This is a genomic window from Chryseobacterium capnotolerans (genome assembly GCF_021278965.1).
GTDB lineage: Bacteria > Bacteroidota > Bacteroidia > Flavobacteriales > Weeksellaceae > Chryseobacterium > Chryseobacterium capnotolerans.
The window spans coordinates 4557048-4672390 of sequence record NZ_CP065589.1 but is presented as its reverse complement, the minus strand read 5'-3'; the positions used below and the strand labels follow the sequence as shown (position 1 = coordinate 4672390).

Below are 115343 nucleotides of genomic sequence, written 5' to 3'. Positions count from 1 at the left end.
CATCTTATCAGCTTTCTTTACTATAAATCATTGAATATTTCTATCGGCTGACAAGTATCATCCTGTATCTTCATACTTCCTTTCGAAAAAAAAGCCGTAAATTTGAAGAGTTCTAAATAAGGACGTTTTAATTTAAAAAATAAATAAATGTTTGACATTCATGAAATAAGAAGCCAGTTTTCTATATTGGACAGAGAAGTGAATGGTAAGCCATTGGTTTACCTGGATAATGCAGCTACATCTCAAAAGCCAAATTCGGTTTTAGAAGTCTGTCACGCATATTATACAGAACTTAATGCGAATGTTCACAGAGGAATTCATACATTAAGCCAATTAGCAACGGAAGAAATGGAGCTTTCCAGAAGAAAGATTCAAAAATTCATTAATGCTGAACACGATTTTGAAGTAATCTTTACTAAAGGGACAACAGAAGGATTGAACCTCATCGCTTATATTTTAACACAAAAATTACAAAAAGACGATGAGATCATTATTTCTTATCTTGAACATCACTCGAATATTGTTCCTTGGCAGCTGCTTTGTGAAAGAACAGGTGCAAAACTTCGTGTGATTCCTATTGACGAAAACGGTATCCTTCAATTAGATTATCTTGATCAGTTTCTTAGTGAAAAAACTAAAATAGTTTCTGTAAATCAGGTTTCTAATGCCTTGGGGATTGTAAACCCTATTGAAGAAATAATTGCCAAAACAAGAAAAAATTCAGCCGCATATATCGTTATTGATGGGGCGCAGTCTGCTCCTCACTTCAATATTGATGTTCAGAAGTTAGATTGTGATTTCTTTGTATTCTCAGGACATAAGATGTATGCTCCGATGGGAACAGGAGTTCTATATGGAAAACGTGAAATATTGGAAGCTTTACCACCATTCCATGGAGGAGGAGAAATGATTGCAACATGTTCTTTTGACGGAACAACTTACGCAGGACTTCCATTTAAATATGAAGCAGGAACACCTAATGTGGGTGGAAATATTGCTCTGGGAGCTGCTGTTGATTTTATGAACAGAGTAGGGCATGAGAATATCCAGAATCATGAAAATGCTTTATTGGAATATGCACAAAGACACCTTTTAGAAATTGAAGGTCTTAAAGTATATGGTGAAAAAGCGAAGAGAACAGGTGTTGTTTCTTTTAATCTGGAAGGAGTAGGGATTTCTTCTGATGTAGGGATGATCCTGGATAAAATGGGCGTTGCTGTAAGAACGGGGCACCACTGTACGCAGCCTATTATGGAATTCTTTAATATTGCTGGAACCGTAAGAGCCAGTTTTGCTGTTTATAATACTTTTGAAGAAATAGACCTTTTGGTAGAAGGAGTGAAGAAAGCACAGCGAATGTTGTCGTAATAAAAATTAACCTCTGATTGTTCAGAGGTTTTTTTATATTTTATTTCCAGAATTTCCACCATTTTTTATCTCGGGAATTATTATTTTGAATGTTTTCAGGAGTATCATTATCTCCATAAGTTAATGAGTATTCTTTCACATTCATTAATTTTTTGATTCTCTTAGCATGTGGGCTATGATTTAATATTTCATCAGTCAGCATGCAGAAAAGGACTTTTTGATTTTGAGAAAAGCGTTGATAGTTTCTTTCGATAAAATTCAGAATCTTTAGCTGATGTTCGCCATGTTCTTTCGCTATTTTGATATAGATAACCAAAGCTTGCTCCTTTTTACCGCCGTCCTGAGCAAATAGGGCGTTTTCAATATATTGAAAATTTTCTTTTTGCTTTTTCCATACATTTGAGGGATTGTGATATCTGAGAAAAATTCGCTGTATTCTTTTGAATGAGCGGCATAAATTCTTTCGTACAGTAAGATATCAGTGATCTCATCTATATTATCGCATTCCAAAGCAATTTCTTTAAGCTTCTTAAATGATTCAATAAAAAGACCTATATCTCCATTTTTCTTGTATTCAATGACTTGGTCTACGCATATAGAGATTTTGTCATATAGCTCAACATTGATTTCCTGTTTTTTCTCTTCACTGGTTTGATTCACAAAGTTCATGAAATCCTCAAATCCGGGATTTTTTCATTTTCCATAGGTTATTTTTGATATAAAAGCCTCATAAGTTTTAAACTTATGAGGCTTTTTATTTAGAATGTTATATTCATTTTGTATTAAAATTCAGAATTTGGTTTCCAGTCAACAACTGCTCTGATGAATGCCTCAGCATTTTCAACAGGAACATTAGGAAGAATACCATGTCCTAGATTAGCAATATATCTGTCTTTTCCGAAGCGGTTAATCATTTCATTCACCATCTTCTTGATCGTTTCAGGAGTTGAATGTAATCTTGCAGGATCAAAGTTTCCTTGCAGAGTCATTGTATGGTTAGTTAATGTTCTTGCGAATTCTGGCTTAATCGTCCAGTCAACACCAAGAGCTGAAGCTTTAGACATAGTCATATCTTCCAATGCAAACCAGCATCCTTTTCCAAATACCACCACATGAGTAAGAGGGCTTAATGCTTCAACGATCTGGTTGATGTACTGCCAGGAGAATTCCTGATAATCCGTTGGAGAAAGCATTCCTCCCCAAGAGTCAAAAATTTGTACAGCAGAAACACCTTTTTCCACTTTTCTCTTCAAATAAGCAATTGTTGTATCAGTGATCTTTTGAAGTAATAAATGAGCTGCTTCAGGCTGTTGGAAGCAGAAAGATTTTGCAATATCAAAAGCTTTACTTCCTTTTCCTTCTACACAGTAGCAAAGTATAGTCCATGGAGATCCGGCAAAACCAATCAACGGAATGTCATTATCTAATTTCTGAAGTGTTAATTCAATAGCATCAAAAACGTATCCTAAAGTATCATTCACGTCCGGAGTTTCGATATTCTGAACCTGTTCCATAGTTCTGATTGGTGTATCTAACCAAGGTCCAACAGATTCTTTCATTTTGAAATCGATTCCCATTGCCTGTGGAACTACCAAAATATCAGAAAACAGGATCGCTGCGTCTAAAGGAAATCTACGGATAGGCTGCATAGTAATCTCAGCCGCTAGTTCAGGTGTCTGACATCTTGTAAAGAAATCATATTTATCTCTTAAGGCAATGAATTCCGGCAGATATCTTCCAGCCTGCCTCATCATCCAGACAGGAGGTCTTTCAACGGTTTCTCCGCGAAGTGCTTTTAAATATAGGTCGTTTTTTATCATAATCTATTTAAACTAATATCACCGCATAAATCCGGTAACAGATATTTTAAAGTTGGCTCACTATTTCATTTCGTATCAGCTCAAAGATAGAATTCAGCGTGTTTTCTTCAGATGTGAAAATGTTTTCGTGAGTGTAATTTCTCAATTCCCCAGACGTGGTTTCTCCAATAGAAAACAGCTTCATTTCTTTCAGGGAATTTTGCTTTGCAAAACTACGAACTCCGCTTGGACTAAAAAATACTGCGGCATGATATTTTTCAGAAATTAAAGGATAGATTTCCTCGGTGTTGTAGATCGTAATCTTTTTATACTTAATATTTTGAAGAGGAAGCTCCTTGTCAAGAACATTAATGGCAAGATTGCCACAGAAATGAAGAAACTGTTCATGCTGGCAGTTCCCGATAATGAATCTTGAAAGAGCATCTGCATTCCTTACTACTTTAAATGTTCCAAAGCCGTGTTTTCTTAATGCTTTCTTGGTTTTCTCTCCAACACAGTAGATCTTGTTGTAATTTTTAGCCGTGAAATTTTCATTAGGCTTAAATTTGTTTTTGAAAAATGAAGCCACACCATTCACGCTGGTAAAGATCAGTGAATAGTTTTTCAGATCAAATGGGCTGATCAGAATAGGCTTGGTCTTAATTACCTCAACACAATCAACCAAAATATCCTCTCCTAATTCTTTGGATATTGTTGCTTGGTCTATATTTTTGGTAAATAAGATTTTCATGTCTGTTGGATTAGAAAATGGAAAGGGTTAAAAAGAAATTAAAAATCTAAAATTGAAGTGAAAATCTTAGATCTGGCTTTTGATTTCCGCCATTAATTCTTTTCCGCCGTTTTCCAGTACTACCTTTGCGAACTTTTCTCCAAAATTTTCTTCCGATTTGTATTCGAAGTTCTCATCAATAGCAATGCAGTTTTTACCATCAAGAGAGCAAAGTGCTGCCGTAAAGCGGATTTGATCCTCAATAATTTCAGCAAAGGCTCCGATAGGTGCTGTACAGCCTCCTTCCAAAGTACTTAGGAAGTTTCTTTCTATTTCTACGCAGATCTGAGTAGGCTGGTGATTGATCTGTCTCAGGATTTCATTGATCTCCGGTTTATCGGAATGTCCTGCAACTGCAATAACGCCCTGAGATGGAGCAGAAATCATTACAGGCAGCATTTCATAATCAATTTCCATTTTCATTCTTTTGATCCCGGCTAAAGATAGGATAGTGGCATCAAAATCTCCATCTTCAAGTTTTTGAAGACGGGTCTGGATATTTCCACGGATATCAGAAAACTCGGTATTCGGGAAATGTCTTAACCAGAAAGCTCTTCTTCTCAAGCTGCTTGTGGCAAGCTTCAGCTCATGAAGTTCTTTGTTTTTTGCAGATTCTTTTCTGATCAGAATGTCTTGTGGATAATCTCTTTCCAAATAGGCTATCATCTCAATATTCTGAGGTAACAGGGTAGGGACATCTTTCAAAGAGTGAACAGCAATATCAATCTCATCATTCAATAATGCAACATCAAGGTCTCTTGTGAAAACCCCGGTGATTCCTAATGAATATAAAGGTTGATTAAGGTTCTTATCGCCAGAAGAAACGATAGGAACAATCTCTGTTAAATAATTGTTGTTCTGAAGGTGCCTCGCAACCTCTCTAGCCTGCCAAAGTGCAAGTGCGGAATTTCTTGTTCCGATTCTAATGCTTTTCATTGAATTCGTTGTTTGGTTGTTCAACTAATATTTCGTGCATTAATTTACTAATTTCTTCGGCTTTTAAAGGATTATCGATGATATATTTTGCAAAACGGTTGGTGATTTTCTGGATCATTTTATCAGAAAGCTCCATATCCGTAATGTCTATATATTTATTTTTCTTATAAAAGTTATGCATTTCATTGCGTTCCATGTTTTTTAAAACCGCTTTGAAATGATGAATGTTTGGTGCTAGTTTTCTTTTTTTCTCCCATTCAATAAAATCTTTCATCAGTTCTTTAATGATCTTTTCGGCTTTAGGAATTTCTTTTTCCCTTTGCTGGATCGTTTCTTGGATCTGTTTTGAAAGCTCATCAACATCAATTAACGTTACATTTTCATTTTCAGTAACATTCTTTTCAACATTATGAGGGATGGAGAGGTCTATCACTAAAGTCTCTTTTCCGTTCGGAAAATGAGATTGGTTGATAATGGGGTGTTTGGCCCCTGTAGCCACGATAAGAATATCGGTGTCTTTTAATTCCTTGTCAAAATCAGAATAGTCAACATGAGGAATATTATATTTTTGAGAAATCTTTTCAGCTTTCTCCTGAGTTCTGTTTGCGATTTTAATTTTTGGCTGATAAACATGTTTTACCAGGTTTTCAACGGTGTTTTGTCCAATCTCACCTACTCCAAGAAGAAGAATGTTCTTTTCAGCAATTCTCTTTTGGTTGTTTAGGATATAATGAACAGCTGCATAAGAAACAGAAGCGGCTCCATTGGAAATCCCGGTTTCGTTCTTGATCCTTTTAGAAATCTGAATAGCTGCATTGATTGCTCTTTCCAGATATGGATTAGAATTTTGTCTCTCTTTTTTAAAACGGCTGTATGCTTTTTTGATCTGCCCAATAATCTCAAAATCACCAATAATCTGGCTTTCTAGGCCGGCAGCAACTCTGAAGAGATGTATCAAAGCTTCTTCTTTAGTCAAAATATTGGCAAACTGAAGAAAATCTGTAATGTTTACTCCGATGGTTTTGCAATATTCTTCTGCTACTAAAAGATAATTGGAAGAAGTGGTGTAGATCTCAGTCCTGTTACATGTGGAAACTACAAATGCATCCCCAAGATCTTCCTGATGGACGCGGGAAACAAAGTTTTTGATGTTTTCATCAAAGAATGCAAACTTTCCTCTCGTTTCTACATCAGCTTTTTCATAGCTTATAGAAAGCACGGCAAAATTTGATGTTCGATGGATGTTGGAATACTGTAACATAAGCAACGGCAAATTTACGTTTTTTTTAATTAACCACCCTCTGATAATGTATATGATAATTATCGTGAAAAACTATAGGACTGGCTGAAAAAGATAGAGAATGCAGATTGAGCAAATTTTCCTATTCTTTTTCTTAGCTTTCTTTAACTTTTTTAGCCTTTTGGAGTTCCATTAATTTTAGTTGAAATCAAACTCTGTAATTATCTAAACAGAAAGTTAATAAAGAATTATAAATTTTAATAAAATTTTAACCAAATTAAGTTGGTGGGAAATTTCTTTAGTAGTGTTTAATTTATATCTTTGTAAACTTAAAATCAGAAGAAAAATATGAGTTTATTTGATATGTTTACGCAAGAAATTGCGATAGACCTGGGAACAGCTAATACCCTTATCATTCACAATAATAAAATTGTTATAGATCAGCCTTCAATTGTTGCAATTGAACGATCTACGGGTAAACCTATTGCTGTAGGGGAACAGGCTAAGCATATGCAAGGGAAAACTCACGAGGATATCAAGACGATTCGTCCATTGAAAGATGGGGTTATCGCTGATTTTCACGCTTCTGAACATATGATTAAGGAATTTATCAAGAAAATTCCTGGAATCAAAGGTAAATTCATACAGCCTGCATTAAGAATTGTAATCTGTATTCCTTCTGGTATTACTGAAGTTGAAAAAAGAGCGGTAAGAGATTCTGCTCAGAAAGTCAACGCAAAAGAAGTAAGGTTAATTTACGAACCAATGGCAGCTGCTATAGGAGTTGGGATCGACGTACAGAAGCCTGAAGGAAACATGATTATTGATATAGGTGGAGGTACTACTGAAATTGCTGTAGTAGCTTTAGGAGGTATTGTATGTGACAAATCTGTAAAAATTGCAGGTGATGTATTTACCAATGACATTGCTTATTACTTAAGAACTCACCATAACCTTTATATTGGAGAAAGAACCGCCGAAAGAATTAAAATTGAAGTAGGTTCTGCTGTAGAAGATCTTGATGTAGACATCGAAGATATCCCGGTACAAGGTAGAGACCTTATTACAGGTAAACCTAAAGAAATTATGGTTGGGTATAAAGAAATTGCCCGTGCATTAGACAAATCTATCATCAGAATTGAGGATGCTGTAATGGAAACACTTTCTCTTACACCACCGGAATTGGCTGCTGATATTTATAAAACTGGTATTTATCTTGCCGGAGGAGGTGCATTGTTAAGAGGTCTTGCGGACAGAATCCACAAAAAGACAGGTCTTCCTGTATTTGTAGCAGAAGATCCGTTGAGAGCTGTAGTTCGCGGAACTGGTATTGCCCTTAAGAATATGGATAAATTCAATTTCTTAATTAAATAATTTTAACTTTTTACGACTATATATCTGAATGGGATTTTTGCTGAGATTATTTTCGAAGAACACACTTTTTGTCTTCTTTATATTCCTGCAAATTATTGCTCTGGTTCTGATATTCTCTAGAAATGCCATGCAGAGATCCTGGATTGCGGGCCAAACGGCTGCGTTGAATTCATGGATTTCCGGGTATATCGATGAAGGGGTTTCTTATCTGAAGCTAAAACAGATCAATGAAGATCTTGTGGTTCAGAACAAAGCCCTTATGGCAGAACTGTATGGTAAAGACGGGGCGAAAAACCCAGTTTTCAAGAGAGTACATGATACCATCGGAGGAGGTCAGATCTATACTTTTGTTGATGGTGAAATTGTTTTCAACAGTATCAACAGAAGAAATAACTATTTTACAATCAACCGTGGCCGTAGAGACGGTGTCTTTCCTCAGATGGGGGTAATGGCACCTAGAGGTATTGCGGGGATTGTAATCAATTCTACAGACAGTTATGCATTGGTTCAATCTGTATTGAGTGTCAATAAGATCAGAATTAATGCTGCTCTGAAAAAATTCCGGATATTTTGGAACCTTAACATGGAATGGAGATAACTCAAGGGTAATGCATCTTGCAGATATTCCTAAATATGTTGCTTTAAAAGTAGGTGATACTGTTGTTACAGATGGAAAATCAGCAATTTTCCCGAAAGGGGTAACGATCGGAACGATTGCCGGATATTCAGTGGATAATAAAACCGGTTTTTGGGATATTTCTGTGGAACTGAGTGAAAAAATGGGTGCATTAAATAAAGTGTATGTCGTGAAGAACCTGAAAAAAGCAGAAGTGCAGAAGATTCAGGACACGATGCAGGCTGTAATAAAAAAGAAAATGATTAGCAGGACTTTATTTACCGATATATTAATCATGATATTTCTTGTTGCATTACAGATTTTTGTATTGAACAGGATTACTATTTTCGGGAAATATACTCCGGTATTATATCCTGTATTTGTCATGTTCTATCCTTTTTTCAGAAATAAATTTCAATTCCTGGCATTAAGCTTTTTAATAGGATTGTCTATTGATGGTTTCCTCTATTCATGGGGGATTAATGCCTTCGCAACAACGTTAATTGCTTATTTCAGAACGTTGATATTCAGAACGTCTACAGATACGTCTACAGACTTTTTCTCTTTTCAGTCCCTGCAATGGGCGCAGTTTTTGCTGTTTTTATTTTCAAGTATCTTCCTGCATCAGCTTTTAGTGCAATATATTGAGTTCTTTAAGTTTAGTAGGTTTTTTGAAATATTATTTAATGTTTTGGTAACTAGTGTAATTTCATTTATATTTATCGTTATCTACGCATTAATATTTAAAATCAAACAAAAAGTTTGAACACACGTTATTTAAAAATCTTTTCCGTTCTTGTTGTTATCGCCCTTATTTTTGTGGCGAGGCTTGCGTATTTGCAGTTGTTTACAGACCGTTACGCACTGAATGCAGCCAATACTTCCATTAAAATTGAATATGTAATCCCTCAACGCGGGGTTATTTTTGACCGAAACGGAAAGATCATGGTAGGAAACCAGCCTGCTTATGAAATTTCCTTTACTCAAGGTTTAATGAAACCGGATTTCGATACATTAGGTTTTTGCAGTCTAATGAAAATCAGTAAAGCGGATTTTATCAACAAGATCAATGTTATCAAAAAGGAAAAATATTATTCGAAGCTGACTCCTATGACCTTTTTAAAGGATCTAAGCAGAGAAGATATTGCGAGAGTACAGGAGATTATTTTTAAATATCCAGCTTTTAATATTGTACAGAGACCTCAGCGTCAATATGAAGTTTCTACTTCCGGAAACCTCTTAGGGTATACCAGTGAAGTAAATGAACGAGAGATTAAAAAAGATTCTATCTACTATTTACCGGGAGACTTTATCGGGAAAACAGGAGTGGAAAAGTCTTATGAAAAGGAACTTCGTGGAGTAAAAGGAATGAAGTACATCCAAAAAGATATCAGGCTCCGAAACATTGGTTCCTATAAAAACGGAACATTAGATAAGGATGTAGTTACCGGCAAGGATATTACTCTGACTATTGATTATGATCTTCAGAGAACTGCTGAAGAAATGCTTGTTAACAAACATGGTGCTGTGGTAGCAATAGACCCTAATAATGGGGAAGTATTAGTTGCCGCAACCGGACCGGATATTGATCCGAATCTTTTCACCGGACCTTATAAATCTAAAAATTTATATGCGTTATCAAAAGATACGCTTTATGAAAATAAACCTACTTTCGATCGTTCTTTACAAGCAGGATATCCTCCGGGATCTACGTTCAAGTTGTTGACTGCCCTGGCTGCGATGCAGATGGGAGTAATGGATGAAAAAACTATTTTCCCTTGTGGTGGTGGGTTTTTCTATAAAGGAAAAAGAATTAAAGGGCATGGTGGTGCTGATCCGCTTATTCCTTCTATCCAGGTTTCCAGTAACTGTTTCTTTACTTATGCATTTATTGCAATCATTAAAAAATATCCCGGAAATCCTTCAAAAGGTGTTGATGAATGGAAAAAGATCATGAGCAGCTTTGGAGTGGGAGAGTTTTTAAATAATGACTTTGCGGTAGGAGCAAAAGGGAGAATCCCTTCCGGTGATTTTTACGAGAAAAGATTTAAAGCAATTATGAAAGCTAGTGGCTCTCAGCGAACTGATTTTAAAAATTGGGATGAGATGTCAACCGGAGCGATCTATAATGGAATGGGGCAGGGAGATGTCTTGGTAACTCCTATTCAGCTAGCGAATTATGTGGCTGCTATTGCGAACAAAGGATGGTATTATACACCTCATATCGTAAAAGCAATTGATGGTAAGCCCAACCCCGATCCAAGATTTAAAGTTAAACATCAGACTTTAGTAGATCCAAAACACTTTGAACCTGTCTTAAAAGGAATGGAAGCTGTAGTTTTGAGAGGGACGGCAAGAGGATTGAAATCCAATGATTTTACACAATTAGCCAAAACAGGGACTGCACAGGTTCCGCAAGGAAAAGACAACTCTATCTTTGTACTGATAGCCCCAGCGGATAAACCTAAAATTGTTGTGGTTGCTGTTATGGAACATGCCGGATTTGGAGCAACATGGGCAGGCCCGGCTTGTACAGTAATTGCAGAAAAATATATTACTGGTGATTTGAAAAGAGAAAATCTGTATAAAAAAAATGATTACCTCGAGTTTCATGCCAGAATATAAAAGGCAATGGATTGCAGATTTGAAGCGTAAAGGACTTTATAAAGATCCTAAACCCGATTCAATTAAACAGAAAAGAATAAAGGACAGTTTGGAACTCGTTAAACAGCAAAAAGCTAAGCTCCAAAAAAAAATTAGAAGAAGACAAGAAGAATACTAACGCTGCTAAAAAACCTGTTAAGCAATGAAATGGACAGAAGGAATAGATAAACTGGGTCTAGGACTGTATTTCATGCTTTGCATTTTTGCGATTGCTAATATTTATAGTGTAGACCAGAAGCTAGGAGAAAAGCAGTTGATGTTTTTCTGTATATCTGTATTTGTAGGGCTTATCATATTTTTGGGGAGAAGTAAGTTTTTCGAAAATATGGCAGGTATTATTTATATAGGCGGTGTACTTCTGCTGATAGGTCTTTTCCCATTTGGAAAGGAAATTCTGGGGCAGAAAAACTGGTACAAGTTCGGAAGTTTTACCATGCAGCCTGTAGAATTTGCTAAAATTGGTACTGCTCTGATGCTTGCAAACTATGTTTCAGGACCTGATTTTAATCTTAAGAATAGAAAATCTTTATTTACTGCTTTAGGTATTATTGGTATTCCGGCTGTAGTTGTATTGGCTATCCCGGATGTAGGATCTATGCTTGTATTCATTGCCTTTTTTATTGCATTGTACAGGGAGGGTTTAAGTGGTTGGTTATTTGGTGTAGGCTTTATTTTTGCAGGGGTTTTTCTTGTGGCACTTGCAATCCCACCAATATATGTAGCTGCTGCTGTTTTAATCATCGCAGGTGTTTTGATTGCGATGAATTACCATAGAATGTCCTGGGATGTAATTTCTATTTCCGGAATTGCTGGATCTATCTTGTTACTGTGTGGACTAGCATTTGGTTCACCTTATATTTTAGAAAAACTGCCTAAACACCAGAGAGAAAGAATTGAGGTTCTTTATAAAGGTGAAAAGGCATTTAGAGATACTTCGGGGTACAACTTATTATATTCTAAAACAGCGATCGGATCCGGAGGTCTTTTAGGAAAAGGATACCGTGAAGGATCTGTTACCCAGGGAAAATTCGTTCCGGAGCAAGAAACTGATTATATTTTCTGTACGGTAGGTGAAGAATGGGGCTTCTTGGGGAGTGCTATTCTTATCTTATGTTACATGGTTTATATCGGGAGAATCTATTATTTGGCAGAACAACAGAAGTCGACCTTTAACCGTGTATTTGGTTATTGCTTTGCTTCGATCCTATTGATGCACTTTTCAATCAATCTAGGGATGGTTATGGGACTTTTCCCGACAGTAGGTATTCCTCTTCCGTATTTCAGTTATGGAGGAAGTTCTTTACTGGCATTCTCTATGATGACTTTTATTTTCTTTAAACTTAATTATTCTGATAAAAACAGCTTAGTATAGTTTTTTCAAACCGATTTAGTTTACTTTTAACTCTGCAAAAATTGGCAGGCTCTATTGTTATACCTATAAATCAACACATCTTATGAAAGAGGCTTATGTATTAGATCAAAATTTTGAGAGTACAGATTGTGTACAATTTCCATTAGAAAAAGGAGAGTATGAAAACTGTATTTTTAAGAACTGCAGTTTTGAATATGGAAATCTATCCGGATATAGCTTTACCAATTGTGAATTTATTGAATGTAACCTCAGTATGGCAAAACTTACCAGTACTGCTTTTCGGGATGTTACTTTCATAGAATGTAAAATGCTTGGGCTGCAGTTTAATGACTGTAACGGGTTTGGCCTTTCTTTTAAGTTTGATGGCTGTACCCTTCATAATTCTGTTTTTTACCAGACCTCTATAAAGAAAACTGTTTTCAAAAATTCTAAGCTGATTGAAGTAGACTTTGCAGAATGTGATCTGTCTAATGTTATTTTTAATAATTGTGATTTGTCAGGAGCTGTCTTTGATAATACGAATCTTGAAAAAGCGGATTTGAGGACTTCTGTTAACTATTCGATAGATCCGGCTTTAAATAGGCTTAAAAAGGCCAAATTTTCGCTTTCGGAAGTCTATGGACTCTTGTATAAGCTGGATATAGAAATCGACAGAAATAGCTAGGTTTTGAAGGCAGATGCTGTCTGCTGATATTTCTGAAAACCTTTTTAATCAGAAGGTATATTAAACGTTAATCCTCAAATTCAATAGAAGCTGGCTTTAGCCCGCTTTTTATATCAAATATATTCTATTGGCTTTAGCCAAACTTAATAGAAAGTATGGTACATAAAAAAGCCATCAGAATTTCTGATGGCTTCATTATTTAAATCAATTATTTATAAAATTAAAAATTTGCTGGTGTAGCTTGAGTAGTAGAAGCTAGGTTGTTGTAAGCTTCCCCTTCTGCATTGATTACTCTTTTTGCGAATCTGAATTTAGGTCCCCAATAAGAATCATTCAGTGAAGAAACCATTACTCCTTTAGATGTTGCTGCGTGGATAAACTTGATCTCACCTTCTTCAGTAACACTTTCTACAATACCTACGTGAGAGATTCTTCTTCCATGAGAAAAGAAGATTAGGTCTCCTTTCTGTAATTCTCCTTTTTCAACTCTTTCACCCTCCTGAGCCTGAGAAGCCGCTACTCTTGGTAAAGTAAGACCTGCTGCAGCTCCGAATACAGAAAGAACAAAAGCTGAACAATCAATACCTCTTCTTGTAGTTCCTCCGTATCTATAAGGAGTTCCAAGGTATGTTTCAGCTTCTTCAAGGATGCCGTCAATGGTTTTATTATGTTTGATTGCTTTTGCAATCTCAGAATTCTTAACAGCTTTTTTAGCGTTTGCTATAGATGCAGCCTTTTCAGCAAGGAAAGAGTCGATCAATTTCTGCTTATCCTGCTCCATTTTTTTGTTGTCAATAGAAGCTAGTTTGGCATCTGTTTTGTATTCTTTACTGTAAGTTGCTGGTTTTGAAACCACATAATTGGTAGCACACGATTGCAATGATACTGTAGTAACTAAAGCAGCTAAATAAAACAAAACTCTTTTCTTCATATATATTTGATTAACCGTGTTAAAATGGAATATTTATTTTCAAAAGCATTACAAAAGTAGAGATTCCGAGTAAAAGACCCCTGATATGATAATTGTCAGGATCTCATTTTAACACTATTTAACATATTGTTTACATATGTTAAAGAAAAATAAACCGCAATTGCCCATTTTTGGCAAAACTGCGGTTTTTTTTATTAAGATTCTTTAACAAAATTCGTCGATATTCTTCTATAAATCACGTTTTGTAATTTAAAACTCTAATTTTCAGGCATGTTAAAAAAACAAAATAAACTCTTTTAAAACCTATTGTTGATGGGCTTTACAGGCGTAGTTATTTTGTTTCTGATCATATTAAGTCTCTAAACGGGTAAAATTAGAATTGAAAAATCTTTTATTAAGAATCGGAATGATTTTAACAAAGGCTATATATTATATTTAAAGGCATGACCAAAAAAAATTCCCCAGAAAAACTGAGGAATTTAAACTAATATGGAACTTTACAGAGTTATTTTGTGAACAACATCTCTCTGTATTTGGTCATCGGCCAAAGCTCATCGTCTACCATCATTTCTAATGCATCAGAAGCTTCTCTGATATTGTCAAATAATGGTTTTACTTTGTTACAATATGCTTCTGCCTGTTTTTGGCTGTTTGATGTACCTTTTGCTGCTTCTCTGGCTTTAAGAAGGTCTTCAACTCCAAGCTTGATTTTAGAAACATTTTCTGAAATGCTGGTGATTAGACTCATCTGTTCTTTTGCCAATGGCTTAAATTCTTTATCTCCAAAGATTTCCTTAAGACCTTTAACATTCTCAATTAATCTGTTCTGATAATTTAAAGCCGAAGGAATAATGTGGTTTCTCGCGATATCACTTAATACTCTTGCTTCAATATCAATAACGGTAGAGTATTTTTCTAATTTGATTTCATTTCTTGCTTCAACTTCTCTGTGATTAAAGATTCCCATTTCTTCATAAAGGTCAAGGAATTTTTTATCCATTTCCTGTTTAAGAGCTTCAGGAGTTGTTTTAAGGTTGTTCAATCCTCTTTTCTTAGCTTCTTTAGCCCAGTCATCAGAATATCCGTCGCCTTCAAACATAATGTTTTTACACTGTTTGATGTATTCTCTTAATACATTGAAAATAGCTTCGTCTTTCTTTAGTCCTGTTTCAATTAAAGCGTCTACTTCTTTTTTGAAATCACGCAACTGTTTTGCAGCAATGGTATTCATTACCGTCATAGATTCTGCACAGTTTGCAGATGATCCTACAGCTCTGATCTCAAATTTATTTCCTGTAAATGCAAATGGAGAAGTTCTGTTTCTATCCGTATTATCTAATAGGATTTCAGGGATTTTCCCAACTACATTTAATTTTAATTCTGTTTTTTCTTCCGGAGATAATTTCCCGTTGGTTACCTTTTCAAGTTCCTCTAATACGCTGAATAACTGGCTTCCGATGAATACGGAGATAATTGCCGGTGGAGCTTCGTTTGCACCCAATCTGTGGTCATTGCTTGCAGAAGCAATACTTGCTCTTAAAAGGTCAGCATATTCATGAACAGCTTTAATGGTATTCACGAAGAATGTTAAGAACTGAAGGTTTTTCTTAGGGTTTTTTCCTGGACTTAAAAGGTTTTCCCCTGTATCAGTCGCTAAAGACCAGTTGTTGTGCTTTCCGCTTCCGTTTACTCCTGCGAATGGTTTTTCATGGAATAAGATATGAAAGTGATGTTTGTGAGCAACTCTTGCCATGATGTCCATCAATAAAGAGTTGTGGTCTACAGCAACGTTTACTTCTTCAAACATCGGCGCCAGCTCGAATTGGTTTGGTGCAACCTCATTGTGTCTTGTTGTTGCAGGGATTCCCAGCTTCATACACTCGATTTCCAACTCTTTCATGAAGTTCATTACCCTTGTAGGAATAGAACCGAAATAATGGTCATCTAATTGCTGTCCTTTTGCTGGAGAATGTCCTAATAATGTCTTACCTGTTAATACAAGATCCGGGCGAGATTGGTATAATGCTGAATCAACCAGGAAATATTCTTGCTCCCAACCTAAAGTAGGAGTTACCTTTGTTACGTTTTTATCAAAATACTGCATTACATTGGTTGCAGCCTCATCTACAGCATTTAAAGCTCTTAAAAGAGGCGCTTTATAATCTAAAGTTTCTCCGGTATAAGAGATGAAAATAGAAGGAATACATAATGTGGTTCCCATAATGAATGCTGGAGAAGTGGGGTCCCAAGCTGTATAACCTCTGGCTTCGAAAGTGTTTCTGATTCCTCCATTCGGGAAAGAAGATGCATCCGGTTCCTGCTGAATCAATAAGTTTCCACTGAATCTTTCAATTGCTCTTCCTCCTTCAATAGGGGTGAAGAAAGAATCGTGTTTTTCTGCAGTTGTCCCTGTTAAAGGCTGAAACCAGTGAGTGTAGTGGGTTACTCCTTTGCTCATTGCCCAGTCTTTCATTGCTACAGCAACCTGATCTGCAATATGCCTCTGGATTTTAGTCCCTTTTTTTACTGCATCCATAATAGACTGGAATGCTTCTTTCGTTAAATATTCTCTCATTGTTTCTTCTGAGAAAACATTTTGGCAGAATAGTTCTGACAATTTCGCAGGGATTTCGACAGTGTTGTCTTTTCTGAAATCCTTAAATGGAAGGGTTTCTAATGCTTTGAATCTTAAGGTTGACATATTTGGGTGAATTTTGATAGGGCAAATTTACAAAAAAAATGAATCGAAAATGATTTGACCCTAAAATTTTTAGGGGTGTTTTTAAAATTTACATAAATTAAACAATTGTTTGGGGTGTTTTGGGTAGGGGTGTTGGTCGCTGTGAGGATTAAAATGTAATATTTATGGGTGTTTTTTAAAGGGGGTAAACATAAATACATTTTACATGATACATTCTGCAATCCTATGCGAATTTAAGCTACTTATTAAAAGAGAGTTAAAATAAAATGGGCAAAGATTTTGTATATTTGTGTGAAATTTATTTTATGACAAATTCTAGAGCAAGAGAAACCACAGAGGCTATTGAAAGATTATATATCTCTATGAGACATTTATTTTATAGAGGATTTTTCAAGCCAGGGGGTGTTTCAGGAGAAAGTATCAGAAGTTTGTTGAAGACCATCAATCCGGAAATTTATGGAACCATGAATATTCCAAGCAAATTGGAGTTGGACGGTTTGATGTATGTTTTAGACAGGCTTCCGGAAGGGATTGAGGAATGTGCTTTTATTCATCTTACATCTGATGAAGGGTTTGATAAAGGAAGTTTCGAACCTATTGTTCCAAAGAAAAGAAGAAGAAACTGTTATAGAATAGACGAACACCAGATGAATATTGAGGTTCTTTTGGGCCGTTCCGAAATTTATGACATTCTTACCCACCTTACCTTCCTATTTATAGAAGCAGATAAAATCCGTAATCTGGCGTTCATTCAGGATGAAAACTGGAAACCAATCCGTGCCTTCAAAATTATTGAAGAAGTGGTGAAAGGAGAGAAGAAATTCAGCAGAAAAGAAAAAGAAGTGGCATTAATCCACCTTTCCTCTTTAATAGGAAGATCTTTTGATGAAACATTAAGAGCTTACAATACTTTCGGAGATGATGATAACCCTGACCGTTTATTTAAAATCATCTATAACTTAGGAAAAGTAAGTCTTGAGGATGCAAAAGGATCAAGAGAAAGAGAAATTCATTTCAGTGCTATATTAAAGGAAAGAGTAGGCCACCATTATTTTGGTGAAAAATGGGCTAATAAAGTGAAAGAGGTTTTATTTGAAAACAATCTTCATACCCGTCCATTGCATATCATATCAGCGAACATGCACTCTGTGAAAAATATGCTGTATGCAAATGATGCGCTTAAAAAGAAGCATAATAATGAGGTAGATTATAAATTGTATGAAGAGATCTCCAACAAGAAAGATCTTCGTGACAAGGTGTTAAAATATGCTTTAGATGAAGGAATGATCCACATTGCAGATAAAAGTGGAAGTAATATTGATGTTCAGATTATTGATCTAAGTAAGATGAATCTGAAGAATACTCCGTTTGCTGACTGTAAGTTTGGGGGAGATGATGTGGTAATGGTATTTGACTATGCATTCGGTGAACAAGCTTTTGAGGTGATGGATGAATTACTGAAACCTTACGAGCATAAAGGAGAAGTATACATGATGCATGTAAAATCTGTTTCCATTATGGGGAAAGCGGGCATTCTTACCGGAGAAAAAGGAGATATCATGATTCCCACTTCTCACATATTTGAAGGAACTGCGGATAACTATCCTTTTGAAAATGCATTGAAACTTGATGATTTTAAAGATGATGAGCTTAAGGCTTTTGAAGGCCCAATGATTACTGTTTTAGGAACTTCTCTTCAAAATAAGGATATTTTATCTTATTTTATGAATACTTCATGGAAAGCTATTGGTCTTGAAATGGAAGGGGCGCATTATCAGAAAGCGATTCAGGTAGCGTCTAAAATTAGACACCATATTTCACCGGATCTGTTTGTTTGCTATGCATATTATGCTTCGGATAATCCGTTGGAAACAGGAAGTACATTATCTTCAGGAGGTTTAGGACTTACAGGAGTAAAGCCAACCTATCTGATTACTTTAAGAATTCTTGAAAAAATCCTAAAAAGCGGAAAGAAAGAAGTTTCTGCTAAAAAATAATTGTAATTTCAAATTATAATATAAGCCTCAGATGTATTTTGCATTTGAGGCTTTTTGTTTTAAAAGACAGAGTATACAAATTTAAGCGATGTAACGCTCTGCATTATCTGCAAATCAGCGAGAGATTAAAAATCAATATTTTAATTACTTATCTTTAGAAAAATATATTGATTATGAGCTCCATATTACAATTAGCCAAAAGATTCAGAGAAGTTTTGCTTGATGGTCTCTGGATTGCCAATACCAATTTTAAAGATCAGCTTTCTGATGTAAGCTGGGAACAAGCGATAACCAAAGTAGGTTCTTTAAATACCATTGCCATGCTTACTTTTCATATTGATTATTATATTGCTGGACTTGTAAAGGTTTTTGAAGGAGGAAATTTGGATATAAAAGACCAATACAGTTTTGATCTTACGCCTATAGAATCTCGGGAACAATGGGAAAACCTGTTAAGTAAACTTTGGCTCGACTCTGAAAAGTTTGCAGAACTTTTGGAAAAGATGCCGGATTCAAAACTTGATGAGGTATTTGTGGATAAAAAGTATGGAACTTACCAAAGAAATATTGATGGAATGATTGAACATGCTTATTACCATTTGGGACAAATTACATTGATTAAGAAATTATTGGAAAGTCAATAGTGTTTGATCTGTGAAAACCTGTATGATCTGAAGGCAAAAAATAATTTTACAACTCCTTTAACAATTAAGAATAAGATTTATCTAAAACTATATAAAAACAGAACGAAACCCCGTTATAACTCCACATTTGAGGGTTTTGTTTAATTTACCTACCTTTAGAAAAAATAAAATTTTAAATGAGAAAATCGGCTGCAATCATTTTTGCGTTTATCATTTCACAATTTCATGCTCAGCAAGGAGCTTATTATCAGCAGGCTGCGAAGTACAAGATGGATATTGATGTTAATGCTGAAAAATTTACCTATCAGGGAAAACAAACCTTAGAATACACCAATAACTCACCGGATGAGCTTAATGTAGTGTATTTCCACCTGTATTGGAATGCTTTTAAGCCCAATTCGATGATGGATCAGAGAGTATCTTCCCAAGGAAAAAATGGTGACGGAAGGTTGCAGAAAAACGGGATCTCAACATTATCATCTATTCCAAAAGATCAAGAAGGAGCTCAGAATATTCACTGGATCAAACAAAATGGAAAGGATCTGAAATTTGAAGTTCAGGAAACCATTATGAAAGTATATCTGGCTGAACCTATCAAGCCAAACTCCACCACTACTTTTACCATGGATTGGGATGCGGTAATTCCTCAGCAGATCCGAAGAAGTGGAAGAAACAACAGAGAAGGAGTAGATATGACCATGACGCAATGGTATCCTAAAATTGCTGAATATGATTATGATGGCTGGGCGACTTTTGATTACCTGGGAAGAGAATTCCATGCACCATTCTCGGATTTTGATGTTACGATTAAAATCAATAAAGATTATGTAGTGGGAGCGGGAGGAATTCTTGAAAACCCAGCAGAAGTAAAAGGCTATGACACTGCTGCGAAGATTAAGACTGAAAAAGATAAAAAAGCAACCTGGAAATGGACAGCGAAAAACATCCTGGACTTTGCGTGGAGTGCAGACAGAGATTATTCTGTAGAAAGCTTCAACGTTCCGGAAGGGCCAAAAGTATATTTAGTCTATCAGAAAAATGACAAAACTAAAGTTTGGGGTGAGGTACAACCTTATATTACTAAATATTTTCAGATTATGAACTCTCATTTCGGAAAATACGTGTACCCAACGTATGCTTTCATTCAAGGAGGTGACGGAGGTATGGAATATGGTATGTGTACAATGATCCTTGGTGAGGCTAAAAATATAAAAGACTTAATGGGATTAATGGCTCATGAAGGTTCTCACTCATGGTATCAGCAGATGCTGGCTACTAACGAATCTGTGCGCCCGTGGATGGATGAAGGTTTCACAAGCTATGCGGAAGGTTATACTATGTACCAGTTGTTTCCTGAGCAGTTACCAAACCCTTTTATGGAAAGATTGGATGCTTACAGAAACTTTATTAAAAAAGGAATTGAAGAGCCTGCAGTCTGGTTAGGAGATCATCATGACAATGGAACAGCTTATACTTATGCTTCTTATGTAAAAGGTGAATTGTATCTGGTACAGTTAGGATATATCATGGGAGAACAGAATCTTGCAGAAACTTTAAAACAATATTATGATCAATGGAGCATGAAGCATCCTTCAGACAGAGATTTCCTTCACATTGCTCAGAAAGTTTCCGGAATGGATTTAAAATGGTTTCACAATTACTGGATTAATAGTATAAAAACCATCGATTATGGGATTAAAGATGTAAAGTATGATGCAAAATCTACGACTATTACCCTTGTGAATAACGGTCAGGTTCCAATGCCAATTGACTTTAGTGTAATGACTACAGATAAGAAGATTATTACATATCAGATTCCATTGAATATGACCCATACATGGAAAGAAAAAGATGCTTATGGTGAGTTTAAAACTATGCCTTACTGGCCATGGACTCAGAAAGAGTATACAATTACTGTTCCTTATACAAAATCCCAGTTGTCTGTATTAGGGATTGATTTCAGCCAGAGAATGGCAGATGTGAATATGGCAGATAATTTTGTAGAAGTAAAATAAAAAGATCAACATAGAGATAAAAGGAGTATTTGTAAGTACTCCTTTTATTTTTTTATAAATTTGGGACTCAAATTTTTTCAAATCCTAGCCTGTTAAAATATAAATGAATTCAATTGTAATCAACGTAGGGAACAGTAATATCAGATTCGGCCTTTTTAATGGTGATAATTGTGATATTTCATGGGTAATCAATACCAAACCTTATAGGACGGCAGACGAACTTTATGTACAGATGCTGATGCTTTATCAGACGTATAAAGTTGAACCAAAAGAAATAGAGAAAGTAATTATAGGATCAGTAGTACCTCAGCTTACCAAAGTGATGAGTGCTGCCATTAAAAAGATCCATGGGATGAATCCTGTCATTGTAGACAGCAGTACGCCCTCTGTTGTTCAGGCGAAATCTAAATCCAGGGGAACCGATATTTTTGCAAATCTTGTCGCAGCTCATATGCTTTACCCGGGAAAGAAAAAGATTGTGCTGGATTTCGGAACGGCGCTTACCGCGAGCTGTATTTCTGAAACCGGAGAGTCTCTGGGAGTGATTATAGCTCCGGGGATTATTACTTCCCTGAATTCTTTGATCAGCCAGACGGCACAGCTACCGGAAATTGAATTGAAAAAACCTAAAACAGTTTTGGGGCTGGATACGGTAAGCTGTATGCAAAGTGGAATGGTATATGGATTTTTAGGAATGGTAGAAGGTTTTATTGACAGGATCAATGATGAGGTAAATGATGACTGTTTCGTGATTGCTACAGGCGGTGTTTCTCATGTTTATAAGCCATTAACCAATAAAATTCACTTAATGGACCGGCTTCATACCCTGAAAGGGCTTTATTTCCTTGGAAAAGATCTGTAGATATTATTCAAAACGGTAAGCTTCAGCTTTATGATCAAAATATAACCATGAACAAAATGAAAGAATTACAAGAATTTCCAAGAATAGAAACAGAAAGGTTAATTCTCTCCCAATTGAAGGAGAAAGATATTCCTTTTATTGTTGAGTTTCTTAAACATAGAATTTACTCTGATCTTACTTCTAATATTCCTTATCCTTATACGGAAAATGATGCTAAGCTTTGGATAAAAATGGCCCAAGAGGCTTTTGATGATAAGACGGGCTTTACCTTTGGAATTAGAAATAAAGAAGAACAGATTATTGGAGCCATTGGCCTTCATGACAGGGATGATGATAAGGCAGAATTGGGATATTGGATAGGAATCCCTTACTGGAACAAAGGATATGTTACTGAAGCAGCCAAAGCAATTGTAGATTTTGGATTTAAAGAATTAGGATTCAATAAAATTTATGCTACCCATTTCCTTCACAATCCTGCTTCCGGAAAAATAATGGAAAAGATAGGAATGGAACAGGAAGCCCTTTTGAAGCAACACGCCAAAAAAGATGGAGAATATCACGATCTGGCAATGTATTCTGTCTTTAAAGATTAATTGGAATACAATCTTATAAAAACAAAATCAGAGAACATTATGTTCTCTGATTTTTTATTATTGTTAAATAGATTATTTCTTAAAGACCACCTCCGCATGCATCACATTCGATCAACGGATAAAGCCATGTACCGTCTTCCTGTTGAAATGGCATGTTTCTGCATCCAATCTTTCTTACACCATTGCTGTCAATATAAAAACACTGGTCAGGGCGGATGCCGCCATTAATTTTCGCGGTTTCTTTTCTTGTTAATTTTTTCATGTTGTTTAATTTGTTTGTTAATGGAATTAGTTTAATGGTCTTTCTTAGTTTTTTAAAGGCCTCCTGTACATGGTTGGCATGCATATTCAGGATTTGGATAAATCCATCCGCCGCAACAGTCTGGAATAGGCTCTAATTGACATCCAAGTTTTCTTTTTCCTGTGTTAGGATCAGTGTAAAAACATTGTCCTGGTGCGATCCCACCATTGATTTTAGCGGTCTCTTTTCTTGTTAACTTTTTCATATGGTTTTAGTTTTAATGAATATCAAATGTAGGTAATTATTTGATTACTTGTATCTTATTTTTCAATCTGTGGTGATGAAAATAAAGGTTATCTTTTGTTTTTAAAAAAACCTTTAACAATGGTAGAACATTCATTTTCCATAATGCCTGTAATCACTTCTGTTTTTGGGTGCAGAGAAAGGTGTTTATTGATAAAACCTCTCTGTTCATCCCTTGCTCCAATCACTACTTTGGTAATCTGAGACCATGATAAGGCTCCTGAACACATCACACAAGGTTCCATTGTCACATAGAGTGTACAGTCTTTTAAATATTTACCGCCCAGGAAATTAGCGGCAGCCGTTATAGCCTGCATTTCTGCATGGGCAGTGACGTCGTTTAAGGTTTCTGTAAGGTTGTGTGCTCTGGCAATAACACGGTTGTTGGAAACAATCACACATCCAATCGGAACTTCATCCTGTTCTAAGGCAGCCTCTGCTTCCTGCAGGGCCATTTTCATATAATATTCGTCAGTAAACATCTATTCTACCATCGTTAAAGTTAAAGGAATCCTGAAACGGAATCTCGCCGGATCACCCTTGACTATTGCAGGCGAAAATTTTTCAGAAATTGAGTAGAGGGCAATTTCAGCCTGTCTATTGAAGGTGAAGTTATCTCCTTGTGCATGAACATTGCTGATGCTTCCATCTTTTTCCACAATAAAGACAACATCTGTTTTTACTGTTTTGGATTCGGAATTAACGCCGTCTGCATACAGAAGATCTGCCACTTCTTGCCGTAGGGTATTGATACCGCCGGGATAGTCTGCAATCTTTTCTACATTTGCTGATTTATCATTAAAATCATGAGATGGGTTTCCTGCTGTTTTTAAAGTTTGAAGATCCTCAAGGTTTCTTACTTTCAGCAGTGCACCAATTAAAGCATTGTTTTCTATACTGTCCATTTTTTTCATAAAAAAGAGAAAATCACCTTTGATAGCATCTTTTTTAGAAAATCAGGTTCTGCATTAAACTTTTTCTTGAATTCATTATTCAGCATGCCTCTGTGCTGGTTGTAATAGTTTTTTACCAACCGGAATTCCTCTTTTTGCTGGGATAAGCAAAATGAAGAAATTATACAAAAGATGCAAATGAATAACGTTCTCAATAGGGTTATATTTATGTAAATATAACTAAAAAATATGAGATTAATTCATGATCTCTTAACTTTCAAGATAGCGGTTTAGAGATTCCTGAAGATGGTTACGGATGTCATCAACTAAAGCTTTAGGTTCTAGGACTGTTACCTCTTTTCCATAAGATAAAATCTCCTGCATGAAGTCATAAGTAGGATGGAGAAAAAACTCAAAATAGATTTCTTCCGGGGTTTCTTTGGTTTCTTTCTGTGATTGGTGAAGTGGGAAACTTCTAATATATTCTCCCTGATGGCGGCTGCACTTTAATATAATATTCTGCGGTTTCTGTTCGGCCAGATTCATTACTCCAAAAGCATTTTTAAAGTGTTCTCTGAAGTTGTACTTATATTTTTCTCTATATTGGTTCTTGGCCACATCCAGATAATTGATCCTGTCTAATCCAAAGGATTTTAAAATCTTATCCTTGGTATCAATGGCGATGAGGTACCATCTGTCTTTGGATTCTTTTAAAGCTAAAGGATGCACCTTTCTGGAGGTCATCAGCTTGTTTTTATAATTGTAATGTTCAAAGGTTACCACTCTTTTATTACGGATGGCAAAGAAAAGATCATAAAAATTTTCTACTCCGGTGGGTTTACGGCTTTCAAAGAAAATAAAATTTGAAAAATCAGGGTGAAGATTCAGGGCATTGCTTACCTGGAAAGATTCCAGAAGCTTTTGGTTGTATTCATCCACTTCCATAATCGGGCGGCTCTCAATATAGTAGCGGTTGTCACCTTTTTTCTTGTTGTGAATGGAAAGGTTAAAAAGATCAGAAATCTCACGGATATCTCTCTGCAAGGTACGGATAGAGTAGCTCTTGATTCCCGCATCCTGGAATTCAAAAGAGTTTAAAAGATAATCTTCCAGCTGCGAATAGGTAGCAGGAGAACTTTCTAGTCTTTTAATAATTAAGGCATATCTTGTCAGATAAAAATCTTTCTTCATGGTAAAATTTTGTACCACAAATATATGGGCTTAATGCGACAAAACGTGTCGTGTTTTATTTTTTTTTGAAGAAGGAATATTAAAAATTAATATCATTGTATCTTCTATAATTCTGGAATTCTATAGCTCTTCTTCATCCTCCCATTCCTCAGCATAGCCATGCTTGGTGTAGGTACAATGTACTTCACCTGTTTCTGCATCTACAATAACAAATTGAGGGATAGGTTCCTGGTAACCTTCAAGGTAATAAGTTACTACAAAAATATTCCTTATAACACTTTCATACTTTCCATAATTAATCCTTTTTTGTTCTACATAATAAATCTTATCTTTCTCATCAATAGAAATATATTCTCTCTTGCGATCCTGTAAATATTGCTTAACGATTTCTAATGCTTTTTCTTTATCAATGTTCATTATAAATAGTGTTATTTCCAAAATTTCTGGAAAAAGTTCTTTTCAATTTTTAGAGAGTCTTCTTCAGTTAGGTGAATTGCTTTTTTATTACTTAGAACATGTTGTACAAATTCACTGTCAAGCTTTATATGGGGATATTTCTTTATATATTCAATGATGTATTGTGGCCATAGCCATATTCCATCTGTATAGATCATATTATACGCAATAAAACTTTCATCATTATAGTTGTCCGTTCCAAATAAAGGATCTTTTGCATTTTCAACACATCCCATTAAAGGAACTGCCATAATTCCCCTTTGTAAATAGGCCAATACTTTATCTTTATTATTATCTACAGAAGTGGTGCTGGAAATTAATTCGTGAATGCCTTCTGAGATAGGGTAATCGTCGTGTTCTCTTATAAATCCAAAATATTTCATATTACTAAGATGATAAAAAATTATTTTCTATCAGATATAAAATCTTTATGGCAAATCTTGTGCGGAATTAATACTTGTTTTTCGTTGGAAGTTAAGAAAAATAATAAGCCACAGTATTTCTGTGGCTTATGAAATATAGAATATTGTGATTGGGTTATGAAGCTTTATAAGATCACTTCAGAATCTATGGTCCTGTTTTTAGTGGTCACAAACCGAATTTCCACGTGATTTATATTTTTCAGACATCGTTCTGGCTGCCCAAGATTTTGTGAATGGTGAATTCAAAGGTGTTGAGAATGTTTAATGAGACTGCTGTGCGCATATTATAGAGATTTCGAGGGTAAAATTGGACAGCATCAGAACTTGTCGTGTTTTAAAACTTTTATTTAAAAGGCATCTTCTTCAAGGATATCTTCTTCAAAATCTTGCCTGAAGAAATTTTCAATGTCATTGAGATAGTTTTCATAATCCATCTCTGCATTTTCGATGTCACTCCATTCCACGGTGTAGAGATCTTCATCGAAGAGTATGTCTGTGTTGTGATTGGATGTTTCCATGTTTTGTATTGTGATTTGGTGTTGGTTGTGTTTTGAACATATTCCGGACTGTTCAGCATAGATCAATGTTGAATTCAAAGGCTTTTTAAAGTTTTTTATTAATTGTTTTTGTGTTCTTGTTTATAATTCAAAAGTAATCGAGGGAAGCGTCAAAACTTGACGCATAAAAAAATAACTCAAAAGAATTTTGAGTTATTTTAGTTTTAAGAAAAATCATTAATATCTATTTCATCAGCAATAAGCATAATGATGTCCATTTCAGAAAGCATTGATTTGAGTTTGATACCTCCTAATTTTAAATCATGATCAGAAAGGATATGTGACCAGACTTTCTGTACAAAATCTTCAAATGTTATTTCTGAAGTATAAAGAGGACTTGTTGTTTGTGCTGCTAAAGCCAGTATTTGTTTGGTGATATCTCTGCATTCATTCATTTTTGTTTCATGAGGCAGTAATACATTAAGCACACAGTTTTGTGCATCGTGAAGAAGATTTGCGGTAACCTTGAGCTGGTTTTTTTTAGCATTAAAACTTCTTTCATCACTGATTTTACCTGCCAGAATCTTACTTCTGAAACCTGCTATTTCCGAAACTTCACTAATGGTGTTCGTAGAAAGAATATTCTCTACAGACTTCAGCCATGAAAGCATTTTTTCAACAAAAAAAGGATCTTTTTTCTCCAGCGAAGAAACAATACCTGGAAACTCCAGCAGCTGATCCTTTAACTGGGAAACTAAAATAAACTGTGACTTTTTCATTCTATTATTCAGGGATAAGTGTTTCTATAATATTTCCATTGATGTCTTCGTATCTCGACCACTCCATTCCTGCTTCACTCACACTCATTTTAGCGAAAATCAGGCATTTGGCATCCAGTTGCATCAATTTGCTTGCCTCTACAATAATCTCCCGGTTATCTATCTTTTCAATCACTCTTCTGGCCTCCAGAACGATTCTGTTGAAAAGGCTTTGCTGTAAAAACTGGGGATCTGTATTCTTCCATGTAAAATTGGGAAGGGAGCGACAGTATTCTGCTGTATATTTCGAAATAGGTTCAAAATACTGTATTTGAGTATCGGTGAGGGTAGGTTTGTTTTCAGCCTTGATCTTGGTTATATAATCATTATAACCAAGTTCTTGATTGGCCAGAAAATTTCTTAAGTTCTGATCATTTTTTGTATCAGAAGGATTATAATCTGTTGAGGCTACTTTGATGATTTCTTCATAAGAAAAATCTCTGAAAGGCAAGATTGGGGAGCTTCCTGCTGTAGCAAAAGGAATAGTAAGGTCTACGGTCCCCACTTTCATTCTTGGAATGGAAAAATGTTTCAATAAATCATCTTTAGCATATTCTTTTGCTATTTGTACAGTCTGTAAGTCTGTCATTTTTCTGGCTGCGGCAATTTCAGAGACAATACCTCCTAAATATTCATTCAATTTTGGCATGATAATTTTTTTTAAATTGATAAAGATTTTTTAAAAGGATGGCTGCCGGAGCAGCCATCCTGAAAATAATTAAGGAGTAGGAGTTACTGGTGCTGCGGAAGCAACAATAGCATCTTCTAACATATCCATGATTTTTGAAAGACCTGCAGGTAATTCGTCATTTACAGCTTTTACATGTACACCCAATGTATATGTTTTTTCCGTAGTTGAAGTACTTGAGTTGGTTTTCTTATAAGAAGCTGAAGCATTGAATTTAACTTTCCAGAATTTAGCGCTAAGAGAAGCACTTCCCTGAAATTCACTAGCAATACTCTGAGTTTCCACAGAATTAAGCTTGGCGTTAAAATCAATAGTCATTTCGTCAATTCTTAAAGCCGGAATGGTCAGCATACAAAGCAATGGGACACTTAGCTTTACTTCTGATTTTACTACACTTTCGTTATTTTCAGCGGTGCTGGGAACTGACTTTGTATAGATAAAATCCACATACTTAAGCTTTTTGGCTCCTCCTTCCGGAGCTCCTTCTTCAAAGCCGACTTCTTTAATAAAATTTACTTGTGACATGGATGCATCATGCTGAGCCTTGATTGCTGCCTGCATAGGCCCTCCGATGTAAACACTGAAATCTAAACTGTTTAATTCTTGTACTAAATTTGCCATAATTCTAAAATTGTTAAGGTTATTAATTGGTTAATAATATATAGTAGTGCTAGCAGACTAATATTCAGTATTGGGCAATAGATATCCTGTTCATTATTTGATGAACTGAAGATTATTATTTAAAATAATAGGGATAATGTAAGTTTGGAATAAGCTTATTTAGCTTTGGTTTTCTTGGTTATTTTGTTGATTCAAAGATCGTTGATTAAAGCGTCAAAACTTGTCGTGTTATTATTTATTTTCATTTTTATTTCTTTTTTGATGAATATTATAAACTGACAAGAGCATATGTTTTAATTCGGTGAAAATCTTAATATAAGCTTGAAAGCTTATTTAAGGCTGATATAAGCTTTTAAGCTTATATTTTGTTTTTGATGAGCTTTTGGACAATCTGATTTAGAACTTCCCGGTTATCATCAATATAGCTCAGACCGGCCTGGATCAGATTTTCAATATTAGATCGTCTTACATTGTCCATGGCTGGAGAAGCATTTTTCAATGATGGATTCAGGCGGTAATAGTTTTTCTGATTTCTCAGTCCTAAGGTCTGAAACATTTGAGAAAGCTGATAGTCAACAGTTTCTGCATTGGCAGACATTAAAATATCGATAATTGGTCCTACCCAGCCAATTTTTCCAGCCTTTTCCAGTCTTTTAAAAGGATAAGGTCTGGCTTCAATCCCTGTTCCGATAGAAATAAGAATCATATCATTTACTCCGGGATGATTGGCTTTCTGATGATTTTTCAAAACCTCTGCAAAAGGAATTTTTCTGGCTTCTGCATAAGCACAAAGAGCAGGATTATTCGCAAACATACCGCCATCAATCAGGCTGAAGATTTGCCCATACATCGATTTGATCTGTACCGGGCTGAAATAGGTAGGTGCTGCGGAAGTTGCCCTGCAAACATCTTTTACATAAAAATTATCTGTACTGAGATGAGCTTCAGATGAATTGAAAAGTTTCGCTCTTCTGTTCTCTATATCATAACTTGTTATTAAACACGGTTTTATTAATTCCTTTAATTCTAAATTTCCAAAAAAGTCGTTCAGGTTTTTTTCAAGAGCTTCCTGAGAAATTCTTTCATTCAATAATCCAAATGGATTAACCAGCTTTTCCCAAAAGGAAACCTGGAAGATATCACCGCCCTTTTCAGCGTACAATTCCAACCCCTTTTGGATAGAATATTTTGCTTTACGGACTTCATCAGGACATAGAATAATAGAAGCAATCAGTCCTCCTGTGCTGCTGCCTGCCACCAGATCAAAATAATCTCCAAGCTTAGCACTTGGCTTATCATAATACTGGAGCTGTTCTTCTATGTAACGCAGAATAATACAGGTAATAATTCCTCTTATTCCGCCTCCGTCCAAAGAAAGAATGGTTGTCTTTTTCATATTATTTTGTTAATTGCTTTTTTTTAAGAATACATAGTAACAGGATCCTATGAAATCAGTGATTTTGATCAGGAAAAATGTTTGAATTTCATGTTCAGATCTTGTTGTTTTTAGTGGCTTTCTTGTAAAACAAAGGTAGGGCGGAGAAGCGACAGAACTTGACGTGTTTAAATTAATTTCAAAGAAAAAAGGCTAAAAAATAACATAATTTTGTTGATCTCTTGACTTCTTCAAAAGTGTTCTCCAACTGGTCTTTACAGGTCCTTTCTTAGAAGGGATTGTCTTTTTTCAAAGTGGGAAAGATCTTTAAATGTTTTCCAGTTTCCACCCCAATCCCAGCCATGTTTAGCAAAAATTTTTACACATTCATACCAATCTGCAACCTTATCGTTATCCCAGTCTTTTGCCGTGTCCCAGCTGGCAGTCTTTCCGTCAATTATAAGGCACATGTCTACCGCAAGGCCATAATTGTGGATACTTTGGCCTGCCTTGGCATTCGTTACCTTTTTTCCAGATGTAATTCTTCCGATAGCATACAGCTTTTCCTGCTCTTCGAAAGACCTCAATCCCTGAGTGATTCTTATTTTGGCTCTGCCTGTAAGCGCCTTATCACATTCTTCAATAATCTGTTTTACTTCATCTCTTACCAGTGGGTGAAGTTTCTGAATTCTTTCTAATGTTACTTTGTCCATATTCTTTTATTATAGAGCAAAAGTATAGGCCGGAAGCGACAAAACTTGACGTATGTAGAATAAAAAAACATTTATTCATTCTCTCTTGAATTAATTACTTAAAATAAAAAGTCTGTCCGTCTGAGCAGTCTTTGATTGTTTTTATAGTGAGATTAAATATTGAGGATTGTAAGGTAATTTCATTATTGTAAACCTTCTTCATGATGAGCGGGGATGATGTTGAAGTGTTAGGCTGCAGTTTCTATTTAAGTTTTGATAAGATTGAAAAAATGAGTGCTAAAATACAGATTGAGTGTATATTTGTAAAAGATGTTGTCTTCAGATAGATCATGAAGATTATGGATAAAAATTAAAAAACACAATTTCAATGCATACCGTTTTACCCTTTTTATTGGCCATGATAGCCGCTATAGTATTATTAAATATGTGGGCTGTTAAATTAAAAATCGCTTATCCTATTTTGCTGGTTATATTTGGACTTCTTGTAAGCTTTATACCCGGTTTGCCTGCTGTAAAGATCAACCCCGATCTTATTTTTTTTATATTCCTGCCACCACTACTATTTGAAGCAGCCTGGTCTATTTCCTTTAAAGAAATGAAAAGATGGTGGCGTATCATTGGAAGTTTTGCGTTCCTGGTTGTATTTTTTACTGCGTTTTCAGTGGCCATTGCTGCCAATTATTTTATTCCGGGATTTACGATTGCTCTGGGGTTCTTATTGGGAGGCATCGTATCTCCGCCTGATGCTGTAAGTACGGGTGCTATTATGAAATTTGTAAAAATTCCCAATACGACTGCAGCTGTTTTGGAAGGAGAAAGCCTTCTGAATGATGCTTCTTCGCTGATTATCTTCCGTTTTGCGCTTATTGCAGTAGGAACCGGACAATTTATATGGCAGGAAGCTTCATTGGATTTTTTATGGATGGTGATCGGAGGAGCAGGAATTGGTCTATTACTGGCCTGGATTTTTGTACAAGCTCACAAGAGGCTTCCTACAGATGCTTCTTCAGATATTGCATTGACGCTTATTGAGCCTTATCTGATGTATTGGGTAGCGGAACAAATTCATTGCTCTGGTGTTTTGGCAGTTGTTTGCGGAGGTCTGTATATGTCTGCTAAAAGAATGATCTTTTTGAACAGTACCAGCCGTATAAGAGGATATAGCGTATGGGAAAGCTTTGTATTTATTCTGAATGGTATTGTTTTCTTAATTATCGGACTGGAGCTTCCTGAGATTGTAGGCGGGCTGCGTTCCGAAGGAATAGCTTTAAAAACTGCCATTAATTATGGAGTATTAGTGACAGCTATTCTTATTATAGCCAGAATAATAAGCTCCTATGCAGCCATGATTGCCACAATTATTTTTCGTCCTTCTGTAGCTCCCAGAGCATCTTCCATGGGAAGAAGGCTAATGATGCCTATTTTACTTGGATGGACAGGAATGAGGGGAGTGGTATCTCTGGCAGCAGCACTTGCCATCCCGCTAACTCTTGAAAACGGCACCCCTTTTCCAAACAGGAATCTTATATTATTCATCACCTTTGTCGTGATACTGCTTACCCTTTTGGTACAGGGGCTTACATTGCCTTATTTTATAAAATATGGAAAAGTTTTTGAGGGTTTTATAGATGAAGAAAAAGAGGAACTGGCCCGAAAGGAGATCAAACAAAAATTAAGACAACATGTTTATCATTTTCTTAAGAATAAACATGAAAGCGAACTTCATAGTGATGCAGGAATAGAGCGATTGTTGCGACATTGGGAAGAAAAAAACAAAGCCAATGACGATGACTGGATGAACGAAAAATCCAAAGCTGTTTTTATCGAAATGCTTGAAAGCCAAAGACAGTTTCTTTCAGAACTTAATAAAGATACTTCTGTGAATGAAGAAATTATCAGGCATCAGCTCTATCAGCTTGACCTGGAAGAAGAACGGCTGCGAATGATTTAATTTACCGTAAAACATTCAAATAAATAATGTTTTTGAAAGCAAAATTAAAATGTTAATGCGACAAAATATGTCGTATTATAAAATATTATTTATTTGTTTTTCAATGTGTTAAATGTGATGTTAATTCGTGATGAAAAAGTGATTTTATTCTTGAAAAGTAATAATTTTGTATAGATAATTCACGATCGTCATGTATGCGCTGGTAGATTGTAATAACTTTTTTGTATCCTGTGAGAGGACTCTGGATCCAGACCTTGAAGGTAAACCTGTTGTGGTTCTTTCCAACAACGATGGATGTGTAGTGTCCAGAAGTAAGGAAGCAAAAGATCTTGGGATTCCTATGGCAGCTCCTGCATTCAAATACAAAGATCTCTTCAAAGAGCATAATGTAAAAAGGTTTTCTGCAAAATTCGAACTCTATAATTATAAAAGCCAGCAGGTCATCAATATCGCCCGTTCTTATGTTCTGGATTATGAAATATACAGTATTGATGAGCTTTTCCTTGATTTAACAGGCTTCAAATATATTGATATACACGAATACTGTGCTAAAATAAAAACAGAGATTCAGGAGAAAGAGAATATTCCTGTAAGTATTGGTATTGCACCCAGCAAGACTTTATGTAAAGTGGCCAACAGAATTGTAAAGGATTTTCCGGAGCAATTTAATGGAGTGTATATTATGGATACTCCTGAAAAAATAGAAAAAGCGTTGAAATGGCTGAACATAGGAGATGTTTGGGGAATAGGAAGAAAGCTGGCTGCTAAAATGAATGATAGTGGTGTGTATAAGGCTTGGGACCTTCTTCAGAAACCCGAAATGTGGGTTCGGAAAGTGATGGGAATCCATGGGGTAAGGATGATCAACGAATTGAAAGGAATCCGTCAGCTGGAACTGGATGCTCCATCTCCTAAAAAATCAATTGCGGTTACCCGAAGTTTTATGGAAATGCTTACCGATAAAGAAGCTGTTCGGGAGCGGGTAGAAACCTTTGGGATGTATTGTTCAGAAAGATTACGCCGCCAGAATACCTGCTGTAAAATGATAACGGTCTTTGTGCAGACCAACCGATTCAGAAAAGATCTTCCTGAATATAGAAATGCTATGACTCAAATTCTTCCCAATCCCACCAATTCATCCATACTGATAGGAAGAGTGGTGAACGAGCTTTTTGAAGCCGTTTACAGAGATGGATTCCACTATAAAAGGGCAGGTGTGATGGTGAATGACTTTGTTCCTGAAGATCAAAGGCAGATCAGCCTTTTTGAAGAAGATATACAAAACCAGCATCTTCCCGTGATGAAGGCCATGGATGCCATGAACCGGAAATTCGGAAAAGATAAGGTCCGTTTGGGAAGTATGAGCGGTGAGAATACTTTTGGCCGTGCTCAGCTGTCTCCGGAATATGAAGCATTCTTGAAAAAGAATACGCTGCCAGAGGCGAATTTTAGGTTTCATTAGATTGTATTATTTCAGGTCTATATGTTATATTGTTTTAAATCAAATCCTTAAGTTCTTTTGGCCAAATAAAGAAAATCCGTTTTCATATGTATGAGGTTTTATCATTCATTGAAAAGACTTTATATTATGGAAATTATGACATGATAAAACTCAGGTTGGGACAAAGTATTAATTCTTTTTACAATAAGCTAAAAAAGATACTTTTGTGGAAAATTAATAACACTTAAACTAAACCTGACATGAAGAATCGATGCATTATTCGTTGTTTCTATATTATATTCTTAGAAATTATCCACCGGGAAAATATTAAATTCTTTCTTGCAGGGCGGGTTTCTCAAACAACCGTCTGATTTTCACTGATAAAGTGGGAAATTGTGTGGTTTATTGATCTCAAGGCTTTTATTTAGGACTATCCTGAATTCTACCAATTTTCATTTTCAATACTTTTATACGGGTTATACTCATATACAATAAATACTCATATTGAGAAATATTTTAAAGCCGCTTACAGTGTGCTAAAAAACTAATAACAACTTAAATTAAATACTGACATGAAGAAATTCTATATCAGTGCACTATTCCTATGCACTGTTTCAGGATTGTATGCTCAGGAAGTAGTCTGGCAAAAGATATCAAATCCTCTACTCAGGATTTTTTAAATCAGGTCACTACAACCATTGATCAACAATATCTTATTACAGGAAGCTCTATTCAGAGCGATGATAAATCCCAGGTCTCTGAGAATAAACAGAATAACGGTTACGATTTTCATTTGGTAAAACTAAACCAACAAGGAGAACAGGTCTGGGAGAAATATTTTTCCGGGCAAAACCATGATTATTTATCGGCCACAGTAGCCACTCAAGATGGTGGTTTTCTCCTTTCTGGGACCTCTTATTCGGGAAAAGGACTGGATAAAAAGGAGGATTCCAAAGGAGGTTCAGACATCTGGCTCATCAGAATCAATGAATTTGGAGATGAATTATGGCAAAAGACATTAGGTACTTATGCTGATGAAGAAGCGAGAGCTGTAATTCAAACAACAGATTTAGGGTTTATGATCGCAGGAAATGTACAAGGAGCATCCAAGGGTTATGGTTCAAAAGATGTCTGGATTACCAGATTAGATAAGGACGGAAAGGAATTGTCTCAATTGATTTTAGGTGGAAGAGGGCTCGATGAGGTTGAAAAGATGATTCCAACAAAAGATGGGGGAGCTTTACTGGGAATCTATTCAAGAAGTTCCGAGGTTCGCGTTTCGGGATTAGGTGACAAGTCTCGTGGGAACACATCATCTTCAGAATCTCGTACTCCGAATTTTGTATCCCGCACCGGGAAAGGCACAGAGAATTTTGGTGAAGGTGATTATTGGATCGTTAAGCTTGATAAAAACGGAAAGGTAGAATGGGAAAAGAACTTTGGGGGTAAAGGAGATGATCATATTAGAACACTTGCTCTTGCTTCAAATGGTTTTATCATTGGCGGAGAGTCCAGATCAGACAGGTCCGGAAACAAATCTGTGGGAATAGAAGAAGGTACAGATCTGTGGCTGATTTCTTTGAATGAAAGAGGCGAGGAAAAATGGCAAAAATCATACAGTTTCAAGAACAGAGATATTCTGATGAGTATGAGTGTTCTTCATTCAGCAGATGAAGGAACTTCAAAAGGAATCCTGTTAGGCGGTTACACCCAGGCAGAAGGAAGAATTGAAGAAAATGATGAAACGTTCTGGATGCTGTATTTAGATCATAGTGGAAACGAACAGTGGAGAAAGCATGTGAAAGGAGAGTCCAGAAAAAGAGAAGAACGGCTTTCGGATCTGAAATTAAACAAAGATGGATCTATTGTTCTGGCAGGAACCAGTGCAAAGGAATTAGGTAAAGAAAACTGGAAAATTGTAAAGCTTGGAGATCAACAGGTAAAAGAGCTGGTTGAGAAATATGATATCAAAATCTATCCTAATCCAGTATCTGACTATGCCTATGTGGAGATTGGTTTTGACTTCAAGGAAGCTGATATTATGCTCTATGATATGAGTGGAAGGCAGATTCAGAATTTGAAGACTAAAAATAATATAACCAAAATCAATACAAATTCTCTAGTACAGGGAGCTTATCTGATTACGATAAAAACTGATAGTAACAAAACAGCAAATGCTAAGTTGATAAAAAAATAACCAGTGAAAAGAAAAATTATAACCTTAGGAACAATCTTATTTTTAACTACAGTTGTTCAGGCTCAGCAAAATCCAAGAGCCAGCTCTATAACCAATAACCTTCAGGAACTATCTAGAATTAGTGAAGCTTCAGGAAGTCCCAATGTTGAAATTCCAATTGCGAAGCTGGAAATTAAAGACTATACTCTCCCATTGTCTCTTAGATATGATGGAAGAGGGGTAAAAGTGAGTTCAGAAGCCAGTAATGTTGGGCTTAATTGGGATATGAATGGAGTAGGTGTAATCACTAGATTAAGAAGAGGGGTACAAGATGAATCTTCGGACGGCGTGGTATATGCTACATATAAAACATATCAAATTCCTATAGGAATACCTCCTGGTCAGGTTAATCCTACAATAGAATGCATGGGATTGAGTTATTATCCGGAAAAAAAGGTCTTCTCGGAGTACTTGCTAATAATATTAGCATGATTAATCAATATAAAACCAACCCCAGGCCAATTACAGGAACCACAACTGTTAACTCTAAATTTTTTAGTGCTTACCACGACAATAATGATCTTTTTGTGGTAACAATCCCTGGAAAAGAAACTTTCGAGTTCTATTTTGGATTGGATGGTAATATACATGTTATTAATGATGAAAATTATAAAGTTGTAGGAGATAAAAAGGAGCAGATATATTCCAGGAATTTACTCTTACAGATGAAAATGGAGTGAAATATATGTTTGCAGCTATCGAATTAGATTTACCAGGAACAGATTATGTTAATTTTACTCAGAAGACTTTTGGGGGGGTAATTATGCCTGTAACTTCTGCTAATGACATTAAGCCGGCAAATACAGACTTTACAGTAGATCATCCTTATTGTGCTCCCAATGATCCGACATATCCTGCGCCATTGGATTTAAGAGCAAGATATGAGAAAAATAAAAAGAAACCGGTTAGCTGGTATTTATCAAAAATTGAAAATAGATTTGGTGAAGTTATATCTTTTGATTACGAAACAAAAAAATCTCTAACATTTAACAGAGCATCAGGTTCTTATTACCCTTATCCTGCAAACTCATGGAGTACAAGTAAAATAACATTGGAAACGAAACGGAAGCTGAATATGGTACCTATTATTAAGAGTATTCAATCTTCATCTTCAAAAATTACATTTAATTATGGGGATGTTCGAAAAGATATTTATGATGCAGGAAGATCCAGTACCTTACAGAAACTCAATGAGATCGTAGTATCCAGTATTAATAAAACAAATAATACAGAGACTGTTGTTAATAAAGCTCGTTTAGTACAAGTGGATATTGAATCTACCGAAAAGAGTATTCATGCAGATCCTGCAATAGATAAGGCCGTATATACCAGGATGTTTTTGACAGAAATAGCGCTTAGTGATAAAAACGGAGTACCTGTTAATAAATATAACTTTAAATACAAAACCCCTCGAAACCTTCCTAATAAGCAGTCTTTCCAGATTGACCATTGGGGCTTTTATAAAGCAGGAGATCCTAAGCGTTTTATACCCAACTTATTCTATTATCCCACTGATAATAAAATAAATATTGATATTTCTCCTTTTTCACTTTATAAAAGAGATCAATTTACAGGAACAGAGCTTCAAACAGCTGGGACTTCATATACCAAAGACAGTACTCCAAAGCTAGAAGATGCCGTTTCGGGATCATTAGAAAGTATCTCAAGTTTAGGAGGAAAAGTCTTGTATACTTATGATTTGAATTATTTTACTTATTACAATCAAAAAAGAGAAGGACCTGGTCTTAGAGTGAAAGAATCTACTACGGATTCAGGAAATGGGCAGTTTACAGAGGAATACACATATGGTGCTAACGGAGATGGTACAGGTACTTTACTGGATGTTCCTAAAATCAGCGGTGTAACCTGGGGCGGACAGTCCGAGTATGCTGAACCGGAGAAATATGTAAGTGCAAGTGGGGATCATGAGTATTCTTTCTATTATGGTTCCGTAAAGAAAACGAGAAAAAAGGATAATACAACTCTTGGATATACTATTAACGAGTATAGTACGTTTACCCCAATCTATACAAAGCAGATTGATATAGATGACTTTCATTATAAATCCCCAATGATTTATGATTCCTATGCTACCAGAACAACAAATATAGATACGGTGAATGGTGGTATTATTTATATTGGGCTAGACAACAGGTATTATTATTATATTCCAGAAGCAGATTTTAAAGGGATTAATGGAAAACTAAAATCCAGTAAAGTTTATAATTCAGGTAATCAGATTGTTAAATCTGTTTTGCATGATTATAAACTAAAATGGAAAGAAACTGATCTTATTGATGATGGCTGGTATGGAGGAGGATTAGGAAAGTTCTATTCTTTCAATTATGATCTTAGTAAAACAGAAACTACGGAATATTTTGGTAATGGAAGTATATCGTCGTCAGTTAATTATGTGAGAAATAATGAAAGGAAAATTAAAGATATTTTCAAAACAATCGGAGGGGCAAACGAAGAAGAGCACATCAAATATGCATATGAAGGAAACGATAGCAATGCATTGACGATTAAAAACGAGAATCGGTTAAATGAAATAAGTGAACACACTTTAATAGACCAGGGAAAAACTACTTACACTAAGAATGTATTGAATCAATTTTCAGTTCCATTTTCAGTTCCAACAGGTGGTTTTGTCAATAAACCTCTTATTGAAAAAGCGTATAGTCAGAAAAGTTTTGATGGCGTAGATTACAGAAAGGGAATCCAAACATTAAGACAAGGTATCTATGGAAATGTGATTGAATCAATCAATGAACAGGAGGTCTATACTACAACTATTTGGGGATACAACCATACTCAGCCTATCGCAAAAATAGAGGGAGCAAGCTATGCCCAGGTAATGCAGGCTTTTGGCTTGGATGGAAACGATAATAAAGCTTATCTGCAATTGGAAATCGTAAAGAAATCTGATGTAGATGTAGATGAAAATTCGGAGAATACTCTGGCTTTGGAGTTGAATACTTTTAAAAATAAACCGGAACTGAAAGACTTTCAGATTACCACTTATACCTATGATCCGCTTATAGGAGCAAAAAAGATCACACCACCTTCAGGAGTCAGCGAACAATATAAATATGATGATGCAGGCAGGCTTGAAAAAGTTTTAAATGCTGACAATAATATCGTAAAAGAATATAAATATAATGTTACTCCTACTTATTATTACAGTGATGAAGCAAGCAAAACTTTTACAAGTGTTTGTGGGCCCGGGACTCTACCTTCACCAGTAACTTATGTCGTTCCTGCGGCTAAATATGTATCTACAGTAAGTCAGGTAGAGGCAGATCAGATGGCCCAGAATGATATTAATGCTAATGGACTTAATTATGCCACTACTAATGGAATATGTACTCCGTATGTATGTACTATCACTCCTACCCATCTTGCCGATATCTATTACTCATCTTTCCAGGAAACTGCTTTTGGCCATATAAAAGTGATTCTAAGCTTTCCTATGACTGGGTATAACGGATCTACACCTAATTGGTCTAATGGAGTGTTTATAGGAACATTAGATAGTTTATGCAGACCAACTTCTTATAAAAACTTCAATGTATCCTCAAATGGTGGAGGCTGGAGTGTATCATTGGGACCAGCTGGAGATATTACAGTAAGGTCTACAGGAGGAAACTCAGGAAGTTCAGCCACTTTATATTTTGAATATGATAAATAAAAACTAGCCATGAAAAAAATAATAATCCCAATCGGTTTAGTGCTTTCTATAAGTACTTTAAAATCGCAATCAAACCTCGAGAATTATGTACAGGCCCGTACTTATCTTGAACCCGTAACCACCACCCAGCCTAATGCAAAGCAAATGCGTAAAGTTGAGTATTATGATGGATTAGGAAAATTAAAACAAATTGTAAATGTAAAAATAACTCCACAAGGAAGAGATGTTGTGATCCCGGTTATCTATGATGGATTTGGAAGACAAACAAGAGAATATCTTCCTGTACCTCAATCAGGAACACAAGATGGACTTATCTATACCCAGAATTCAGGATTAGTTCCGTTTCCGGTAGGAGATCCACAAAACCTTTATACGAACGAGAGGGCATTTTCAGAAAAAATATTGGAAAGCTCTCCGCTAGACAGGCTTCAGCAGCAGATCCAGATAGGGACTGATTGGATGGGAAAACCAATAAAATATGATAATGAAGCCAATACAGTAGCCGATGCAGTAAAGAAATTTACTACTTCTACGAGCTGGGTAGGAGGAGCTACTAAAAGTATTCCGTCTAATGCTGGTGTCTATGGAGCTAATCAGTTATATAAGAACACGGTTACCGATGAAGATGGAAACAAGACCATTGAGTTTAAAAACGGTAAAGGGCAGGTTATTCTGATAAGAAATGTAGTAAGTGCCTCAGAAAATGCAGATACCTATTATATTTATAACGAATATAATCAGCTAGCTTTTGTAGTCCCTCCTATGTTATCTAAAATTCAGAGCTGGACGCCTGCAGATCAGGACAATCTGGCTTACGAATATCGGTATGATGGTGGAAACCTTATGGTAGAAAAAAAGCTTCCGGGAAAAGACTGGGAGTATATGGTATATGATAAATCAGACAGACTGATCTTATCCCAGGATGCCAATTTGAGGACTCAAAATAAATGGGTGATCTCTAAGTATGATAAGTTGGGAAGAGTAGTGTATACAGGCTATTTAACCGGAGGAGAAAGGGCTGCCAGACAAAATGAAATAAAGGATCTATTGATCATCGAAAGCAGAAATTCAACCGGATTTACCCGAAATGGAATGACTGTTTATTATACAGATAATAATTTTGCTGGGCAAATTCCTACTCTACTAAGTGTTAATTATTATGACAGCTATCCGCCATATAATTTTAATCCTGATCTTACTATTCCGGGAAAAACAGTGCTTACAGAGGTTCCTAATGCAGATGGTAGAAGCACCAAAGGATTACCTGTAGCAACTTTGTTGAAGAATGTTGAAGATGATAACTGGACGAAGAATTACACTCTTTATGATGATAAAGCAAGAGTGATTGGATCCCATTCCATTAACTATTTGGGGGGATATACCAGAATAGAAACGGACCTGGACTTTTCCGGAGTTACTCTGAGTACACAAACAAAACATTTCAGAAGAACCACTGAACCAGAGGTTAATGTGAAAGAACGCTTTGAATATGATAACCAGAATAGATTGTTAAAACATTATCATCAGGTAGATTATTGGCCGGAACAGTTATTGGCAGAGAATATTTATAATGAGTTTGCTCAGTTAGCAACCAAAAAGGTAGGAAACAATCTACAAAGTATTGATTATGCTTACAATGTTAAAGGCTGGTTGACAGATGTTAACAAAGATCAAATGGGAATTCCTGACTTGGGTGGAAAACTATTTGCATATAAAATTAAATATAACCAGAAGAATGGGATCACAAAGCCAGACCCTGTTTTATTTGCAGGAAAAGATGTGCAGGCTAGATATAACGGAAATATAGCAGAGGTAGATTGGAGAGCTGTGGAATCAATAGGAGCAAACCCTCCCATGGAGCCTAAAAGATATGGATATGTTTATGATGGCTTAAATAGGGTGACAGCAGGATATTATCAAAATCCCAATAACCCGTATTCCAGAGAGCATACAGAATCTATCGACTATGACTTAAACGGAAATATTACCAACCTTTACAGAACATCTGTGATGGAAAATGGGAATACAACAGCTACTGTAATTGATAATATCGAATATACCAATGTAGGAAACCATGCTGTAAAAATGAAAGATCTCAGTAAAAATAAATCCGGGTATGAAGGTACTGTAGGATCTGTTATTGAATATGATCTGAATGGGAATATGAAAAATATGCTGGATAAACAGATCACAGGTATTGGCTACAATCATTTAAATTTACAGAATTCATTGGTAATAGGCAGCGGGCAAATCACGACAGAGATTAACAATAAGTTCCGATCTGATGGGGTAAAGGTTCGTAAAGAGAATACCTTCACAAGCATAGGAATTACCAATACAACCTGGACTAAAGAGATTACAGACTATCTTGACGGATTCCAGTATTTAAATAAAACCGCTTCAAATAATGGCGGCGGAGGTAGTACTGATATGTTTTCTAAAATATCTTCGGAATCTCAGGTCGCTCTTGAGATGGAAGCGTTCAAAAAAATACCACCAATTGATCTGGATCCTCCACCGATTGATCCAATTGTTAAAAACCCTCATAATCCAGAGCTCCAATTCTTTGCAACAACCGAAGGATTCTATGATTATCAGAAAAAATCATATATTTACCAGTACAAAGACCATTTGGGTAATGTAAGGGTAAGTTTCAGTAGAAATAACCAGAATGGGGCTTTTGAAATCACTGATGCCAATGATTACTATCCTTTTGGAATGAATCATTTAAAAACAGGAGGATCTTATTTTGGTGCAGGAAGTTATAAAAACTATAAATATAACAGAAAAGAGCTTCAGGAAACAGGAATGTATGACTACGGATGGCGTCATTATATGCCTGATGTTGGTAGATGGACTACATCAGATCCACTGATCAAAGACCTTGATTTTACCTTTAATCCAAATGAAGCAGATGATGATGACGACGATGATATCTCTGCAGGAATACTTCTTGCTAATGGGGGCGGAGTATTTAATGTAAAGAACCTAAACCCATACGCTTATGGATATAATGATCCGATCAGATATGATGATCCGGATGGAAGATGTCCCAACTGTCTAACTGCACTAGGAGGAGCTTTGATTGGGGGTGGTCTGGAATTAGGAGGCCAGCTTTTGTCAGGAAAATCATTCAAAGAAGTAGACTGGGCTGATGTTGCTATAGAAACTGGTAAAGGAGCATTAGCCGGAGCAGGCCTTGGTGTTGGAGCCAAATTTCTTGTAGAGGCAGGTTCAGTGGTCGCTAAAGCAGCTGTAGATTATTCCGGAAATGAAGGAAATCAGAATATTTTCAATGGTAAAAAGTCTGGTAGTAAAGCTTGGGCTGACGGTTTAATGGATGTTGCAGCTGGAAAAGCAGGTGGGGCTGCAGCGAAACAGTTAAATAAAGTATCAGGTAAGTTTTTAGCAAAAGCTACTGTAGCAGAAACAAAGGCCTTAAGAAATGTAACGCTGGCTACCAATAATTTTAATAGATTAACCAATGGAGGAAGGAATATGTATGGAGTAAACGCAACGTTAGCTACCTCTAAATTAGCGAAATCAAAGGCTGTAGCTCAAGTAGCAAGAAAAAATGCTGTTGCTGCCAAAATAACGAAAACTGTAGTGAAAAATGGAGAGGTTGTCAATAAAGCCATTCAGGGATCGTTAGGAGATAAAATAAAATCATGGTTTGGGTTTTAATAATATGAAAGATAAATTAAAAGTTTTTGCTACTATAGCAGTCTTAATGTTAGGAATATATTTTATAGCAACTACAATCCGAAAGAATGTATTGGAAGATATTGACTATGTGAACCAAGACTATGAAATTACCAATGGAATAGTAACAAAAAAATCTACATACAAAGGGAATAACGTCTGGGTAAAATATACTGTTAATGGAACCGAATATATTGAATCAGATGGTTTTTCTGAGTCTGAAAATTTTAAAGTGGGAGATACAGTTAAGGTAAAGTACTCAAAAACCAAACCTGAATTAATGATAACCCAGTTTAATGATCAGTTTTAATGAATAGTATGAAAAATATATTGAGAATCTTGCTGATATGTTTGTCAGGAATTTTATACTCACAAAATTTCAAAGGAGAAATAGTGTATTCCAATACTTATGAAAGTAAAGTGGCACAGCTTAGTAATAACCAGCTGAATATAATGCTGGGGACCACTCAGAATTACTTTACCCAAAATGGAAATTACAAATCTATTTCCAATGGAAAACTTATTCTTTGGCAATTGTATATCAATAAAGAAAATAAGCTTTACAACAAGATGGGAAACTCAGAAACTGTATACTGGAATGATTGCAGCGTACAGGGAGATGAGGTATTGAAAGCGGAAGTCAATAAAAATGCTGCTACAATACTTGGTAGAACATGTGATGAAGTGATCTTAATATGTAAAAACGGAATTCAGAAATATTATTTCAATTCCTCCCTTCGTGTAGATCCGGATCTTTTCAAGAATCATAAATTCGGTAATTGGTATGACTATATTTCCAAAGCAAAAGCTTTTCCATTAAGAATTATTGTTGAAAATCAACAATTTAAAATGGTAAGTATTGCAACCAAGATCGATAATAAAGAGGTCCCCGATTCTTTTTTTGATCTCCCGAAAGAGGTAAAACTTGAACAGAGTAAATAATATTACCACTATTCAAATCAATAAAGATCCTCCATTTGGGGGATCTTTTATTTGATGTTAATATAAATTTTGAGTATCAGAAACTTTTATTTCCTTTCATACTTCCAGTTTCTCCCTTTTCCTTCTGCAATCCAATCCAAAGCCTGTTCCATTCTTTTATTCCGGGTAGATTCTGTTTTCGCATCTACAATCCATGTGATGTATTCTTTTCTGAACGATGGTGAGGCTTCTTCAAAAATGGACAATGCTTTTGGCTGAGCTTTGAGTGCAGATAAAAAATAATCAGGAATTTCCACTTCTGTTTTGGATGGAGCTGTTTTTTTCATGGTAATTCCCATATCCGTAAGTTCCATGGCTTCTTTAATCGCTTTTTTCAGTTGAAGTTTTGAAGGAAGATCTTCAATTTTAGTGATTCTACCTAAGCTAAACATAGAACTCTTCTCAATATCCTGAGTAATTTCCTGCATGGTTTTCATTTCTTTTTCCAGCCAGAACCCGAAGGTACAGTGTTGCTTGAAGGAAGCCATAGCACAAAGGTTTTTACCCTTGTAGATAAAATGCGGAAAACTCCACTTCATGGTTTCTTCTGCGTCTGGGCAGTGTTCATGAACGATCTCACGTATATAATTCAGAATCGGCTTTGCAAAATCCTGAGATTTTTCGATATAAGCGTCTATTTTTGAGCTGTATTTTTCCATGTTTTTATTGGAATAATTGTACGGTTTCATTAACAAGGAACTTCACCTGATCCGGTCTTCCCCTGTCATTTTTAGGATTATTAGGATAGCTTCCGGTTTTTACTATGACCATATCATGTTCCGGAACCATAATGATATATTGTCCCTGAAGTCCCAGAAAATAGTAATGTTTGATCGGGTTGTCATAATTGATCCAAAACCCCATTCCATAAATATTTTCAGATTTTTCTGTAGGCGTTCTCATCTGCTCAATAAAATTTGTGTTAAGAATTTGCTGATCTCCAACTTTACCATCATTCAGAAATAGAAGTCCAAGTTTAGCAAAGTCTCTTGCATTGGAATGGATACAGCAATAGGTTTTTTCCATTCCATAATCATCAGTGCTCCATTTTGCATTCTGTTCCATTCCCATCGGAATCCAGAATTTTTCAGAAAGATAATTTGCCAATGGTTGTTTCAAGACTTTTTTTAAGGCGAAACCAAGGAGCTGTGTAGAGCCGCTCTGATATTCAAACCTTGTTCCCGGCTGCTCTTTGAATTTTCTTGAAAATACAGCCTTTACAAGACTCTTTCCATAATAGGCTTTGGCATTGGGAAGAAACGGACTATTATAGCTTTCATCCCAGTCGAGACCAGATTCCATTTGAGCCAAATTTTTAAGCGTAACCTGATTCCCGAAAGTCTTTTCTTTAAATTCAGCATAAAAATCAGACAGCTTTTCATCAATGTTGTTGATGAGACCTTCTTCCAAAGCTTTACCCAAAAGCATTACAGTTACTGCTTTTGCCATAGAAAAAGAATTGGTCTGAGAGAGCTGATTGTATCCATCCCAGTATTGTTCATGAAGAATTTTACTATTCTTTATCACTATAAAAGATGCTGCTTTGGAATGCTTTAAGTTATCAACTAAATCTTTCGGTAGCTCTTTTGTGTTATATTCAGGGGCCTCTTCCCATCGTTTGGGAGATTCTGTAGCAATAGGATTACTGGGAAATAAATCTCCATCATCAATATAGGCACTTGCTCTTCCTTTAAGATACGTTTTGGAAATTCCACTGAATAAATATTCATATCCCAAAAAGTAAGCTGCTGCCGCACCTGCTACAGCTCCGCCTATCATGTATTTTAGTATTCTCATTTTTCGTCAATCGGTCTCTAACAAATTTAAAATAATTTGGGAAAAAAAATAAAAATGAATCATCAAATACATTATTTTTGTTTAAGTGATGAAAAATATGACCAGAAAACTTATTGTATTGATGTACTTCCTGTTTTCAGTAGCGGGAATTTCCCAGACCTATAAAGCCATAGATACCGCGGACTACCTTCAGCGGAAAGATTTTTTGAAACATTTTACCACCAATAATGAAACTTTGATGAAAGGGCTGAGATCCCAGTATTCCGGAAGGACAGGCTCCGAAATGTCTAAAATTTATAAAGAATTCGGAACTGATTTTGAAAAGCAGGTAAAAAATAAAGACTTTGTTTTTAAATCTGAATTTGATGCTGTCATTAAATCTTTAGTAGAAAGGCTCAGAAAAAATAATCCCAGAATTCCCAAGGATCTTAAAATTCTTATTGCAAGAGATAATACACCCAATGCATACTGTCTTGCAGACGGAACTTTTGTGATCAATATGGGATTGTATAACTGGATGGATAATGAAGCTCAGATAGCAGGGGTAATTTCCCATGAATTAGGACATAAGATAGAAGAACATACGCTGAAATCTATCCTGAATAGTGTAGAACAGAATAAACTAGACAAATCTACAGTACAAAATATCAAAGAAACCACAGATCAGCGCAGTAAGGGACGTAACGAAAAGGCTTTTGATATTCTTAAAAACAGAATTTATAAAAAAGGAGTAGAGAAGAGAAAGTTTGAAATGCAGGCGGATTCTCTGGGATACGTTATTTTTAAAAACAGTGACTTTAAGAAAAGTGAGTTTGTCAGCGGATTACAAAAACTCCAGAAATTCGATACCATTTCACCCAGAGTACTTAAAATGGAAACCTATAAAAAACTTTTTGATCTTCCCAAGCAGGCTTTTAATGATAAATGGATGAAGAAAGAAGATTTTTCTCTGTACAATTATAACTTTTACAAAGAGAAACTGGACAAGGATTCTGTTGCCTCGCACCCAGAAATGGTAAAAAGGATAGAAAAGCTTAAAAAGACTTTTCCTGAACTTAATACTTCTGTAGAATCGGAAAAACCATCCGAGGCATATCTGGCTTTGAAAAAAACTGCAAGAATGGAGATCCTTCCCAACTATTTCCACTCTGAAGATTATGGATTGGGAATTTATGCAGCGATGCAATTCCTGCAGGACGGAGAAGAGGAAAAGTACTATAAAGAGTGGCTGGGAAAATGCTTCTCCAAAATTTACGAGGCCAGGAAAAACTATAACCTGAACCGATATCTGGATAGAGTAGAACCTAAGGATCAAAGTGAAAGTTATCAGCAATTCCTGAACTTTATGTGGAATCTAAGCCTGGATGAGGTCAAAAATATTTCAGATTATTATCAGGGTGCCGAACTTGCTATAACATCGAAATAGTATCATAAGTTAATATATGCTTGAACATTACAATACTTTAGATTTCCAAAACCAAAAGCTATCTCAAATGGGAGATAGTTTTTATTTTTAGCCAAATGCTCAAATAATTTTTACAACATAAGCATTTGGAATATATAAGTAAAAAATAATGTGGGAAGAACAATCTTTTATTAATAGTTCAACTTTTCCAGACGGATTTTATTGAATTTTTCTTTTTCATTATATTCACGTAGCAAGATATAACCTTCTTTTCCTACATACGGAATGACCGTGTAATTATCTTTTTCAGAAATAGGAATAATCTCTTGTTTGAATTTTCCGTCAATAATAGTATTGATAAAGAGGTTCCATCTTTTTTGTTTCGTAACTTCATCCTTTTGATAGTCACGATAGAAGAATACCACATCTTTACCTCCGTTAAGGTATTGTGAGAACAGGTAGTCACTATTTACCCATTTTGATTTTTCTTTTTCAAACACCTGAACATTTTTTACTTTGAAGTCTTTATCTGTGTAAATGTAAACAAGATCAGTTGTTTTAGGTGCTGTATACTGGCCTGCCGGCTTATATTTTTCAGATAAAATCCCAACGCTTCCGTCATTCATAAAATACATGTCTTTGGTTTGAAGCATATAACCATTTTCTACAAAACCATTTTTATCAACTTTGGGTAAAAATGCAGCAATATTAGGATCGAAATTAATGACTTTGGTATCTGTCGTAAAGTTTGATTTATCCACCATCATTCTTGCAAACCCTACAAAATCAGAATTATTGTAATTTCTTCCCAGCAGAACCACTTTGTCATCAAACGTTTTATCATTATCAAGTTGTCTGTAGTTAGAATAGAACGAGTCAATATTGTCAATAGCATCATCAGAAAGCCCTGTAATAGGTTTGTTGGATACTTCTTTTCCTGTTTTCATGTCTATGACCAGAAGGCTGAATGCTTTGTCTTTTTCATGTACTTTCTTCATCACACAATACATATAGTTTTCATCTCTTTCAAGAACTGATAATGTGGTGAAAATCTTTTTACTTCCGTCGGTATTATATTGATATCTCCAGACTTCCTTTTTGTTATGATCGAAACGGATCAGATTATTGCTGTTTTGATACTTTCCATAATCCTTAAATTCTATAGCAAAATAGCCTCCTTCTTTCAATTCTCCAACTGCTGAAACATAATTATAACCCTTTTCCTTTTTCTCATCACGGCTTTCTTTACGCTGTGCTTTCCAGCTTTTAGGCTCATTGATCTCCTTAAAAGTACCATCTTCCTGATAATCATAATATATTTTCCTGGTAATTGTATTGGTCTTTGGATCTATGACCATGGAAACAGGTGTGAATATTTCTCTGCTTTTTACCAGTGAATAATCCATCATAGAAGGTTTGAGAATGATTTGCCCTTTGAAGTCTACATATCCTCTATAGGAAGCTGCTGTAATGTCTCCTTCGAATTCTTTATTGGCGACAGGATTAAGATTTTTGTCCAAGATAACATATTCAAACTTCTTTGCCTTTTCTCCGGATTTTCCGTAAGAATATAGGGAAACATAGCCGTAAAGATTATCCTTATCATCAAATAAGGCATTCATTCCTACATGATCTCCTGCTGCTAAAGTTGTTAAATCCTGGGTTTGGGAAAATACCAATGCCTGGATAAAACCAAACATCAATAAAGTGATTTTTTTCATGGTCGAATTTTGGGCTAAAATAATAAATTATAGAATATGTTGGAGAAATAAAAAAAAGCCCTGATTTTCCAGGGCTTTTACATTATATTTTAGAAAGTAGATTTCTGAAGTTGGTCTTCTCATCAATGATTCTTCTCAACTCTGAAACCGGAACTCTTTCCTGTTGCATTGTATCTCTGTCTCTGATGGTTACCGTATGATCTGTTAATGAATCGTGGTCTACAGTGATACAATAAGGAGTACCAATCGCATCCTGTCTTCTGTAACGTTTTCCGATCGCATCTTTCTCTTCATAGAATAAGTTGAAATCATATTTCAGGTCGTTGAAGATCTTCTCAGCATACTCAGCTAAACCATCTTTCTTCATTAAAGGAAGAATTGCTGCTTTAATTGGTGCTAAAGCCGGAGGTAAAGATAAAACTGTTCTTTCTGAACCATCTTCTAAAACTTCATCTTTTAAGCAGTGAGAGAAAATAGATAAGAATAATCTGTCTAAACCTACAGAAGTTTCCACTACATATGGAACATAGTTTTCGTTTCTTTCAGGATCGAAGAACTGTAGTTTTCTTCCAGAGAATTTTTCGTGAGCCTTAAGGTCAAAATCCGTTCTGGAGTGAATTCCTTCCAGTTCTTTGAAACCAAACGGGAAATTGAATTCAATATCAGCTGCTGCATTGGCGTAGTGAGCTAATTTTTCGTGATCATGGAATCTGTAATTATCACTACCTAATCCTAGTGCCAAGTGCCAGTTCAGACGCTTTTGTTTCCAATTTTCGTAGAATTCCAGTTCTGTACCCGGAGCTACAAAGAACTGCATTTCCATTTGTTCGAACTCACGCATTCTGAAGATGAACTGTCTTGCAACAATCTCATTTCTGAACGCCTTACCAATCTGTGCAATACCGAAAGGAAGTTTATGACGTGAAGTTTTCTGAACATTTAAATAGTTCACGAAAATACCCTGAGCAGTCTCTGGTCTAAGATAAAGATCCATAGCGCTGTCTGCAGAAGCACCAAGTTTAGTTCCAAACATTAAGTTGAACTGTCTTACCTCTGTCCAGTTTTTAGAACCAGTATCAGGATCGGCAATTTCAAGCTCTTCAATTAATGCTTTTACATCAGCAAGATCCTCATTTTCTAAAGATTTTGCCAATCTTGAAAGAATAGCCTCTCTTTTCGCTCTGTATTCCAGAATTTTTGGATTTGTAGCAACAAATTGGTCCTTATCGAAAGCTTCTCCGAATCTTTTCGCAGCTTTTTCGATTTCTTTATTCTCTTTATCTTCAATTTTAGCACAGTAGTCTTCTACTAAAACATCTGCTCTGAAACGTTTCTTAGAATCCTTGTTATCAATCAATGGATCGTTGAAAGCGTCTACGTGGCCCGATGCTTTCCATGTTGTTGGGTGCATAAGGATTGCCGAATCAATACCCACAATATTTTCGTTAAGCTGTACCATAGCTTTCCACCAGTATTGTTTGATATTATTTTTAAGTTCAGCCCCGTTCTGTCCATAATCATAAACAGCGGATAAACCATCATAGATCTCACTTGAAGGGAAAATAAATCCATATTCTTTAGCGTGAGAAATTACTTTCTTGAAAACATCTTCTTGCTTTGCCATAATTTTTTTTACGTCTGATGTGCAAAAATAGCAATTTGGATCCAAAATCATGAGATTCAGTAAAAAAAGCTATTAATAATCCATTAAATAGTTTGATTTTCGTTTTCAGGAGCCGGGAACCTGCTTTCGCTAATCGCTTTTTCTTAGTTTCGGCGGCGGCAAAGCCGCCGCCGAAACTAAGAAAAGAGCTCAAACATACCGCTCAATCAGGGCTATTGACTTCTGTGCCTCTACAAACCTGTCAGGTTTAGAATAAGAATAACCTCATACATTTTTAAACCTTCTCAATGAAATAAGAATCAGTAGAAAATTTCTACTTTTGCACCATGTTAGAAATTCTTTATCGGGACGAGCATATTATTGCGATCAATAAACCCAGTGGATTATTAGTTCACAAATCCTTCTATGCTGGTGAAGCCGATACGTATGCTATTCAGGAACTGAAGAAACAAATTGGACAAAAAGTGTATCCTGTACATCGGTTAGACCGGAAAACTTCAGGGGTTTTGCTGTTTACTTTAGATAAAGATACGCTCAGAATTATGAGCGAACAGTTTGCATCACGCGAAGTAGAGAAGAAATATCTTGCCATTCTTAGGGGTTGGGCAAAAGAAGAAGAAACCATCGATTACGATTTAGTTAATGAAAATGAAGTCAAGCAAAATGCGGTCACATACTACCAGCGTTTGCAGACTTCGGAAATCGATTTACCTTTTTTAAAACATCAGACTTCGAGATATTGTTTGGTAGAAGCCATTCCTGAAACAGGAAGATTTCATCAGCTGAGAAAACATTTTAAACATATTCTGCATCCAATTTTGGGCTGTCGCAAGCATGGCTGCAATAAGCAGAATAAGTTGTGGCTTCAAACATTTGGTATTAATAAAATGACACTTCATGCTCATCAATTAATTTTTAATCATCCTATTTCTAACGAAAGAATTACAGTAAATGCCACTATAGATGAAGAGTTCAAAAGAGTAGGAGATATACTGAAATTTGATTTGAGCTCCTATTCTTAATCGTATATTTAGATTTTTAACGCTATGAACGCAAAGTCCTTTAAATAAATACCTTTTCGATCGCAGCAGCATTTCGTTCAGCAAATGGGAATGGATTCTTCGCTTAGTGAAACGCCTTTGCGAACAAAAAATGTTTTCAGTATTATTGCTCTTTTGCGACCATAGCGTTAAAAAAAATCACTGAGTTTGTAGAGTAGGTATATCTTATCCGCTTTATAGATGCTATATATCAAACATTTTGATAAAATATCATACGGTAATCATCCATTAATTTTAAAATGAGTAATTTTGTAAAACTTTTTTTCAATGTACAAATCGCTCATTCGTCCGATTCTTTTCAAATTTGATCCTGAAGAAGTACATCACTTTACTTTTTCAATGCTAAAGAATTTTGGATTTCTTACTAAATTATTTTTCCCAAAACCTATTGAAGACAAACGTCTGGAGAGAGAAGTTTTCGGATTGAAATTTAAAAATCCTGTAGGACTGGCTGCCGGTTTTGATAAAAATGCTGTCTTGTTCAACGAATTGGGAGACTTAGGGTTCGGATTTGTAGAAATTGGAACGGTAACTCCAAGAGCACAGGCAGGAAATCCTAAGAAAAGATTATTCCGACTTATTGAAGATGGTGGAATCATCAACAGAATGGGATTCAACAATGATGGTCTTCATGCTGCAATCGAAAAGCTGAAATCTAACAAAGGGAAAATCATCATCGGTGGAAACATCGGAAAAAATACAGATACACAACCTGAAAACTATACCCAGGATTACCTGGACTGTTTTGAAGGGCTACATCCTCATGTAGATTATTTTGTTCTGAATGTAAGCTGCCCGAATGTAGGAAGCCATGCCAAACTGGAAGATGTAGAATATCTTCGTGAGCTGATTACAGAAGTAAAGAAAATCAATCAGTCAAAATCTGTACAGAAACCTATATTACTGAAAATTGCTCCGGATCTTAATAACACTCAGTTAGATGAAATTGTTGATCTGATTGCAGAAACTAAAATAGATGGTGTGATTGTTTCCAATACCTCTGTCAACAGAGAAGGATTAAAGACATCTCCTGAAGTTCTGGAACAAATCGGAAACGGAGGATTAAGCGGAAAGCCAATTCGTGAGAGAAGTACAAAAATGATCAAATATCTTTCGGATAAAAGTAACAGGGCATTCCCAATCATTGGAGTAGGAGGAATTCACTCAGCGAAAGATGCTATTGAAAAACTAGATGCTGGAGCAAGCCTGGTTCAGTTATACACCGGATTTATTTATGAAGGCCCGGAACTGATTAATGAAATCAACAAAGAGATTTTAAAAAGAGCAGGCAGATTGCCAAGATAAATATAAAGAGGCCAGAGGGTCTCTTTTTTTGTTTTAGCCGCAAATGCACAAACTTTCATTAATGCTATCTGCTGTAAATTCACATAAAAACCTTTATTTTAAAAATTAAGCTAAACTATAATGTATTTATTTTTTGAATGTGCAAATAAGAAATTCGTGCATTCATGGCAAGCAAAAATAGCATGTGTATCAAATAGAATCCTTTTTATTTTGATTTTGTTACAGCAGCATTTTTAATATCAACATTTAAGGTATAAGCTTGAGAAGAATCCGATTTACCAACTTTATATATGATCGTTTTGCCATCCTTTGATTTTGTTTTGGTGGTGTCATAGATATTTTCCAGACAGCTTTCAGTAAGGAATTCTTCATATCTTTTATAATTCCAGTCTTTGGTAAAATAAAAAATTCTGTAGCCTTTTTCACCTTCGCTGGCCCCACATCTTCCACAGGCATTAAGGTTGGAGGCATGGTCGAAATACAATAAAATTCGGTTTCCTTTTTCCCCGGAAACATAAGAAATAAGTTCATTTCCACCATACAGGTTAATAATGTCAAAGGTGTTTATTTTTTTGTTATTGGGTAAAATGAGGTAATTATTGTAGCGATAGATCATATCATTACCAGTAAATAGTTTTGCAGGTTGGATTTTATCTTTATTCTCTAAGTGAAAACTTCCCAAAATTGGATTTTCCTTGATTTGATCCTGTCCGAATAAGATGGTTTCCTTTGGGCTAAAATTTTTCGCAATTTCCAGTACTTTTTCTACGTCTTGCGGTGAGTTGATTTTCTCTTTAAACTGTTTGGAAATTTGTTGATGCTTAGGCCCGAAATTATATACTGATAGTTTCCCATAATCATAAAGTCCTGTAAGAGGAATTTTCTTTTGATATTTATCGTAATAATACCAGCCGTCTACAAAATGTTGATATAAGTTGCAATCCGGAATGCCATCATAATGAAGCTGCAGAGTAATGGGAACTCCTGCAATTTCTCCCTTAAAAATCTGAGAAGAGTCTGTTATCGCTTTTAATTCAACCTTTTGGCTTTTACCAGGAAGGAAAAAGGAAAATAGGAGAAGAATAAGAAGTTTTTTCATGGTTGTGTTACCGTTTTTAAATAAAGAAGTGGGCAATGGTATAAATGATAAGCCCTACCAAACCTCCTACTAAAGTTCCATTAACACGGATGAACTGAAGATCTTTTCCTACTTCCAGCTCCATTTTTTCACTCAATTCCTTGCCTTGCCAGTTACCCACAGTGGTGCTGATGAGGTTTCCGAATTGATGCGTGTTTTTCAAAATATATTTATAAGCCGTTACCCGAACCCAATGATCGATTTTGTTCTGAAGGTTTTCATCGGTTTTCAAATTTTGTGAAAATTCATTCAGGTTTTTGGAAAGATAATTTTTCAAGGCAGAATGGTCTTCCTGAAGTTCTTTCATCAGGGTTTTCTTGATAGAAACCCAAATGTCATTGGAGTATTCATCCAGTTTATCATTTTTAAGAAGCCCGTTTTTGATGGTTTTAAATTCGTCATCCCATTTTGGGTCTTCCTTTAAATCAACCGAAAATTCATGAATTTTTTGAGTAATTAAGGCTCTCACTTCATGTTCCGGATTTTCTTCTATTTCCTTGAAAAAATCAGACAGTCCATCTGTAATTTTATCCGCAATTTTATTATCAACAAAAGATGGGATGAATGTATAACTTCCTTTTTTTACCCTGTCTTTTATCATCTCATCATTTTGAACAATGTATTCCTTGATCTGTTTGGCAAGATTGGTGATGATTCTCTGATGGTCATTCTTTTCCAGAATATAATGGATCCCGTTTCCTACCACTTTGTTGAGTTTGATATCATCCGTCATATCAGAAACCTTTCTACTGATAAACTGGCTCACTGTAGAATCATCAAGCTTATTGAGGATGTCAAGAATAATATCTGATACGTTTCGGATCAGAATATCCTGATTTTTTTTCCTTGGCCAGCCATTCTCCTACAAAACCGGAAATTTTTAGTTTTTGGATGTATGGGCGGATATTCTGAGGAGAAAGAAAATTACTGACTACGAAACTTCCCAGGTTATCGCCCAATTTTTGTTTACTGTTTTCAATCAGGTTGGTATGTGGAATTGGAAGTCCAAGGGGATGACGGAATAATGCGGTAACTGCAAACCAGTCTGCCAATGCACCTACCATGGCAGCTTCAGCAAAAGCGCGTACATAGCCGATCCAATGAGAGGAACTGGATTTCTGCATAATAGTCGTCACAATGAAAATAAGAGCCATCAGAACAAACAATCCTGTGGCAAATGCCTTATATTTTCTAAGCTGTTTTCTTTTTGCTTCGTCATTCATATTCTCAAATTTACTAAATTTGGTTATGAAACCATTGAATGTTAATAAAGCTTTTTAGTTCAAAACGTATAAAAGTTTTATTATACTTTAAATGTTAAAACTTATGATGAAGTTTTTAATTTCAGCTATTATATTAATTGTTCTGCAGGGATGTACGCAGAAACAGAAACCTATTAAAATTACTTCTATGGAAAATACAGAAGCAAAAAACAATCCATATTACTCAAGAACCGATACTACAAAGCTGAATATCTCCAATGATGAATGGAAGAAGATTCTGGCTCCCGATCTTTATGCAATCGGAAGAGAAGCGGCTACAGAAAGAGCTTTTACCGGAAAATATAATGATTTTGATGAGTTAGGAGACTATTATTGTGCTGTTTGTGGGAACCATTTATTCCGTTCCACTTCAAAATTTTCAAGCAGCTGCGGATGGCCAAGTTTCTTTGAGGCTGATAAAGAAGGAGTTTATTATAAAAGAGATACTACCTATGGAATGGAAAGAGTAGAAGTGCTTTGTAAGAGATGTGATTCTCATTTAGGACATGTGTTTGATGATGGTCCAAAGCCTACAGGGTTGAGATATTGCATGAATTCTATCAGTCTGGAATTCGTAGGAGATTCGCAAAAATAATGGGCTTTATTTCACATAATCAGGACGTTAAAGTTTCTTAAATTCAGTTAAACTTTTTAGACTTATAAGTGGCTGATAGCGATGTTTTTATAATTTTGCCCCACTAATTTGGTACTAATATATTATTGAATGAAAGGATTTTATGGCGTAATAGGCCTTTTTTACATGGTGACGACTTCATTCTACATTTCTCCAAGAGCAATGGTAAAGAATGAAAACGTCAACATAACAAAGACAGAAAGAGTAACTGACACGAAATCTGAGAATACTACTACGGCAGTATCTTCTTCAGAAGCACTATACCAATCCATCGAATTTGATCCTGAACATGAATTGAACTATGAAGTGTTTTCTAAAGCATTAACAGGATTTGAAAACCTAAAGAAAGCAGGATTACTTACTGACGAGTCGCATCTATTAACTGTTTGCGATTTTTCTATGTCTTCCAATACCAAAAGACTTTGGGTAATTGATTTGAATGATAAAAAAGTATTGTTCAACTCACTGGTAGCTCATGGTAAAAATACAGGCGAAGAATTTGCCACGAATTTTTCTAATACGGAAAGTTCGCGACAGAGCAGCATGGGATTTTATATCACAGATGCAACCTATCAGGGAGATAACGGATACTCGTTGAGATTATTAGGAATGGATAAAGGATTCAATGATGCGGCGTATAAAAGAGCGATCGTAATGCACGGAGCAGATTATGTAAGTGACGCATTTGCAGCAGTGCATAAAAGAATCGGAAGAAGCTGGGGCTGCCCTGCAATCCCTAGAGAACTGTCACAATCCATGATTAATACGATAAAAGGTAGAAATTTATTATTTATCTATTATCCTGATCAGAATTATCTTTCCTCTTCGGAGTGGTTAAAAGCATAAGAAAAAGCAGTCAAATTTGACTGCTTTTTTAATTTTTGAATACATTTATCATCAGAAACCATACTCCTTAACAGTAATTATTATTTGATTTATGAATACAGAATATAAGAATAACCGAGATATGAATGTATCACCAGAAGTATCACCAGAATTTGTTCCAGCTATTAGATTAATAAGTAAGCTTGATAGATCATGTACTTTTGAAGCGGGAACAATACCAACTTTAGCTCATATTCATGCTAATGTATTCTGGATCAGCAATCGAACGGAGGAATGGGAAAAAGATACACATGTTGCTCCAAGAAAACAATATGTTGTTACAATTAAAGGAGTCGTCCGATTCAAAGTTACTGACGGTTCAACATTTATAATTGAACCAGGGATTATTCTTTTAGCAGAAGATGTTGAAGGTGATGGCCATAGTTGGGATATAATAGAGGGTAAAGAATGGATACGACTGTATATTCCAATGGCTGAAAATGCAGATGACTTTTTTACTCCCAGTAACACTAGGAGACTTTAGCATATTCTGTCTGCTGTATCACTAAAAATCCCTATGTAAAAACACAGGGATTAAAATTATCTTTATTTCAGAACTAGCTGAACTTTTTGAATACTAAAGTGGCATTGTGTCCTCCGAAACCAAATGCATTACTCAATGCAAAATTGATTTCTTTTTCTTTAGCCTCTCCGAATACAATATTAATATCTTTCGGAATGCTCTCATCAATGCTGTGAAGGTTGATTGTTGGTGGAATAATACCGTTTTGAATAGCCTTAATAGAAAGGATCGCTTCAACGGCTCCGGCAGCACCTAGTAAGTGGCCAGTCATTGACTTTGTGGCACTGATATCAAGGTTTTTACTCCCTTTGAATGCATTATTGATAGCTTTTAGCTCAATCAGATCTCCCAGTGGAGTAGAAGTAGCATGTGGGTTAATATAATCAATATCCTCTATATTGGCACCAGCTTCTTTTACGGCTAAATGCATTGCTTTGATGGCTCCCACACCTTCCGGATGAGGTGCAGTCATATGATAAGCATCTGCCGTCATAGCTGCGCCGGCTAATTCAGCATAGATTGTTGCTCCTCTTGCTATTGCATGTTCGTATTCTTCAAGAACTAGGGCTCCTGCACCTTCACCCATTACAAAACCATCTCTGTCTGCATCATAAGGACGGCTGGCAGTTGCAAAATTATCGTTTCTGGTAGACATAGCCTTCATAATAGAGAAACCTCCTATTGAAGCCGGAGTAATAGCTGCTTCAGAACCACCGCTGATGATTACTTTTGCTTTTCCGAGACGGATGTAGTTGAAAGCATCCATCAATGCTGTATTTCCTGTTGCACAGGCAGAAACTGTTGTATAATTGATCCCTTGAAGGCCATATTTCATGGAGATCATTCCTGAAGCCATATTGGCAATAAACTTAGGAACAAAGAAAGGATTAAAACGAGGAGTACCATCACCATGAGCAAAATCCATTACTTCCTTTTCAAAAGTCCACATTCCGCCCTGTCCTGTTCCCCAGATTACTCCGGTATCAAAAGGATCCATATTTTCAAGGTCTAGACCAGAATCCTGTATTGCTTCTGCTGAAGCGTACATAGCATATTGTGTAAAAAGATCACTTCTTTTGATTTCGTTGTGGGTAAGGTGCAGCTTTGGATCAAAGCCTTTTACCTCACAAGCAAAGTGTACCTTAAATTTTTCTGAATCGAAATGAGTGATTAACCCAGCTCCGCTGGCTCCGTTAATACTGTTGTGCCAAAAATCTTCGACATTATTTCCCAAGGGTGTCACTGCGCCCAATCCTGTAATGACAACTCTTTTCATATTAGTTGATTATTTAAAACTGATTAGATTTTCATGAGGTAAAGTGTTTTTACCCATGCTTCATTTCACTGCTTTTCTTTATCATTCTGTTTTCCGTTTGCAATATTATCATTTTTCTTTCGCTGCGGACGAATAATAAAGTATATTATTTATAGCATAATGAATGTTTTTTCTGTAAAAATAGCTGTAAACTACTTTTCTAAGATCATTGTTACGCCTTGTCCACGAGCCGCACAGATAGAAATAAAGCCTTTTCCGCTTTCTTTTTCATTCAATAGTTTGGCTAAGGTAGCTATGATTCTTCCTCCTGTTGCAGCAAAAGGGTGCGCAGCTGCCAGACTTCCGCCTTTTACATTGAGTCTGCTTCTGTCTATCTTCCCAAGAGCTTTTTCCAATCCGAACTGTTTAGCAAGATCATCATTTTCCCAGATTTTAATGGTAGCCAGTACCTGAGCGGCAAAAGCTTCATGAATTTCATAATAATCAAAGTCTTCCAGGTTCATTCCTGCTTTTTTCAACATTCTTTCTGCAGCGAAGACGGGTGCTAATAATAAATTCTGCTGGTTTTCAACATATTCTATTCCGGCAAGTTCTGAAAATGTGATATAAGCCAGAACAGGAAGATTATTGGCTTTTGACCAGTCTTCACTGGCTAATAAGATAGCAGAAGCGCCATCTGTAAAAGGAGTGGAATTCCCAGCTGTTAAAGTTCCATTTTGTTTATCAAAAGCCGGTTTTAATTGAGATAGCTTTTCAAGGCTGGTATCGCGGCGTAGATTATTGTCTTTATCCAGACCATATGCAGGTGTAATCATATCATCAAAGAATCCTTCATCATAAGCCTTTGCCATGTTTTGATGACTTTTAAATGCCAGTTCATCCTGATCTTTCCTTGAAATCTGATAGTATTTTGCGGTTATTTCAGTATGTTCACCCATTACAAGACCTGTTTTGGGTTCCTGTCCTTTGTAAGGAATAGGCATCCAGTCTTTCAGTTTTGGACTTAATAACTGCTTGAGTTTTCCAAATGCAGATTTCTCTTTATTGGCTTTTAAAAGAGCTTTTCTCAATCGGGGAGAAGATTCAAAAGGAATATTGCTCATGGCTTCCACACCACAGGCGATACCAGATTCTATTTGTCCAAGAGCGATTTTATTCCCAATGTAAATTGCCGCTTCAATTCCTGTATCACAAGCCTGTTGAAGATCACAGGCAGGAGTGGCAGGATTCAATGAGGTATTCATGACGGTTTCTCTGATGAGGTTGCTTTCTGATATGTGTTTGATGACAGCACCGCCGGCTACTTCTCCGAGTAATTGCCCCTGTAATTGATAGCGATCTATCAATCCGTTCAGAGCAGATAGTAAAAGATCTTGATTGCCCTTTTCTGCATAGGCGGTATTCATTCTGGCAAATGGGATTCTGTTGTATCCTACAATAGCCACTTTTTTTGTTTCCATATTTGAACGTTTATGATGGAAGAATGGTGAGTTCATGATCGATCATCTCTTTGACTTTGTCCAGCGCCTGATTCAGAAATCGTTCATCATCCATTGTTTTTGAAAGTAAGATGCCTCCTTCAATAAGCATGATAAATAGAGAGGCATATTCATCAGGATCTATAGAGGCATTTAACTCGTTGTTTTTCTGCCCTTGAATAATCACTGCTGCTATTCTTTCCGTCCATAATGTAAAGGATTTTTGAACATACTGCTTAAGGGCAGGGAAAGAATCATCAGCCTCTGTAGCTGCATTCATTAGCGGGCATCCTCCATTTGAAAAAACAGAGCGCCAGTTTTTTCTGTAAAACGATACAAAAGCGTGAAGCTTATCGGTTGAGGTTGGGTATTGATCTCCTAGCGAATGATTCATTACTTTGCTCAGTAATCCTGCATTATACTTATATACTTCAATAGCTACCTGATCCTTATTTTCAAAATTTCCATAGATGCTTCCTTTGGTGAGTCCGGTTGCCTGGGTAATGTCTGACAAAGAAGTAGCGCTATAGCCCTTTGTATTGAACAAAGTAGCCGTTTTCTCAATGATAAATTGTTTTGTCTTTTCTGCCTTTGACATTTTAAATGCTTAATTATAATGCAAATATACAAAAATATACCAAATGGTATATTTTATTTTAAAATGAAGTCTGAGAACTTTGCAGAACCCAGACTTATTGTATTTGTTATACTTTTATGCTAAAGTAGCATTGAGTGTAATTTCAAAGTTAAATGCTGCACTCACAGGGCATCCTTCTTCTGCAATCTTTGCGTATTTCTGAAACTCTTCCTCAGAAATTCCGGGAACTTTTGCGGTAAGGGTGAGTTCAGATTTTGTAATTTTTCCAATGCTTGGATCAAGAGTGATGACTGATTTGGTGGTTAGCTCTTCAGGAGTGTAGCCTGCTTGTGAAAGTTCAGCGCTTAATTTCATCGTAAAACATCCTGCATGGGCAGCAGCCAATAACTCTTCAGGATTGGTTCCTACACCATCCTCAAAGCGGCTGCTAAAAGAATATTGTGTTTGGTTTAAAGTAGTGCTTTGTGTCGTGATATGCCCTTTTCCTTCTTTAATAGTACCGTTCCAAACGGCTGTTGCATTACGTCTCATACTGTTGATTTTTGATTAATATGAATTGATATTGATGTGAAAGTTTATTTTCTTGACAAAATTGTTCTGTATAAAGATACAAAAAAGCATTGCTTGAAGTAGATTAAATTACAGAAGCAGAATTTTATTCTGATATACATATCAAATTATGAAGAAAAAAACAGCAAATATGTTTTTACATTGATATTATTTTATCATTTTTACAAATATTTGTACTGCGAACGATATTTTTAACCTTTTTCCAAAACTGCCTGCATGAACGGACTAGAAAATATTCTTAGAGAAATAACTCCACTATCTCCTGAAGACAGTTTTCTGGTATTTGACAGGATTAAGGAATCGTTTGATTTTCCCTATCACTATCATCCGGAAATTGAAATTAATTTCGTTTACAAAGGGAAGGGGTATCGTAGAATGATTGGAGATCATACTGGAGAGATCGGGGATCTGGAACTGGTGTTGGTAGGTCCTAATTTGCCTCATTGCTGGGCAAATTATAAATGTAAAAACAGGAAAACTCACGAAATTACTGTACAGTTTAATCAGGATTTCTTTAACCAATCCATGATGCAGAAAAATATCCTGAAACCGATCAATAATCTGATGAAAGATTCTATCAGAGGAATTCTATTTTCCACGGAGACTGCAGAAAAACTAAAAGATTCGTTTCTTAATCTATCTAAGATGAACAGTTTTGAATCTTTTATAGAAATTATGAAAATTCTCAATGAGTTGGCTGTTGCGGAAGACAAAACGCTTTTGTCATCCTACAGTATTGAACTTGAGACTTTTGATGATAATGATAAAATGAAGGTGATTCATGATTTTGTTCATAAAAATTTTGAAAATAAAATAACGCTGGACAAGGCTGCTTCATTGGTGAACATGAGTAATGTGACATTCAATAGATTTATTAAAAAAGAATGGGGACAACGTTTATCAACTATCTCAATGAGATCAGAATAAGCTATGCGGCCCGCTGGCTGATGGAAAAGAATCTTACTGTTTTTGAAATTGCTTTTGAGGCTGGATTCAACAATATAGCGAACTTCAACAAAGTTTTTAAATCCATTAAAAAAACGACTCCTACCGAATTTAGGGAACAATTTAAAGGGGTAAAAAAATCGAATAAATATATTTTTCAAGATTTTCTTTTCAGTGATCTTACATTTCCATAAAAATACCTTCTTTCATTCTGAACGAAATGAAGTGAATGGAGAATTTCTAAGAAATAACGGCTGTCTAACCATTATTTTGTTTACTTTTTCTGTTCCAAAATGGAATTAAGCTTTATTATTTGATGAGAAAAAATAAAAAATAATTCCTCTTTTTTTAATTCTTGAGATTGAGTTTTAATTTATTGATAATTAGTATTTTACGTACTTATAAATTAAGGTACTGAAAAAATAATATCGTTTTATGATAAAATAGTATTATATCGGGCTGGTTACAAAATTTAGATTTGTTAATGTGAATTAAATCTTAACCAAACTTTAAATAATTTAATACATAAACAGCAAAATATTGCTAAAAAAACAATTAATTTTTGGGTATTGAATTCTAAAGTAATGTCATTGATTCTCAATTAAATCTAACTAATCTAAGCCTTATGAGAAAAGCAGTTATACCGGTTCTATTTGTTTTTTCCCTTTCTGCCACTGCACAGGAAAAAAAAGCGGCCGACACTACGAAGACAACCGATATTCAGGAGGTCGTAGTCACCTCTTTGGGGATTAAAAAGCAGGCCCGCGCTTTGACCTATTCCAGCCAGCAAATTGGCGGGGATGAACTGACAGAAGTGAAAACGCCCAATTTTTTAAACTCTATTAGTGGAAAAGTTTCCAATGTACAGATCAATAGAACTAACGGTGTAGGAAGTTCGGTGAGGGTTTTAATGAGAGGAAATAAATCAGCAAGTAGCAGTCAGCCTTTATACGTAATAGATGGTATTCCCATTATTAACGGAGGGGGAAAATCTGCTGAGGCCAGCCAATATTCTACCATGCCGGATGCCGGTGATGTTTTAAGTTCTATCAATCCGGATGACATTGAAAGCATCAACTTCTTAAAAGGAGCTTCTGCTTCTGCTCTTTATGGCTCTATGGGGGGGAATGGTGTTATCCTGATTACCACTAAAAAAGGGAAAGTAGGTAAAAGCTCTATAAGTTACAATACAAGTTTTACAGTAGATCAGGCATATAGTCTTCCTAAATTACAGCATAGTTATCTGTCTTATGATCCGGCAGTCTCTGGCCAAACTCCAGGTGTTTCCAATGAAAGCTGGGGTGCGAAAGGAGCTTCTAAGGATTATTTAAAAGACTTTCTGCAAACAGGTACAACATGGGTTAATAGCCTTTCTTTCCAGTCAGGAACCGAAAAATCAACGAATTATTTCTCAATAGGAAATACTACCAATAAAGGGATTGTTCCTTCTTCTTATTTTGATCAATATAATGTCTCCTTTAGAAATTCCAGCAAATATCTGAATGATAAATTAACGTTGGATGCTAATTTTATTGGCTCTATACAAAACAGTATCAACAGACAGACTCCCGGCATTTCTTTCTCACCTTTAGTAAGTTTATACTGGTTGCCAAGGGGAGTAGACTTTGATCAATATAATAATAGTAACTACTATTATATAGACAAATCGAGATTATTACCTGGTCAGAACTGGTGGGCCGTAGGACCAGACGGAAAATTCAACGGAAATCCTGCAACACAAAATCCTTACTGGATATTAAACAGGAATAAAGTTACTGTTAACAACAAGAACACATATAGTGCTATATCATTAGCCTATCAAATCAATCCGTGGTTATCAGCAAGAGTGAGAGGGAATTATAGCTGGAATATTACGGATAGCCAAAGAGGTGTTTCAGCCTACTCAGATCCAAATCTTATAACGAGCAATGGAGAAAATGGAAGATTCCTTCAAAACAAATATGAAAACACATCTACTTACGGAGACGTTTTATTAGTAGGAAGTCCAAAATTAAGCGAAGATATTTCATTAGATTTTACAGTGGGTGGAAGTATCAATACCTCAAGAAATACAGTAACTGAAATTGATAATGCTTATTTGGCGATGCCGAATTTGTTTACCATCAGTAATCTGCAGTGGAATGTAGACAGGGGCGTAGGAGATGGGTTTCATAATATAAGCTACAGTACCAAAAAACAAGTACAGTCGGTTTTTGCAAGTGCATCTTTGGGGTATAAGAATATGTTTTATGTAGATATGACCTTTAGAAATGATTGGGATTCTACTTTGGCTTTAACAGGAACTAACGGGTACGATTATGAATCTGTAGGGGCTAATGCTGTATTATCCTCTATCTTCAAGCTCCCTGAAACTATTAATTTTTGGAAAGTAAGAGGGTCTTATGCTACCGTAGGAATAGGATTGCCTCCCAATTTAGCAACTGTATCAGATCGTTATAATAGTGTTTACGGATATAATGTTGATGCTGGCCAGATTGTAAAACCTAAATATTCACTTGTAACAGATCCTGCTTTTAAAGAATTATTTGCAAAGCCGGAACTTAATAAAACTTTTGAAGCGGGTACAGAATTAAGATTGTTTAAAAATCGATTAAGTTTTGATATCACCTATTACAATTCAAATGCCTCCAATCAGCTTTTAACACTTGATATTTCTTCTAACTTAGGAGGGTTGCCGTCCGGTTCCTATTATGTAAATGCTGGAAAAATACGAAATACAGGTTTTGAAGCTTCTTTATCCTACAAAGTATTTGATTCAGAAAAGTTCGGTTGGACAACTAATTTAAATGGTTCCATGAACAAAAATAAGATTGTAGAATTATTTCCATCGAGTATAAATGTTCCGGAAAGTCAGCTTCTGGCACTCACTGGAGGTGGTGCTTATACAAAGCTTAAGTTAGGCGGATCTTTCGGAGATATCTATGGGGTAAAATTCCTTAGAGATGATCAGGGGAGAATTTTAGTTGACGCACAAGGAAAACCTATGGCAGACAAACAAATTGGTTATTTGGGTAATCCGAATCCTAAGTTTATGTTAGGGTTTAATAACTCTTTTAATATTGGAAAATTGGGGATCTCTTTTCTTATTGATGGGAAATTCGGAGGTCAGGTTCTGTCTCTTACAGAAAAAGCAAATGATTTGCTTGGGGTAAGTCAGAACAGTGCTTCTGCCAGAGATGCAGGCGGAGTAGCTATCCCAAATGCTGTATATGCACCAGGAACTCCGAATGCAGGAGCTGCCTATACTGGGTTAACGGATGCGCAAGCTTATTATAAAACGATAGGAGCGAATCAGGAAGGAGCAGGAATTGATGAAGCCTATATCTACAGTGCAACGACTGTAAGGCTGCGCCAGGCGTCTATAGGATATACTTTTGATATCAATTCTAGCTATCTGAGAAATGCAACCGTAAGTTTAGTGGGAACAAATCTATTTTTCTTTTATAAAAAAGCACCATTTGATCCTGAACAGGTTTCAGGAAACACACCTGGTGGTGTAGGAGTAGATTCTTTTGGTATACCTATTACCAGATCTATCGGATTATCATTAAAAGCTAACTTCTAAATATACAATACTAAAATGAGAATAATTAATATTAAAACTTATATACTTGGAGTAGCTGTGCTTTTTTCTGCCTCCAGTTGTATCGGAGACTTTGAAGAGTTTAATCAGCAGAAAGTTGGAGGTCCGGAAAATTTTTATGCAGATTTTGTAGCCATTGTAAATCCTTTGAAAGACATGCAAAGAGGTTTTCAGTCAGACTATCAGTTAGCGACGAATCTCAATGCAGATATGTTTAGTGGAATGTTTAGTACAGCATCGCAGTTTAATGGGGGGACGAATAACCTTACTTATTTAATGATGGATGGCTGGAACAATAGAATTATTGCAAGACAGCGTGATACTTTTAATAATTCTATTGTCATTGATGATGTGGCAAAATACAGCTATCCCGGAATAGATTTCACCGCAACTTTTGCCGTAAAAAAAATATTGAAAATTCTTACAGCAGCAAGAGTTTCAGATCGCCATGGACCTGTAGTGTATAGTAAATATGATACTCCTAATGCAAACGGGGTTACAGATTTCGATTCTCAACAGGATGCTTACAACAATTTTATTAATGATCTTACCGCTGCTATTTCTGATTTGCAAAAAGTACAAAATACGCCCGCAACCCAGAATGTAGAAGATAAGTCTGTTGTGAAAAGATCAGATTTGATCTATGGTGGAGATATCGCAAAATGGGCAAAATTAGCCAACTCTCTTAAACTGAGATTTGCTTTGCGTATGAGCTACGCTGATCCCGTAAAATCAAAAAAATATGCAGAGGAAGTCTTTGCTTCTTCTGCAGGGTTAATATCTGATAATACAGATAATGCATTGATAAGCGTTGGGCAGCATGAATTAAGTTTTATTATCTATTCATGGGGTGACTGTTATATAGGAGCACCCATAATGGCTTATATGAGTGGTTTCAAAGATCCCAGACTTTCTGCGTATGCTAATCCTGCAACAGATCCTGCAACTTTTGTAGGAGGTAAACCACAATATATAGGAATACGCCAAGGAATTGATTTAATCAATGGGAAGCCAACTTATGGAGGCTTTTCCCAACCAGCAGCAAGAGCTGCCGGTGGAGATTATTTCTCCGGGACTGATGGAAAATTCAAATTATTTACTGCTGCTGAAACATGGTTTTTAAAAGCTGAAGCGGCTTTGAGAGGCTACTCAGGTGCAGGGGATGCACAAGCTAATTACCAGGCAGGGATCACTCAATCTTTTGGGGAATGGGGGAAAAGTTCTGATGTAGCGGCTTATCTTGCTGATAACGTTTCAACAGAAGCTCCTTACCTTGATCCTAAAAATACAGCCAATAATATTCTTGCAGGAGACTCTCAGTTAAGTACCATTACAATTGCTTGGAACAACAGTGATTCTAACGAAAAGAAACTTGAAAGAATCATCACTCAAAAATGGTTAGCTCTTTACCCGGATGGTCCTGAAGCTTGGGCTGAACAAAGAAGAACGGGATATCCAATTTTGTTCAAAGTCAGAAAAAATGATAGTGGAGGATTAATTGGAACAGATCAGATGATCAGAAGAATCCCGTTCACAAATGATACAAAAAATTCGACTTTTAATTACGCACAGGCAGTGCAGCAATTAGGCGGCCCGGATAACGGAGCTACCAAGTTATGGTGGGATAAGAAATAATCAAATCACTTCAAAAATACAGAGACATCTCATAAAGGATAATCATTCGGGCAGGAGATAGGCGTAGGATCTCCAAAAATTTATAGTTTCGTTTTTTAGCCGGAATGAACCTTGAGATGTTCTCTTTTTCTTTAGAATCTTATTTTTAAATATGGGAAAAAACAACTCCGGAACCCGTCGGATTCAGCCAATTCTCTGGATATCCACATTATATTTTGCAATGGGTGTACCCTTTGTAACCATTAATGCGGTGTCAGGAATTATGTATAAGGATATGGGAGTTTCGGATTCACAGATCACTTTCTGGACGGCTCTCATCATGTTTTCATGGACGTTAAAGCCACTTTGGAGTCCTTTTCTGGAGATCTATAAAACCAAAAAATTCTTTGTTGTTTCTACCCAGTTTGCCATAGGGATTCTGTTTGCCTTGGTTGCCTTAAGTCTGCCTTTGCATGATTTTTTTAAATACAGCATTGCTCTTTTTGCAGTAGTAGCCTTTTGTGGAGCTACGCATGATGTGGTGGCAGATGGAACTTATATTGGTTTTCTTACCAATAAAGAACAAGCCAGATATATTGGCTGGCAGGGAGCATTTTATAACCTTGCCAAGATTATCAGCAGCGGAGCTTTGGTATATGCAGCTGGAGTGTTAGAAAAAACAAAGGGAGTTACCCACGCCTGGATGATCATTATGGTGATCTATGCATTATTATTTTTTGCATTGGCTATTTATCATTATTTCATTCTGCCTAAAGAAAATAAAGAGGTCCAGAAAGATGAAAAAACAGCAGGAAATGTCCGCAAAGAATTATTGGAAGTAATCACTTCTTTCTTTACCAAAAAGAATATTCTGTGGTCCATACTGTTCATCATCCTGTACCGTTTTGCAGAAGGTTTTGCGATAAAAATAGCCCCTTTATTTTTTAAAGCACCAAGAACTTCAGGTGGATTAGGATTGTCCACTTCAGATATTGGACTTATTTATGGAACGTATGGTTCTGGGGCATTCATTCTGGGGTCTGTTTTGGCAGGATATTTTATTTCAGCCCGCGGATTGAAGAAATCTTTAATTTGGCTGTGCTGTGCATTCAATATTCCATTTGTGGTGTATGCATTGCTGGCTTATTATCAGCCGGTAGATCTTTTACCCGTAGGAATTGCTGTGGTGGTAGAATACTTTGGTTACGGATTCGGTTTTGTGGGATTAATGCTTTATATGATGCAGCAGATTGCTCCCGGAAAACACAAAACAGCTCATTACGCTTTTGCCACAGGAATTATGAATCTTGGAGTAATGATTCCGGGGATGTTCAGCGGGATGATCAGTGACTGGATCGGATATAAAATGTTCTTCATCTGGGTGCTGATTGCTACCATTCCTGCATTTCTTGTGGCTCTTTTCGTTCCTTTTCCTTATTCAGAAAATCAGAAAGAAGAACCAATCAATTAATAAACAAATTTTAAATAAAAAGTAAAAATACTTTATGACAGCTCAATCAGTAATGATCCCTTGGCAGGATCGCCCGGAAGGTTGTAATGATACTATGTGGAGGTTTTCCGAAAACCCGATCATTGACAGATATGCGATACCCACATCCAACAGTGTATTCAATAGTGCAGTAATCCCTTTTGAAGATGGGTTTGCCGGAGTATTCCGTTGTGATAACAAAGCCGTACAGATGAATATTTTCGCAGGGTTCAGTAAAGATGGGATCAATTGGGATATCAATCACGATCCCATTGAAATGCAGGCAGGAAATACCGATATGATTGAATCCGATTACAAATATGATCCCCGTGTCACCTTTATAGAAGACCGCTACTGGATCACATGGTGCAACGGATACAATGGGCCTACCATCGGAATTGGATATACTTTTGATTTTAAAGAATTTTTCCAGTGCGAAAATGCATTTCTTCCTTTCAACAGAAACGGAGTGCTTTTTCCGGAAAAAAATCAATGGTAAATATGCGATGTTGAGCCGTCCGAGTGATAATGGGCATACTCCTTTTGGAGATATTTATATCAGCTATAGTCCTGATATGAAATATTGGGGTGAGCACCGCTGCGTAATGAAAGTTGCTCCTTTCGAAGACAGTGCATGGCAGTGCACGAAGATTGGAGGTGGTCCGGTTCCTATTAAAACGGAAGAAGGGTGGCTGCTTTTTTATCATGGGGTTATCAATACCTGCAATGGGTTCAGATATTCGATGGGAGCTGCTTTGCTTGACCTGGAAGATCCTGCAAAAGTACTGTACAGAACAAAACCGTATTTATTGGCTCCGGCAGAACTGTACGAGTTAACAGGAGATGTACCGAATGTGGTTTTCCCTTGCGCAGCTTTAACGGAAGGAGATAAAGTAACAGTATATTATGGCGCAGCCGATACTGTAGTGGCCATAGCCTTTGGATATATTTCAGAAATTATTGATTTTATGAAAAAGAATTCAATCTAATTATTTTAAGATTAAAAAAATATAAAAGCCAGCTTAATTGCTCTCCTTTTTGGGATCTTTGTAATGGTTTTCCTATTTTTAAACAAACTTTTAAATTAAAAAAATCCCCGATACTCTCTTATCATGAAAAAAGAATTGCTGATTTGTTTTTTTACATCCTTGATTTCCTTAGCGAATGCCCAACATAATAAGAATGATATTTTATCCTGGGTAGATCCGTTTATAGGAACAGGAGGGCATGGGCATACCTTTCCGGGAGCAACTACACCATTCGGAATGATTCAGCTGAGTCCGGATCAAAATACGAAAAGCGGTGACTGGGACTGGTGTTCCGGATATCATTATAGCAGTAAGACGATCATGGGATTCAGTCATAATCACCTTAGTGGTACAGGTTGGGCAGATCTGGGAGACATTCTGGTAATGCCAACAGTAGGACAGCTAAAAATGGTTCCGGGTTCAGAAGATAAGCCTGAAACGGGCTACCGTTCAACATTCACTCATGATAAAGAAACAGCAGCACCTGGATACTATTCTGTAATGCTGGACAGTTATGGGATCAAAGCAGAACTTACTGCTTCTCCGAGAGTAGGATTCCATAAATATACTTTTCCAAAGACGGATGAAGCCAATATTATTATTGATCCTACGAATAAAATCTTCGGAAATATTTATCATACATTGGTAAGTGTAGAAGGGAATAATAAAATCAAAGGATATTGCTACAGCAATGGCTGGGGTGGAAAAAGATTTACTTATTTCGTGATGGAGTTTTCCAAGCCGTTTAAATCTTATGGGGTTTATGCTGAAGGGAAAATAAAAGATAACGAAAAAATTGCACTGGCTAAAGATGCTAAAGCCTTTGTAAGATTTGCTACAGAAACAAATGAAAGCATTGAAGTAAAAGTTTCCTTATCTCCGGTAAGCACAGAAAATGCTCAGGAAAACTTTGATACAGAAGCAAAAAACGTAAATTTTGCAAAAGCTAAAGAAACCGCACAAAAAACCTGGCGGGACCTTATCGGAAGGTTTCAGGTAACCGGAGGAACTGATAGTCAGAGAAAAATCTTCTATACAGGTGTTTATCATACATTTATCGCTCCAAACCTTTATATGGATGTGAATGGAGATTATGTAGCTGCCCAGGAAAATATGAATACGAAATGGTTCACGAACTACAGTACGTATTCCTACTGGGATGGTTTTAGAGCTACCCATCCGTTATTGACCATTATGGATCAGAAGCATACCAAAGAATTTGCGAACTCTCTCATCAGCAGATATACGGATCGTAAAGACCATATGCCGATCTGGGAATTATGCGGGTATGATAATTTCTGTATGCTGGGTTACCACAGTGCGTCAGTAATCTGGGATGCTATTTCCAAGGGAGTTCCCGGTATTGATGGCGAAAAAGCTTTTGCAGCAATGAAAGATGCTTCTCTTACAGATAAAATGAGCAGCAGTGACGGAGGCGGAGGTCTGAATGATTATATTAAGCTTGGCTATACTCCTTCCGAAAACGGAGCTTCTGTTTCTGCAACATTAGAATATTCGTATGATGACTGGTGCATTCAGCAGCTGGCAGAAAAATTAGGAAAGAAGGATGAAGCAGAAGTGTACAAAAAGCGCTCAATGAATTTTCTGAATACTTTCAACAAAGAAAATAATCATTTCTGGCCGAGACAAAAAAATGGAAAGTTCTTAGCGGATTTCCCTCTTAATGACTGGAAAAAACTTCAGCCACATTGGGTTTCCGGAAATATCTGGGCGTATGACTTCTTTGTTCCGCATCAGATTGATGAAATGATGAATTTGTATGGCGGGAAGAAAGGATTTGAAGAAAAATTGGATAAAACATTTACTGAAACCCTTAAAATGGAAGGCGAGCAGCATGTTGACATTTCTGGATTCATCGGGTCTTTAGGTTTTGGTGATGAGCCGGGACATCATGTTCCATACCTTTATAATTATGCCGGAAGTCCTTACAAAACACAGAAAATGGTAAAATACATCCGTGATAATATGTATGCTGCCAAACCGGATGGAATTGTGAATAATGAAGACTGCGGGCAAATGTCAGCATGGTATATTTTTTCTTCATTAGGATTCTATCCTGTAACACCGGGAAAACCTGTATATGCCATTGGAGCCCCACAGTTCCCGAAAGCTTCATTACAACTTGAAAATGGGAAAACCTTCACGGTAATTGCAGATAAAATTTCAGATAAAAATATCTATGTACAGAAAATGTTCCTGAACGGAAAAGAGTACAAAAGCTGGGAACTGAACCACAGTGATATCATGAACGGGGGCGAACTGAGATTTGTAATGGGAAGCAAGCCTGTAAAATAAAGACTAATAAAAAATAAACGAAATAAAAGTATCAATGGAAAGGAGAGATTTTATTAAAACAAGTGCATTGGCTGGAGCCGGGTTGCTGTTTACTCAGAATGTTTTTGCTAAAACCCTTGCTACGGAAGGTTTTCCTGTAGTTCGTGTTCCTAAAGATAAAAGACATTTTACCAGTGAATCCGTAGAAAATGCTATTGCAGCCTTTAAAAAGAAAGTAAACAATAAAGAGCTAAGCTGGCTATTTGAGAACTGCTTTCCAAATACATTAGATACTACTGTTTTCTATAGTGAAGCCAATGGTACACCGGATACTTATGTGATTACCGGAGATATTGATGCTATGTGGCTTCGTGACAGTTCTGCACAGGTTTTCCCTTATCTGCAGTTTTCCAAGAAAGATGAGAAACTTCACAAATTGATTTCCGGAGTTATCCATAAACAAACAAATTTCATCCTTAAAGATCCTTATGCGAACGCATTCTACAATGATGATAAAAAGATCAGTAAGTGGAAAGAGTATGACCATACCGATATGAAACCGGGAACCCATGAAAGAAAATGGGAGATTGATTCATTATGTTATCCTATTCGTTTAGCGTATCATTTCTGGAAAACAACAGGAGATACAAAACCTTTTGATGCTAATTGGCTGCAAGGGATAAAACTTACATTACAAACTTTCACAGAGCAGCAGAGAAAGCATGATCTTGGGCCCTATAAATTTGAACGTACAACGGCTTGGGCTACTGATGGAGTTCCAATGGGGGGATATGGTTATCCGACAAAGCCTGTAGGTCTCATCAGTTCTATGTTCCGTCCAAGTGATGATGCTACGATCTATGGATTTTTGATTCCTTCCAACTTATTTGCAGTAGTAAGTTTACGCCAGGCCGCAGAAATGGTTTCTCAGATTAAAAATGAAAAAACCTTGGCTCAACAACTGAACAGCCTTGCTGATGAGGTAGATGCAGCCATCAAAAAATATGGAATTTATAATCATCCTGAATTTGGAAAAATATATGCTTTTGAAGTCAATGGTTTTGGAAGTTATAACCTGATGGATGATGCGAACTGTCCAAGTTTGTTAGGACTGCCTTATCTGGATGCGGTGAAAGCTGATGACCCTGTTTATCAGAATACGAGAAGATTTGTTTGGTCGGAAAATAATCCGTTCTTTTTTAAAGGAAAGCTTGCAGAAGGGATAGGAGGCCCTCATATTGGACTGGATATGATCTGGCCAATGAGTATCATTATGAAAGCACTTACTACAACAGACAAAAGTGAGATCAAATGGTGTATAGATACCTTACAGAAAACGCACGGCGGGACAGGCTTTATGCATGAATCCTTCCATAAAGACAATGACAAAAAATTCACCAGAGAATGGTTTGCTTGGTCCAATACCTTATTTGGCGAATTGTTGTGGAAAACATTTAACGAAAACCCTCAGCTACTGACATAGCCCACAATTTTATATAGCTTATTTACTTAAGATGCTTTCCTGGAAATGAAAGGATCAGAGGATTGCTATATAAAATTCAGACACCAAAACACCTTAAAAAGATTATACAATGAAAAAAAAATCAATCCTTACTGCACTGATGGCCATGGCCCTTCAGTCTGGTGCTTTCCTTAACGCACAACAGCTTAATCCTAAAGGAATATGCTATGTGGAAGTGAATAACAACAACATCCTGAATGCAGGAGCGTACAAATTGCAAACATCGAACAGCTATCTGTTCAATGTGGTGAATATCTTTGCGGCTAATATTAATTATGATACCAGCCGTGGGAGAGCTTATCTGTATTCTAACAATAATGTAACCAAGGTTCTTACCAATGCAGACACTTACATTAAACCATTGCAGCAGAAAGGAATGAAAGTAGTTCTTACCATTCTGGGAAATCACCAGGGAGCAGGAATATGTAATTTTCCAACCCGTGAGGCAGCAAAAGACTTTGCAGTACAGTTAGCCAATACAGTAAATACTTATGGTCTGGATGGGATTGATTTTGATGATGAATATTCAGATTATGGAAACAACGGAACAGGGCAGCCTAATGACAGTTCCTTCGTAATGCTTGTTCAGGAGTTAAGAGCATTGCTTCCGGATAAGATTATTTCATTCTATTATTACGGAGATGCTGCTTCAAGACTTTCCTGGAACGGAGCCAGAGTAGGAGATAATATCAACTACAGCTGGAATGCGATGTATGGGACCTTCTCCGCTCCTAATGTGCCACCTCTTACTAAAGCCCAGATTTCTCCGGCAGCAGTATGGTTGGGAAATACTTCAAATTCTACTACAACCAGCCTAGCTACTCAAACGAAAAACGGAGGGTATGGATTATATCTTTGGTATGATCTTAAAGGAACCAATCAGGCATCACAGCTTTCAGCAGGTACTCAGACGCTGTATGGGGAACAAACAGTTTTAAGTGGAACTTTACAGTCGTGGACACAAGGGACCAATTGTGATGCACCTATTGGATTGTTTACGAGCAATCTTACCGGAACCAGCGCAAAACTAAACTGGTCAACAGTAGGAACCAATACTTACGATATTGATTATAAACCTGCCTCTTCAACAACATGGACAAGTGCAGCTACAGCAGTCAGCTCTAGTTCAGTTACAGTTTCAGGTTTAACAGCCAATACCGAATACGATTGGAGAATCAGAACAAATTGTAGTGTGAAAAGTACATATATGTTCGCCCCAAGATTCAATAGTGGATCAGGTACAACAACCCCTACAGGTTCTTATGCTCTCTCATTGGACGGAACGAGTGAATCAGGAGCAGCCGGAAATATGAATTTGGTGGATCAGCATTATCTTTTGAGGGCTGGATCAAACCTTCATCCTTCAAATCAGTATCTCCATATATTTCATCCATCATGGGAACTGAAGCAGGAGATACTAATTCAGCATTACTAAGACTTGGAGATGCAGGACTGGCTAATAATAAGCTTCAGTTTGTATTAAGTATCAATAATGTGCAGCAAAAGCTGGCTTCTTCTACTGCCTTGAATGCCAATACATGGTATCATGTAGCAGCAACATATGATGGAAGTACAATGAAATTGTATATCAATGGTACTTTGGACGCAAGTAAAGCACAAACCGGAAATGTAAATTCAAATGGAGCATTTAATGTGGGATATTTATACAATACTTCCAGAAATTTCAATGGTAAAATAGATGAAGTCAGAGTTTGGAAAAAAGCATTAACGCAAACGGAAATTAGCCAGAACATGTGCAATGTCTCTGTTCCGGCTGCTTCTCTTGCCGCTTATTGGAAATTCAATGAAGGAAGTGGTTCAACGGTTCAAGACAGTTCTGGAAATGGAGTTTCTTTATCATTAACAGGTGTGGATGCATCGAATTGGGTGACTGATCTGCCGTGTGCAACCGGAACTTCAAAATTATCAAGAAATGCGATAGCTCAAAATGTAGCAGGAGATATCAATACCAAGAATCCAATCAAAATATTTCCAAATCCAGTCAGTAAATCTTCATCATTTACAGTTTCTGTTTCTGATGAATATAACAAAGGAAAATTGACAATCTATGATTTTTATGGAAGAATTAGAGACACAAAATCATTAAAAGCCGGTGATAACCAGTTTGAGTCCTCTGGACTTTCATCCGGAAATTATATTCTTCAGTTTGAATCGCAGAACGGAAATACAAAACAGACAGAGAAACTAATGGTAAAATAATAATATAGTCATTGGGCTTAGGCTCAATGACTTTTCCTCTTCTAATAAAAAATAATATCCTATGAAAAAAAAAATCCTTTCTTATTCCTCTAATGGCTTTAATGCTTCAGGCCGGTTCTCAGCTCAAGGCCCAGCAGCTTAATCCTTTGGGAGTTTGCTATGTAGAAGTGAATAACAACAATATGCTGAATGCAGGGTCTTATACTTTGCAGACTACTAACAGGCAGCTTTTTGACGTAGCGATTATCTTTGCTGCCAATATCAATTATGATGTCTCTAAAAGCAGAGCCTATATATCAAATAATAACAACGTTACCAAAGTACTGAATGATGTCAATACTTATGTAAAACCTTTACAACAGAAGGGAATTAAAGTATTACTGGATATTTTGGGAAATCATCAGGGAGCTGGAATCTCCAACTTCCCTAATCGTGAAGCTGCAAAAGATTTTGCCTTGCAGGTAGCACACACAGTATACACGTATGGGCTGGATGGAGTAGATCTTGATGATGAATATGCAGGATACGGAAATAACGGAACGGGTCAGCCAAATAACAGCTCTTTTGTAATGTTATTGCAAGAGCTTAAAGCTGCGATGCCTGATAAGTTAATTACATTTTATTATTTAGGACCTGCAACGAGTAGACAGAGTTATAATGGAGATCTGGCGGGTAATTATATTGATTATAGCTGGAATCCTTTTTATGGGACCTACAGTGCTCCGAATGTACCACCTCTCAATAATTCAAAGCTTTCCGCTGCTGCAATCTGGATCCAAAATTCAAATCCTCAGTCTACCCCTGCATCTGTACTTTCTTCATCGGCAACCAGCACTAAAAATGATGGTTATGGAGTATTTATGTGGTACGACCTGGGAGGGACTGATGTTGCCAGCTATCTGAGTACCGGATCCAATATTCTTTATAATGAAAATACCCAGCTAAGCGGGCAATTGTATTCATGGAGTCAAGGCCAGGCTTGCGATCCGCCGTTAGGGCTGGAGGTTACTAATGTTACAGGGACATCAGCCAAATTGAATTGGATTTCCAATGCTTCTCAAACCTATAATATTGATTATAAACCTGCCAATTCAACAACTTGGACCAATGTAGCAAGCAATTATTCCGGAAGTAATGTGATAATTAATAATCTGACCATGAACACAGATTATGACTGGAGAATACAGTCTAACTGCTCTTCAACCTTAACCAGTACTTATCTTTTTGCTCCAAGGTTCAATTCAGGAAACGGATGTGCAACACCTTCAGGGTTGGCATCAGGAAGCTATCTTGGAAATTCCACTCAGTTGTCATGGGACACCGGAACAGCATCTTCTTACACACTTCAATACAAAACAGCAGCTGCCACATCATGGTCTGAAGTTCAGAATATTAATACAAATAGCTATTCGCTGCAAAATCTTATCCCCAATACAAACTATGTGTGGAAAGTACAAGCCGCCTGTACAGGTGGAACAGCAAGTACCTATTCAGCAGAAGGCGCATTCAATAGTGGATTTGCCCCCGTAGTAAGCCCCGGCCCAAGATCACTTTCCTTTAACGGAAGCACGAATTACCTGAATGCCGGGAAATTTGATCTGAGCGGAAATGCATTAACCATTGAAGGATGGGTAAAAGTAAATGCTTTTAAAACTGCTTTCCCTAATATTTCATCGGTACTTGGTATTGAAGTGGGGGATAACAATTCTGCAATGCTTAGATTCGGAGATGGCGGTCTGGCGAATAACAAACTTCAGTTTATCCTGAGCTTCGGTTCCGCACAGACAAAAATCAATACAAGCACAACATTTAATACCAATACATGGTACCATGTAGCAGCAACCTATGATGGAACGGCGATGAAACTGTATATTAATGGTAATCTTGATGCAAGTACGACAGTTACGGGTAATTTTACTGCTAACGGTATTCTTTATTTGGCAAGAAATTATGACAATTCTCGTGCACTTAATGGTTCTTTGGATGAATTCAGGGTATGGAAAAGAGCATTGACAGCCCAGGAAATTATGAATAACAGCTGTAATGTGGCAGCCAATTCACAAGGACTGGAGGCCAACTGGAAAATGGATGAAGGAAATGGAATAGGTGCTTTGGATGCTACTGCAAATACTCATTTTGCAACCTTAGTGAATATGAATGATACGAATTGGAAAACAGAGGTTCCTTGCAACGCTTCACTGTCTGTAAGAGACGTTGAATCTGGAAAAGAATACAGCAATGCTTATCCGAACCCGGTTAAAAGAGGAAGTGATATTCATTTTACAGTTGCTGATAGTTCCAGCGAAGTATCATTCTATGACGTTTCAGGAAAATTATTGAAAAAGCAGGATATTAATCAAAATAATAACACGGTGAATGCACAGGATCTGGCACCAGGTACTTATATTTACAAAATTACATCCTCAAAAAATAATGGAGTATCATCAGGTAAAATAATTGTGAAATAATGCTCTGTCAATGAGTGTTTTACCTGAAAAATAAAAAAGATTGTAAAGCAGGCAGACAAGCAGTATGTTGTTTGCCTGCTTTTAAGTCAATAAAAACAGCTTGAAATTAAAATAAAAAATGATGCAGAATATACTAGGAATCGATATTGGTGGGTCACATATTACATTGGCACAGGTAGATCCTGAAAAAAGAGAGATCATTACTTCAACATATGTAAGGGAGCATGTCAATTCCTTTGATGACAAAGAAACTATTTTCTCTGCCTGGACTTCAGCTATTGAAAAAGCAGCTCATAACCTGGTTAAAGATGATCTTTTAATAGGAATTGCAATGCCGGGACCTTTCGACTATGAAAACGGGATCTCCTTGATGCAGCAAGGAAAATTTATTGATATATACCAGGTGAATATAAAAGATGAGTTGGCTGAAAGGCTTTCCGTTTCTCCCAAACAGATTCATTTTGTAAATGACGCTGCTGCATTTATGGAAGGAGAAGTATTTGGAGGTTGTGTTCAAGGATTTAAAAGAGTTTTTGGAGTAACGCTGGGCACCGGATTAGGAACCACATTCTTTAACGGGGAATTTGCCACAGATGAAGATTTATGGGATTCACCATTTAAAGACTCTATCTGTGAAGATTATCTGGCAACCCGATGGTTTGTGAAGCGTTATGAAGAGCTGACCGGAGAACAGATTTCAGGAACCAAAGACCTTTTGGATAAACCTTTAGAAATACAACAAATGATTTTTGATGAATACGCGGATTCTTTCTCTGGTTTTATTGTGAAATATGTAGACCATTACAAACCGGAAGTTTTAGTTATAGGAGGAAATATAGCAAAAGCCTATCCTTATTTTGAGCAAAGATTTACTCAGAATCTGATAAAGAATAATATTAACTTGCAGGTCAGAATTTCCGCCATTTTTGAGGATGCTGCCATTCTGGGAGCTGCTAGCTATGCATTAAAAAAAGCTTATATAAATTAACAAAACGAAACGATACAATGAAGTCTATTTTTTCTACTTGCTTTCTTTTATTACAGGCCTTGGTGTTTGGTCAGAATATATCTCCTGTAGATTATGTGAATCCATTGATGGGTACCCAATCCAAACCTTCCTTATCCAACGGAAATACTTATCCGGCAGTAGGGCTTCCATGGGGAATGAACCTCTGGACAGCACAAACAGGGAAAATGGGTGACGGATGGGCTTATACTTACGATGCCGATAAAATAAAAGGATTCAAGCAAACCCATCAGCCTTCTCCATGGATGAATGATTACGGAGCATTTTCCATCATGCCGGGAGTAGGAAAATTAAAATTCAAAGAAGATGACAGGGCAAGTTGGTTCAGCCATAAAGCTGAGGTTGCCACACCGTATTTCTATAGTGTTTATTTAGCAGATATCAATGTAACCACTGAATTTACCCCTACAGAAAGAGCCTCTTTTTTCAAATTTGATTTTCCAAAAACAGACAGTGCTTATGTAGTCATTGATGCATTAGACAAAGGATCTTACATCAAGATCTTACCTAAAGAAAGAAAAATCCTGGGATACACTACAAAATATTCTTCAGGAAAATATGATAATTTTAAAAACTATTTTGTCATCCAGTTTGATAAAGACTTTGAGCTGACCAAAACATGGAAAGATGACAAGCTGATTAATGATCAATTAGAGATGACCAGCAATCATACCGGAGCAATAGTAGGTTTTAAACTTAAAAATAAAGAAACTGTTTATGCAAAAATAGCTTCTTCATTCATCAGCTTTGAACAGGCTGAACTGAACCTTAAAAGAGAGATCGGAAACAGAAATTTTGAACAGGTAAAAGCAGAGGCTAAAAATATCTGGAATAAAACCTTAGGCAAATTAGAAGTAAAAGGAGGAACAGATCAGCAGATAAGAACTTTTTATTCTTCACTCTACAGAACCCTGTTTTTTCCTCAAAAGTTATACGAAATTGATGCTCAGAATAAAGTAAAGCACTGGAGCCCATACAATGGAAAAGTTACGGATGGAAGAATGTTTGCCGGAACAGGTTTCTGGGATACTTTCCGTGCTTTGTATCCTTTCCTTAACCTGGTATATCCAAGCATCAACGTAGAAATGCAGGAAGGATTAGTGAATGCTTACAAAGAAGGAGGATTCTTACCAGAATGGAGCAGTCCCGGATATTCTGATATTATGATTGGAAACAATTCTGCGTCCGTAGTAGCAGATGCATACATCAAAGGCCTTCGTGGCTATGATGTGGAAAGTCTTTGGCAGGCTGTAAAACATGGTGCTGATAATGAGGGTCCTATGGAAGCAGTAGGCCGCGCAGGAGTAAAATATTACAATGAGTTGGGGTATGTTCCTTATGATGTGAAAATTAATGAGAATGCAGCCAGAACATTAGAATACGCTTATGATGATTTTTCCATCTATCAATTAGGAAAAGCATTGGGAAAACCTGCTTCAGAAATTGATATTTACAAAAAAAGAGCGTATAATTACAAAAACCTGTTCGATAAAGAGACAGGATTAATGCGCGGAAAAAATAAAGACGGTAATTTCCAGAAACCATTTAATCCTTTTAAATGGGGAGATGCTTTTACAGAAGGAAACAGCTGGCATTATACCTGGTCAGTTTTCCAGGATATCAATGGCTTAGCTGAATTAATGGGTGGGAAAAAGAAATTTGAGGCCAAACTGGATGAAGTATTTTCATTACCACCGGTTTTTGATGACAGCTATTATGGTGGAGTGATCCATGAGATCAGAGAAATGCAGATCATGAATATGGGGCAGTATGCTCACGGAAATCAGCCTATTCAACATATGATCTATCTGTATAATTATGCCGGAGCACCTTATAAAACACAGTATTGGGCAAGAGAAGTCATGAACAAACTATATCATGCTACGCCTGACGGTTATTGCGGAGATGAAGACAATGGGCAGACTTCAGCATGGTATATTTTTTCAGCATTAGGCTTTTATCCGGTAACACCGGCTACAGACCAGTATGTATTGGGAGCACCACTATTTAAAGAAGCAACCATTCATCTGGAAAATGGCAAGAAAATTGAAATAAAAGCTCCGGAAAATAGCACTGCCAATTTATATGTAAAGTCATTGAACGTAAATCAGCAGCCATATTCAAAGAATTGGCTGAGTCATAAAGAATTAATCAAAGGAGCAGTTTTAGACTTTAAAATGGATAGTAAACCGAACACAGACAGAGGATCACAGGAAAAAGATTTCCCATATTCAATGTCAAAAGAAGAATCAGGTAAATAATTTTAATTAAGAGAAACAAGATATATGAGTACTGAGAAAAGAGAAATATTCGATAGAGTTGAAAATATGCTGCAGGCACAAGGTTTTACCATTGCAGCAAAAGATGAGACCAGACCGTGGGGAGGATTTTTCGTAATCGATGAGACACAGGCACAGGATTTTGCCAACCAATACTTTGATGGAATTGATGTTGAAAATCTAAGAATAGGAGGTAAGCTAAGCCCTAAAATTCTTATTGTAGCTCCTGAAGCAAGACTAAGCTGGCAGTATCACCACAGAAGAGCTGAAATCTGGCAGGTATTGGAAGGAACAGTAGGAATCAAAAGAAGTGCTACCGATGAAGAAGGAGAACTTGGAGAATATCATCCAAAAGATCAGGTAAAACTTCAGCAGGGCGAAAGACACAGATTAATAGGTCTGTCAGGTTGGGGAATTGTAGCCGAAATATGGCAGCATACCGATGCCTCCAATCCCTCGGATGAAGATGATATCGTAAGAGTACAGGATGACTTTGGAAGATAAAATAAAAAAGCGGCATCAATTCTGATGCTGCTTTTTTATTAGGTAGGGAAGCTGGAAGAAGGAAGAGGGAAGTTCCTGGAGATTTTCATAACCTCTTGTTGTTATCCTTATTATTGAATTTTTTGATTGAAATAAGTCTCTGGATTTAGTAAAAATATGTGAATAACTAAACCTTATAGGTTTCTAAAACCTATAAGGTTTTTTTACAGTATCAAAAAAACAGCATCAATTCTGATGCTGCTTTTTTATTAGGTAGGGAAGCTGAAAGAAGGAAGAGGGAAGTTCCTGGAGATTTTCATAACCTCTTGTTATTATCCTTATTATTGAATTTCTTGATTGAAATAAGTCTCTGGATTTTAGTAAAAATATGTGAATAGCTAAACCTTATAGGTTTCTAAAACCTATAAGGTTTTTTTACAGTATCAAAAAAACAGCATCAATTCTGATACTGCTTTTTTATTAGGTAGGGAAGCTGAAAGAAGGAAGAGGGAAGTTCCTGGAGATTTTCATAACCTCTTGTTATTATCCTTATTATTGAATTTCTTGATTGAAATAAGTCTCTGGATTTTAGTAAAAATATGTGAATAGCTAAACCTATAAGGTTTTTTTACAGTATCAAAAAAAACAGCATCAACTCTGATACTGTTTTATATTTTTAAGGATTTTCTGAAACAGAGAAAGAAGTTAAATGGATCTCAACTAAATACAATGTCCAATAGTACTTCTATCATCCCTCTTCCAGCTTCCCTCTTTAAAACGTCACATCCAATCCTACGTAGAAATTCGCTTTCATAATTGGAGCGTATACCATGCCGCCATCAAAATAATTTCCGAAAGGATTTTTAAAGTCGATGATTGCATTTTTCTGATAATAAGAGGTCAGATTTTCTCCTCCTACATACGCTCTAAGCTTCTTATTGAAATTCTTAGAAATCTGTGCATTCAATACGGCATAAGAGTTGGAATAAGCAGGTAACTGAAACTCTGCGGGATTCCCTGACATATCAGGAAGTCTTTGTTTTCCTACCCAGTTTAAAGTTGTATCAAAACTCCAGAAACCACCTTTATCATTTTTATTGGTAGAATAAGCAAGATTTACAAAACCTCTGTGTTTTGCCATAAAAGGGACTTCTCTTCTTCCTCCGATATAGTCAGCCTGTACATCATAATATTTATAGGCTAACCTTACATCAAAGTTTTTGAAAGGTGTAAAATCCCATTGCGTTTGGAAGGAATTGGCAAATGACTTTCCCTCTAAATTATAAAATGTCAGCTGCTGAGGTGAGCTGTCTAAATCCACCAATACCTGGTCCTGGAAATCGGTTCTGAAAAAGTCTGCAATAATCGTAGATTTTCTTCCGAAAAGTTTGAACTCCTGCTGTAAACTTGCCCCATAGTTCCACGCGATTTCGGGTTTTAAACCATAAATATTCCCTCCGTTAGGCAAAATATTGATCGCTCTATTGGAAGCAAAATACTGTTGGCTTTCTGCAAAAACATTCGCTGTTCGGAATCCTCTTCCCGCAGAAAGTCTTAGAATTGTTTGTGGGGTAAAATCATATTTGAAATTCACTCTTGGAGTAAACTGAGTTCCTGCAAGATTATGAAAATCAACTCTGGTCCCTGCTACTAAAGTATATTTTAATCCTGTTAAAGTATATTCAGCAAAGATTCCCGGAACGATTTCGTTTCTTTTAATATCATCTATTAAATAAGTTTCTTCATAACCATCATAGAGGAAGCTAGCTCCCGCTTTATATTTGTGATTGGTATTTCCAATGATGCTTTCAAAAATTAAATTTGAATAATATGTATGCTGTTTCCCGGAATAATTTCTCAGTCCAAAGAAACTATCCTGCTGGTGGTACACGTATTGGTTCATCCAACCGATACTCTGATAAGGTTTTCCTTTGAAAACATACCCTGTTTTATTCCAAACCTGGAATCTTGAAATATCAATTCCTACACCATATGCAGGCTGTTTATCCTGGCCCAGTTTTTTATCGAAACCAACCTGTCCTGCAGTTCTTTCATCTCGGATAAAATTAATTCCAAAGTGAGAACCGAATCCTGATTTTTCCAGATCATTATAGTTAAGGAGATAAGCCGCATTAATCTGAGTCCCTTTTGGTCTGTCCAGAAAGCCGTCGTGATTCATATCCGTATTTCCAAAAGTTCCATTCCCGTGGAGTAGGAACGTTTGTGACCATTTATCATTAATAGGAGATACATTGGTAATATTTACTTCAGCTCTTCCGTTAAAATCCGAAAAAAGATTTAAAGAAGTTTCCGGCTCCTTAGCGTTCTTCAATAATTCAGTGTTAATCTGCCCTGTAATGCTTTCATAGCCATTGGTTACGGTACTTCCTCCTTTCGTCAGCTGAATACTTTCAATCCATCTTCCAGGAATAAAATTCAATCCATAGGCAGAAGCCAATCCTCTGATCTCAGGTAGCTGTTCTTTCGTTAAACTTGTATATTTTTGATCTAGCCCCAGCATTTTAAGCTGTTTCGTACCTGTTACAGCATTGCTGAAAGATACATCTACGGTTGCATTCGTTTCAAAACTTTCAGACAAATTACAACATGCTGCTTTTAGTAATTCTTTTTATCAATATTAAAAACTAATCCTGCCTCTTTTTGCTTAAAGAAGTGGCCGCTTTAGAACCCGTCACAACAACTCCATCAATAGATTTTTCATTTTTGCTGTAAGAATCATTAGCAGGTTGAGGGGAATGGTCCTTATGATCTTCATGTTTTGCTTCTTCTTCATAATGAACCTTTGGGTTAGCCTCTCCAAAAGTAAAATCTCTGTCATACAGACAACATCCCGGAAGCCCGTTGTAAGTAGTGTCTAAAGCCTTGTATTTCTCATTATCGTGGCCTGCATCGGCAATAGCCTTTAAAATTTTGTCTGATGAGGTTTTTGAAGCATCAAAATGTAATGCAACTGTCTGTTTTTCTGCATTCCACTCCGCTGAATCTGCTCCTGCGCCTTTAGCAGCCTTTTCAATTCTGGCTTTGCATGAAGCACAGTTTCCTCTTACATAGAACTCATTGTCCTTTTTAGAAGGAGTTGTAGCACTGGTATGATGATCATGATGAGATTCCGATTGTGCAGGCTGTAGGTCTCTGTCATACAAACAACATCCCGGAAGGCTTTTGTAAACATCATCAGAAGCCTTGAATTTTTCATTGTCATGGCCTGCTTCCGCTACTTTTTTCAGAATATCATCTGTGGAAACTTTATCTGTTTCTACGGTCAGCGTCTGAAGGTCAATAGAATAAACAGCAGTTTTTGCACCTGCTTTTTTGGCAGCTCCTTCAATTCGTGTTTTGCACATTTCGCAGTTCCCTTTTACTTTGAACTGGTTTTTCTGAATATTTTGAGCTGATATAAATTGGGTAAATAAGAATAATGTACCAAGTATGAACCTGGAAATATATAATTTCATTTGTTTAAAGTTTAGATTAAATAAAATACGGTTCGCTATAGAATATAACGAACTCACTATGTTTTAATTAACCTATTTTAGGCGGTTGCCAGATTTCCTTTAAACGGTCGGAAAGGTAAGGGTCTGAATACTGAAACTGAGGATTCTTATTCGTTTTGTAATAAGAAAGTTCCAGACGCAGGTTTTTTGAAAAAGGGGTTTCAATAAAAGTAAAGCAGGCAATACATGACGAACAGCAGTCATCATTACATGATTTTTTAGAATCGTCCTTGCTATCTTTTTTTGAGGAGTGATTTTTACAACAGTCACCCTTCTTTCCGGATTCTGTTTTGCAACAGGTTTCCTTCATAGATTGAGTGTAGAAGCTATCCTTAGGAACCAGGAAGATTCCCAAACAAAATACTATTGCCAGTATGTGAAACAGCTTCATGTCTGCAAAAATACAAAATTTATGGTAATGGATCACCAACTTTTAGAGAACAACTATGCCAAGGTTCACCATGTGCCGGGTTTACTTTAGGTTTTTCTCCCATGGCCAGAGTTTGTGATGCAGCCTGAGTCTGTGCCGGAGTTGGGGTAGGAGTAACTTGTATATTGTTTTGTATAGATTGAGAAGCTGCAGCTGGTTTACTACTCAAAGGCTGTCCTACAGGAATATCACATCGGTGTCCCGGCTTTCCGTGTGGTGGGTTCATTCCCGGAGCCGTTTTTACGGGTTGAGCATTATTATTCATCGCTACTTTTGTTTGAGCGGCAGTACTTGGATCAATCTGAATGGCATTATTAGCTCCTACACTGATGTTTTGAGAAGCTGGAGTAGCCGCTGGCTGACTGTTTAAGGGCTGTCCTACAGGAATATCACATCTATGTCCCGGCTGTCCGTGAGCAGGATTCATTCCCGGAGCCGCAGCTATAGCAGCCGTTGCAGGACTGGATTGAATGCCCGCCTGATCCATCAGTGAAGCTTTTGGTGCATTATTGATAGCTACAGAAGACTGTTGAGAACCAGCTTCTTCCTTTAAATAAGTTGCTTTTTCATCTTTCTTACAAGAGACAGCTACTATTGATACTGAGATCAAACCTAAAAACGTATTCTTCATATCCTTGATTGGGTATGAAACAAAATTAGCAAAACATTTTCAATTGTTTTGCTAATTTTATATTTATAATACGATTTTTAGATTAATTTTTTACAAGAAGTCTAAATCCTTCACCGTGTACGTTAATAATTTCCAATCCTTCGTCATCTTTCAATAACTTACGAAGCTTGGCAATATATACGTCCATACTTCTTGCGGTAAAGTAATTTTCTTTTTTCCAGATCTTTCTAAGGGCAAGGTCTCTCGGCATGAAATCGTTTCTGTGGATACAAAGAAGCTTCAATAGCTCATTTTCTTTTGGAGAAAGTTTGTACTCTTTATCACCTACCTTCAGCTGTCTCAGCATAGAATCGAAGAAAATATTGCTGATCTTAAACTGCTCCTGCTCTTCATTTTCCAACGTGGAGCTTCTTTGAAGAATAGCCTTGATTTTGTATAAAAGAAGTTCTGTATCAAATGGTTTTGTGATGTAGTCATCAGCTCCCAATTGGTATCCTTTCAGAATATCCTCTCTCATATTTCTTGCGGTAAGGAATATGATGGGTGTATTTTTATCAATCTTTTTTACATCTTCAGCCAATGAAAACCCATCTTTTTTAGGCATCATTACATCAAATATACAGATGTCAAATTCATTTTCTGTAAATTCTTTCAATCCCTGTTCTCCATCAGTAGCAAGGGTAACTTCAAAATTATTGATCGTTAAATAATCTTTAAGCACCGCCCCGAAACTCTGATCGTCCTCTACTAATAATATTCTGTTGCTCATAACTTTTACTAATTAATAATTAACAATTAAGAATGAACTGTCTCACTCTCTCTTCTTATATTTTGTTTTTGGTTTCTTGTTTTATGTTTTACCCCATTGGTAGTTTTATTGTAAATGTACTTCCAGTGCCCTTGTTGGATTCTACAATAATCTGTCCTTTGTGGAGTTCTACTATTTTTTTAACATAGGAAAGTCCCAGTCCCTGTCCTTTTACATTGTGAATATTCCCAGTTTCTTCCCTGAAGAATTTCTCGAAAATCTTTGTTTTATTCTGGGTATCCATCCCCATTCCTTTATCTGAGATTTCGATAATATACCAATGCCCTTCATTTCTTGTTTCTACATGAATTTCAGGAGCTTCGGGAGAATACTTGTTCGCATTATCCAGTAAGTTTACCAGCATATTCGAGATGTGGAACTCATCAATTTTAAAATTATAATGAGTGGCATTGAATTTCTGAGTCAGAGTACCGTTTCTCTGCTGTACAATCAGGTTGAAAGATTCTGTTGTTCTTTGGATAAGTTCCCTTACGTTGGTTTCTCTCAGGAATAATTCTACTTCATTTCTTTCAAGCTTAGACATGTTCAGAACATTTTCTACTTGCTTTTTCATCCTCAGGTTTTCCTGTTTAATCAATTCGGAATAATATTTTACCTTATCCGGATTAGTAGCAATTTTATCATTAGCTAATGAATCTGTTGCTACAGAAATAGTCGCCAGTGGTGTTTTGAATTCATGCGACATATTGTTGATGAAGTCTGTTTTTACTTCTGCAAGCTTTTTCTGTCTCATCATATAATTGATAGAGATAATATAAATCCCAAGAATAGTAAGCAATGAAAGGAAAGTCCCCAATAGCATTGGCCAGTTGTTCATCGCCAGTGAATACTCCTTCTTAGGGAAAACTAGAGCCAGATTGTATAAAGTATTGTACTTTTTATCAGTAAAAAGAGGGTAGCTATAGGTGTTACTGTCCTTTTTTTCTTTGTAGGCTTTATTAGCAATACTGGTAAGTTTGTTGTCTTTATCAACAATTCCATATCCGAATTTTGCCGTAATCCCTCTGATTTTTAATTCTTTGGTAATGACAGAGTCGAGAGTCGCTGGGTTGACCCTTTGTGCAATAGGTAGATTGTTCCCATATACCTTTACAAACTCTTTTACAGCGTAATCCCCGGTTTCAATGTCCTGATTGATGTCCGAGGTTAGAATTTCACGATTGGTAGTGTCCCTTTTTATTTTGTAAGCCGCCTCATCAGTATATAACGTAGTAAGTTTTACGGAATCTCCTGTTTTAGAGATTGGAAGCTGTGCTTTGGAAATAATATTCTTGGAGTAGATAATCTGTCTTTGCGTTCCGGAATCTTCTACCTGTTGAATGGTAGTAAGTGAAGGGTTTTTGCTGTTAGCAAGAATGGTACTTCTGTTATCCTTAGTCAGATATTTATCGGCTTCAATTTCTTCAATTGTTTTGGATGTATTTTCCAAAACAGAATAAACTTTATTTGAAAAGTCCTGTTCCAGTACACCGTAATAGCCTTTCAGCCAATAAAATTGGAGCGTAACAAAGACAATCAGTGAGATTGTCATAAACACCGAAATTATTGGGATGAATTTATTATTCATTATTTAATTATATATGTTTTGGAAAAATGAATGTTAAAATTAATTGTTTTAAGAGTACGTAAACAAAAAACGAGCCAAAAAATTATGTTTTTTTTCTTAAAAGACTGTTTTTTAACAATTATTTATGAATTATTGATTACTTGTCATAGGAAAAGTCCTTTCTGTCAATAAAGAGTTACCTTTAATCAAAATTATTACTTTATGGAATCTAACATCATTTTCAACAAAGATTTTGACTCAAAAAGTATCTATGTAATGAATATTTACAAGACTGATGTTTCAAAAGTGTGGAACTATTTTACCCAATCCGAATTATTGGATCAGTGGTGGGGGCCAAGACCCTGGAAATGTGAAACTGTAAAACAGGATTTTAAAGAAGGCGGTATCTGGCTGTATGCTATGGTAGGTCCGAATGGAGAAAAAGGATATTCCCAATCTCAGTACGGTGAAATCATTGAACATAGGAGTTTTGATTGGACTAGTGCATTTTGTAATGAAAAAGGAGAAGTAAATGAAGATTCTCCAAGGTCAAAATGGCTGATCGGCTTTACAGGAGTGGAGGAAGGAACAAAAGTAACGGTAAATATTCATTACCAATCTGAAGAAGTGATGAAGAAAATGTTGGATATGGGATTTGAACAAGGCTTTACAATGGGACTGACTCAGCTTAAAGAGATTATTGGTTAATATGAAAATAAAAAATTGATAGACAGATCTTTAATTTTATAAAATGAAAACCGGAGTTTCCCATGGGAAACTCCGGTTTAATGAAATATGGAATATAAAATGTTTTGTATTTCGAATTTACAGCTTTTCTATGCTGATGAAAGTTCCGTCTGTTGGAACAATTTTATAGATATCGGCTACTGTTAGGATAGAAACGCCTCCTGATACCTGAACTTTAAGCTTATCTCCTTTGTCAAACATAGCTAAAAACTCCATGGTTCCCACTCTATTGGCTCCGGCTGTAATAAGAATGGCTTCATTTAAAGGAACATCATTTCTTGCAAGGGTAGCACCATTCTTTAAAGCCCTGAAAGAAATTACAGGTGGACTGACATGGATCCCGGATGTTTTTACCTTTAAGCTGATAAGAACCTTATAAAATCCTGATTCCTTAAAAGTAAAGTTGCTGAAATTGCTGTTCACAGTTCCCTGAGAATCAATAATGCCAAGTTTATCTCCATCCAATGTTGTGTTGTAAAAACCAAACGGGACATCTTTTTCTCCACATCCGATCAGTACACATCCTACAGAAGGAAAATCATTTTCAGAAGTTGCTGGGTTCATGCTGGCACGTGTGACTCTTCCTCCGGTTTCGTAAAAAGTAGGTTTCCATATCTCGCCATCATATACGACCACTCTTTGGATATCTTTTCTGTACATAATCATTCCCTGCATAGAAGGATCTTTATCAAAATGATTAGGCTGGCTGGCATTATACAACGGTAATTCTGTTTCATTATTGACTGTAGGAATCATCATTCCTTTAGACCGGGCAGTATTATCTTCATTATTGACAACACTGAACATTGAATTTGGGCTTGGATTGGCTGCGCTTCCAATAATGACCTGAGAAAATGCTATTTGGGCTGTCATCAGAAATGCGGTGATGTATATTTTCTTTCTCATCTTAATTCAGTTTTTCTATATAGATAAAAGTATCCTTATCGTTCATTTTAAAATTCACACCAGCTCCTACATTTAATCCGGTGTCAGCCTGAATACCTGCTCTTAAACGGATTTGATCTCCTGCGTGCAGATATTTTGTAGTAGAAAAATTGTTCACCGAGTTTGCGCTGCCAGCTGTTACCAGTAATCCGTAAAGTAAAAAACTGTTTTCATGAATTTTTTGCCATCCGTCAGCTGTTGCATTGGCGTAGAGGGCTTGTAAAGAAATAATGGTGGCTGCATTTCCTACGGAAAGTCCTCCGGCACTGCTTGTTTTTACAGAAGGATTGATTCTGTAAAAGCCATCTGCCGGAATCGTAATTTCTCCATTAGCATTCACCATAACCCCTAAATTGTTGATATTATTTCTATCGAAATCATTTAAAATATTGAAAGGAAGGGTAGGGCGACCTGTAATTCCCAGTACATTGGCAACAGATACATCGGCAGCATTAGATCCCAGTATGCTTACATTTTTATAATTTTTGATACTTTTTTCTGTGGCAGCTATCCATCTGTAGCCATCATATTTTACAACATCTTTAATCTCTTTGTTATAAAATATCAAACCGTTATCTTCAGGCTTGTTTTCATACAGATCGGGATATGCTGCGTTATAATTAGGGAGTTCAGTATGGTTTTCAACAATGGGAAGCATAATTCCTTTGGCATTATGTTCTACTTGTAAAGCTGCCCTTTGATGGATGGTCTCAGGTCTGTTACCTATTTTGACCTGAGCAAACCCCATGGTGCTGATCGCTGTTAAAATAAAGACTTGGAGTGTAATTGTTTTTCTGTTCATTTTAATCACTTACTTTGGTGAACATTATTTCTCTTGGATAGTATTTGGCAATATTAGTATTGGTAGCTGCGGTAAGAGTAACTACTACAGATACTGTTGCCAATGGAGAATGTATTCTCGAAACAATATAATCACCCGGATTCAATCGGATTCTCGTGGTAGTAAAAGCTGCGGTATTAGTATCTCCGCCAATTCCCAGGATACCATAATAATCCGGGAAGAATGTAGTGAGCTTAACTTCATTATAGCTGCCATTGCTTTGCTTCAGATAGGCTCTTAGCTGATATTGAGGCCCACTTGTCAGTGATACAGCTCCTCCGGTTTTGGAAGGAACATTCAGGTAGATGTCATAAACCCCAGCTTCATTAATGACGAATTTGGCATTGTCAAAGCTTTTGTCTCCATAAAGTCCTCCCCCGGCTACAACTGCTGTTTCCCTGGTTATATTAAGACTATTATAGGATTGCTTTCCATCAATAGGTGCGCTGAAGCCAAGCCCCACATGTCGGCCGCATCCAAGAAGTACACATGCAACCCCTATTTCTTCATCCGGATTGGACAAAAATCTGGATTGTTTCATTTTGAATGCTGCAGCAGTGGGTTCATTGTTCCATTTTCCTCCATCATAGGAATAAAATGTAGCATGCGTTTTTTCGAACATCATCATTCCTGCCATCTCATTATCTGAGGTGGGGGAGTTATACAACGGAAGGTTTTCCGGTGCAGATACTTCAGGAAGCATCATTCCGTAATTCTTTCCTTCATATTTTCCGTCTACCTGTAAAATGGCCTTGTTATGGATCTCGACTGTTGGATTTTTCGAAATACCTACTTGCGAAAAGGCCATGCTGACAATGAGCAACATTAAAGAAGTGCTAATTTTTCTCATGGTTTGATTTCTATTTAAATTTTAATCTGTCTTTTATTCAGAAGAATTTTTTTTGAAATGCATAGTTTTTCAGTCCTTAGTTTTTTTGTGTATTTTTTTCAAATTTTTATCCGTCCCGGCTCAGTTCGAATCGGGATTTCACTTGTTTTTGTCTTTTTTTTCAGTACTGTACATATTGTAATACTGAAGAAATTGACCATTGTTATTCTGAGGGAAATTGACCACGGAAGCAGGTCAAAAGAATTTGGTCTGTAAGCCTCTAAATTACAAATCTAATATGGATTTTATCTATTAAATTATGAAAAATTATAAAATATGAATATTAAATTCATAAAAATACTGTATAATAGCTTGGGGATGAAGTGGTTTATAATATTAACTCTAATTTAAAAAATACGACATTTTTTAAATTATAAGATTGTTTTTGTTTAAAAAAAATAGAGACAAAATTTTACTTGTCTCTATTTGTATAAGGGGATGTGGTATTTTATAAGGATTTGCTAATAATGCTACTTTTTTATTAGTAAATTTTTAAATACCACTTTTTCGACTTAAATAAGTTCTTCTTCCTGAAAATATTGAATAATTGCCTTTTTCATCAACAAGGTCTGTTCATTAGGCTTTAATTCGGGAAGATCTTCCAGTTTTTCAAAGTGTGGCCATCCATCTTCATAGTGCGAGAATTTATAATATCCAAAAGGTTCAAGCAGTCTGCAGATTGCAATATGAATTAGGTTTACCTTATCTTCTTTTGTGTATTTTTGCTGTCCGCTGCCCAGCTCCTGCAGGCCTATTAAAAACAGCAGTGTTTCAATAGGCGGGTTCTTCTCGGTCTGGAAATTGTCCTCGAAGAACTGTTCTATTTTTTTCCAATATTCGGACTCGTTCATATAATTGGTAAATGATGATTAATAATTGATGTTGTCAGTGTTTAATCTCTTCTTATGGTTTGTTTTTAAGTTTTATTGACAGTAATTAATTTTATCCTTTATGATCAATTTTCAATAAAAATGCATATTCCAATGCATCTTCTTTCAGGGATTCAAATCTTCCGCTTGCCCCACCATGTCCTGAGCTCATATCTGTTTTAAAAACCAGAATATTGTCATCTGTTTTTAATTCTCTAAGCTTAGCAGTCCATTTTGCAGGTTCCCAATATTGTACCTGGGAATCATGGAATCCTGTTGTGATCAGGATATTTGGATAATCTTTAGCTTCTACATTGTCATAAGGGGAATAATCTTTCATATAATGATAGTATTCCTTGTCATTTGGGTTGCCCCATTCATCATATTCTCCGGTTGTTAATGGAATAGTATCATCTAACATGGTTGTAACAACGTCCACGAAAGGAACCTGTGCTACAATACCATTGAATAATTGTGGTTCATAATTGACAACGGCTCCTACCAAAAGTCCACCAGCGCTTCCGCCCATTGCATACATATGTTTGGATGAAGTATAGTTTTCCTTTATTAAATATTTCCCTGCGTCAATGAAATCGAAGAAAGTATTTTTCTTAAACAGCATTTTTCCATCTTCATACCACTCTCTTCCCAGATATTCACCACCACGGATGTGAGCAATAGCGTAAATAAAACCACGATCAAGAATGGATAACCTTACATTGGAGAAACTGGCATCTACAGTATGTCCATAACTTCCATAGCCATAAAGTAACAGTGGTGTGTCTGCTGATTTTTTCGTGTCTTTATGATAAACAAGAGAAATAGGGATTTTTGTCTCACCATCTCTGGAATCTGCCCAGATTCTTTCAGAAATATAATTTTCAGGGAAGAATTTTCCGCCTAAAACTTCCTGTTGTTTTAGAAGTTTTGTGGTTTTATCCTTCATATTATATTCATACGTAGAACCAGGCTGGGTAAGGGAGGTGTAGCCATAGCGTAGAACTTCCGTGTCAAACTCCAGGTTAATTCCTATATAGGCTGTATAAGTTGGATCAGAGAAAGGAAGATAATAAGACTCTTGGGTCCTTTCATCAATAATCTTGATTTGGAGCAGGCCTTTTTCTCTTTCTTCCAGCACCAGATAATCCTGAAAGATTTCAAAACCTTCCAATAAAACTTCGGGACGATGAGGAATTACATCTACCCAGTTTTCCATGCTGCAGTGATCAATCTTTGTTTTTACAATTTTGAAATTCGTGGCATCGTCAGCATTCGTAATAATGTAAAATTCATCTTTATAATGCTCTACAGAATACTCAAGATCATCTATTCTTGGCTGAATAACTTTCCAATCTGCAAAAACATTGTCAGCAGGGATAAAATGATGTTCATCAGAAATCGTGCTTGAGCTTGCGATGAAAATATACTGCAAAGATTTTGTTTTAAAGACATTCACATCAAATGTATCATCTTCTTCATGAAAGATCAGTACATCTTCAGAAGAATCGGTTCCCAGTTTATGTCTGTATACTTGGAATGCACGAAGGCTTTTGTCCTTTCTGATATAAAATAGATGCTGATTATCATTCGCCCAAACGGCCTTTCCTGTAGTATTCAGGATTTTGTCAGGAAGAATTTCTCCGGTTTTTAAATTTTTGAAGTTAAGGGTGTAGATTCTTCTTCCTACATTATCCGAAGAAAAAGAAGTCAATTCATTATTGGGACTTACTGCAACACTTCCTACTTCAAAGAAATCTTCCCCTTCTGCCAGAATATTTACGTTAAGTAAAATTTCCTCTTCGTTGTCCAGGCTTTTGTACTTTCTACAGAAAATAGGATATTCTTTTCCTTCTTCGTAGCGTACAATATACCAATATTCATTAAAGAAATAAGGAAGAGATTCATCATCCTTTTTATATCGTGCTTTCATTTCTTCGAAGAGCTCTTCCTGAAGATCTTCGGTGTCTTTCATGATGAATTCTTCGTAAGCATTTTCCTGTTCTAGATATTGAAGAACTTCCGGGTTTTCCCTTTCATTAAGCCAGAAGTAATTGTCAATTCTTCTGTCACCGTGGGTTTCTAGTATTTTTTCTATTTTTTTTGCTTGTGGAGCTTTCATCAGATATTTTAATTTTTGTACGTTCGAAACGATTTCCGGGAACGTACTATTGAATGTTAATTTTTGTTCAAATGTAATCAAAAAAAAACCATCTTTCCTTTATTGGAGAGATGGTTAGCTTTATTTTTTTGTATTAAAGACTATTTGTGTAGTGCTTTAATGTATTTTTCTAGGGCCATGGTCATAGAAGGTGTTTCCTTCGTAGGAGCCATTAGATCTACTTTTAATCCTGCTTCTTCAGCGGCTGCTAAAGTGGTGTTTCCAAAAACTCCGATCTTTGTTTCATCCTGCTTGAAGTCTGGGAAGTTTTGTTGTAGAGATTTGATTCCCTGTGGGCTGAAGAAAATCAACATGTCGTAATCTTTAATGTTGATGTCTGTCAGGTCACTGCATACAGTGCGGTACATGATTGCTCTTGTCCACTCTACATTAGCAGAATCTAAAGTTTTTACAATGTCTGGGCTTAAAACATCTGAAGATGGTAACAGGTACTTTTCAGTAGGGAACTTCTTGAACAGAGGAAGTAGGTCTGAGAAGTTTTTCTCCCCAAAGCTGATCTTTCTTTTTCTGTACACGATGTGCTTCTGCAGATAGTTGGCAATAGCTTCCGACTGGCAGATATATCTCATTGTATCTGGAACTGCAAAACGTAATTCTTCTGCAAGTCTGAAATAATGGTCAATAGCATTTTTACTGGTAAAAATGATACCGGTATATTGCGTCAGATCTATTTTCTGAGTTCTGAGTTCTTTATTGTCAACCCCTTCAACGTGGATAAATGGACGGAAATCAATCTTTATTTTTTCCTTCTTCGCTATATCCAAATATGGAGAAGATTCACTAGGCGCTGGTTGAGAAACCAATATGGACTTTATTCTCATCTTTGACATTTATTAAAAAAATAACAATTTCCAAAGCAATAATAATGGTGCGATTTGGAGCGTGCAAATATACAAAAATTTATAATACCATTTCTCCGGAAGAATCTTGTTCTTGTGAAATAAATAGAAAAAAACTTTGAAAATAAATACAAAAGCAAAGAAGAAGAAATAATATGGGAATATTTTATTTCTGTCTATAGGGAAGTAATAGTGGGTTACACATAAAATGATCATTAAAAAAGACAGGATAAAATAAAATTTTGTGGAGGTGAAATAAAAAATAGTCCATTTTTTTTCCATCTCCTATACTTTGATAAAATAAATACCCTAATGTAGACTTTGCCAGATAAAAAAAGATCACAGCCAGCAAGGTGTACCCAAACTTATTGAGCTGATATCCTAAAACATGGAGATCTGCAATAAGCTTAGGGACTACCGGAATATACTGCGAAATTAATACAGATAAGGTAAGGGTAATCACGCAGGATGTAATGATCCAGCTGGGAAGGTTATTACTGGCATCAAAATACTTTTGAAGCAGAAAATCTTTAAGACTGGCATCTCTTTCTATAATGTTCATCATAAAGACATATAGAAACACACAGCCTATAAGTATAAAAATTACCCAATCGTTATTCTCAGGTATTCTTACATGATTGATGTAGTTTGGTGATGACGGCAAATTTTAAGTTTTTTATTTTTTTATTTAACTATAAATAACACAACTTGGCATAGAATTTCTTTATTGCTTCATCTGTTAAATCTAATCTTAAAACAATTTTCCACTGATTTTTATAGGTCATTCATAACTGCAAAAAAACAATCTTTGTCTGATCCATGAATCTTTGAAAAATATTTTTGCAAAATTATAGATTATTTTGTATAAAATAAAAAGGTTAAATAAACTATCTTTGCAAACTGAAATGAAAAAACTCGTCATAATCCCAACCTATAACGAAAAGGAAAATATTGAAAATATTATTTCCGCTGTTTTTGCATTGGAGGATGACTTTCATATCTTGGTAGTGGACGATTCTTCTCCTGACGGAACAGCGGATCTGGTAAAGGAATTACAGAAGAAATATCCCCACTATCTGCATCTTTCAATAAGACATATAAAAGATGGTTTGGGTAAAGCCTATATTCATGGGTTTAAATGGGCGATCGAAAATAAATACGACTACATTTTTGAAATGGATGCCGATTTTTCGCATAATCCTAATGACCTGCCGAAACTTTTCGAAGCTTGTCTGAATGCAGATATGGCCATCGGTTCCCGTTATTCAAAAGGTGTAAATGTAGTGAACTGGCCTATGGGAAGAGTTTTATTATCTTATTTCGCATCAAAATATGTAAGATTTATCTTAGGGCTTCCTATTCATGACACAACAGCCGGTTTTGTCTGTTTCTCACGAAAGGTTCTGGAGGAAATCGGGTTGGAAAATGTAAGACTGAAAGGATACGGATTCCAGATAGAAATGAAATTCAGAGCCTTTAAAAAAGGTTTCAGAATTGTAGAAGTTCCTATTATATTTACCAATAGAATTTTAGGAGAAAGCAAAATGAACGGTGGAATTATCCATGAAGCTGTTTTTGGGGTTTTAAACTTAAAATGGAAGTCAATCATCAATAGATTATAAAATTAAACATGACCAATTCTTCCAATAAAAAATATAAAAATAAGCGGATGAAAAATTTGATCCTTGTTTTTGTTTTTCTGGGGCTGTTTTCATGTAGTGATTATATTGATAAGCCTAAAAATCTGATTGATCAGGATGTAATGGCAGAGATTGTTGCAGATCTTGTAATCAATGATCAGGTTAATTTTATGTACCAGAACAGGAATATGGAAGCGGGTACAAGGTTTATTTTAAAATCTCATAATGTAAAACCGGATGACTTTGTCGATAGTTTTAAGTATTATGTGATTAAAGAAGAGATGGCAGATATCGCCACTGAAGCACAGCAGATTTTACTGAAAAAAGACCCAAAAGCGGAAAAATACGTAAAAGATAAGCTGAAGCAGACGGGGCTGGGAATGCCTCAAAAATAAATAATGATGAAGCGGGTTTTGCCCGGTCAATGATAATCGCTGAACGCAGCGAGCTAAAAAAGTGTACAGATGAAATTTTTTAATATCGAAAAAACCTCTGATGGAAAAGCAAGGGCAGGGGAGATAACTACAGACCACGGGAAGATTCAAACTCCCATTTTTATGCCGGTAGGAACTGTTGCAAGTGTGAAAACAGTTCATCAGAGAGAATTAAAAGAAGACATTAAAGCCCAGATTATTTTGGGAAATACTTATCACCTTTACCTTCGTCCAGGGATGGAAACGATGCAGGATGCCGGTGGTTTACATAAATTCATGAACTGGGATCTTCCTATTCTTACAGATTCGGGAGGTTTTCAGGTGTTCTCGTTAGCGAGCAATAGAAAAATGACAGAAGAAGGAGCAAGGTTCAAGTCACATATTGATGGAAGCTACCATATGTTCTCTCCGGAAAGATCAATGGAAATCCAAAGACAGATCGGGGCAGATATTTTTATGGCCTTTGATGAGTGTACACCTTATCCTTGTGATTATAACCAGGCAAAATCTTCGATGGAGCTTACCCACCGTTGGCTGAAAAGATGTATTGAATGGACTCATGATAATCCTGAATTATATGGCCATAAGCAAAGGCTTTTCCCAATTGTTCAGGGATCTACCTATTCTGACTTAAGAAAGATTTCTGCAGAAGTGATTTCTGAAGCCGGAGCAGAAGGAAATGCTATCGGAGGACTTTCTGTAGGAGAGCCTGAAGAGGAAATGTACAGAATTACGGATGAAGTAACAGATATCCTTCCAAAAGAAAAACCAAGATACCTGATGGGAGTTGGGACGCCTTGGAATATTCTTGAATCCATTGGGTTGGGAATTGATATGATGGATTGTGTGATGCCTACAAGAAATGCAAGAAATGCAATGCTCTTCACTTGGCAGGGGGTAATGAATCTGAAAAACGAAAAATGGAAGCGTGACTTCTCGCCGTTAGATGAGTTCGGAACCAGCTTTGTAGATCGTGAATATTCAAAAGCGTATCTTCGTCACCTGTTCGTATCCAAAGAATACCTTGCAAAACAGATTGCTTCAATCCATAACCTTGCATTTTACCTTGATTTAGTAAAAGTAGCAAGAGAACACATTATAGCAGGAGATTTCTATGAGTGGAAAAATTCTGTAGTACCGGTTCTTAGACAAAGACTGTAAGAAGGCCTATGCTTAAAATTGTAGACAAATATATCATCAAAAAATACCTTGGAACCTTTAGTTTCATGCTGGTACTATTGTCTATAGTGGTACTTGTCATCGATGTTCAGCAGAAGATCCCAAGAATAGAAAATGCAAAAGCTCTTGATCCTAAACTGGACCTTGGGTATTTCCTGATTCATTTTTATCCTTTCTGGATCATTAACCTGGTGGTGACATTCCTTTCCATTCTGGTGTTTATCACGGTGATCTATTTTACATCCAGAATGGCAAATAATACTGAAATTGTGGCCATTATCAGTAGTGGAGCTAGTTTTCACAGATTTTCAAAACCTTATCTGTATACTTCGATTCTGATTGCTTTAATGGCACTTGTTGTGTACCATTTGGTACTGCCTTGGGCGAATATTAAGAAAAATCAATTGGAAGCATATACCTATAATGCAGCCAATAAAGAAAAGATTCTGGGGACAGCTCCGGCCTCTTCACAGCTGAGCAGAACAGAGTATATCTTCGTAGATTCCTGGAATAAAAGAGAAAAAAGAGGTTCCAGTTTTGTATACCAAAAGTTTGACAGCCATAGAAAGATGGTGTATGAACTAAAAGCCAGTGAAGTGTATTGGGATCAGGATAAAAAACAGTTTGTTTTAAATAACTATCTTGAAAAGACAATTAATAAAGATAATACAGAGAAACTGAATAATGGCGTGGAGCTTAGAAAGAACTACAGCCATTCTCCCGAAGAGCTTTTCCCGAATGAACTTTTAGGACAGAATAAAACAACCCCTGAGCTTTTAAAATTCATTGAAAGAGAAAAGGCCAGAGGAAACAGCAATTTGAACTCTTACCTGAATGAACTTCATCAAAGAACCTCAATGCCTGTATCTATTATTATTCTTACTTTCCTTGCTCTTTCCCTATCCTCTCAAAAGAAGAGAGGAGGGTTAGGAATTAACCTTGCAATAGGAATTTCATTGGCATTCCTTTTTGTCTTTTCATTTGAAGCTTTAAAAGTGGTTTCGGAGAATAAAAGTCTGCCTCCGGCTTTGGCGATGTGGCTTCCTAATTTAGTATTCCTACCGCTTACTTTATATCTTTATATCAAAAGAGCTAATCAGTAAAGGAGTTTTACTTCTTTATGGTAGAAAGAACGGAGACCGTCATTTTCCAATTCAATCCAAAGCTCTCCTTTGTCATCTGCATTTCGGATGATGCCATTTTGTCGCTCTTTTTCAATTTCAAAGACCGAGATCTCATCTTTTCGGAATAGATTCTTATTGAACTCGTTCAGAATTTCCTGATCAGAAGGAATATTTTTCAGTTTTTCTGATAAGAATTCATGAAGATTCAGACTAAGCGCTTCAAGATCAAATTTCTGCCCTGTCTGCGTTAGAAGTGAGCCTGCGGTCGATATTTCATCGAATTTATCCTGAAGAATATTAATTCCGGTTCCAATAATGAAATAATTATTTTGATTAATTTTTTTCTTTTCAATCAAAATTCCAACGATTTTTTTACCTTTAAGGATAATATCATTCGGCCATTTGATTTTTACATCATTATCAGCCAAATTGGCCAGGAAATCCCTGACAAGAATTGCGGTATAATAATTGAATATAAAGTCGGAGCACAGTATGTTTTGAGTATTCACTGCCAGCGTATATGCTAGGTTTTTTCCGGCAATCTGAGTCCAGACATTTCCATACTGCCCACGGCCTTTAATTTGATTGAAAGTATGCAATCCTATAAAATCTGAATTTTCGTAAAGTAAAAACTTTGATATTTCGTCATTAGTAGAAGAACATGCTTTCAGATAGAAGAGTTGACTCATTTAAGAAAACTTTAAGACATTAAGGGGGTAAAAGTAAGGTTAAAGTAAAGAAAAAACAATAAATTTGCAGATTATAGTATTTTTTTAATGAATAAAACAGCAGAAAAACAAGCACTAATAGATAAAATCGTTGAAGCACTTCAAGATGTAAAGGGAGAAGATATTATGATTTTCGATCTTTCAAACATTGAAAACTCAGTAGCGGAAACGTTCGTAATATGTAGCGGAAACTCGAATACGCAGGTTTCGGCATTAGCTGGAAGTGTAGAGAAAAAAGTGAGAAACGACCTGAAAGACAGACCTTGGCATGTAGAAGGTACAGAAAATGCAATGTGGGTATTGGTAGATTATGTTTCAGTAGTAGTTCACATTTTCCAGAAAGATGTGCGTGAATATTACGATATCGAAGAACTTTGGGGGTGACGCAGTCATTACCAAAATTGAAAATGAATAATAAAAATTTTAAAAAGTCTAAATGAATAACAAAGGATTCAATTGGTTCTTTCCTATTGCAATCATAGCTCTTTTGCTTTTCTTTGGTTCCAATTTCCTTGGTGGAGATACAGCAAAAACTATTGATGAGGATGGTTTCTTTAGAGAAATGCAGGCGGGAAAAGTCCAAAATATTATTATATACAAAGACATAGAGAAAGCTGATGTTTTCCTTACCAAAGAAGCAAAGTCAGCAATGGTGAAAACCGGAAAGGAAAATAATCCTTTTTCAGCTTTAGATATGGCTCCAAAAGCAGATTATTCTGTGAAATATGGAGATCTTCAACTTTTCCTTCAGAAATTTGAACAGATCAAAACAACCAATCCGGCTATTAAAACAGCTAAAGATTATGGAACAGGCAAGAGCCCTTTCGCTGATATTCTTATATCTGCTTTAATCTGGATTGCTATTCTGGGATTATTCTACTTCCTTCTTTTCAGAAAGATGGGCGGCGGTGGAGGTCCTGGCGGACAGATCTTCTCTATCGGGAAATCTAAAGCTAAGCTTTTCGATGAAAAAGAAAGAATTCAGGTAACATTTAAAGATGTTGCAGGATTAGAAGGAGCTAAAGAAGAAGTACAGGAAGTAGTAGACTTCTTGAAAAACTCTGAAAAATATACAAAATTAGGAGGTAAAATCCCTAAAGGTGTATTATTGGTAGGCCCTCCGGGAACAGGTAAAACGTTATTGGCGAAAGCTGTAGCAGGAGAAGCTAAAGTGCCATTCTTCTCACTTTCAGGATCTGATTTCGTGGAAATGTTTGTTGGGGTAGGGGCATCAAGAGTAAGAGACCTTTTTGCTCAGGCTAAAGCTAAATCTCCAGCGATCATCTTTATCGATGAGATTGATGCCATCGGACGTGCAAGAGGAAAAAATAATTTCTCTGGCGGGAATGACGAAAGAGAAAATACATTGAACCAGCTTCTTACTGAAATGGACGGTTTCGGTACCGATACGAATGTTATTGTAATGGCTGCGACCAACAGAGCTGATATTCTTGATAAAGCTTTGATGAGAGCAGGACGTTTTGACCGATCTATCTACGTAGACCTTCCGGAACTCCATGAAAGAAGACAGATCTTTGATGTTCACTTAAAGAAAATCAAACTTGATGGGGATGTAGACAGAGAATTCCTTGCTAAACAAACTCCCGGATTCAGTGGGGCGGATATTGCTAACGTTTGTAACGAAGCAGCACTTATTGCAGCAAGAAATAATCATACTTCAGTAACAAAACAAGATTTCCTTGATGCTGTAGACAGAATCATTGGCGGTCTTGAAAAGAAAAATAAAGCTATCAAACCTTCTGAAAAGAGAAGAGTAGCTTATCACGAAGCTGGACACGCTACTATTTCTTGGTTAGTAGAACATGCTTCACCACTTCTAAAAGTAACGATTGTTCCAAGAGGACGTTCATTAGGTGCAGCTTGGTATCTTCCGGAAGAAAGACAGCTTACCACTACTGAACAGATGTTGGATGAAATGTGTGCAACATTAGGAGGTAGAGCAGCTGAGCAGGTGATCTTCAATAATATTTCAACAGGAGCACTTTCCGACTTGGAAACAGTAACGAAGAGAGCACAGGCAATGGTAACGATCTATGGGTTAAGTCCAAATATCGGTAACATTTCCTACTATGACAGTTCAGGTCAGTCTGAATATAATTTCGGAAAACCTTATTCTGAAGAAACGGCTACTAAAATTGATGCAGAGATCAAATCGATTATCGAAAATCAATATGAAAGAGCCATCAGAATTCTTGCAGACAATAAAGACAAGCTGGATGCTTTAGCGAGTAAGCTTTTAGAAAAAGAAGTGATCTTCCGCGAAGACTTAGAGGAAATCTTTGGTAAAAGAGCATGGGATCCAGAATTGACAGAGAAGCCGGTGACCAATACAATCCCTGAAACAGTTCAGCCGGAAGTGTTGGAAACCCCTCAGATTAAAGAAAAAGAGGAAGAAAGCGAAATACAGGCTCCTGAAAGCCCAACACAGCTTTAAAAGCCCTTTAAAATAGGAAATATAAAACCTGACAACTTTAAAATTGTCAGGTTTTTTCATATTTAAGGAGATATTTTGGAATCTATTGTAATTTATTTTCTATTTTTGTATAAAGTTGACTAAAAATAGATTAAGTTGAATTTATTCAAGAGGATTGTAAGCAAACTTACCAACCAGCCTGAGGAAGAGGATAAACAGAGCCTGGAGAAGCTTGGGGATTCGCTAAAAAATGCGGATCTCGACTATAAGTTTGCGCAATTATTTACGCATTCAGGGGGATTTTTTAATTATTGTGCAGATGAAGCGGAGGCTCTACAAACTTTAAATCAAATTATCAAAATAGAAGGTATTCACAATCTTTTCTGTTGGGATAAGGAACTTCAGAACTTCTTAAACGTTGTGAAGTCACCTTATACTTCAGAATTGCAGCCATCCAATGATGCCGCATTTATCACGTGTGAATATCTGATTGCATATGATGGCAGAATTATGCTTTCACATAATAATATTCTTCATTATCATTCTTCAAGGCTTCCGGATAGAATTATCATTATTGCCAATGTTTCACAGATTGTGAATAACCTGAATGATGCTATGGGGAAAATAAAAAGAAACGGAAATATCAAGAACCTAACTTCCATCAGCGGAAGCCAGTCTAAAATGGACAGTTCTTCCAATTCCAATACAAAACTGTTTTTATTGCTGCTTGAAGACTAAGCACCCACTACTAAATTTTAAATTTTGGACAAAAATCTCATTCAAAGAACCGCTTCAGGTCTCATCTATGTAGCCATCATCATTCTTTGTTCGACTCCGCTTGGAGCGCAGCTGATCAACAGTGTTTTTCCTGGCCTTATTCAGCAAGAATATCTTTATTATGGTTTGATAAGTTTCTTATTGGTAGTAGGTACCTGGGAGTGTGTGAAAATAATGAAGTTTGGAAAAGGCTATGAAAAATGGGTTGTATACCCATTAGTCATTTTTATATTTTATATTTTTTCCAAGCGATACTTTCATCATGATTTCTTTTTTGATTTCAGATTGAGCGAAATATTAGCTCTTGCCCTTATTGGGATTGCTGTAGTTACTTTATTTAAGTTTCCTAACGAATTATACTTTGATAGCGGAAAACTGATTTTTACAGTCATTTATGTCGCTCTGCCATTCAGCTTTGCATTAGGATTACCTAAGTTCTCGAGTTATAGCGATAACTTCTCACTGGAAGTTCTTTTTCTTTTTATCCTGATCTGGAGCAGTGATACTTTTGCTTATCTGGTAGGAAAGTTTTTCGGAAAACATAAAATGGCTCCTAAAATTTCACCAAAGAAAACATGGGAAGGGTATGCCGGAGGTGTTGTTTTAACATTGGTTTTATCCTACTTTATTGAGCACTATCAGCCTGAACTGAGAGGAGACTGGATGATGGTAGGATTTTTAGTGGCCGCTTTTGCACCACTGGGAGATTTGGTAGAGAGCCAGCTGAAGAGAAACTTTGGTGTAAAAGACAGTGGAAACATCATTCCAGGGCATGGCGGAGTATTAGATAGACTGGATAGTTTTATTATCTGCGTTCCTGTCGTATATTTGTACTTTATTTTAGAAAAATTTATTTAGTCTCATGAAATTACATAGAGAATCAAAAGGAACGATTACGGTAGCTACAATACTTTTTCTGGTATTGGGAGCTTTAGCCATCTATTTCCTTAAAATATGGTCTTTGTTGATCATCGCACCCTTGTTGGTAATTTACTGTCTTGTATTCTGGTTTTTCAGAGTTCCAAACCGTACTATTCTTGACCACAGAGAGAATGTGATAGCACCGGTTGACGGGAAAGTAGTAATGATCAAAGAAGTGGAAGAAAATGAATTCATGAAGGGGAAGGCCATCCAGGTTTCTATCTTTATGTCTCCATTGAACGTCCACATCTGTAGATATCCGGTAAGCGGAAAAGTGATCTATAAAAAATACCATCCTGGAAAATATCTGGTAGCATGGCATGAGAAGTCATCTACAGAAAATGAAAGAACAACAGTAGCTATTGAAACTGAAACCAATCATAAGGTAGTTTTCAGACAGATTGCGGGATATGTAGCGAGAAGGATTGTGTTCTACTGTAATGAGGGAGATCAGGCAAAAGCTGGGCATGAGTTCGGATTTATCAAATTCGGGTCAAGAATGGATGTATTCCTGCCTTTAGATACCGAAATCATCTGCAAGATCGGAGACATTACCAAAGGAGGTTTAGATGTCATCGCTAAATTAAAAGATTAAGATGTATAATCATCATACCAAGACTGTTCTGAAAAGGACAGTCTTTTTTATTTTTAATTACCAATGATTTGCACGAATATCACTCATAAAAAAAACGGAGATTTTCTCCGTTTTACTTTTTATATATGTTTGAAGGCTATTCTTTTTGCTATCTAAGCCTTAATATATGGCTTTATTTCGTCTAATAAACTTAATATGAACTCCACTGGCAAATCTTCTTCTGCATCAATTAAAAGTATCTTAAACTTCTTTCTTCCATCCTGAGTAAGTTCCGGATAATCCAGTCTGTCACCATGATAAAAACTAAGATAATGTTTCTTATACTTTTTGCTGTAATAAAAGTAGCACAGCATTTTCTTTTTGTATTTGATAAAGGGAAGTCCGAAGCTGAAGGTTTCCGTAATATTTTCTGGATCTGAAGCCAGAATGGTTTCCCGTAAAAAAAGAAGAGTACTTCTTTCAGGCTCTTCGATTCTGTAGAAATACTCTTGTATAGGGTTCATTTTTATAGGATTTAAAAATAATTAGTCAAAATTTTGAAGTTCAACAAGCTTATTGTACATTCCTTTTTTAGCAATAAGATCATGGTGGGTTCCTTGTTCTACGATGGTTCCTTTTTCCATAACTACAATCCAGTCTGCTTTTTGAATGGTTGAAAGTCTGTGAGCAATCACAAGCGAAGTTCTGTTTTCCATCATTTTTTCCAGAGCATCCTGTACAAATCTTTCAGACTCTGTATCTAAAGCTGAAGTAGCTTCATCCAGAATCATAATTGGTGGATTTTTCAGTACCGCTCTTGCAATAGAAACTCTTTGTTTCTGACCTCCGGAAAGTTTGTTTCCATCATCTCCGATATTGGTTTCATATCCTTCAGAAAGCCCAGTAATAAAGTTGTCTGCATTAGCGATTTTAGCTGCTTCAATCACTTCTTCTCTGGTAGCATCAGGCTTACCCATCAGAATATTGTTATAAACAGAATCATTAAATAATACAGATTCCTGGGTTACCATTCCCAGAAGCTGGCGGTATTCCTGTAATTTTAAATGTTTGATATCTACACCGTCAATAAGGATTTGTCCTTCAGAAACATCATAGAATCTTGCTAAAAGGTTAGCAATTGTAGTTTTTCCACTACCACTTTGTCCTACCAATGCAACGGTTTTTCCTTTAGGGATCGTTAAATCAAAGTTTTTAAGGATCAGATTAGCTTTGTCATAGTAGAATCCAATATTCTTGAACTCGATATTTCTGTTCAGTGTTGAGATAGAAACTGGTTCTGCAATTTCTTCAATTTTTACATCAGCATCAAGGATTTCCAGTACTCTTTTAAGAGATGCTTCCCCTTTTTGTACGTTGGAAATAGATGTTGATAAGGTTTTTGCCGGAGGTAAGATTTGGAAGAACATTCCTAAGAATACCAGAAAGCCTGCAGGCGATAAACTTTGGTCAACAATAATTTGTTTTCCTCCATACCATGCAATAATCAGGAAGGTAATAGATCCTAGAAACTCACTCATTGGCGATGCTAATTCTTTCTTTCTTCCCAAACTCATTGAGCTTGAAATCCATCTACCCATAGATTGCATAAAACGGTTATCCATGATCTTCTCCGCATTAAATATCTTAATTACTTTTGAAGATTTCAGGGTTTCATCTACAATAGAGAAAATATTTCCCAATTCATGCTGTGCTTCATGAGAATCTTTTTTAAGGCTTTTCCCAATCAGGGCAATCATTGTTCCCATTACAGGAAGTACCAATAATGAGAAAAGAGTCATTTCCGGGCTTACAATAAATAAAGAGATCAAAGTACTGATCAACATAAAAGGGGCGTTAATTAGCTCAACTAAGCTGCCCAGAATGCTTCCTTCAACCTCTCCCACGTCATTAGACATACGGGACATCATATCTCCTTTTCTACTTTCTGTAAAAAATGACACAGGTAATGATAATATCTTTCTGTACATCGCCCCACGTAGATCTTTGGTAACCCCTACACGGTAATTGATAAGCAGTAATGCTCCTAAATACCTGAAAATGTTTCTTAAAAGGAACATAAAGGCTGTAATGATACACAACCATGCAAGAACTTTTAAAGAACCATGCTCAGCAACCAAAGATTGTATATAGTAAGTGGAATATTCTTTTGCATAAGAGAAGAAGTCGACAATCTCACCGGAATAAATAGGTGCTGTCCCTTGTTTTTCTGATTTGATGGTGCCAAAAAGCATTCCCAAAACAGGTAAAATAGTCCCTAGAGAAGCAATCTGAAATAAAGAATACAGAATGTTGAAAAATAAACTTCCGTAGATATATTTTTGATGAGGCCTCGCGAACCTCAGAATTTTTTTATACTCATTCATTCAATGAAAAATTTGGATAGCAAAATTACGTAAAATTAGAAGATAAGACGTTCTTAATCCAGTTTTACTTTAATGGATAAGTTTTAAAATAAGGTTTTTTGTTACAACAATTTGAAATTAAATAAAATGAGGCGAAAAAGATTATCCATTCAAAAAAATTAAAATAGATCTATTTTTCAGGTATAGAAAAAATAAAACCGCCATATAGACGGTTTTTGTGTAAAATATAGTATTAATTAAAGTTTACCTGATCGTTGTATTCAGGGGCAAAGTTTTTAGGATTTAACTGCTCTAATGTCTTTCCGAAATTATTGATGATCTGGGTCATATTATCAACATCAACAATGTTGATATCATCTTTTACTTGATGATAATGAGTGGCTTTGGTCATATCCACCGTAGAAAATGAATGGGCAATGATCTTCTTTTTCACAAAACTGACATTATCTGAACGATAAAAGAGCTGCTGCTTTGCATAGGGGTCCGCATTGATTTTTAATCCATTTACTGCATAGGTATTAAAAAGTTCATCAAGATCTGAGAAGCCATCCCCAGTCATATACAACGCATTTTTTCCCCATTGAGATTCTGTAGCTACCATTTCAAAATTGAAAAGAGCTGTCATATTACGATAGATTTTGTCAAGATTTTTATCCTCAGAGATAGCCTTTGATCCCAGCATTCCTTTTTCTTCTCCATTGAAGGCCATGAAAGCCATAGAAAACTCAGGCTCCTTATCTTTGAAATAATCTGCGATACCTACCAATGTGGTAATTCCGCTGGCGTCATCATCGGCACCATTATAAATATTGTCTCCACTTTTGTTGTTGGTTCCTATATGATCAAAATGTCCTGAAAAGCCAAGAGTTTTATCAGATTTACCTTTCTTTATACCACAAACATTGTAAGCTGTTTTGCCTTTATAATCAAAAGGAATCAGGTATGAACTTCCTGTACAGTATTTAAGATTGTTTTCTTTGAAAAGAGCGGCAATATAATTAGCTGCATTTTCATTTTCCGGAGTTCCTATTTCGCGGCCTTTCATTTCATCAGATGCCAAAGTGGAAATGACGGTTTTTACTCTTTCTTTTGAAATTTCCTGTGCAAAAACGGATATAGAGAATAGTGATAAAGTAAGATACGTTAGCTTTTTCATAGTCTTTAATTAAAATTTTTAGAATCTGTCGTATTTCAGATTGAAATGTTGCAGGAAAGTTACATAAATTAATTGATCTTAGCAGATTGTCAGGGAGAATAGCAGAATTTAGATCAATATCCATAAAAAAACAGCTCCTAAAAAGGAACTGTTCTCACTCAAAAAATCGTTGTAAGGTTATCGAAGTCTGTCTACAGATTTCACGAGCCTCTCATCTTTACGGATGTATACATTTGCCATAAGCAGACATATCACCGCGATTAATGGGAAAATCGGCTCAATACCCTTCTCAGGAAATTGAATTCCTCCGGATAAGCTTAGCAGCCAGTACGCCAATACACCAATCAACAAAACGTTTATAATGATGCTGATCGTATTCAGCAAAATTTGTCTTTTTCTGTTTTTAAAACTAAAAATACTTAATGATCCAATAATAACAAGGATAATACATCCTATATTAAGTACAGGAATACTATCTGAAATCACAACATCCTGTCCCGTTATAAAAAGGAAAACAGCAGCTAAAACTGCTAGTAAAGTCCATATAGTTTGTATTCTCTGTAGCATTGAATATTAAAATCTAGGCAAAAATAATATAAATTTTGCACAATTCAAAAATAAGTGTAGATTTGCATTATACAATGTACTTGAAAACAAAAGTCACCGGACTTACTTTTCTTACTCACAATTAATTACATTTTTACATAAATATGTTTAACATAGAAACGTTAAGGTCAAAATCCGTAACGGAACTGACTAAAATCTTAAAGGATTTGGGCGTTAAAGTTGCTAGAACTAGCAATGAAAATGACAAAATCTTTGCAATTCTTGACTTTCAGGCTTCCAATCCTAAAGTAGCAAAAGATTATTTCAACGCCACGGAAACCAGCGCCACTACTGAAGAAGCTCCAGCAGAAAAAACTGCAAAGGCTCCTGTAAGAAAAGCTGCTCCCAAAAAAGCCCCGGCAACAAAGCCTAAGGCAGCTGCTAAAGCCCCGGCAGAACCAGAAGCAGAGGAAAAAGTAGAAGAGAAGACGCCGGTTGCTGAAGAAGTAAAAGTAGAAGAGCCCAAAGCTGAAACAATAGCAGTAGCAACCACAAATGAAGAAGCATCTGCCGCGAATTCAGCTAAGAAAAAAAGAAAAAGAGTTTCTCCTACCAATACAGGAAATACAGAAAACACTCAGGAGAAATCAGAAGCTCCTAAAAACACAGAACCTCAAGAGCCTGCCCAGGCGGAAGAAAAGCCTCACAATACCCCTCAACAACAGGCTAACAGACCTCAAAAAGGACACAATCACCCGCAAAACAGCGGAAACCAACATAAAAATCAAAACCAGCACCAGCATCAAAACCAACACCAAAATCAGAATCAAAACAGACATTCTGAAAAGGCAGAGGAACAGCATGACCATAAAAAAGAATTCAGTTTCGATGGAATGGTAAGCATTGAAGGGGTGTTGGAAATATTACCTGATAACTACGGATTTTTACGTTCGTCAGACTTCAGTTATATTTCTTCTCCTGATGATGTGTATGTTTCTACAGCACAGATCAGAAATTATGGATTAAAAACAGGAGATACCGTTAAAGGAATTGTAAGATTACCGAAAGAAGGTGAAAAGTACTTTTCTTTATTAAAACCTACAGAAGTCAACGGACGTGACCTTGCATTTATTAAGGATCGTGTTGCATTTGAATATCTTACTCCACTTTTCCCTGAAGAGAAATTTAATCTTGCAGGAAGTGAGTCTACGATTTCGACAAGAATTGTAGATTTATTTGCACCAATCGGAAAAGGGCAGAGAGCAATGATTGTTGCACAGCCTAAAACAGGTAAGACCATGTTGCTTAAAGATATTGCTAATTCTATTGCGGCTAATCACCCGGAAGTATACATGATGGTTCTTCTGATTGATGAGCGTCCGGAAGAGGTTACTGATATGGAAAGAAGCGTAAATGCAGAAGTTATTGCCTCTACATTTGATGAAGCTGCAGAAAAACATGTGAAGGTAGCTAACCTTGTTCTTGCAAAAGCTCAGAGAATGGTTGAATGTGGACACGATGTAGTGATCCTATTAGACTCAATCACGAGATTAGCAAGGGCCTATAATACAGTAACTCCTGCATCAGGTAAAGTTCTTTCCGGTGGGGTAGATGCCAATGCACTTCACAAACCAAAAAGATTCTTTGGTGCAGCCAGAAAAATTGAAGGGGGTGGTTCTTTAACGATTATTGCTACTGCATTAATTGATACTGGTTCTAAAATGGACGAGGTTATCTTTGAAGAATTTAAAGGTACGGGTAACATGGAACTTCAGCTAGACAGAAAAATTGCTAACAGAAGAATTTATCCTGCTATTGATTTGATTTCTTCAAGTACCCGTAGAGATGATCTTCTTCTGGATGAAGTAACTTCTCAGAGAATGTGGATTTTTAGAAAATACCTTTCTGAAATGAATCCTGTGGAAGCCATGGAATTTGTGAATAAAAACATCAAAGGAACTCTTAATAATGAAGAATTCCTGATGTCTATGAATAAATAAATTTAATATTGTTAAATAGAAAGCACGGGTCCTTGGGATTCGTGCTTTTTAGTTTAATAATTTGTACTTTGAAAAAATATTTTAAAACTTAATTCATTCTAAATCAATATATCAATGTTAAAGATTTATTAAAGTAATCCCCAATCTTTGATAATACCTTAAATATTGGCTAATTTTGAAGTATAACATTAAAAATAAAGATTATGTCATTTGAATTACCAAAATTAGGATATGCATACGATGCATTAGAACCTACGATCGATGCAAGAACTATGGAAATCCACTATACGAAGCACCACCAAGCGTATATTGACAATTTAAATAAAGCAATCGAAGGAACTGATCTAGCAGGAAAAACTATTGAAGAGATCTGCCAGACAGGAACTGACAAGCCAGCTGTAAGAAACAATGGCGGTGGGCACTTTAACCACTCTTTATTCTGGGAAATTTTGACTCCTGGTGGAAGCAAGGAGCCGGTAGGAAATGTAAAAGCTGCTATCGAAAATTATGGTGGTCTTGAAAAATTCAAAAATGATTTTTCGGAGGCTGCTAAAACAAGATTCGGTTCAGGATGGGCTTGGTTAGTAAAAAATGCTGACGGTTCTGTATCTGTTTCTTCTACACCAAATCAGGATAACCCATTAATGCCTGTTGCAGACGTTAAAGGAACTCCAGTGTTAGGATTAGATGTTTGGGAGCATGCATATTACCTAAACTACCAAAACAGAAGACCTGACTATGTTTCTGCATTCTTTTCTGTAGTAAACTGGGATAAAGTAGAAGAATTATTCAACAAATAATTTTCAGCTATTATAAAAATAAAAGGTTCAGAATTATCTGAACCTTTTTTAGTTGGATATTTTTAAAACTTATCTTTTTATTATTTTCTGTGTGAATGCTTCGTTACCTGAATTTACTTTTACAATGTATGTATTGGATGGTAATGAATGAATATCAACAGCTATTTCTTTTTCGTTGCTAAATGGTCTTTCAAAGACAACTTTACCATTGATATCATTGACTTGTAATGATCCTGAACGTACTTTGTCAAGTAATACTACAAACACTCCATTATTAGGATTCGGTGAAATCTGAATATTTTTCTGCTGAACTTTTTCTTTAAGCATTGATTTTGTGTTGTTAGGATCAGCATTAAGATCAATACGGTAATCCTTATCTTGTGGTCTTGCAAATTTAGCTGCAGGATTGGAAACATTTGTGTTAATACGCACATTATCACAGTACATAAAATCGTAAGGAGAAGTAATGCTGTTTTCAGCATGAATTCCATCATTATTACCACCAAGAGAATAAACAAGCTCAATAATGAATTTGTACTGCCCTGAAGGTGGATTGGTAAGATCTGCCTGGTTTACATTAAATTCAAACTCATTAGGATTAGGGAAATTAACTGTTGCAGATGTTGGATAAACGGCACTTGTTGCGATATCTAAGAGCGATAGTTGAAAATTTACAATGCTTGCTCCTTGTGGAATCGCGTAATTTCCATTGATATGTAATGGGAAACTTACAGGGAGTTTACATGAACGAGCTTGATAGGAAAAATCTACATAAGCTGTGTTCATTTTGCAAACATCATTACTTAATGAGGATATTTCAGTACTTGTTAAGGTAAAGTTGGTTTTATTCAGGTAAAATCTAGGAAGAAGATTATGATCCGGATCATCATTGTATTGTTCAATATTTCCTGTATATGATCCTCCACGGCTCGCAATGTTGGCCGCTGCTTCTATATAAGGCGAATAATCGCTGACATGCACCACAATAAATTTAGCATTTCTATCCATCTTAAACTTTGTAAAGGCTGCAAAAGCATTATCTTCATGTAATCCGTTCGGAGGATTAAAGTTTACCAAATAAGAACCATTGCTCAGGCTGCCATTAGCTCTCTCCGCATCAGAGAATAAGATGATTACTAATGGTCTTTCACGGTGCTTATCCAATGATTTCTGTGGACTTACGATATCAGGATGAGGGTAATGATCAAGTGCAGATCCTATTAAGCTAACAGCATCATGAAAGTGATCGCCATTTCCTAATCTTCTTGAAAATGTTTGAGCAGTTGCTAAATCATTGGTGAAGTTAGATTCTATGTAGATTCTAGGGACAGAAGGGCTCATTCCAGGGA

General features: G+C 36.3%; 96 protein-coding genes and 7 pseudogenes (1 of these 103 only partly in view). 53 read left to right on the top strand and 50 right to left on the bottom strand.

Going from position 1 to position 115343, the window contains the following annotated elements; all coding sequences use genetic code 11:
* Positions 1 to 147: 147 nt before the first annotated feature.
* Positions 148 to 1368, top strand: a complete 1221-nt coding sequence (locus H5J24_RS22390; protein ID WP_068940771.1) for a cysteine desulfurase — start codon at positions 148 to 150, stop codon at positions 1366 to 1368.
* 40 nt (positions 1369 to 1408) lie between these two features.
* Here H5J24_RS22390 and H5J24_RS22385 read toward each other — a convergent pair whose 3' ends face one another.
* From H5J24_RS22385 to hemA, 6 genes are all read right to left on the bottom strand, one after another.
* Positions 1409 to 1684: a hypothetical protein gene (locus tag H5J24_RS22385; protein ID WP_232815875.1), complete on the bottom strand. Its 276-nt coding sequence runs from the start codon at positions 1682 to 1684 to the stop codon at positions 1409 to 1411.
* Complete coding sequence (locus tag H5J24_RS22380; RefSeq protein ID WP_232815874.1) at positions 1663 to 2028, bottom strand: hypothetical protein; 366 nt, start codon at positions 2026 to 2028, stop codon at positions 1663 to 1665. Before H5J24_RS22380 ends, H5J24_RS22385 begins: the two co-directional genes overlap by 22 nt.
* Before the next feature lie 122 nt (positions 2029 to 2150).
* A complete protein-coding gene (gene hemE, locus H5J24_RS22375; RefSeq protein ID WP_068940767.1) occupies positions 2151 to 3188 on the bottom strand; it encodes a uroporphyrinogen decarboxylase in 1038 nt (345 codons plus the stop codon).
* A 46-nt stretch (positions 3189 to 3234) separates the two neighbouring features.
* On the bottom strand, positions 3235 to 3918 hold the full coding sequence (locus H5J24_RS22370) for a uroporphyrinogen-III synthase (RefSeq protein WP_068940765.1): 684 nt from the start codon (positions 3916 to 3918) through the stop codon (positions 3235 to 3237).
* A gap of 66 nt (positions 3919 to 3984) precedes the next feature.
* Entirely contained in the window at positions 3985 to 4893 is a 909-nt protein-coding gene (gene hemC / locus H5J24_RS22365; RefSeq protein WP_068940762.1) for a hydroxymethylbilane synthase, read from the bottom strand.
* Entirely contained in the window at positions 4880 to 6154 is a 1275-nt protein-coding gene (gene hemA, locus H5J24_RS22360) for a glutamyl-tRNA reductase (protein WP_068940760.1), read from the bottom strand. The genes hemC and hemA overlap by 14 nt, the downstream gene beginning before the upstream one ends.
* Positions 6155 to 6481: 327 nt before the next feature.
* Here hemA and H5J24_RS22355 point away from each other — a divergent pair, with 327 nt between their 5' ends.
* From H5J24_RS22355 to H5J24_RS22330, 6 genes and pseudogenes are all read left to right on the top strand, one after another.
* The gene (locus H5J24_RS22355) at positions 6482 to 7507 is read left to right on the top strand and encodes a rod shape-determining protein (RefSeq protein ID WP_045491741.1); all 1026 of its coding nucleotides are present in this window, start codon (positions 6482 to 6484) and stop codon (positions 7505 to 7507) included.
* Between the two features lie 28 nt (positions 7508 to 7535).
* Positions 7536 to 8379, top strand: a pseudogene (gene mreC, locus H5J24_RS22350) (rod shape-determining protein MreC); the annotation flags it as partial.
* 3 nt (positions 8380 to 8382) lie between these two features.
* The gene (locus H5J24_RS22345) at positions 8383 to 8889 is read left to right on the top strand and encodes a rod shape-determining protein MreD (protein ID WP_066694303.1); all 507 of its coding nucleotides are present in this window, start codon (positions 8383 to 8385) and stop codon (positions 8887 to 8889) included.
* A pseudogene (locus tag H5J24_RS22340) lies at positions 8886 to 10905 on the top strand (peptidoglycan D,D-transpeptidase FtsI family protein). The gene H5J24_RS22345 and the pseudogene H5J24_RS22340 overlap by 4 nt, the downstream one beginning before the upstream one ends.
* 24 nt (positions 10906 to 10929) lie before the next feature.
* Positions 10930 to 12159, top strand: coding sequence for a rod shape-determining protein RodA (rodA, locus tag H5J24_RS22335; protein WP_068940754.1), 1230 nt, complete (start codon positions 10930 to 10932; stop codon positions 12157 to 12159).
* Positions 12160 to 12241: 82 nt separating this feature from the next.
* Positions 12242 to 12823, top strand: coding sequence for a pentapeptide repeat-containing protein (locus H5J24_RS22330; RefSeq protein ID WP_068940752.1), 582 nt, complete (start codon positions 12242 to 12244; stop codon positions 12821 to 12823).
* A 220-nt stretch (positions 12824 to 13043) separates the two neighbouring features.
* On the opposite strand, the gene H5J24_RS22325 is transcribed toward H5J24_RS22330, so the two are convergent.
* Both H5J24_RS22325 and H5J24_RS22320 read right to left on the bottom strand, forming a co-directional pair.
* A complete protein-coding gene (locus tag H5J24_RS22325; RefSeq protein WP_068940748.1) occupies positions 13044 to 13754 on the bottom strand; it encodes a C40 family peptidase in 711 nt (236 codons plus the stop codon).
* Between the two features lie 505 nt (positions 13755 to 14259).
* Complete coding sequence (locus H5J24_RS22320) at positions 14260 to 16455, bottom strand: glutamine synthetase III family protein (protein ID WP_068940745.1); 2196 nt, start codon at positions 16453 to 16455, stop codon at positions 14260 to 14262.
* Between the two features lie 305 nt (positions 16456 to 16760).
* Between H5J24_RS22320 and H5J24_RS22315 the strand changes: the two genes are divergently transcribed.
* The 5 genes from H5J24_RS22315 (at position 16761) to H5J24_RS22295 (ending at position 22566) form a co-directional block, all read left to right on the top strand.
* Positions 16761 to 18452 carry a DUF6909 family protein gene (locus H5J24_RS22315; RefSeq protein ID WP_068940743.1) on the top strand — a complete coding sequence of 564 codons (1692 nt, stop codon included), beginning with the start codon at positions 16761 to 16763 and terminating at the stop codon, positions 18450 to 18452.
* A gap of 173 nt (positions 18453 to 18625) precedes the next feature.
* Positions 18626 to 19096, top strand: a complete 471-nt coding sequence (locus H5J24_RS22310; protein ID WP_068940741.1) for a DUF1572 domain-containing protein — start codon at positions 18626 to 18628, stop codon at positions 19094 to 19096.
* Between the two features lie 176 nt (positions 19097 to 19272).
* Positions 19273 to 21111, top strand: a complete 1839-nt coding sequence (locus H5J24_RS22305) for a M1 family metallopeptidase (RefSeq protein ID WP_068940739.1) — start codon at positions 19273 to 19275, stop codon at positions 21109 to 21111.
* Positions 21112 to 21214: 103 nt separating this feature from the next.
* Entirely contained in the window at positions 21215 to 21973 is a 759-nt protein-coding gene (locus H5J24_RS22300; protein ID WP_068940738.1) for a type III pantothenate kinase, read from the top strand.
* Between the two features lie 56 nt (positions 21974 to 22029).
* The gene (locus H5J24_RS22295; protein WP_068940937.1) at positions 22030 to 22566 is read left to right on the top strand and encodes a GNAT family N-acetyltransferase; all 537 of its coding nucleotides are present in this window, start codon (positions 22030 to 22032) and stop codon (positions 22564 to 22566) included.
* Positions 22567 to 22645: 79 nt separating this feature from the next.
* Here H5J24_RS22295 and H5J24_RS22290 read toward each other — a convergent pair whose 3' ends face one another.
* From H5J24_RS22290 to H5J24_RS22230, 13 genes and pseudogenes are all read right to left on the bottom strand, one after another.
* On the bottom strand, positions 22646 to 22828 hold the full coding sequence (locus H5J24_RS22290; RefSeq protein WP_141395626.1) for a hypothetical protein: 183 nt from the start codon (positions 22826 to 22828) through the stop codon (positions 22646 to 22648).
* 52 nt (positions 22829 to 22880) lie between these two features.
* Entirely contained in the window at positions 22881 to 23072 is a 192-nt protein-coding gene (locus tag H5J24_RS22285; RefSeq protein WP_065395708.1) for a hypothetical protein, read from the bottom strand.
* Positions 23073 to 23160: 88 nt separating this feature from the next.
* Positions 23161 to 23592, bottom strand: coding sequence for a nucleoside deaminase (locus H5J24_RS22280; protein ID WP_068940733.1), 432 nt, complete (start codon positions 23590 to 23592; stop codon positions 23161 to 23163).
* Positions 23593 to 24015: a hypothetical protein gene (locus tag H5J24_RS22275; RefSeq protein ID WP_228407581.1), complete on the bottom strand. Its 423-nt coding sequence runs from the start codon at positions 24013 to 24015 to the stop codon at positions 23593 to 23595.
* Between the two features lie 258 nt (positions 24016 to 24273).
* A complete protein-coding gene (locus H5J24_RS22270) occupies positions 24274 to 25194 on the bottom strand; it encodes a helix-turn-helix transcriptional regulator (protein ID WP_068940730.1) in 921 nt (306 codons plus the stop codon).
* A 120-nt stretch (positions 25195 to 25314) separates the two neighbouring features.
* A complete protein-coding gene (locus H5J24_RS22265; protein WP_068940727.1) occupies positions 25315 to 25611 on the bottom strand; it encodes a hypothetical protein in 297 nt (98 codons plus the stop codon).
* Positions 25612 to 25622: 11 nt separating this feature from the next.
* Entirely contained in the window at positions 25623 to 26033 is a 411-nt protein-coding gene (locus tag H5J24_RS22260) for a hypothetical protein (protein ID WP_068940723.1), read from the bottom strand.
* A 386-nt stretch (positions 26034 to 26419) separates the two neighbouring features.
* Positions 26420 to 26668 carry a hypothetical protein gene (locus H5J24_RS22255; RefSeq protein WP_232815873.1) on the bottom strand — a complete coding sequence of 83 codons (249 nt, stop codon included), beginning with the start codon at positions 26666 to 26668 and terminating at the stop codon, positions 26420 to 26422.
* A gap of 125 nt (positions 26669 to 26793) precedes the next feature.
* On the bottom strand, positions 26794 to 27348 hold the full coding sequence (locus H5J24_RS22250; protein WP_068940712.1) for a hypothetical protein: 555 nt from the start codon (positions 27346 to 27348) through the stop codon (positions 26794 to 26796).
* Between the two features lie 4 nt (positions 27349 to 27352).
* Positions 27353 to 28036, bottom strand: coding sequence for a hypothetical protein (locus tag H5J24_RS22245; protein ID WP_068940710.1), 684 nt, complete (start codon positions 28034 to 28036; stop codon positions 27353 to 27355).
* Between the two features lie 69 nt (positions 28037 to 28105).
* The gene (locus H5J24_RS22240) at positions 28106 to 28696 is read right to left on the bottom strand and encodes a DUF2589 domain-containing protein (RefSeq protein ID WP_068940707.1); all 591 of its coding nucleotides are present in this window, start codon (positions 28694 to 28696) and stop codon (positions 28106 to 28108) included.
* 358 nt (positions 28697 to 29054) lie between these two features.
* Positions 29055 to 30092: a patatin-like phospholipase family protein gene (locus H5J24_RS22235; RefSeq protein ID WP_068940705.1), complete on the bottom strand. Its 1038-nt coding sequence runs from the start codon at positions 30090 to 30092 to the stop codon at positions 29055 to 29057.
* A 192-nt stretch (positions 30093 to 30284) separates the two neighbouring features.
* Positions 30285 to 30784, bottom strand: a pseudogene (locus tag H5J24_RS22230) (M15 family metallopeptidase).
* Positions 30785 to 31151: 367 nt separating this feature from the next.
* Between H5J24_RS22230 and H5J24_RS22225 the strand changes: the two are divergent.
* The 9 genes from H5J24_RS22225 to H5J24_RS22185 all read left to right on the top strand — a co-directional run bounded on the left by H5J24_RS22225 (position 31152) and on the right by H5J24_RS22185 (position 44747).
* Positions 31152 to 32735 carry a Na+/H+ antiporter gene (locus tag H5J24_RS22225; RefSeq protein WP_068940700.1) on the top strand — a complete coding sequence of 528 codons (1584 nt, stop codon included), beginning with the start codon at positions 31152 to 31154 and terminating at the stop codon, positions 32733 to 32735.
* 190 nt (positions 32736 to 32925) lie between these two features.
* Positions 32926 to 34197 carry a Y-family DNA polymerase gene (locus tag H5J24_RS22220; protein WP_068940698.1) on the top strand — a complete coding sequence of 424 codons (1272 nt, stop codon included), beginning with the start codon at positions 32926 to 32928 and terminating at the stop codon, positions 34195 to 34197.
* Between the two features lie 583 nt (positions 34198 to 34780).
* Positions 34781 to 36373: a T9SS type A sorting domain-containing protein gene (locus H5J24_RS22215; protein ID WP_232815871.1), complete on the top strand. Its 1593-nt coding sequence runs from the start codon at positions 34781 to 34783 to the stop codon at positions 36371 to 36373.
* A 3-nt stretch (positions 36374 to 36376) separates the two neighbouring features.
* Positions 36377 to 36844 (top strand): hypothetical protein, encoded by a 468-nt coding sequence (locus tag H5J24_RS22210; RefSeq protein WP_232815870.1) that lies wholly within the window; start codon positions 36377 to 36379, stop codon positions 36842 to 36844.
* Positions 36841 to 37092, top strand: coding sequence for a hypothetical protein (locus tag H5J24_RS22205; RefSeq protein WP_232815869.1), 252 nt, complete (start codon positions 36841 to 36843; stop codon positions 37090 to 37092). The genes H5J24_RS22210 and H5J24_RS22205 overlap by 4 nt, the downstream gene beginning before the upstream one ends.
* Before the next feature lie 5 nt (positions 37093 to 37097).
* A complete protein-coding gene (locus H5J24_RS22200) occupies positions 37098 to 40103 on the top strand; it encodes a DUF5977 domain-containing protein (protein WP_232815868.1) in 3006 nt (1001 codons plus the stop codon).
* A 9-nt stretch (positions 40104 to 40112) separates the two neighbouring features.
* Positions 40113 to 43787 carry a DUF6443 domain-containing protein gene (locus tag H5J24_RS22195; RefSeq protein WP_068940689.1) on the top strand — a complete coding sequence of 1225 codons (3675 nt, stop codon included), beginning with the start codon at positions 40113 to 40115 and terminating at the stop codon, positions 43785 to 43787.
* Between the two features lie 4 nt (positions 43788 to 43791).
* On the top strand, positions 43792 to 44115 hold the full coding sequence (locus H5J24_RS22190) for a hypothetical protein (protein ID WP_045491681.1): 324 nt from the start codon (positions 43792 to 43794) through the stop codon (positions 44113 to 44115).
* 8 nt (positions 44116 to 44123) lie between these two features.
* Positions 44124 to 44747, top strand: coding sequence for a hypothetical protein (locus tag H5J24_RS22185; protein WP_096788272.1), 624 nt, complete (start codon positions 44124 to 44126; stop codon positions 44745 to 44747).
* Positions 44748 to 44833: 86 nt separating this feature from the next.
* Here the strand turns inward: H5J24_RS22185 and H5J24_RS22180 are convergent, their stop codons facing one another.
* On the bottom strand, positions 44834 to 45445 hold the full coding sequence (locus tag H5J24_RS22180; RefSeq protein WP_068940931.1) for a YdeI/OmpD-associated family protein: 612 nt from the start codon (positions 45443 to 45445) through the stop codon (positions 44834 to 44836).
* A gap of 4 nt (positions 45446 to 45449) precedes the next feature.
* The gene (locus H5J24_RS22175; protein WP_082811029.1) at positions 45450 to 46583 is read right to left on the bottom strand and encodes a serine hydrolase domain-containing protein; all 1134 of its coding nucleotides are present in this window, start codon (positions 46581 to 46583) and stop codon (positions 45450 to 45452) included.
* A 97-nt stretch (positions 46584 to 46680) separates the two neighbouring features.
* Here H5J24_RS22175 and H5J24_RS22170 point away from each other — a divergent pair, with 97 nt between their 5' ends.
* Positions 46681 to 48009 carry a M48 family metalloprotease gene (locus tag H5J24_RS22170; protein WP_228407580.1) on the top strand — a complete coding sequence of 443 codons (1329 nt, stop codon included), beginning with the start codon at positions 46681 to 46683 and terminating at the stop codon, positions 48007 to 48009.
* 170 nt (positions 48010 to 48179) lie between these two features.
* Here H5J24_RS22170 and H5J24_RS22165 read toward each other — a convergent pair whose 3' ends face one another.
* Positions 48180 to 49709 (bottom strand): hypothetical protein, encoded by a 1530-nt coding sequence (locus tag H5J24_RS22165; protein ID WP_068940685.1) that lies wholly within the window; start codon positions 49707 to 49709, stop codon positions 48180 to 48182.
* 82 nt (positions 49710 to 49791) lie between these two features.
* A complete protein-coding gene (locus H5J24_RS22160) occupies positions 49792 to 51333 on the bottom strand; it encodes a glycine--tRNA ligase (RefSeq protein ID WP_068940683.1) in 1542 nt (513 codons plus the stop codon).
* 326 nt (positions 51334 to 51659) lie between these two features.
* On the opposite strand from H5J24_RS22160, the gene H5J24_RS22155 reads away from it, so the two are divergent.
* Together H5J24_RS22155 and H5J24_RS22150 are read left to right on the top strand one after the other, a co-directional pair.
* On the top strand, positions 51660 to 52355 hold the full coding sequence (locus H5J24_RS22155; protein ID WP_068940681.1) for a pseudouridine synthase: 696 nt from the start codon (positions 51660 to 51662) through the stop codon (positions 52353 to 52355).
* A gap of 306 nt (positions 52356 to 52661) precedes the next feature.
* Positions 52662 to 53699, top strand: coding sequence for a quinone-dependent dihydroorotate dehydrogenase (locus tag H5J24_RS22150; protein WP_068940678.1), 1038 nt, complete (start codon positions 52662 to 52664; stop codon positions 53697 to 53699).
* Between the two features lie 205 nt (positions 53700 to 53904).
* Here the strand turns inward: H5J24_RS22150 and H5J24_RS22145 are convergent, their stop codons facing one another.
* Positions 53905 to 54798, bottom strand: coding sequence for a hypothetical protein (locus tag H5J24_RS22145; protein WP_096788271.1), 894 nt, complete (start codon positions 54796 to 54798; stop codon positions 53905 to 53907).
* Between the two features lie 16 nt (positions 54799 to 54814).
* Positions 54815 to 56060 (bottom strand): annotated as a pseudogene (locus tag H5J24_RS22140) (DUF445 domain-containing protein).
* A gap of 187 nt (positions 56061 to 56247) precedes the next feature.
* Here H5J24_RS22140 and msrB point away from each other — a divergent pair.
* From msrB to H5J24_RS22125, 3 genes are all read left to right on the top strand, one after another.
* On the top strand, positions 56248 to 56694 hold the full coding sequence (gene msrB / locus H5J24_RS22135; RefSeq protein ID WP_390881146.1) for a peptide-methionine (R)-S-oxide reductase MsrB: 447 nt from the start codon (positions 56248 to 56250) through the stop codon (positions 56692 to 56694).
* A gap of 129 nt (positions 56695 to 56823) precedes the next feature.
* Positions 56824 to 57579: a murein L,D-transpeptidase catalytic domain family protein gene (locus tag H5J24_RS22130; RefSeq protein WP_068940670.1), complete on the top strand. Its 756-nt coding sequence runs from the start codon at positions 56824 to 56826 to the stop codon at positions 57577 to 57579.
* 91 nt (positions 57580 to 57670) lie between these two features.
* The gene (locus tag H5J24_RS22125) at positions 57671 to 58102 is read left to right on the top strand and encodes a cupin domain-containing protein (protein ID WP_068940668.1); all 432 of its coding nucleotides are present in this window, start codon (positions 57671 to 57673) and stop codon (positions 58100 to 58102) included.
* Positions 58103 to 58175: 73 nt separating this feature from the next.
* Here H5J24_RS22125 and fabF read toward each other — a convergent pair whose 3' ends face one another.
* From fabF to H5J24_RS22105, 4 genes are all read right to left on the bottom strand, one after another.
* Positions 58176 to 59417, bottom strand: a complete 1242-nt coding sequence (fabF, locus tag H5J24_RS22120) for a beta-ketoacyl-ACP synthase II (protein WP_068940665.1) — start codon at positions 59415 to 59417, stop codon at positions 58176 to 58178.
* 191 nt (positions 59418 to 59608) lie between these two features.
* Positions 59609 to 60877, bottom strand: a complete 1269-nt coding sequence (locus H5J24_RS22115; protein ID WP_232815867.1) for an acetyl-CoA C-acetyltransferase — start codon at positions 60875 to 60877, stop codon at positions 59609 to 59611.
* A 10-nt stretch (positions 60878 to 60887) separates the two neighbouring features.
* On the bottom strand, positions 60888 to 61493 hold the full coding sequence (locus tag H5J24_RS22110; RefSeq protein ID WP_068940663.1) for a TetR/AcrR family transcriptional regulator: 606 nt from the start codon (positions 61491 to 61493) through the stop codon (positions 60888 to 60890).
* Between the two features lie 114 nt (positions 61494 to 61607).
* Positions 61608 to 62024 carry an OsmC family protein gene (locus tag H5J24_RS22105; protein WP_068940661.1) on the bottom strand — a complete coding sequence of 139 codons (417 nt, stop codon included), beginning with the start codon at positions 62022 to 62024 and terminating at the stop codon, positions 61608 to 61610.
* A gap of 255 nt (positions 62025 to 62279) precedes the next feature.
* On the opposite strand from H5J24_RS22105, the gene H5J24_RS22100 reads away from it, so the two are divergent.
* From H5J24_RS22100 to H5J24_RS22040, 14 genes and pseudogenes are all read left to right on the top strand, one after another.
* Positions 62280 to 62990, top strand: coding sequence for an AraC family ligand binding domain-containing protein (locus tag H5J24_RS22100; protein WP_346729930.1), 711 nt, complete (start codon positions 62280 to 62282; stop codon positions 62988 to 62990).
* Positions 62948 to 63202, top strand: a complete 255-nt coding sequence (locus H5J24_RS26030; protein WP_346729929.1) for a helix-turn-helix domain-containing protein — start codon at positions 62948 to 62950, stop codon at positions 63200 to 63202. Before H5J24_RS22100 ends, H5J24_RS26030 begins: the two co-directional genes overlap by 43 nt.
* Before the next feature lie 431 nt (positions 63203 to 63633).
* The gene (locus tag H5J24_RS22095) at positions 63634 to 66594 is read left to right on the top strand and encodes a SusC/RagA family TonB-linked outer membrane protein (RefSeq protein WP_082811027.1); all 2961 of its coding nucleotides are present in this window, start codon (positions 63634 to 63636) and stop codon (positions 66592 to 66594) included.
* Between the two features lie 15 nt (positions 66595 to 66609).
* Positions 66610 to 68247 carry a SusD/RagB family nutrient-binding outer membrane lipoprotein gene (locus H5J24_RS22090; RefSeq protein ID WP_068940657.1) on the top strand — a complete coding sequence of 546 codons (1638 nt, stop codon included), beginning with the start codon at positions 66610 to 66612 and terminating at the stop codon, positions 68245 to 68247.
* Between the two features lie 151 nt (positions 68248 to 68398).
* Positions 68399 to 69697, top strand: coding sequence for an MFS transporter (locus tag H5J24_RS22085; RefSeq protein ID WP_068940655.1), 1299 nt, complete (start codon positions 68399 to 68401; stop codon positions 69695 to 69697).
* A 34-nt stretch (positions 69698 to 69731) separates the two neighbouring features.
* Positions 69732 to 70704: pseudogene (locus H5J24_RS22080) on the top strand (glycoside hydrolase family 130 protein).
* 123 nt (positions 70705 to 70827) lie between these two features.
* Positions 70828 to 73059, top strand: coding sequence for a GH92 family glycosyl hydrolase (locus H5J24_RS22075; protein WP_068940650.1), 2232 nt, complete (start codon positions 70828 to 70830; stop codon positions 73057 to 73059).
* A 34-nt stretch (positions 73060 to 73093) separates the two neighbouring features.
* Positions 73094 to 74521, top strand: a complete 1428-nt coding sequence (locus tag H5J24_RS22070) for a glycoside hydrolase family 125 protein (protein ID WP_068940649.1) — start codon at positions 73094 to 73096, stop codon at positions 74519 to 74521.
* A gap of 109 nt (positions 74522 to 74630) precedes the next feature.
* Complete coding sequence (locus tag H5J24_RS22065; protein ID WP_232815866.1) at positions 74631 to 75995, top strand: endo-beta-N-acetylglucosaminidase H; 1365 nt, start codon at positions 74631 to 74633, stop codon at positions 75993 to 75995.
* Positions 75908 to 76780 carry a LamG-like jellyroll fold domain-containing protein gene (locus H5J24_RS22060; protein ID WP_232816396.1) on the top strand — a complete coding sequence of 291 codons (873 nt, stop codon included), beginning with the start codon at positions 75908 to 75910 and terminating at the stop codon, positions 76778 to 76780. The genes H5J24_RS22065 and H5J24_RS22060 overlap by 88 nt, the downstream gene beginning before the upstream one ends.
* A 92-nt stretch (positions 76781 to 76872) precedes the next feature.
* Positions 76873 to 79248, top strand: a complete 2376-nt coding sequence (locus H5J24_RS22055) for an endo-beta-N-acetylglucosaminidase H (protein WP_232815865.1) — start codon at positions 76873 to 76875, stop codon at positions 79246 to 79248.
* 121 nt (positions 79249 to 79369) lie between these two features.
* Positions 79370 to 80236 carry an ROK family protein gene (locus H5J24_RS22050; protein ID WP_068940924.1) on the top strand — a complete coding sequence of 289 codons (867 nt, stop codon included), beginning with the start codon at positions 79370 to 79372 and terminating at the stop codon, positions 80234 to 80236.
* 17 nt (positions 80237 to 80253) lie between these two features.
* Positions 80254 to 82536, top strand: coding sequence for a GH92 family glycosyl hydrolase (locus H5J24_RS22045; RefSeq protein ID WP_068940643.1), 2283 nt, complete (start codon positions 80254 to 80256; stop codon positions 82534 to 82536).
* Between the two features lie 24 nt (positions 82537 to 82560).
* The gene (locus H5J24_RS22040; protein ID WP_068940641.1) at positions 82561 to 83058 is read left to right on the top strand and encodes a cupin domain-containing protein; all 498 of its coding nucleotides are present in this window, start codon (positions 82561 to 82563) and stop codon (positions 83056 to 83058) included.
* A gap of 751 nt (positions 83059 to 83809) precedes the next feature.
* Here H5J24_RS22040 and H5J24_RS22035 read toward each other — a convergent pair.
* From H5J24_RS22035 to H5J24_RS22015, 5 genes and pseudogenes are all read right to left on the bottom strand, one after another.
* Positions 83810 to 86513 (bottom strand): annotated as a pseudogene (locus H5J24_RS22035) (TonB-dependent receptor domain-containing protein).
* Between the two features lie 67 nt (positions 86514 to 86580).
* Positions 86581 to 86943, bottom strand: a complete 363-nt coding sequence (locus H5J24_RS22030) for a hypothetical protein (RefSeq protein ID WP_068940637.1) — start codon at positions 86941 to 86943, stop codon at positions 86581 to 86583.
* A 19-nt stretch (positions 86944 to 86962) separates the two neighbouring features.
* Positions 86963 to 87613 carry a hypothetical protein gene (locus H5J24_RS22025; protein ID WP_068940635.1) on the bottom strand — a complete coding sequence of 217 codons (651 nt, stop codon included), beginning with the start codon at positions 87611 to 87613 and terminating at the stop codon, positions 86963 to 86965.
* Positions 87614 to 87695: 82 nt separating this feature from the next.
* Positions 87696 to 88382, bottom strand: a complete 687-nt coding sequence (locus H5J24_RS22020) for a response regulator transcription factor (RefSeq protein WP_002982671.1) — start codon at positions 88380 to 88382, stop codon at positions 87696 to 87698.
* A gap of 88 nt (positions 88383 to 88470) precedes the next feature.
* The gene (locus tag H5J24_RS22015; RefSeq protein WP_068940633.1) at positions 88471 to 90009 is read right to left on the bottom strand and encodes a sensor histidine kinase; all 1539 of its coding nucleotides are present in this window, start codon (positions 90007 to 90009) and stop codon (positions 88471 to 88473) included.
* A gap of 201 nt (positions 90010 to 90210) precedes the next feature.
* Here H5J24_RS22015 and H5J24_RS22010 point away from each other — a divergent pair, with 201 nt between their 5' ends.
* Complete coding sequence (locus H5J24_RS22010) at positions 90211 to 90696, top strand: SRPBCC family protein (protein ID WP_068940631.1); 486 nt, start codon at positions 90211 to 90213, stop codon at positions 90694 to 90696.
* A 117-nt stretch (positions 90697 to 90813) separates the two neighbouring features.
* Here H5J24_RS22010 and H5J24_RS22005 read toward each other — a convergent pair whose 3' ends face one another.
* The 8 genes from H5J24_RS22005 to H5J24_RS21970 form a co-directional block, all read right to left on the bottom strand.
* Positions 90814 to 91641 (bottom strand): hypothetical protein, encoded by an 828-nt coding sequence (locus H5J24_RS22005; RefSeq protein WP_068940629.1) that lies wholly within the window; start codon positions 91639 to 91641, stop codon positions 90814 to 90816.
* A gap of 1 nt (position 91642) precedes the next feature.
* Positions 91643 to 92482, bottom strand: coding sequence for a hypothetical protein (locus H5J24_RS22000; protein ID WP_141395625.1), 840 nt, complete (start codon positions 92480 to 92482; stop codon positions 91643 to 91645).
* Between the two features lies 1 nt (position 92483).
* Positions 92484 to 93371, bottom strand: a complete 888-nt coding sequence (locus H5J24_RS21995; protein WP_141395624.1) for a hypothetical protein — start codon at positions 93369 to 93371, stop codon at positions 92484 to 92486.
* A 551-nt stretch (positions 93372 to 93922) separates the two neighbouring features.
* Positions 93923 to 94261 (bottom strand): hypothetical protein, encoded by a 339-nt coding sequence (locus H5J24_RS21990; RefSeq protein WP_068940622.1) that lies wholly within the window; start codon positions 94259 to 94261, stop codon positions 93923 to 93925.
* A gap of 91 nt (positions 94262 to 94352) precedes the next feature.
* The gene (locus H5J24_RS21985; protein WP_068940922.1) at positions 94353 to 96398 is read right to left on the bottom strand and encodes a S9 family peptidase; all 2046 of its coding nucleotides are present in this window, start codon (positions 96396 to 96398) and stop codon (positions 94353 to 94355) included.
* Positions 96399 to 96538: 140 nt separating this feature from the next.
* On the bottom strand, positions 96539 to 97279 hold the full coding sequence (locus H5J24_RS21980) for a uroporphyrinogen-III synthase (protein WP_034721908.1): 741 nt from the start codon (positions 97277 to 97279) through the stop codon (positions 96539 to 96541).
* 12 nt (positions 97280 to 97291) lie between these two features.
* Positions 97292 to 97579: a DUF4271 domain-containing protein gene (locus tag H5J24_RS21975; protein WP_488153952.1), complete on the bottom strand. Its 288-nt coding sequence runs from the start codon at positions 97577 to 97579 to the stop codon at positions 97292 to 97294.
* Positions 97464 to 97961, bottom strand: coding sequence for a hypothetical protein (locus H5J24_RS21970; RefSeq protein ID WP_232815863.1), 498 nt, complete (start codon positions 97959 to 97961; stop codon positions 97464 to 97466). The genes H5J24_RS21975 and H5J24_RS21970 overlap by 116 nt, the downstream gene beginning before the upstream one ends.
* A gap of 241 nt (positions 97962 to 98202) precedes the next feature.
* On the opposite strand from H5J24_RS21970, the gene H5J24_RS21965 reads away from it, so the two are divergent.
* The 4 genes from H5J24_RS21965 to H5J24_RS21950 all read left to right on the top strand — a co-directional run bounded on the left by H5J24_RS21965 (position 98203) and on the right by H5J24_RS21950 (position 101653).
* Positions 98203 to 98919 (top strand): polyprenol monophosphomannose synthase, encoded by a 717-nt coding sequence (locus H5J24_RS21965; protein WP_068940620.1) that lies wholly within the window; start codon positions 98203 to 98205, stop codon positions 98917 to 98919.
* A gap of 47 nt (positions 98920 to 98966) precedes the next feature.
* The gene (locus H5J24_RS21960; protein ID WP_068940918.1) at positions 98967 to 99332 is read left to right on the top strand and encodes a DUF4296 domain-containing protein; all 366 of its coding nucleotides are present in this window, start codon (positions 98967 to 98969) and stop codon (positions 99330 to 99332) included.
* A 69-nt stretch (positions 99333 to 99401) separates the two neighbouring features.
* Entirely contained in the window at positions 99402 to 100532 is a 1131-nt protein-coding gene (gene tgt, locus H5J24_RS21955; RefSeq protein WP_068940618.1) for a tRNA guanosine(34) transglycosylase Tgt, read from the top strand.
* Between the two features lie 8 nt (positions 100533 to 100540).
* Positions 100541 to 101653, top strand: a complete 1113-nt coding sequence (locus tag H5J24_RS21950) for an LptF/LptG family permease (RefSeq protein WP_068940616.1) — start codon at positions 100541 to 100543, stop codon at positions 101651 to 101653.
* Here H5J24_RS21950 and H5J24_RS21945 read toward each other — a convergent pair.
* Positions 101647 to 102363: a biotin--[acetyl-CoA-carboxylase] ligase gene (locus H5J24_RS21945; protein ID WP_068940614.1), complete on the bottom strand. Its 717-nt coding sequence runs from the start codon at positions 102361 to 102363 to the stop codon at positions 101647 to 101649. The two genes, H5J24_RS21950 and H5J24_RS21945, sit on opposite strands and share 7 nt — an antisense overlap.
* 87 nt (positions 102364 to 102450) lie before the next feature.
* Here H5J24_RS21945 and rsfS point away from each other — a divergent pair.
* The 5 genes and pseudogenes from rsfS (at position 102451) to H5J24_RS21920 (ending at position 107129) form a co-directional block, all read left to right on the top strand.
* Positions 102451 to 102817 (top strand): annotated as a pseudogene (gene rsfS / locus H5J24_RS21940) (ribosome silencing factor).
* Between the two features lie 21 nt (positions 102818 to 102838).
* Positions 102839 to 104857, top strand: a complete 2019-nt coding sequence (gene ftsH, locus H5J24_RS21935) for an ATP-dependent zinc metalloprotease FtsH (protein ID WP_068940612.1) — start codon at positions 102839 to 102841, stop codon at positions 104855 to 104857.
* 135 nt (positions 104858 to 104992) lie between these two features.
* Positions 104993 to 105574, top strand: coding sequence for an LUD domain-containing protein (locus H5J24_RS21930; protein ID WP_068940610.1), 582 nt, complete (start codon positions 104993 to 104995; stop codon positions 105572 to 105574).
* A 24-nt stretch (positions 105575 to 105598) separates the two neighbouring features.
* On the top strand, positions 105599 to 106471 hold the full coding sequence (locus H5J24_RS21925; RefSeq protein WP_068940608.1) for a phosphatidate cytidylyltransferase: 873 nt from the start codon (positions 105599 to 105601) through the stop codon (positions 106469 to 106471).
* A gap of 4 nt (positions 106472 to 106475) precedes the next feature.
* The gene (locus H5J24_RS21920) at positions 106476 to 107129 is read left to right on the top strand and encodes a phosphatidylserine decarboxylase family protein (RefSeq protein WP_068940606.1); all 654 of its coding nucleotides are present in this window, start codon (positions 106476 to 106478) and stop codon (positions 107127 to 107129) included.
* Positions 107130 to 107281: 152 nt separating this feature from the next.
* On the opposite strand, the gene H5J24_RS21915 is transcribed toward H5J24_RS21920, so the two are convergent.
* The 4 genes from H5J24_RS21915 to H5J24_RS21900 form a co-directional block, all read right to left on the bottom strand.
* The gene (locus H5J24_RS21915) at positions 107282 to 107632 is read right to left on the bottom strand and encodes a DUF1801 domain-containing protein (RefSeq protein ID WP_068940604.1); all 351 of its coding nucleotides are present in this window, start codon (positions 107630 to 107632) and stop codon (positions 107282 to 107284) included.
* 21 nt (positions 107633 to 107653) lie between these two features.
* Entirely contained in the window at positions 107654 to 109492 is a 1839-nt protein-coding gene (locus H5J24_RS21910; RefSeq protein ID WP_068940603.1) for an ABC transporter ATP-binding protein, read from the bottom strand.
* Positions 109493 to 109724: 232 nt separating this feature from the next.
* Positions 109725 to 110648, bottom strand: coding sequence for a M28 family peptidase (locus H5J24_RS21905; RefSeq protein ID WP_068940601.1), 924 nt, complete (start codon positions 110646 to 110648; stop codon positions 109725 to 109727).
* A 177-nt stretch (positions 110649 to 110825) separates the two neighbouring features.
* Positions 110826 to 111215: a DUF4293 domain-containing protein gene (locus H5J24_RS21900; RefSeq protein ID WP_068940599.1), complete on the bottom strand. Its 390-nt coding sequence runs from the start codon at positions 111213 to 111215 to the stop codon at positions 110826 to 110828.
* Between the two features lie 143 nt (positions 111216 to 111358).
* Between H5J24_RS21900 and rho the strand changes: the two genes are divergently transcribed.
* Positions 111359 to 113194: a transcription termination factor Rho gene (gene rho / locus H5J24_RS21895; protein WP_068940597.1), complete on the top strand. Its 1836-nt coding sequence runs from the start codon at positions 111359 to 111361 to the stop codon at positions 113192 to 113194.
* A gap of 203 nt (positions 113195 to 113397) precedes the next feature.
* Positions 113398 to 113994 (top strand): superoxide dismutase, encoded by a 597-nt coding sequence (locus H5J24_RS21890; protein ID WP_068940595.1) that lies wholly within the window; start codon positions 113398 to 113400, stop codon positions 113992 to 113994.
* Positions 113995 to 114063: 69 nt separating this feature from the next.
* Here H5J24_RS21890 and H5J24_RS21885 read toward each other — a convergent pair whose 3' ends face one another.
* Positions 114064 to 115343, bottom strand: the 3' portion of a protein-coding gene (locus H5J24_RS21885; protein WP_068940593.1) for a T9SS type A sorting domain-containing protein. The gene runs 220 nt beyond the window's last position; the window shows 1280 of its 1500 coding nt (coding positions 221–1500); its start codon lies off the right edge, out of view; its stop codon occupies positions 114064 to 114066.

Excerpts from the sequence above, each read along its gene's own strand:
- H5J24_RS22390 (WP_068940771.1), top strand. The coding sequence starts at position 148 with ATGTTTGACATTCATGAAATAAGAAGCCAGTTTTCTATATTGGACAGA.
- hemE (WP_068940767.1), bottom strand. The coding sequence starts at position 3,188 with ATGATAAAAAACGACCTATATTTAAAAGCACTTCGCGGAGAAACCGTT.
- H5J24_RS22370 (WP_068940765.1), bottom strand. The coding sequence starts at position 3,918 with ATGAAAATCTTATTTACCAAAAATATAGACCAAGCAACAATATCCAAA.
- hemC (WP_068940762.1), bottom strand. The coding sequence starts at position 4,893 with ATGAAAAGCATTAGAATCGGAACAAGAAATTCCGCACTTGCACTTTGG.
- hemA (WP_068940760.1), bottom strand. The coding sequence starts at position 6,154 with ATGTTACAGTATTCCAACATCCATCGAACATCAAATTTTGCCGTGCTT.
- H5J24_RS22355 (WP_045491741.1), top strand. The coding sequence starts at position 6,482 with ATGAGTTTATTTGATATGTTTACGCAAGAAATTGCGATAGACCTGGGA.
- H5J24_RS22345 (WP_066694303.1), top strand. The coding sequence starts at position 8,383 with ATGATTAGCAGGACTTTATTTACCGATATATTAATCATGATATTTCTT.
- rodA (WP_068940754.1), top strand. The coding sequence starts at position 10,930 with ATGAAATGGACAGAAGGAATAGATAAACTGGGTCTAGGACTGTATTTC.
- H5J24_RS22330 (WP_068940752.1), top strand. The coding sequence starts at position 12,242 with ATGAAAGAGGCTTATGTATTAGATCAAAATTTTGAGAGTACAGATTGT.
- H5J24_RS22325 (WP_068940748.1), bottom strand. The coding sequence starts at position 13,754 with ATGAAGAAAAGAGTTTTGTTTTATTTAGCTGCTTTAGTTACTACAGTA.
- H5J24_RS22320 (WP_068940745.1), bottom strand. The coding sequence starts at position 16,455 with ATGTCAACCTTAAGATTCAAAGCATTAGAAACCCTTCCATTTAAGGAT.
- H5J24_RS22315 (WP_068940743.1), top strand. The coding sequence starts at position 16,761 with ATGACAAATTCTAGAGCAAGAGAAACCACAGAGGCTATTGAAAGATTA.
- H5J24_RS22310 (WP_068940741.1), top strand. The coding sequence starts at position 18,626 with ATGAGCTCCATATTACAATTAGCCAAAAGATTCAGAGAAGTTTTGCTT.
- H5J24_RS22305 (WP_068940739.1), top strand. The coding sequence starts at position 19,273 with ATGAGAAAATCGGCTGCAATCATTTTTGCGTTTATCATTTCACAATTT.
- H5J24_RS22300 (WP_068940738.1), top strand. The coding sequence starts at position 21,215 with ATGAATTCAATTGTAATCAACGTAGGGAACAGTAATATCAGATTCGGC.
- H5J24_RS22295 (WP_068940937.1), top strand. The coding sequence starts at position 22,030 with ATGAAAGAATTACAAGAATTTCCAAGAATAGAAACAGAAAGGTTAATT.
- H5J24_RS22290 (WP_141395626.1), bottom strand. The coding sequence starts at position 22,828 with ATGAAAAAATTAACAAGAAAAGAAACCGCGAAAATTAATGGCGGCATC.
- H5J24_RS22285 (WP_065395708.1), bottom strand. The coding sequence starts at position 23,072 with ATGAAAAAGTTAACAAGAAAAGAGACCGCTAAAATCAATGGTGGGATC.
- H5J24_RS22280 (WP_068940733.1), bottom strand. The coding sequence starts at position 23,592 with ATGTTTACTGACGAATATTATATGAAAATGGCCCTGCAGGAAGCAGAG.
- H5J24_RS22275 (WP_228407581.1), bottom strand. The coding sequence starts at position 24,015 with ATGGACAGTATAGAAAACAATGCTTTAATTGGTGCACTGCTGAAAGTA.
- H5J24_RS22270 (WP_068940730.1), bottom strand. The coding sequence starts at position 25,194 with ATGAAGAAAGATTTTTATCTGACAAGATATGCCTTAATTATTAAAAGA.
- H5J24_RS22265 (WP_068940727.1), bottom strand. The coding sequence starts at position 25,611 with ATGAACATTGATAAAGAAAAAGCATTAGAAATCGTTAAGCAATATTTA.
- H5J24_RS22260 (WP_068940723.1), bottom strand. The coding sequence starts at position 26,033 with ATGAAATATTTTGGATTTATAAGAGAACACGACGATTACCCTATCTCA.
- H5J24_RS22250 (WP_068940712.1), bottom strand. The coding sequence starts at position 27,348 with ATGAAAAAGTCACAGTTTATTTTAGTTTCCCAGTTAAAGGATCAGCTG.
- H5J24_RS22245 (WP_068940710.1), bottom strand. The coding sequence starts at position 28,036 with ATGCCAAAATTGAATGAATATTTAGGAGGTATTGTCTCTGAAATTGCC.
- H5J24_RS22240 (WP_068940707.1), bottom strand. The coding sequence starts at position 28,696 with ATGGCAAATTTAGTACAAGAATTAAACAGTTTAGATTTCAGTGTTTAC.
- H5J24_RS22235 (WP_068940705.1), bottom strand. The coding sequence starts at position 30,092 with ATGAAAAAGACAACCATTCTTTCTTTGGACGGAGGCGGAATAAGAGGA.
- H5J24_RS22225 (WP_068940700.1), top strand. The coding sequence starts at position 31,152 with ATGCATACCGTTTTACCCTTTTTATTGGCCATGATAGCCGCTATAGTA.
- H5J24_RS22220 (WP_068940698.1), top strand. The coding sequence starts at position 32,926 with ATGTATGCGCTGGTAGATTGTAATAACTTTTTTGTATCCTGTGAGAGG.
- H5J24_RS22215 (WP_232815871.1), top strand. The coding sequence starts at position 34,781 with ATGCACTGTTTCAGGATTGTATGCTCAGGAAGTAGTCTGGCAAAAGAT.
- H5J24_RS22205 (WP_232815869.1), top strand. The coding sequence starts at position 36,841 with ATGATTAATCAATATAAAACCAACCCCAGGCCAATTACAGGAACCACA.
- H5J24_RS22200 (WP_232815868.1), top strand. The coding sequence starts at position 37,098 with ATGTTTGCAGCTATCGAATTAGATTTACCAGGAACAGATTATGTTAAT.
- H5J24_RS22195 (WP_068940689.1), top strand. The coding sequence starts at position 40,113 with ATGAAAAAAATAATAATCCCAATCGGTTTAGTGCTTTCTATAAGTACT.
- H5J24_RS22190 (WP_045491681.1), top strand. The coding sequence starts at position 43,792 with ATGAAAGATAAATTAAAAGTTTTTGCTACTATAGCAGTCTTAATGTTA.
- H5J24_RS22185 (WP_096788272.1), top strand. The coding sequence starts at position 44,124 with ATGAAAAATATATTGAGAATCTTGCTGATATGTTTGTCAGGAATTTTA.
- H5J24_RS22180 (WP_068940931.1), bottom strand. The coding sequence starts at position 45,445 with ATGGAAAAATACAGCTCAAAAATAGACGCTTATATCGAAAAATCTCAG.
- H5J24_RS22175 (WP_082811029.1), bottom strand. The coding sequence starts at position 46,583 with ATGAGAATACTAAAATACATGATAGGCGGAGCTGTAGCAGGTGCGGCA.
- H5J24_RS22170 (WP_228407580.1), top strand. The coding sequence starts at position 46,681 with ATGACCAGAAAACTTATTGTATTGATGTACTTCCTGTTTTCAGTAGCG.
- H5J24_RS22165 (WP_068940685.1), bottom strand. The coding sequence starts at position 49,709 with ATGAAAAAAATCACTTTATTGATGTTTGGTTTTATCCAGGCATTGGTA.
- H5J24_RS22160 (WP_068940683.1), bottom strand. The coding sequence starts at position 51,333 with ATGGCAAAGCAAGAAGATGTTTTCAAGAAAGTAATTTCTCACGCTAAA.
- H5J24_RS22155 (WP_068940681.1), top strand. The coding sequence starts at position 51,660 with ATGTTAGAAATTCTTTATCGGGACGAGCATATTATTGCGATCAATAAA.
- H5J24_RS22150 (WP_068940678.1), top strand. The coding sequence starts at position 52,662 with ATGTACAAATCGCTCATTCGTCCGATTCTTTTCAAATTTGATCCTGAA.
- H5J24_RS22145 (WP_096788271.1), bottom strand. The coding sequence starts at position 54,798 with ATGAAAAAACTTCTTATTCTTCTCCTATTTTCCTTTTTCCTTCCTGGT.
- msrB (WP_390881146.1), top strand. The coding sequence starts at position 56,248 with ATGGAAAATACAGAAGCAAAAAACAATCCATATTACTCAAGAACCGAT.
- H5J24_RS22130 (WP_068940670.1), top strand. The coding sequence starts at position 56,824 with ATGAAAGGATTTTATGGCGTAATAGGCCTTTTTTACATGGTGACGACT.
- H5J24_RS22125 (WP_068940668.1), top strand. The coding sequence starts at position 57,671 with ATGAATACAGAATATAAGAATAACCGAGATATGAATGTATCACCAGAA.
- fabF (WP_068940665.1), bottom strand. The coding sequence starts at position 59,417 with ATGAAAAGAGTTGTCATTACAGGATTGGGCGCAGTGACACCCTTGGGA.
- H5J24_RS22115 (WP_232815867.1), bottom strand. The coding sequence starts at position 60,877 with ATGGAAACAAAAAAAGTGGCTATTGTAGGATACAACAGAATCCCATTT.
- H5J24_RS22110 (WP_068940663.1), bottom strand. The coding sequence starts at position 61,493 with ATGTCAAAGGCAGAAAAGACAAAACAATTTATCATTGAGAAAACGGCT.
- H5J24_RS22105 (WP_068940661.1), bottom strand. The coding sequence starts at position 62,024 with ATGAGACGTAATGCAACAGCCGTTTGGAACGGTACTATTAAAGAAGGA.
- H5J24_RS22100 (WP_346729930.1), top strand. The coding sequence starts at position 62,280 with ATGAACGGACTAGAAAATATTCTTAGAGAAATAACTCCACTATCTCCT.
- H5J24_RS26030 (WP_346729929.1), top strand. The coding sequence starts at position 62,948 with ATGGGGACAACGTTTATCAACTATCTCAATGAGATCAGAATAAGCTAT.
- H5J24_RS22095 (WP_082811027.1), top strand. The coding sequence starts at position 63,634 with ATGAGAAAAGCAGTTATACCGGTTCTATTTGTTTTTTCCCTTTCTGCC.
- H5J24_RS22090 (WP_068940657.1), top strand. The coding sequence starts at position 66,610 with ATGAGAATAATTAATATTAAAACTTATATACTTGGAGTAGCTGTGCTT.
- H5J24_RS22085 (WP_068940655.1), top strand. The coding sequence starts at position 68,399 with ATGGGAAAAAACAACTCCGGAACCCGTCGGATTCAGCCAATTCTCTGG.
- H5J24_RS22075 (WP_068940650.1), top strand. The coding sequence starts at position 70,828 with ATGAAAAAAGAATTGCTGATTTGTTTTTTTACATCCTTGATTTCCTTA.
- H5J24_RS22070 (WP_068940649.1), top strand. The coding sequence starts at position 73,094 with ATGGAAAGGAGAGATTTTATTAAAACAAGTGCATTGGCTGGAGCCGGG.
- H5J24_RS22065 (WP_232815866.1), top strand. The coding sequence starts at position 74,631 with ATGAAAAAAAAATCAATCCTTACTGCACTGATGGCCATGGCCCTTCAG.
- H5J24_RS22055 (WP_232815865.1), top strand. The coding sequence starts at position 76,873 with ATGGCTTTAATGCTTCAGGCCGGTTCTCAGCTCAAGGCCCAGCAGCTT.
- H5J24_RS22050 (WP_068940924.1), top strand. The coding sequence starts at position 79,370 with ATGCAGAATATACTAGGAATCGATATTGGTGGGTCACATATTACATTG.
- H5J24_RS22045 (WP_068940643.1), top strand. The coding sequence starts at position 80,254 with ATGAAGTCTATTTTTTCTACTTGCTTTCTTTTATTACAGGCCTTGGTG.
- H5J24_RS22040 (WP_068940641.1), top strand. The coding sequence starts at position 82,561 with ATGAGTACTGAGAAAAGAGAAATATTCGATAGAGTTGAAAATATGCTG.
- H5J24_RS22030 (WP_068940637.1), bottom strand. The coding sequence starts at position 86,943 with ATGAAGCTGTTTCACATACTGGCAATAGTATTTTGTTTGGGAATCTTC.
- H5J24_RS22025 (WP_068940635.1), bottom strand. The coding sequence starts at position 87,613 with ATGAAGAATACGTTTTTAGGTTTGATCTCAGTATCAATAGTAGCTGTC.
- H5J24_RS22020 (WP_002982671.1), bottom strand. The coding sequence starts at position 88,382 with ATGAGCAACAGAATATTATTAGTAGAGGACGATCAGAGTTTCGGGGCG.
- H5J24_RS22015 (WP_068940633.1), bottom strand. The coding sequence starts at position 90,009 with ATGAATAATAAATTCATCCCAATAATTTCGGTGTTTATGACAATCTCA.
- H5J24_RS22010 (WP_068940631.1), top strand. The coding sequence starts at position 90,211 with ATGGAATCTAACATCATTTTCAACAAAGATTTTGACTCAAAAAGTATC.
- H5J24_RS22005 (WP_068940629.1), bottom strand. The coding sequence starts at position 91,641 with ATGAGAAAGAAAATATACATCACCGCATTTCTGATGACAGCCCAAATA.
- H5J24_RS22000 (WP_141395625.1), bottom strand. The coding sequence starts at position 92,482 with ATGAACAGAAAAACAATTACACTCCAAGTCTTTATTTTAACAGCGATC.
- H5J24_RS21995 (WP_141395624.1), bottom strand. The coding sequence starts at position 93,371 with ATGAGAAAAATTAGCACTTCTTTAATGTTGCTCATTGTCAGCATGGCC.
- H5J24_RS21990 (WP_068940622.1), bottom strand. The coding sequence starts at position 94,261 with ATGAACGAGTCCGAATATTGGAAAAAAATAGAACAGTTCTTCGAGGAC.
- H5J24_RS21985 (WP_068940922.1), bottom strand. The coding sequence starts at position 96,398 with ATGAAAGCTCCACAAGCAAAAAAAATAGAAAAAATACTAGAAACCCAC.
- H5J24_RS21980 (WP_034721908.1), bottom strand. The coding sequence starts at position 97,279 with ATGAGAATAAAGTCCATATTGGTTTCTCAACCAGCGCCTAGTGAATCT.
- H5J24_RS21975 (WP_488153952.1), bottom strand. The coding sequence starts at position 97,579 with ATGGAAAAAAAATGGACTATTTTTTATTTCACCTCCACAAAATTTTAT.
- H5J24_RS21965 (WP_068940620.1), top strand. The coding sequence starts at position 98,203 with ATGAAAAAACTCGTCATAATCCCAACCTATAACGAAAAGGAAAATATT.
- H5J24_RS21960 (WP_068940918.1), top strand. The coding sequence starts at position 98,967 with ATGAAAAATTTGATCCTTGTTTTTGTTTTTCTGGGGCTGTTTTCATGT.
- tgt (WP_068940618.1), top strand. The coding sequence starts at position 99,402 with ATGAAATTTTTTAATATCGAAAAAACCTCTGATGGAAAAGCAAGGGCA.
- H5J24_RS21950 (WP_068940616.1), top strand. The coding sequence starts at position 100,541 with ATGCTTAAAATTGTAGACAAATATATCATCAAAAAATACCTTGGAACC.
- H5J24_RS21945 (WP_068940614.1), bottom strand. The coding sequence starts at position 102,363 with ATGAGTCAACTCTTCTATCTGAAAGCATGTTCTTCTACTAATGACGAA.
- ftsH (WP_068940612.1), top strand. The coding sequence starts at position 102,839 with ATGAATAACAAAGGATTCAATTGGTTCTTTCCTATTGCAATCATAGCT.
- H5J24_RS21920 (WP_068940606.1), top strand. The coding sequence starts at position 106,476 with ATGAAATTACATAGAGAATCAAAAGGAACGATTACGGTAGCTACAATA.
- H5J24_RS21915 (WP_068940604.1), bottom strand. The coding sequence starts at position 107,632 with ATGAACCCTATACAAGAGTATTTCTACAGAATCGAAGAGCCTGAAAGA.
- H5J24_RS21910 (WP_068940603.1), bottom strand. The coding sequence starts at position 109,492 with ATGAATGAGTATAAAAAAATTCTGAGGTTCGCGAGGCCTCATCAAAAA.
- H5J24_RS21905 (WP_068940601.1), bottom strand. The coding sequence starts at position 110,648 with ATGAAAAAGCTAACGTATCTTACTTTATCACTATTCTCTATATCCGTT.
- H5J24_RS21900 (WP_068940599.1), bottom strand. The coding sequence starts at position 111,215 with ATGCTACAGAGAATACAAACTATATGGACTTTACTAGCAGTTTTAGCT.
- rho (WP_068940597.1), top strand. The coding sequence starts at position 111,359 with ATGTTTAACATAGAAACGTTAAGGTCAAAATCCGTAACGGAACTGACT.
- H5J24_RS21890 (WP_068940595.1), top strand. The coding sequence starts at position 113,398 with ATGTCATTTGAATTACCAAAATTAGGATATGCATACGATGCATTAGAA.